The sequence below is a fragment of the Flavisphingopyxis soli genome (genome assembly GCF_007995095.1).
GTDB classification, from domain to species: domain Bacteria; phylum Pseudomonadota; class Alphaproteobacteria; order Sphingomonadales; family Sphingomonadaceae; genus Flavisphingopyxis; species Flavisphingopyxis soli.
This window is the reverse complement of record NZ_VOPY01000001.1, coordinates 136,877-248,673: the sequence shown is the minus strand read 5'-3', so window position 1 is coordinate 248,673 and position 111,797 is coordinate 136,877. Positions and strand designations below refer to the sequence as shown.

Sequence of the window (111,797 nt, the reverse complement as noted above, 5' to 3'; positions counted from 1 at the left end):
TTGTCGATCTGCGCGATGCGCGTCAGGCGCCAGTGCGGCGATACGCGCGCAGCATGGAAGAACAATGCGCCCTTGGCGTCGTTTTTCCACAGCTCGTTGCGGGCGATCTGCGCGATTGCGACGGCGTTGCGCCAGGAGTTGCTCGCGGTGTTGATGCGCGGCATCTTGCCGCCGCGAACGAACGAGAACTGGCTGCGCTGATAGACGACGCCGCAGATGCTGTTGGGGAAGCGCGGCGACGCGGCGCGATTGAGGACGACGCGGCCAACGGCGAGCTGGCCAGAAAGCGTTTCGCCCTTCGATTCGAAATAGATCGTGCCGGCAAGGCACTGGGTTTCGGCATCGAGCGTATCGGGGATCGGCATTTTCAGCACGAGTTCGCCAAGCGTGGCGGCTTCGATCCTGGCGCTGTCTGCATCGGCGATCGCGTCTTCGATGGCACTGGGCGCATCGGCGGTCTCGTCGGAAATTTGGATTGGCAGGGAACTATCGGGCGCGCGAAGCGATTTATCGATAGCATCACCGGAATGATCGACCATCGCGCGGTCAATCTGGAGCGTCGGGATGGTGGCCTGTGTGGCAGATTCCGAAGCAAAGCCGGGATCGGTCGCAATGAACGTACCGGCTGCAGTCATAAGCACCGCAGCGAGGCTGGCGGCGCGCAAAATATTGGTCATGTAATCGTCGGTCTGTGCGGTCGAAGGTTGGGCCGGATGGAGGCCGCGTGCCGGCATCCGGGAACCTGTCGTCCGACTGCGTGTTTACCCCCCCAATGCCATCCGACCTGGATGACGAGGGCAACCTGCGCGTTGCGTTGGATGGCTCAATAGCCTCCAGATGGCCGGGGTCAACCGAACGCGTTCAATTCAGCGACGAAGCGTTCCGTGTCTGCGACGTCTAGCTCAAGGACCCACAAATCGCGGTCTTGGGCGTAGCGCCTTTCGATATAATCGTTTAATTCCAACGGGTTTTTGTTTTGTGCTTCGGGAATTGCGCGCCATTCATACGCTCCGTCGAGCGTCATCTGGCGCTCCAGCAGCCGCTCGAACTGGCCCATTTTGGTGCATTGCAGCATAATCGAACCGGAATCATCGTTACCGCTTTTTAAGACTGTCGCGAAGCCGCCCTGGACCTGCACCGAGCGAATCAGCGCGGTGACGACGAGGCGCGCGGGAAGCTGCGCGGTCACTCGCGGCTGCGATTCGCGTAGCCGGGCAGGCCCGACAGCGCGAACGACGAGCGCATGAAGGTGCCGGTCCCGCGCGCGACCTCCTCGCCATGCGCATCAACCAGCGTCGATTCAGCAACGAACACGCGCCGTCGCCCGCTGAGCCAGCGGCCGTGCGCGACGACCGGTCCCGACTTGAGCGGCCGGGTGAACAGCAGGTTGAACGCGGTGGTCAACAGGAAGCGATCGGTGACGAGGCTGTTGCAGGCATAAAAACCGGCATCATCGAGCAGTTTGAAATAGCTCGTCCCGTGCGCGGCGCCCGCGGCGTGATAGACGCTTTCGTCGACATCGAAGGTGATCCGCGCCACGCCGGGGGCATCGATATGCAGGACCGAAGGGAACTTGGCGTTGATCGGCGCCGAATCGTAAAGCGATTCGAGCGCGCGGAAATGGGCGGTTTCGCCGGGCCCCGACACGTCGCGCGCAGCGTTCTCAGGCGGCGTCACGCGCCTGGCCCGATACCAGAGCATAGAGCGCTTCGCTCGACTTGGCGCCGCGCAGCCGCGCCACCGCCTGCTCGTCGCGCAGGTAGCGAGACACGCGCGCCAGCGCCTTCAGATGATCGGCCCCGCAATCGACCGGCGACAGCAGGACAAAGAAAACGTCGACCGGCAGGCCGTCGACCGCGTTGAAATCGATCCCGCGGTCGAGCTCGAGCAACAGTCCCTTGACCCCCGAGAGCCCTTCGAGCCGCGCATGCGGCAGCGCGACGCCCTTGCCGAACGCGGTCGTGCCGAGCCGCTCGCGCTCGAGCAATCGTTCGGCAACCTCGCCGCCGTCGAGCCCGAGTGCGGTCGCCGCGAGGGCACCGGCGTAGGGAAAGAACGCCTTTTTCGCCTCGATCGCCGCCTTGGCCTGCACCGTTGCCGGATAAAGGAGATCGTTGAGATCGCTCATATGCCATTGCCACTCGCCGGGCCGCAAACGCGCGTGCCACAACGATAAAATACAAAAAGGATGGCCGACCGGGGCGAGGCCTCGGCCGACGAGCGATCCCTAGAGGGCGGACGCCATAAAATCTAGCCCCGCGCAGGCTCTACCCAGCCGATCGTCCCGTCACGACGGCGATAGACCATATTATGCGCGCCGGTTTGAGCATTGCGGAACAGCAGCGCGTTGGTGTCGCGCAGGTCGAGCATCATCACCGCGTCGGCGACCGCTGCCTCGGGGATATCGACGCGCGTTTCGGCGACAACGACGGGTGCATCGCCGACATCGTCGCTCTCTTCGGTGCCGTCGAACACGGTGTAGCCCGCGTCGCCGGGGATATCGTCGATGTTGAGCGCGCGGGTGGCGGCGCCGTTGCTGCCGACATGACGGTCCTTCAACCGGCCCATGTAACGGCGCAGCTGCTTTTCGACGCGCTCGGCCGCCGCTTCGAAGGCGGCATGCGCTTCGCGGGCACGGCCATGGCCCTTCATCACGACGCCCTGCATGACGTGCGCGACGATGTCGCAGTCGATTGCGTCGTGCGGTGCCCTGCCGAAGGTCACGTGCGCCGAGATGGCGCGGGCGAAATATTTGTCGGCGATGGCGTTCATTCGATCCCCGACATGCGTCCGAAGGGCGTCGCCGGTATCCATCTGATGGCCCGATACGCGAATGTCCATATTATGCTCCTTATCCCCACGCGAGATGCAGGGGTTCAACGGTCTAGGCGGCGTCGGCGTTCCACAAGGCGCCGTCGATCCGCGCGATAAAAGCGGCGTGACGAGCAAGTTCGGCGGCGCTCGCGGCAAAAGCGCGCGGCTCGCGATAGGGTCGGGCGGGCGCGCGCGAAGCAGGCTGGTCGGACTGGCCGGGCGCCTTGGCGAGGCCGATATCGAATCCGATCTGCCGCCCGCCGGTCAGCTCGATATACAATTGGGTCAGCAATTCGGCGTCGAGCAGCGCGCCGTGCTTGACGCGATGGCTGCGATCGATGCCGTAACGCGTGCACAGCGCGTCGAGGCTGTGCTTGGCGCCGGGATGCAGCGTGCGGGCGATGGCGATCGTGTCGATCATCCGCGTCATGCACACGCCGCGCTGTCCGCACAGGCCCAGTTCGGCGTTGAGAAAGCCGAAATCGAACGGCGCGTTGTGCGCGACGAGCTTGGCATCTCCCAGGAAGTCGAGCAGCTCGGCGACCTTATCGGAAAATTTGGGCTTGTTCGCGAGGAAGGCGTCGCCGAGTCCGTGAATCGCCTCGGCACCTGGCGGCATCGTCCGGCAGGGATTGAAATAGGCGTGATAGGTGCGGCCGGTCTCGATCCGGTCGATCAGTTCGATACAGCCGATCTCAACCATGCGATCGCCCGATTTTGGGTCGAAGCCGGTGGTTTCGGTATCAAAGACAATTTCACGCATGTGATAATCATATTGTCCTCTCGCGCGCCGATGACAAGTCGCGAAGCGTATCGACGAGCGCAGCAATCGCGCGGCGCGTCTCGGCGAGCGGTACGCCGGTGTCGATAACATGGTCGGCGCGCTGCCTTTTTTCGCGATCGGGAGTCTGCAGCGCGAGGATATCGGAGAATTTTTCCTGGTTCATTCCGGGGCGCGCAAGGACCCGCTCGCGCTGGACGGTTTCGGGGGCCGAAACGACGACGACTCGGTCGACCAGGGCTGCGCCGCCCTTTTCGAACAACAACGGGATATCGAGCACGACGAAGGGCGCATCGGTGTGCGTATCGAGGAAATCGCGCTGCGCGCGCGCCACCGCGGGGTGAACGATCCCCTCGAGATCGGCGAGCGCGGCGGGATCCTCGAACACGCGCGCACCGAGCACCGCGCGATCGACGCCGGCGGGACCCGTACTCCCGGGAAAGCGTGCCTCGATCTCAGCAAGCAACGCGCCACCCGGCCCCTGCAGCGCGTGGACCGCGGCATCGGCATCGAACACCGGCACGCCTTCCTCCCGCAGCATCGCCGCGACGGTCGATTTGCCCATGCCGATCGATCCGGTTAGGCCGACGACCAGCGGGCCTGCGGGCGGCTTTGTGTTCATGACGTCAACAGTTCGCGCAGCTCGCCGTCGTGCTCGCGCGGCGCGGCGACGCCGAAGAACAGCTCGAACGCGACCGCTGCCTGGCCGACGAGCATTTCGAGCCCGTCGATCGTTTCGAGCCCGCGCGCCTCGGCTGCCGCGATGAGCGGCGTGACGAGCGGATCATAAACGAGATCGTAGACGATCGCTTCGGGCGGCAAGCGGTCGAGGTCACCGGCATAGGCGTCGTGCCCCGCCATGCCGAGTGGGCTGGCATTGACCAGCAGGCGCGCGGGCGGCAGCGGTGCGTCGAGTCCCTGCGTCGCGCCGGTGAGCTTCAGCGCTGAAAGCAGCATCGCCGCCTTGAGCGGGTTGCGCGCGATCAGCGTCAGCGGACCGATATCGCAACGCGCCAGCGCAAACAGCACGGCGCGGGCCGCGCCCCCCGCACCGATCACTGCAACCGGCGCACCGGCGAGATCGAAATCGGCGATCGGGCCATAGAATCCCGCTGCGTCGGTATTGGTCGCGATCAGCCGATCGCCGTCGCGCAGGACGGTATTGGTCGCGCCGATCGATTGCGCGAGATCGCCCGCATTGGCGACAAGATCGAGCGCCGCGATCTTGTGCGGCATCGTGATGTTGCAGCCGAGCCAGGCGGGGTCGGCCTTGCGGTCGGCGAAATAGGCGGCGAGGCCATCGGCCTCGACGCGCGTCGCGCGATAATCGGCGGCGATGCCGAGCCGGTCGAGCCAGAAGCGATGGATGATCGGCGATTTGCTGTGTGCGACGGGATCGCCGATCACCTCGGCATAGGCGCCGTCGGGCTGCAACGGGCCGGCGGAATTCGTCATGACGTCATTACATCCAAAGTCCTGAGTTCGCTCAGCAATCCTAGGAGAGGCATGCCGAGAATGGTAAAATGGTTCCCCTTGAGCGAGGAGAATAGCTGGACCCCCATGCCCTCGATCCGGAAGCAGCCGGCGCACGCGGCGATCGCGGGCCATTCAGCGTCGAGATAGGCTTCGATAAAGCCGGGCGACAGCGGGCGGACGACGAGCTGCGCAACATCGGCGGTCGTCGCGAGCGTCTGCCCGTCACGAACCAGCGCCGCGGCGCTGTGCAATGCGATCGTGTGGTCGGAAAATGCCGCAAGGTGTTCCGCGGCCTCCGCGCGGCTGGCGGGCTTGTCGTAAATCCGCCCATCAAGCGCGACGAGTGAATCGCCGCCGAGGACAATGCGCCCCGGCGCCGCATCCGACCCGGCGCGGGCCTTGGCGAGCGCGAGTGCGGCGGCGAGATCTGCCGGCGCGCTCGTCGCCAGGTCGCGTTTGATCGCCGCTTCGTCGACCTGCGTCGGCATGACGTCATGCGGCACACCTGCATGCGTCAGCATCGCGCGGCGCGACGCGCTGCCCGATGCGAGAACGATGCGCTCGCTCATGCCAACTCCATGTCGCGCGACTGGGCGAGCTTGATGATCGCCGCCGCGGTTTCCTCGATCGACCGGCGCGTCACGTCGATCACCGGCCAGCCATTGTCGGCAAACATCCGGCGCGCAAAGGCGAGCTCGCGCTTGACCGCGTCCTCGTCGACATAATTGGTCTCGGGCGCCTGGCCGACCGACAGCAGGCGGTTGCGCCGCACCTCGACCAGCCGGCTGACGCTCGTCGTCAGGCCGATCACCATCGGGTGGGTCAGTTTGTAGAGCTTGTCGGGCGGCGGCGATTCGACGACGACGGGGATGTTGGCGGTCTTGAACCCGCGATTGGCGAGATAGATGCTCGTCGGCGTCTTCGACGTGCGCGATACGCCGGCGAGCACGATATCGGCCTCTTCCCAGTTTTCCCAGTTGATCCCGTCGTCGTGCGCGATGGTGAACTGGATCGCGTCGACGCGCGCGAAATAGGCGGCGTCGAGGACGTGCTGGCGCCCGGGACGCGCTTGCGCTTCCTGGTGGAGCAGGCTCGACAATGCGTCGGTCACCGGATCGAGCGCGGCAACCGCAGGAAGATCATGCCGGCGGCAGGCGCGTTCGAGCGTGCGGCGGTTGTCGCGGTTGACCATGGTATGAAGGACCAGCCCCGGATTGGCCGCCATGTCGCCAATCGTCCGCTCGAGATCGGCTTCAGACCGGATCAGGGGATGGAAATGGCGCACGACATCGATATCGTCGAACTGCGCCAGCGCCGCCTTGGCGATGGTGTCGAGCGTTTCACCGGTGGAATCGGAAACGAGATGGATATGGAGCCGCTGCGTCATAATCTCGTCGCGTCCCCTTCAATAGACGATAGGCCTGTGGATAAGGCCGGTATAAACCGCGCAGAACAGGCACCCCAGTACCTTTTGCCCCGCATTGCGATTTTTATACACAGATGATCCACAGCGCGAAATCTTATCAACAGCCTGTGGATAGCGGGGATGGTTGTTCCGACTCGGCGGCGAACCGAGACGGGGGTTGCGCCGGACTGTTGGCAAAACGCGGATAAGGTCTTTATGCACGCTCTCCACGGCCCAACCTACAACATCATCCTATAGACTCTATTATATTAGTAAGAGGCTAAGCAGGGTCGACGAGCCAATCCAGGGACACGCATGACGCACGCTCACTTCAAACCCCTGCTCGCCGTATTGCGCGGGGAGCGCCAGCCACGGCCACCGCTCTGGCTGATGCGCCAGGCGGGGCGCTATCTTCCTGAATATCGCGCCTTGCGTGCCGAAAAAGGCGGTTTTCTCGACCTCGTTTATGACAGCGAGGCTGCGGCCGAGGTGACGTTGCAACCGCTGCGTCGCTTTGCCTTCGACGGATCGATCCTGTTTTCGGACATATTGATCGTGCCGCATGCGCTCGGCCAGCATCTCGAATTTCGCGTCGGTGAAGGCCCGCATCTGTCGCCGCGGCTTGCCGATGCCGCGCTTGAGGACCTGGCACCTGTGCTCGAGCGCTTCGATCCGGTTTACGACACCGTGCGCAGGGTGAAGGCGCAGCTGACGCCTGGCACCACCTTTCTGGGCTTTGCCGGCAGTCCGTGGACAGTGGCGACCTATATGGTCAACGGTGAGGGCAGCCGCGACCAGGCGGCGGCGCGGCGCATGGCCTATGGCGATCCCGTCCGCTTCGGCGCCCTGATCGATGCGATCGTAACGACGAGCATCGATTATCTCTCTGGCCAGATCGCCGCCGGGGTCGATGCGGTGCAATTGTTCGACAGCTGGGCGGGATCGTTGTCGCCCGCGCAGTTCGATGACTGGGTGATTGCGCCCAACCGGGCGATCATTGATGGCCTGCGCGCGCGCCATCCCGATGTGCCGATCATCGGCTTTCCCAAGGGCGCAGGCGGAAAGCTTGCCGCTTATGCTGCCGGAACAGGGGTCGATGCGATCGGCCTCGACGAGACGGTCGATCCCGACTGGGCGGCGCGCGAACTGCCTGCCGATCTGCCGGTGCAGGGCAATCTCGATCCGCTTGCATTGATCGTCGGCGGCAGCCAGCTTGAAAGCGCGGCGAGATCGATCATATCGGCGTTCGAAGGCCGGCCGCATATCTTCAATCTCGGCCATGGTATCTTGCCCGATACGCCAATTGCGCATGTCGAGCAGCTCGTAGCAATTGTGAGAGGCGCATGATGGATGGACTGGTTGGCTTCCTGGGAACTGCCGTGCTCTGGATAAAGGCCGCGCACGTGATCTTCGTGATCTTCCTCATCGCAGGATTGTTCATGCTGCCGCGCTTTTTCGTCTATCATCACGCCAGCGCCGTCGGTTCGGCCGAGGACGCGCTGTGGATCGAGCGCGAAAAGCGGCTGATCAAGATCATCCTCAACCCGTCGCTGATCCTCGTCTGGGTGTTTGGCCTCGCGCTCGCCTTTAGCCTCGGTATCTGGGATCAGGCCTGGTTCCACGCCAAGCTGCTGCTCGTACTCGCTCTGTCGGGCTATCATGGCTGGTGCGTCGGTTATTGGAAAAAGCTCGCGCGCGGCGAGCGGCCGCTCAGCGAAAAACGGTTGCGGCTGCTCAACGAAGTGCCCGGCATCGCGACTGCGCTGATCGTCATCCTGGTCATCGCCAAGCCGTTCTGAACACGCCGCAAGGCGCACTGACCTGCCAGCAAGCGCGATTGACTTGACCCTGTAACGCGCCTAAATGCTGGCGTTCCAAAACGGCGGCGATCGCAGCTTTATCAAGCGATCTTTACGATTTTCCAGCGTCTTTCCCCAAGACCGGATCGCCAGCCAGTCCTCCCCCTTTCCGCCACGGAAACCGATATGCATCTTAAAGATCTCAAGAAAAAAGCGCCTGCAGAGCTCGTCGCCATGGCCGAGGAGCTCGGCGTCGAGGGCAGCTCGACGCTGCGCAAACAGGACCTCATGTTCGCCATCCTCAAGGAATTGAGCGACGACGGCGAGGAAATCATGGGGCTCGGCACGATCGAGGTCCTGTCCGACGGTTTCGGTTTCCTGCGTAGCCCCGAGGCGAACTATCTCGCCGGGCCCGACGACATCTACGTCTCGCCCAACCAGGTCCGCAAATTCGGCCTCAGGACCGGCGATACGGTCGAAGGCGAAATCCGCGGACCGCGCGACGGCGAACGCTATTTTGCGCTGACCAAGCTGACCGCAGTCAATTTCGACGATCCCGAAGCGGTCCGCCACCGCGTCAATTTCGATAACCTGACGCCGCTCTATCCCGACGAACGCCTCAAGCTCGAGATCGAGGATCCGACGATCAAGGACAAGACGGGCCGCGTGCTCGACGTCGTGACGCCGCTCGGCAAGGGACAGCGCTGCCTGATCGTCGCCCCGCCGCGCGTCGGCAAGACGATCATGATGCAGAACATCGCCAAGGCGATCTCGGTCAACCACCCCGAATGCTATCTCATCGTCCTCCTCATCGATGAGCGGCCCGAGGAAGTCACCGACATGCAGCGCACCGTCGTCGGCGAGGTCGTGTCATCGACCTTCGACGAACCCGCGACGCGCCATGTCCAGGTCGCCGAAATGGTGATCGAAAAGGCCAAGCGCCTCGTCGAGCACAAGAAGGATGTCATCATCCTGCTCGACAACATCACGCGACTGGGGCGCGCCTACAACACCGTCGTCCCGAGTTCGGGCAAGGTGCTGACCGGCGGCGTCGACGCCAATGCGCTGCAGCGTCCCAAGCGCTTCTTCGGCGCGGCGCGCAACATCGAGGAAGGCGGCTCGCTGACGATCATCTCGACCTCGCTGATCGATACCGGCAGCCGCATGGACGAAGTCATCTTCGAAGAATTCAAGGGCACGGGTAACGCCGAGATCGTCCTCGACCGCAAGATCGCCGACAAGCGCATCTTCCCGTCGATCGACGTCGGCAAATCGGGCACGCGCAAGGAAGAATTGCTCGTCGAGCCCGACCAGCTCAAGAAAATGTGGGTGCTGCGCCGCATCCTGATGCAGATGGGCACCGTCGATGCGATGGAGTTCCTGCTCGACAAGATGAAGGATTCCAAGACCAACGAGGAATTCTTCGAATCGATGAACCAGTAGGCCGATCGGGCCGTCATTGCGGTTGGAATCGCGCGTTTATCCGCTCGCCATGACGGGGATCAGCCTCTAGGGTCGATCGCATGATCATCGATTTTCTCTCCGCTGCGGCCTCTGCTGCCACCGCTGCCTCCGGTCTCGGCTCGCCTGCCGATATCTGGGGTCATATCGTCAACGACTTCTCGAATCTGGGTGATCCGGTCGCGCTTGCCGCGTTCGGCCAGGTGCTGATGATCGACCTCGTGCTGGCCGGCGACAATGCCATCGTTGTCGGCGCGCTCGCCGCGGGCCTGCCCGCCGACCAGCGTCGCAAGGTCATCCTGATCGGGATCGGCGCGGCGCTGCTTCTGCGGATATTCTTCGCGCTGATTGTTACCTGGCTGATGGGTGTCGTCGGGCTGATCTTCGCCGGCGGCCTGCTGTTATTGTGGGTATCGTGGAAATTCTGGCGCGAAATTCATCACGGCGGCGAAAGCCCGGGATCCGAAGAGGTACTGGGCGACGAACATTCTGGTCTCAAGTCCGCAAGGAGCTTTGCCGGAGCCGCCTGGGCGGTCGCGCTCGCCGATGTCTCGATGAGCCTCGATAACGTGCTCGCGGTTGCCGGTGCGGCGAAGGATCATCCCGGCATCATGATCGTCGGCCTGATCGTCGCGGTCGCGCTGATGGGTCTTGCTGCCAACTACATCGCCAGGATTATCGAACGGCATCGCTGGATCGCCTATGTTGGCCTAGCGGTCATCGTCTTTGTCGCGGGCAAGATGATCTACGAAGGCTGGGTCGATCCGGTCCTGGGTGTCGGCACGCTGTTCGGCTGATCAAGCAACCCGCCTGAAGCTTTCTGCCTGCGCGGCGGCCCAGAAGCGCGCGTAACTCGTCGCCTCGGGGTCGGCGAGAAGCGCGCCTTCTTCGAAGAAATGGTAGATTCGGTCGGTCGGGTTCGAACGTGCCGAATTGAGCCGTTGGTGGACGTGATGCGGCGCGATCTGCCACGGATTGTCGAGCCCCATCGCGACGACGATCTCGCGCAACGAGCCGAGCGTCGCGGCATGGAAACGCGCAACGCGTGGTGCCTTGTCGGGGATGACGAGGCCGCGCTGGCGCGTCGGGTCCTGCGTCGTCACGCCGGTCGGGCACATGTCGGTATGGCATTTCATCGACTGGACGCAGCCCAGGGCGAACATGAAACCGCGCGCGGCATTGCTCCAGTCGGCGCCGAGGCCATGGTTCATCGCCAGCCCGGCGCCCGAATGGACCTTGCCCGAGGCGGCGAGGCGGACGTGGCGCTTGAGCCCCGTTCCGACGAGCGCGTTGCGGACGAAGATCAGGCCTTCGCGCAAGGGCATGCCGACGCTGTTCGACAGTTCGAGCGGCGCTGCGCCAGTGCCACCCTCGGCGCCGTCGACAACGATATAGTCGAGCGTGATGCCCGTCGCGAGCATTGCCTTCATGACGGCAAGCACCTCGTGCGGCTGGCCGACGCACAGCTTGATCCCGACCGGCTTGCCGCCTGACAGGTCGCGCAGTTTCGCGGCCCATTCGAGCATTTCGATCGGCGTTGAAAAGGCGCTGTGCGCCGCGGGCGAGACGCAATCGATGCCAACCGGTACATCACGCGTTGCGGCGATCTCTGCGCTGACCTTGGCACCGGGCAGGACCCCGCCATGGCCGGGCTTGGCGCCCTGGCTCAGTTTGATCTCGACCATCTTGACCTGGTCGGCGCTGGCGCGCTCGGCAAAGCGCCCGGGATCGAACGCGCCGTTCGCATCGCGGCAACCGAAATAACCGCTGCCGATCTCCCAGACGAGGTCGCCGTCATGCTTGCGGTGATAGGCGCTCAATCCGCCTTCGCCGGTATCGTGGTAGAACCCGCCCTGTTTGGCGCCGAGGTTGAGCGCCTCGATCGCGTTGGCGCCCAGCGAGCCGAAGCTCATCGCCGAGATGTTGAGGAGCGAGGCCGAATAGGGCCGGCTACACTGCGAGTTGCCGACATCGACACGCCAGCTCGCAGGCGCATCGGCATTGGGCGCCATCGAATGGCTCATCCATTGATATTCGTCCGAATAGACGTCGAGTTCGGTGCCGAACGGGTGGACGTCGAGATCGCCCTTGGCGCGCGCGTAGACGAGGCCGCGCTCGTCGTGCGCGAACGGCCGGCCTTCAAGGTCGCCCTCGACGATATAGGCGCGCGCAAAGGGACGCAGGTCCTCCATGATCCAGCGGATCCGCGCGACCAGCGGGTAATTGCGCCGCAGCGTGTGTTGATCCTGGAAGAAATCCCACACCGCGATGGCAACCAAGGGCACGAGGACGATCAGCGCCCAGCGCGCGGGCGGCCACAAGGCGCAGGCGATTGCCGCGGCCAGCAGCGCCAGCGGCACGCCGAAGCGCGCGAACAGTCCCGGGGTCGGTCTCAGTCGTTCGGGGATCATGCCAGCTGTTCGGCAAAGAACTCCGCCGTGCGCCGATCGGCGAGCGTGGCGCCCGCGTCGTCGCGCCGCTTGCCGAACTCGGTCGCGAATCCGTGGTCGAGGCCGTCATAATCGTAGAGCGTGACCTTGGGATGGTCGTCCAGCCCGGCGTGCATTGCCGCTTGCGCGTCCTTGCCGACGAAATGGTCGGCGGTCGGGACGTGGAGCAGGACCGGGCGCGAGATCGCCTTGGCATCGGCGATCAGGCCATCGATGCCGACACCGTAATAGCCGACCGAAGCGTCGATATCGGTCCGGCAGGCGGTCATGAAGGCGAGCCGGCCGCCGAGACAATAGCCGACGCAGCCGACCTTGGCGGTTTTTGGCAGGCCCGACTTGCCGCCGCGCGCCGCGCGGATCACCGCCTCGATGTCGGCGATCGCCGTGTCCTGGTCGAGCTGGTTCATCAGTTCGAGCGCGCGGGCAAATTCGTTCGGGATGTCGGGATCGAGCTGGACCTGGGGCTCGAGCCGCCAGAACAGGTCGGGGGCGAGCGCGAGATAGCCCGCCTCGGCCCATCTGTCGCATTTGCGCCTTATCCCCGCATTGACCCCGAAAATCTCCTGTATGACGATGATCGCTGCTTTGGGCGTTGCTTCGGGTTCGGCGACGTAACAGTCGAATACGCCGTCTCCATCAAGCGTTGCGAGGCTGGTCATCGTGCTCATAGCGGTCTCTCCGGTTGCTCAGTTGCGGGGCTTTGCCCTATCAATGCACCAACCCGGCAAAAGGAGCCAGCCATGCGCGTCAAGGTCAACATCGATTGCTCGCCAGAGGAAGCGCGGCGGTTCATGGGGCTTCCCGACGTGACCCCGGTCAACGAACGCTATGTCGCGATGATGACCGACGCGGTCTCGGGCGCGTCGAGCATCGAACAGGTCGAAAAGATGATGAAGGACTTCGCCCCGTTCGGCGACATGGGGATGAAGATGTTCAAACAATTCTCCGCGCTCGCCGGCGACGCCGCGAAAGCAGGCGCGAAAAATACGGGTCCGGCCAAGGACTGACGTCCGCCGGGCGCCGCAATCATGGGGCATGACGATACCATATTCGCGCTGTCGAGCGGCGCGCCTCCCGCCGCTATTGCCGTCGTGCGGATCAGCGGGCCTGCGGCGACCGAGGCACTTAACGACCTGATCGGCATGGATATTCCGGCTCGCTCGCCACGCGTCGTTACCGTGAAAGGCACGCAAGGCAACATTATCGACCGCCCGCTCGCACTGCGGTTCGCCGGACCCGCGTCAGCCACCGGCGAGGATGTCGTCGAGCTCCACCTCCACGGCGGCCGTGCGGTTGTCGATGCGGTGCTCGCGCGGCTCGGCGAGCTCGACGGACTGCGCCAGGCAGAGCCGGGCGAATTCACCCGGCGTGCGTTCGAGAATGGCCGGCTCGACCTGCTCGAGGCCGAGGGCCTTGCCGACCTGCTCGCCGCCGAAACCGAGACGCAGCGGCGCCAGGCGATGGGCTTTGCCAGCGGCGGCGTGTCGCAGGCGGTTGCCGCATGGCAGGACGAATGCCTGACGATCGCGGCGCGGATCGAGGCGGCGATCGATTTCTCCGACGAAGACGATGTCGGCGACGCCGATGTCGCCGCGATCCATATGGCCTGCGCCGCGCTGGCCGCAAAGCTGGCGGCGTGGCTCGACCGGCCGCCGGCCGAACGGCTGCGCGACGGCATTACGGTCGCGATTGCGGGACCGCCCAATGCGGGCAAGTCGACGCTGCTCAACGCGATCGCGCAGCGCGAAGCGGCGATCACCGCACCGACCGCGGGAACGACGCGCGACATCGTCGAAGTGCCCGTTGCGATTGGCGGCATTGCCTATCGCTTTGCCGACACCGCCGGGTTGCGCGACGACAGCGACGACGCGGTCGAAGCGATCGGGATCGCGCGCGCGCTTGCCGCCGCCGCCGAGGCCGACATCCTCGTCTGGCTCGGCTCCGACGATCCGCCGACGCATTCCGCCACGATCCGCATCGCGGCACAGGCCGACCGGCGCAGCGGGGTTGAATGGGACATGGCGGTCGATGCTGCCGATGTCGTTGTGTCGGCGCTGACCGGCGAGGGCATGGCCGCGCTGCTCGATGCGATCGCCGGCCGCGCGCGCGACCTGTTGCCGCGCGAGGGCGATGTCGCGCTCAACCGGCGCCAGCGCGATACACTCGCCGATGTCGCGGCCGCGCTCGACGATGCACAGTGCGCGCGCGACCTGCTCATCGTCGCCGAACATCTGCGCAGCGCAATGAGTGCGTTCGATCGTCTGACCGGGCGCGCACGAACCGAGGACATGCTCGACGCGCTGTTCGGGCGATTCTGCATCGGGAAATGAGCGCCGGAATGAGCGTCGCGCCGCGCAACTTTTGACGGCTTCGCCGTGCTGCTGTAACGGGCGGCGATGGACAATTTCGATGTCATTGTTGTGGGCGGCGGACATGCCGGGTGCGAGGCCGCAGCCGTCGCCGCGCGGATCGGCGCGCGCGTTGCTTTGGTCACTTTTTCACGTGAAACAATCGGTGCGATGTCGTGCAATCCCGCGATCGGCGGGCTCGGCAAGGGCCATCTGGTACGCGAAGTCGACGCCTATGACGGGCTGATCGCGCGCGCAGCCGATGCCGCCGCGATCCACTATCGCATGCTCAACATGTCGAAGGGTGCCGCGGTGCGCGGCCCGCGCGTCCAGGCCGACCGCGTGCTGTTCGCCGCTGCGATCCAGGCGATGATCGCGCGCGAAGCGAATATCACCGTTATCGAGGGCGAGGCCGAAGCGCTGACGCTCGACGACGATGCGGTCTCCGGACTGGTTATGGCCGATGGGCGCTTGCTTTCGGCACCCGCGGTCGTTCTCGCCGCGGGGACCTTCCTGGGCGGGCGGCTCTATCGTGGCGAGTGGAGCGGTGCCGGCGGCCGCACCGGTGAGCGCGCCGCGACCGCATTGGGCAAGCAACTGCGCGATCTCGGCCTGCCCGTCGCGCGGCTCAAGACGGGGACGCCGCCGCGGCTCGACGGCCGGACGATCGACTGGGCGGCGCTGGTGCGTCAGGAATCGGATGCTGATCCCTGGACAATGGCGCCCGAGACTCGGGCGCGGCGCAATCCGCAACTGTTCTGCGCCATCACGCGGACCAACGAGGCGACGCACGAGATCGTCCGTGGCGGACTCGATCGGTCGCCTTTGTTCTCGGGCGCGATCGATGCCAAGGGTCCGCGCTATTGCCCGTCGATCGAGGACAAGATCCACCGCTTCGCCGATCGCGACGGCCACCAGATTTTCCTCGAACCCGAAGGGCTGGCGACGCATCTCGTCTATCCCAACGGGATCAGCACATCGCTCCCCGACGACGTCCAGCGCGCGATGATCAACAGCATTGCCGGGCTCGAGGGGGCAGAAATCGCGGTGCCCGGCTATGCCGTCGAATACGACCATGTTGATCCTCGCTGTCTTGATCGGCGGCTGGGCGTGCGCGCAATCCCCGGGCTGTTCTGCGCCGGACAGATCATCGGCACGACGGGTTATGAAGAGGCCGCTGCACTCGGTCTCGCGGCCGGCGCGAATGCGGCCGCCACCGCGCTGGGGCGTGATGCGGTCCATTTCGACCGGACGACGAGCTATCTCGGCGTGATGATCGACGACCTTATTTTGCAGGGGGTCAGCGAACCCTATCGCATGCTGACCGCGCGCGCCGAGTATCGACTGCGCCTGCGCGCCGACAACGCGTGGACGCGGCTCGGCGAGCATGCCGAAGCGGTTGGCTGCCTGTCCGAACGGCGGCTGGACGCGCTTGCGGCGCATCGCACTGCCCTGACCGAAGTTGCAACGCTGATCGACGGCGTTGCCGCGACGTCGTCGCGCAATGGTGAACGGCGCTCGCTCGGCGATGCCTTGATCCAGCAGGACATCGCCTTTCGCGATGCGGGCGATGATCATCCTGCGCTTGCAGCGTGCGACCCCGTTGCGCTCGACGAGATTGAAAGCGACCTTCGCTATGGCCCGTATCTGGCCCGCCAGGAAGCCGAGATCCGCGCTCTCGCCGCCAATGAGCGGATCGCGATTCCCGACGATTTCGACTTTGCCGGCGTTGGCGGGCTGTCGAACGAGATGATCGAGCGGCTCGACGCGGCGCGTCCCGAAACGCTCGGCATGATGGGGCGTATTGCGGGGATCACGCCCGCCGCGCTGACCGCGGTGCTGGTGCGCTTGCGGCGGGTGGCGGCATGAGCAGCGAACAGCAAGCGCGCGCCTGGCTGTTCGACACGCTCGAGGTTCGGCCAGCGAAGATGGCGAAGCTCGCCCAGCTCGCCGAGCTCGTCATCGCGGGCAATCGCGAACAGAACCTGATTTCCAAGACGACCGAAGACGACATCTGGTGGCGTCACATCGTTGACAGCGCGCAATTGCTCACCGGCCTGCCGCTTGCATCGAGCAAGCGTGAGCGTCGCTGGATCGATCTCGGATCGGGCGCGGGCTTTCCCGGCCTCGTCATCGCGATCATCACCGGCGATCCAATCGTCCTGTCGGAAATGCGACCGGCGCGCGCGGCATTCCTTGAAGATTGCGCGACAGAACTGGCACTCGCCAACGTCACGATCTTCGGCGGCAAGGCCGAGACTATGGAAGATTGCGCCGATATCATCACCGCGCGCGCTTTTGCGCCGCTTGAGAAACTGGTTAAGAAATCGCGGCATCTGGCGGGCCGCAAGACGATCTGGCTGCTGCCCAAGGGTAAAAACGCGGTTAACGAACTGGCCAACCTGCCGCAGCCGTGGCAGGATGCGTTTCACGTGAAACAGAGCGTAACCAGCCCCGACTCTGCCATATTGATCGGCAAAGGGCGTTTTAGCGGCGGATAGACCCATGATCACCATTGCGATTGCCAATCAGAAGGGCGGGGTCGGCAAGACGACGACCGCGATCAACCTGGCGACCGGGATGGCGGCGATCGGCTGGCGCGTCCTGCTGATCGACATCGATCCGCAGGGCAACGCTTCGACCGGCCTCGGCATCGCGCAATCGGCGCGCGAGCATTCGAGCTACCAGGTCCTGACCGGCGACGCGTCGATCCTGTCGTCAGCACAGCCTTCGGCAGTCCCGCGTCTCGATATTGTTGCCGCGACGGTCGATCTGTCGGGAGCCGAGATCGAACTGGTCGATTTCGACAAGCGCACGCATCGTCTCGAAATGGCGATCGAGCGAGTGCCGCCAGGCCGCTGGGACATCTGCCTGATCGACTGCCCGCCGTCGCTCGGCCTGTTGACCATGAACGCTCTCGTCGCCGCCGATTCGCTGATCGTCCCTCTCCAGTGCGAGTTCTTTGCGCTCGAAGGGCTCAGCCAGTTGCTCCGCACGGTCGAGCGGATCCGCGACAAGTTCAATCCCGGCCTGTCGATCCTCGGTGTCGCGCTGACGATGTACGATCGCCGGAACAACCTGACCAACCAGGTCTCCGACGATGTCCGCGCGTGTCTCGGCAAGGTGGTTTTCGACACCGTCATCCCGCGCAACGTGCGCCTGTCCGAAGCGCCGAGCCACGGACTGCCGGCGCTGATCTACGACCACCGCTGCTCGGGCTCGGCAGCCTATATGCAGCTCGCCCGCGAGGTTATCGGGCGGCTCCCCACCAGACGTCAGGCGGCCTAACATGGCGAACAATGAAACGGTAGAAAACACTGATAAGTCAAAGCCATCGGGCGATGCCAAGCCGGCGGCGAAGAAGCGTCCGAGCGGCCTCGGTCGAGGCCTCGACGCGCTGTTCAGCGAAGCCGGACGCGAAGCGCCGACGATGGCGGGCGGGACCGAACCGAGCGGAGAGATCGTGCGCATCGATGTCGGCTCGATCCACCCGCACCCCGAACAGCCGCGACGCCATTTCGATGACGCCGCGCTCGCCGAACTCGCGGCCTCGATCGCCGAGCGCGGCGTCATCCAGCCGGTTATCGTCCGCCCCGCGCCGACCGGTCACGGCTATCAACTCGTCGCCGGTGAGCGCCGCTGGCGCGCCGCGCAGCGGGCAGGGCTGCACGACATGCCCGCGATCGTTCGCGCCTTCGACGATGCCGAGACGCTTGAGATCGCGCTCGTCGAGAATATCCAGCGCGAAGACCTCAACGCGATCGAAGAGGCGCGCGCCTATCAGAAACTCGGCGAGGATTTCGGCCATGCGCAGGAATCGCTCGCGCGGCTCGTCGGCAAATCGCGCAGCCATGTCGCCAACCTGCTGCGCCTGCTCGAACTGCCCGAACCCGTCCAGCAGGCGGTCGTCGATCAGCGGCTGTCGATGGGCCACGCCCGCGCGCTGATCAACGCGCCCGATCCGATCACGCTCGCGCGGCAGGTCGAGGACAAGGGACTGTCGGTGCGCCAGGTCGAGACGATCGTTCGCGACCTGCGTGAGGCGAAGACGTCGGGCAAGCGCAAGGCGAAAGGGCCGGCGGCCGCCGATCCCGATATCGCCGCGGTCGAGGATCATCTTGCCGACCTGCTCGGGCTCGGCGTCAAGATCGTCAACAGCGGCGCACGCGGCGGGATCGTATCGCTCAAATACAGTTCGCTCGACCAGCTCGACATGATTTGCCAACGGTTGAGCGGCGAACGGATCTAGCGCATCTGCCGTCTTTTCACTGAAAAAGCCATGATAGCAGGTGGTTAGCGGCACCCACGCGGCTGGCGGTTCGGCTATCCGGAGTGCCTCGCCGCCGTCGGAGAGGCATGGACGAACGCCGCGCCAATGCGTATTGCGCCCGCATGACCGACATCAAAGACCCCGCCCAGATCGACCTCGCCACGCGCGACGGTTTCTACGCCCGCATGCGCTCGACGCTCGCCGAAATCGACGAACAGGGCCTCACCAAGACCGAGCGGCTGATGACCAGCCCGCAGGGCGCCGAGGTCCGTATCCGCCGCGCCGATGGCAGCGAGACGCACGCGATCAATTTCTGCGCCAACAACTATCTCGGCCTCGCTGATCATCCCGACCTGATCGCCGCGATGGCCGATACCGCGCGCGATCACGGCTTCGGCATGGCCTCGGTCCGCTTCATCTGCGGCACGCAGGAACTGCACCGCACGCTCGAGGCACGCATCGCCAGGTTCTTCGGCTATGACGATTCGATCACCTTCGCCGCGTGTTTCGACGCCAATGGCGCGGTATTCGAACCGCTGCTCGAGGCCGACGACGCGATCATTTCGGATTCGCTCAACCACGCCTCGATCATCGACGGCGTGCGGCTGTGCAAGGCCAGGCGCTTCCGCTTCGCCAACAGCGACATGGCCGATCTCGAAGAGCAGCTGAAGGCGGCCGATGCGGCAGGCGCGCGGACCAAGCTGATCGTGACCGACGGCGTCTTTTCGATGGACGGCTATATCGCCAAGCTCGGCGCAATCTGCGACCTCGCCGACGCCTATGGCGCATTGGTCATGGTCGATGATTGCCACGCATCTGGCTTCATGGGCGAAAACGGCCGCGGCAGCCCCGAATATTGCGGCGTCGAAGGCCGCATCGACATTCTCACCGGCACGCTCGGCAAGGCGCTTGGCGGCGGCATGGGCGGCTATATCTGCGCCCGGCAGGAGGTCATCGACCTGCTGCGCCAGCGCGCGCGCCCCTATTTGTTCTCGAACGCGCTCGCTCCCGGCCTCGTCGGGGCCAGCCTCAAGGTGTTCGACATGCTCGAAGGGTCGAGCGAATTGCGCACGCGGCTCGTCGCCAATGCGCAGCGCTTCCGCAAGGGCATGGCGGCAGCAGGTTTCGACCTCAAGCCGGGCGAGCACCCGATCATACCGGTGATGCTCGGCGACGCACGCCTTGCCCAGGACATGGCGGCCAGATTGCTCGACGAAGGGATCTATGTGACGGGCTTCTCGTTTCCCGTCGTACCGCGCGGCGAAGCGCGCATCCGCACGCAGATGTCGGCGGCGCACACCGACGCGCAGATCGATGCCGCGATCGCCGCCTTCACCAGGGTGGGCCGCGAACTGGGAGTAGTCAGCTAATGGCCGATACGATGGAAGCTTTGGTCAAGGCCAAGCCGCAGGAGGGCATCTGGCTCGAAACCGCGCCGGTGCCCGATATCAAGCCCGACGAGGTGCTGATTCGCGTCGAAAAGACCGCGATCTGCGGCACCGACGTCCATATCTACAACTGGGATGAATGGGCGCAGAAGACGATTCCCGTGCCGATGATCGTCGGGCACGAGTTCGGCGGCCACATTGTCGAGCTTGGCAGCAACGTCCGCCGCCCGCTCAAGATCGGCCAGCGAGTTTCGGGCGAGGGCCATCTGATCGGGCAGAAAAGCCGCGCGGTGCGCGCCGGCCATTTCCATCTCGACCCCGATACGCAGGGCGTCGGGGTCAACCGGCCCGGCGCGTTCGCCGAATATCTCGCGATCCCTGCGTTCAACGTCATCGAATTGCCCGACGACCTCGACATGGACGTCGCCGCGATGCTCGACCCGCTCGGCAATGCGGTCCACACCGCGCTTGCGTTCGACCTCGTTGGCGAGGACGTGCTGATCACCGGCGCTGGGCCGATCGGCATCTTTGCCGCCGCGATCGCGCGCCATGTCGGGGCGCGCAACGTCGTCATCACCGACATCAACCCCAACCGCCTTGCGCTCGCCGAAAAGGTCGCCGACTGCCGTCCGGTCGACGTCTCGAAGGAAAAGCTCGAGGACGTGATGGCGAGCCTCAGGATGAAGGAAGGCTTCGACGTCGCAATGGAAATGTCGGGCGCCCCGTCGGCGTTCAACGCCATTGTCGACAATATGGTGATGGGCGGCAACGTCGCGATGCTCGGCATTCCGGCGGGCGAAATGCCGGTCGACTGGTCGAAAATCGTGTTCAAGGCGCTGACGATCAAGACGATCTATGGCCGCGAGATGTTCGAAACCTGGTACAAGATGCTGGCGATGCTGTCGTCGGGCCTCGATGTGTCGGGGGTCATCACCCACCGCATGGATCACACCGATTTCCAGGCCGGATTCGACGCCGCGCGCTCGGGCGCATCGGGCAAGGTCATCCTCGACTGGGCCTGATTTCGCCCTCTCTATGCATTAGCACTTGCTAATTTAGAACAGCCTTATATATTGGTCGGCATGAACACTGTGCTCGACGATATGACCCGGCATGCCGATGTTGCAGCCGATATGCTCAAGGCGCTGGCGCATCCCGCGCGGCTGCTCGTCCTGTGCCATCTTGTCGATGCCGGCGAGCTGGCGGCGGGAGAGCTTGGCGTGCGCGCCGGCCTCAGCCAGTCCGCGATGTCGCAGCATCTTGCCAAGCTGCGCGAACAGGGCCTTGTTGAAACGCATCGCCAGGGTACCGTCGTGCGGTACCGGATCGCCGATGCCAACGCCGCCCGACTGCTCGCGCTCATCCACGAACTGTATTGCCATAACGAGGTGAAGCCATGACCGACACTGTCCTTCAATCCGCCATCGACCAGGCGCAGACCGCGATCGCGAACGTCGCGACCCGCCCGGTCGTACAGAGCTTCTTCGACGAGGCGACCTTTACCGCGAGTCACGTCGTCCACGACCCGGCGACGCGGCAGGCGGCGATCATCGATTCGGTCCTCGATTTCGACCAGGCGTCGGGGACGACCACGACGCTCAGCGCGCAGGCGATCGTCGATTACGTCGCTGCCGAGCGGCTCACCGTGGCGTGGATCCTCGAAACCCACGCCCACGCCGACCATCTGTCGGCGGCGCCGTGGCTGCAGGAAAAGCTCGGCGCGAAACTCGCGATCGGCCGCGATATCGTTACCGTCCAGGACGTCTTCGGCAAGCTGTTCAACGAAGGCACCGCGTTCCAGCGCGACGGGTCGCAATTCGACCGGTTGCTCGCCGATGGCGACACGCTGGCGATCGGCGACCTTGTCCTGACCGCGCTGCACGTGCCGGGCCATACGCCCGCTGACATGGCCTATCTGATCGGCGATGCCCTGTTCGTCGGCGATACGATGTTCATGCCCGATTACGGCACCGCACGCGTCGATTTCCCCGGCGGGTCGGGACGCGATCTCTATCGGTCGATCCGTCGCCTGCTCGGCTTGCCAGACGCGGTGCGCGTCTTCCTGTGCCACGATTACAAGGCGCCCAATCGCGACATGTTCGCGTGGGAAACGACGATCGGCGCAGAGCGGACGGGCAACGTCCACATCCACGAAGGCGTCGATGAAGACGCCTTTGTCGCGATGCGCACCGCGCGCGACGCGACGCTGGGCATGCCCAAGCTGATCCTGCCCTCGCTCCAGGTCAACATGCGCGCCGGGCATCTGCCCGAGCCGGAAGACAACGGAAAACGCTACTTGAAACTACCCCTCAATGCATTCGGGAGTGTCGAAAATGGCTGAATTCAATGCGCTGACCGCGCTTGCCGGCGGGCTGATGATCGGCATTGCCGCGGGCGCCATGCTCCTCCTCCTCGGGCGTATCGCCGGGGTCAGCGGGATGTCCGCGCAGGCGCTCGGCCTGTCGCGCGGTGCAACTTCGCGCGGGATCGCGGCGGCCTTCATCATTGGCTTGCCGCTTGGCGCGACGCTGCCCACGATGGTGATCAAAGCGCCGGCCATTACCGTCACCACCAGCGTGCCGCTGCTGATCGCGGGCGGCCTGCTCGTCGGTTTCGGCACGCGGCTCGGCAATGGCTGCACCAGCGGTCACGGCGTTTGCGGCATGGCCCGCCTGTCGCGCCGCTCGATCGCCGCCACCGCCAGCTTCATGGCGGCGGGCTTTGTTACCGTCTTTGTCCTCCGTCACCTGTTGGAGATGCCATTATGACCGTCAGGATGTTTGTCGCGCTCGCCATCGGCGCGCTGTTCGGTGCCGGGCTCGCGCTCAGCGCGATGATCGATCCCGCGCGCGTGCTCGGCTTCCTCGATCTAGCCGGCCGCTGGGACCCGACGCTCGCCTTCGTCATGGGCGGCGCGCTGGTCCCGTCGTTCATTGCCTATCGCTGGCTGCGCGCGATCGACAAGCCTGCCTTGGCCGACGATTTTGCGGTGCCCGAAACGGCACCGATCGACCGGCGGCTGATCGTCGGTGCGGTGATGTTCGGTGTCGGTTGGGGCCTGGTCGGCTTCTGCCCCGGTCCGGCGCTCGCTGCTTTGCTGATCGGCGGCTGGCCGGTCCTCGTCTTCGTCGCCGCGCTGGTCGTCGGCATGATTGTCCATGACCGTATGTGGGTGCGTGCAGCATGACCTATGATCTCGCTTTTTACGCCAGCGGCGCGTTTTCGGGCGCGCTGGTCGGTTTCATCCTCGCGCTCGTCGGTGGCGGCGGGTCGATCCTTGCAACGCCGCTGATCGTCTATCTCGTCGGCGTGCGCGATCCGCACGTCGCGATCGGCACGAGTGCGCTCGCGGTCGGTCTCAACGCGCTGCTCGGTGTCTGGGGCCATGCCCGGCGCGGCAATGTCGCCTGGCGCCCAGCCGCGTGGTTCGCGGGTGCGGGCGTGCTCGGCGCATTGGTCGGTTCAACGCTGGGCAAGGCGTTCGACGGCCAGCGCCTGTTGTTCCTGTTCGCGATTCTGATGATCGTCGTCGGGGCGCTGATGCTGCGTCGCCGGACCGCGTCGGACGAAGTCGGTGACGGGCGGGCCGCGCCCGTGCGCACGCCGCTGTTCGGCCTCGGCACCGGCATCTTCTCGGGCTTTTTCGGGATCGGCGGCGGTTTCCTCATCGTTCCCGGGCTGATTGCCGCAACGGGCATGGCGATGATCCGTGCGATCGGCACCTCGCTCGTCGCGGTCGCCGCCTTCGGCCTCGCGACTGCGGCAAGCTATGCCTGGTCGGGACTGATCGACTGGACGCTGGCGGCGGTTTTCGTGGCTGGCGGACTGACCGGCAGCCTCGCGGGCACCGCGCTGTCGCATCGCCTGGCGCAAACCGATGGCGCGCTGCGCCGCATCTTCGCCGGACTTATCTTCGCGGTGGCGGCCTATATGCTCTACAAGAGCGGGACTGCGGTGTTCGGCTGATCGAACTCGGGTTGGCGCCCGATGTTGGGAATGAAATGGTGCCCGATGGAAGGCAGGGATGGGCGCTCAGGTCATTGGAGAATCCTCGTCAATCTGCCTTAGCTGCGTCGGCAAACGAGGCGACTACTTTAGATTGGCCCTCGGCAGAAGCGGACGTCGATTCCGATCTGTTTGCAACAAGGCATTATTTTTCAGCAGCGACACTCAGCCTGTTGCGGGCCTCCTCGCCGATGATCGCAGCGATTTCCGCGTAGAGTCCAGCGAAAGCAGCCGAGGATCGCCAGGCTGCGCCTATGCTGCGATATTCATTCCAGCCCGACGGTTCGGCAATCCCGACCATATCGAGCCCGCCGGCGCCTGAGCGGATATAAAGTTCGGGAAGGACCGCCAGGCTGACGCCCGAACCGACCATCTGTTGCAGGGCGTCGAGACTCGTGCCCTCGTAATCGGCCAGTATGGCGCCGCCTAGTTCCTTGCAGATGCCTTCGAGTTGTCGGTGGTAATGATGCCGGTGATCGAGGGTAAGGAATGTCCTGCCGACGAAGTCCCTGCACTTCAGGCGCGGTCGGGAATGCAGCGGATCGTCGGTCGGGGCGACGATATGGAGTGGCTCGCGAAACAGCGGCTCGACATGCAGCCCGTGCCCAGCGACCGGCAGCGGCGAGAGAATCATGTCCAGCTGTCCCGCCGCGATTTCCGCTTGCTGGAGGTCGGGGATCCCCTCGCGGATGAACAGGCGCATATCGGGATAGCGAGCGTGGAGTGTCTTGATGACCGACGGCATAAGGTATGGGCCGAGTGTCGGGGTCACGCCGAACCGGATCGAGCCGACGAACCGTTGGGCCGCGCGGTTGGATGCGTCGCTGAATTCACGAACGGCGTTCAACACCTCGCGAGCGTGACCGATCAACGCCCGGCCCGCAGGGGAGAGCTGCATACCTTTTGGAACGCGTTCGAACAGCTTTAACGCCAATTCGCTTTCGAGCGCGCGCAGCTGCTGGCTCAACGCGGGTTGGCTATGCCCCAGAGCGATGGCGGCTTCGCTCATATTGCCGATCTCGGCGAGCTTGGCGAAGATCGAAAATTGTTTCAGGGTCGGCATTTCGACCTATTAGCAATTCTTATGGATTGAGGCCAATGTTTCGAATTGGATAATCGCAAAGCGCTGTCGCATAGTCACCCCATCAACCGATGGAGAGCAACATGACCAATAAGTCCCCCGACGAGAAAATCATGAAACCCTATCTGCGCAAGCTGCTGCGCGAGCATCGTGCCTTGAACCGCCTGATCGATACGACGAAGGCGATCGGTGCCAGCGAGGACGTCAAGGCGATGAAGCGCCTCCGCTTGCGCCTGAAGGACAAGATCACCGCGCTTCAGCGTCATTATTACCGGCGCGGCCTTCCCGGCTGACCCGCGGCGGCGACCGGCAGGCGTTCCCCAATCCTCCGCTAACCGTTCGCCGCTTCTTTCGTCATGACCACGCCTAGCCCCACCGAGCGCCTGCGCGCTTTCATCGCCAGCGAGAGCGCGGGCGGCATCGTGCTGATCGTCGCAGCAGCGGTCGCACTTGCCATCGCCAATTCGCCAATGCTGCCGACCTATCAGGCGTTGTTGGCCACGCCGGTCGAATTTAACGCCGGAGAACTTGTTAAGATCGACAAACCGCTGCTGCTGTGGATCAACGACGGTTTGATCGCGCTGTTCTTCTTCCTCATCGGTCTGGAGGTGAAGCGCGAGATCGTCACTGGCCAGTTGCGCAGCTGGAAGCAGGCTTCGCTTCCGGTCTACGCCGCGCTGGGCGGGATGATCTTGCCCGCGCTGGTCTTCGTCGCCATCAATGCCGGTTCGCCCGAGAACATTCGCGGCTGGGCGATCCCTGCCGCAACCGACATCGCTTTTGCGCTCGGTCTGCTCGCGCTGCTGGGCAGCCGCGTGCCGGTGGCACTCAAAGCGTTGCTGCTGGCCATCGCGATCATCGACGATATCGGTGCGATCGCGATCATAGCACTGTTCTACACCGAGAACATGAATGTCGGCGCGCTGGGACTGGCGTTGGTGCCGGCGGCAGCGATGCTGGGGCTCAACCGCGCCGGCGTTGCCCGGACCATTCCGTATTTCCTGTTCGGTGCGTTCCTGTGGATCTGTGTGCTCCAGTCCGGGGTCCACGCGACGCTGGCAGGAGTGGTCACGGCGATGTTCGTACCCATTGCGACGGGCGAGGAGCGCCCGCTGGAGCGGCTCGAGCACGCGCTCCATCCCTGGGTCGCCTTCCTGATCCTGCCGATCTTTGCCTTCGCCAACGCGGGCGTATCCTTCGCCGGAACCGGGCTCGATGTCCTGCTCGCGCCGCTATCCCTCGGCATCGCTGCCGGTCTGGTGATCGGCAAGCAGATCGGCATTTTCGGTGCCTGCTGGATCGCGGTGAAGAGCGGCCTTGCAACATTGCCCGCCGGGGTCAGCCTGCGCCACGTTTACGGCCTGTCCTGCCTCGCCGGGATCGGTTTTACCATGAGCCTGTTTATCGGCAATCTCGCCTTCGTAGCTGGGGACAGCATCGCGGCGGTCAAGCTGGGCGTGCTGAGCGGATCGCTGGTCGCCGCAATTGCGGGTGTGGTGGTTCTGCGCAGGGCGTCGCGCCCCGGCGCCGAAGTTTCCAAGGCATGATCCTGACGATTGGCCTTATCATTGCCGGGCTCGTCTTGCTTGTCCTCGGCGGCGAGCTGCTTGTGCGCGGTGCTGTCGGGCTGGCGGAGAAAGCCGGTGTCAGTGCGCTCGTTGTCGGCCTCGTTATTGTCGGCTTCGGCACCTCGATGCCCGAACTGGTGACCAGCGTGGAAGCGGCGATGTCCGGATCACCTGCCATCGCCTGGGGCAACATCGTCGGTTCCAACATAGCCAACAGCCTGCTCATCCTGGGTGCAGCGGCACTGGTCGCACCGATAACGATCGCGGCAGCGAACCGGTGGCGCGATCCGGGTGTCGCCCTTGGCGCAAGCCTTGCCCTGTTGCTGCTCGCTGCCACCGGATTTGGCAGCGCTCTGACAGGGGTGGTCCTGCTGGCCTGCCTCATCGGCTATATCGCGTGGTGCTATCGCGAGGAGCGCCTGGCCGAACCGGACGTGGTTCACAATGCCCCCTACGACCGCGGACAGGCACTCGAACTCGCCGACACCACGCTCCACGCGCAGGCCAATGGCTGGATCAAGCCCGCTGCGCTCACGCTTGCCGGGCTGGCGGTGCTGATCGGCGGCGGACGGCTGCTTGTCACCGGCGCGATCGATCTTGCCCGTCTTGCCGGACTGACCGAAACGCTGATCGGTCTTACCATTGTCGCCGTCGGAACTTCACTGCCCGAGTTCGTCACCTCGGTCATCGCGGCACGCAAGGGCGAAATGGAAGTCGCGTTCGGTAATGTGGTCGGCTCAAACATCTACAACATTCTCGGAATTGGCGGGGCCACCATGCTGCTGGCCCCCGGCGCAATTCCCACCGACCTTCTCCCGCTCGACATCGGCCTGATGCTGGCAAGCGCGCTTGCGATCCTGCTTCTCGCCTTCCTGCGCGGAGTGACACGCCTGTCGGCGCTCACCTTGCTGGCCAGCTACGCCGCCTATCTCGGTTTTCTGATCCTCAACGCATAAACCGACGGAGCTTATCATTCCGACGTATCGTTCCCACAGGCGCCGCTCGCGATCTATGACCCACTTGGTATAGCCGTGTCCCGCCAGAGACCCTGTTCGACCCGGGTGTGGGCGAACGGTTCATCATCCGCAAGGCCGACATCGACCGGATGTTCGAATCCAATATCACCGCCATGTCAGATCTGAGGGGCCTCGATGGCGACATGCTGAAGGTGGTAGGCGCTCACTACGACCTTGACACAGGCGCGCTCGAATTCATCGGCAGGCAGTAATTCTCGGCGGAGAACGTCCGGATTGGCTGCGGAACAGGCTAGTACCGGGCGTTACGCTGACGGCCCACAAACAGCCATTCTGTGCCCGGCTCTGTCCAGTTTGCTTCCCGAGAAATCGCGGTTTTCGACAGAAAACTGAAATATGGTGCGCGACGCAGTCCGGAGCGAACCCGTCTCTCTGCCACTTTCCCTGAAAGGCAGGGATTCTACAGGGAATTTACCTCCCGTTGCGGTCATTCAACCTATAATCGGCGTTCGAACGCCAAGGATTTGCGGTAGTTCTAGCTTCGAATTCCCTGCGCGATCGAACAGGGAATTAACAGGCGAACAAAGAGGGAACTTCCTTAGGTAAGGAATTAAAGCTATAGCGGCGGCTGAAAAGAGTACCGATATGCCACGTCCAGCGACCAACGACCCCTCCAACCTCCCGCGGGTTCCAAACCCAACTTCCGATCCCGTGCGAGAAGCAGAGATTGTCGCGGAATTCATTGCTCGCCTCGATTATCTGAAAAAGAGCTACCAGTTCTCTAGGAAGATCCCTTCTGACAATGTCGCGTTCAACAACTCGTTAGTGCGTCTGCGCCGCGGCATGCGGCGGAAGCGCAAGGCATCCTCTCCCGGAGAGCGGTTGCATTACGAGATAGAGATGGTGATTTCTCATCATGCCCGGCTTTTTGCGAAACAGGACGGCTGTGAGCTTGACGGGCGGCATATTCGCAAAGGTTCTGAACGAGCGCTCGAATTGTTAAACCCGCGCCGCGGGCGTCCTGATGACCAGTATCTTGAACTACATGTGCAAGGTCTCGTCGCACTGATACAGGAGTTCGCCGGCGTTCGCGTTCTTGCCCGCCGCGATCGGAATAGCGTCTATGAACCGCACTTTGCGCAGGGGGTCAGTTCGATCATCGCTCTAGTTTTCGAAGACCCAAGCGAGGGTGTCACGAATACCAAGCTTGTCGGCATCGTGCGCAAGACTCGGCTAAACTATGCGAACCGTCCGCTGCGTTTCCTCGACCTCTTTCCCGGCTACGGGGCCACAACGACCAAGGACGGTGAATTAGACCTCCGGCCCGGACTTAGGCTCGAGCATTTCGAGCCGAATATCCCGATTTATTGTCCTTAGCACGTTCCTGACAGGTCGATAACTGGAGCGCTCCAACATCACAGGAGCGCTTCATGGACGATACCCCACATCTCCAGATCGAGACCGTCGCCACGGATTCTCTCAAGCCCAATCCGCGCAACGCACGTACACATACCGACAAACAGATCGCGCAGATCGCCACCAGTATCGAGCGCTTTGGCTGGCTGGTGCCGATCATCGTCGATGATGATGGCTTGATCGCAGCGGGTCATGGCCGCTGGCTAGCTGCAAAACAGATGCAGCTAGCCGAGGTGCCGGTGATCCGCGCCCAGTTCCTTACCGACGCCGATCGCCGCGCTTTTGCCTTGGCCGAAAACCGTATTGCTGACCTCAGCGGTTGGAACGAAGACCTTCTCGGCGAAGAGCTGACGTTCCTGTTTGAAGATGGATATGAGCTCGAAATCACGGGGTTCAGCACTGCGGATCTCGACTTCACGATTCCCGAGGATGTCGGTGAGGAGTTGGAGGAGGTCGAGCTTCCTGCCCCGGACCTCGACCCAGTCTCGCGCGAAGGAGACCTGTGGTTGATTGGTCCGCACCGGCTTTACTGCGGCGACTCCCGCGAGGTCGCCAGCTGGGAAGCGCTACTAGGCGATGAGCAAGCCGCACTTGTGTTTTGCGATTCGCCTTATAACGTCAAAATCGACGGTTTCGTCAGCGGTAATGGTAAGGTTCGCCATCGCGAATTCGTTGTCGGCGCAGGGGAATTATCGCCGCCCGAGTTTACCGCATTCCTAAGAGCGATCTTCCGCAACTGCGTGCGCTTTTCCTCCAGTGGCTCGATCCATTATCAATGTATGGACTGGAGACACGCACGCGAGCTCCTCGATGCGGCCGACGGCGTCTACACCGAGCATAAGCAGCTGGTTGTCTGGAAAAAAGACAACGGGGGCCAAGGTGCTTTCTACCGCAGCCAGCACGAACTCGTGTTCGTGTTCAAGTCGGGCAAGGCAAAACACATCAACAATTTCGGCCTGGGCGAGACCGGCCGTTACCGAACCAACGTCGTTGAATATGCCGGCGCCAACACGTTCCGCAAAGGCCGTGATGCAGACCTTGCTGCCCATAGCACGGTCAAGCCGACCGCGCTCGTCGCCGACTTCCTGCTTGATTGCTCGAACCGCGGCGACCTGGTCGTTGATCCTTGCCTGGGATCGGGCACCACGCTCATCGCAGCTCACCGCACTGCTCGCCGCGGTGCCGGGATCGAACTCGATCCCGGCTATGTCGACACTGCTCTCAAGCGCCTCGCCTCGGTTGCCGGCATCGAACCTATCTTAGCTGGCGACGAACGGACCTTCGACGAAGTCGCGGCCGCGCGTGCCGGATCAGGCGAGGAGGGCTGAACCATGGCCGACAGCCCAGACGACGAAGTTGGCTACGGCCGACCTCCCAAGCACACTCGCTGGCAGAAAGGCCAATCGGGAAATCCGCGCGGCCGACCAAAATCTTCTCGCGGATTGAAAGCCGATCTTCATGCTGAGCTGATCTCGCGCATGGAGATCCAGATGAACGGCAAGCGGATCAGTGGGACCAAGCAGCAGCTTATGCTCAAGACCCTTACCGCGCGCGCGGCTTCTGGCGATGTCCGCGCGATCAAGGCGCTGATCGATCTCGTTATGCAGGTGTTCGGACCCGAAGACAGGGGCGCGGAGGCCAAGCGCCTTTCGACACAGGATCAGCAGATCCTCGACCAGCTGCTCGGCCGCGGAGCCCTAACCGCATCGAACGCCGTTCCCGCCATCGAAACCGACACGCCAACCAGCGCTAAACAGGAGAAAGACGATGAATGATTATTCCATGGAAGACCCCAAGGGCCTGCTTATCGAACTGTGCCGTCATGACTTCACCGCCTTCCTGCGCAAGGCGTGGCCGTGGATCAGCGGAGGCGATCTGCTTGTCTGGAACTGGCATCTCGATGCCATCTCTTATCGATTAGAGCGTATCAAACACGGTGAAGTACGCCGGTCGCTGATCAACCTGCCGCCGCGTAATGGTAAGTCGAAAACCATCTCTGTCATCTGGGCAGCCTGGATGCTGGGTTGCGACCCGACGCTCAACTTCGTGTGTGTGAGTTATTCGAACGAGCTGTCGGGCAAGATGGCGCGCGACTGTCGCGCGATCATGGATTCGACATGGTACCGCGAGATATTCCCAGGCACCTCGATCTCGAAAGTGCGCTCGGCTTCGAACGATTTTGAAACCACGCGCGGTGGTGGCCGGCTCGCGACCTCGGTCACCGGTACGCTGACCGGCCGCGGCGGCGACATCATCATTCTGGATGATGTCATCAAGCCCGAAGAAGCCAATTCGGAAACCACGCGCAATTTCGTCAACGACTGGTTCCAGTCAACTCTCGCCTCGCGTCTTAACGACAAGGCAACGGGCGCGATCCTGTGCGTCATGCAGCGCCTTCATGAGAATGATCTATCGGGGATGCTTCTCGAGCAGGGTGGATGGGATCATCTCTCGCTCCCCGCCATCGCAACCCAAGACGAGTCGATCATTCTTGCGCGCGGCGGGGTCCAACGCCGCCACGAGGGCGAAGTTCTGCACCCGGAGCGCGAGCCCATTGCGACTCTAGAGGAGCAAAGATCGATGATGGGGAGCGCGGCCTTCGAGGCGCAGTATCAGCAGTCGCCGATGCCGGCCGAAGGCAACATGTACAAAACCGCCTGGTTGCTCTCGTATGGACCCACAACTGGCGAGGAAGAATACGGTGAGATAATTCAGTCGTGGGATACGGCGATCAAAACAGGGAGTGGCAACGATTTTTCGGTCTGCATCACGGTGCGCAAGGTCCGCAAGGAGATCCGCGTAATCGATGTCTGGCGCGGCAAGCTGGAGTTTCCAGACCTGCTTCGCAAGGTGATTGACCTTGCTCAAACGCACAACGCGCGCACGCTACTCATCGAGGACAAGGCGTCAGGCCAGCAGCTGATCCAAGCACTGCGCGGCAGCGATATTCAGGGCGTGCCTGAGCCCATTGGCCGCACACCAGAGCTCGACAAATACTCGCGCGCAGCAGGTGTCAGCAGCATGGTCGAGGCCGGTCAGCTGCTGTTGCCCGAAGATGCTCATTGGCTCGCCGAGTTCCGCAAGGAATTGCTCGCGTTTCCCAATAGCAGGCATGACGACCAAGTGGACGCACTATCTCAGCTCCTCGACTATGTTCGCCGTCAGTGGCGACGCGATACGGGTGGGCTCACCGGACCCATATTAGTATGGGAGGATGGCGATGGCTACGTGCACTGCAGCGACGACGATGATTGGGATGAGGTCTGGCCGTACGGCGGATATTCGGACGGAGGAGATCCTGATGTTTGGAGCTAGTAATTAGGCGCCATGCGAGCGCTGCCGACCCCACATGCCGAATGGATTCCAATCTACTGATACTAGCGCCGGCAGGTATATCAGCTATTGATGCGGAATGAGGATCGCACTCACTCAGTCAACGTCGCTTTCTGATCCTTCGGGATCGACCGCGCTGGTCTCAGCAGCGCGCTGGATCGGCGATGTGATGCTCGGCCCGCTTGCCACGGTGGTTGCGGTCATCGCCATTGCTCTGGTGGGGTTTGCGATGCTCTCGGGACGGATAGACTGGCGGCGGGGGTTGATGGCGGTCGCGGGGTGCTTCCTGCTGTTCGGCGCTCCGGCGATCGTCGCGGGGTTGTTGGGGTCGCGGGAATGGAGTGGCGGTGGTGCAGTCGTCGCGACCGCCCCGGCGACAGAACCAATCGCCAAGCCGCTGCCAGAGAATTATGATCCCTATGCGGGGGCTTCGCTGATCCGCTGAATCGCGTGGCTAGGGCATGGCCGTTGCGTGAAAGCCGCGACCAGATGCGCTTCGTCCATCGCCACCGAGCTAAAACGTCCCTGCCACAAATGCCCGGTCGTGCGCATGCGCGAATTGATATATCCCGTGTAGCGGCGATGCAGATCGCCAAAGGCGCGGCGCAGGCCCTTTTCGTCGCGCGGCACCAGGATCACATGGGCGTGATTGGGCATCAGGCAATAGGACCAGATCTCGGTCCACGCCCGCTCCGCCGCATCCGCGAGCAGATCAAGATACAGATCATATTCGTCGTTTTCGAAGAATGTCCGTTTGCGCCGATTGCCCTGCGTCACATGATGCGGAATGCAGGGAAGCAGGATGCGGGGGAGGCAGGCTATGAAGAACAGTTAGCCCAAATAGGACAATTAAGAGCTGAAGTAAACTGCCGTCTTAATTCTATATCTCATGTAATGCATCCTCATAGCCCATGGCAGCAGATTTTTCCATTTAGTATCTACTCCACCTTTTGCTTCCAAAATTTCTATAGTGTATAGCAAGGCTGTAGGCGGCGACAGCGTCGCCTAACTTTACCGCCTTTTTATATAAAGCAACAGCCATATTCGGATTAGGAGGACTTAATTTATCATCATATAAGTTTCCAAGATTTATCACGGCTGGCGTAAAACCAGGGCGACTTAATATTTGATAAATCTCTATTGCCTTGTAAATGTTTCCATTTTCTTCCGCTTCGCATGCCTTGGCAAATAATCCTAGAGCATTTTCTTCGTTCAAATGAGCCATATCACACCTATTGAGCCCCAGCAGCGGTAAGGCTGCCAGGAGTGAGCACCGTCCCAAAAATTGCTCCACAGGGTTCTGCCAATGCACATGCAACCGCGCCTATGGCTAGAATGCCAGTCACAATAAGACCGCTTCGGTTTCCACCCTGCGGATTTAAAGGCGTGCCATCTGGAAACCTGCTTCCAGGATGCACGCCAGAACCATTGCCTCCTTTTCGAGGATCTTGAGGCCAAGGCTTAACTACAGGCTTGCCCGTAGTTGGGTCATTGAAAATTCGCGTCCCTGGTTTGGGTCCCGGTTAGCAGATCTTCGACGTTCCGCAGCGACAACGGAAACCGGACATACATCACCAGACGGATAATCTCAGGCGACGAATTGAAATAGCGGAAAGGGCTGGCAGGCTTGCGTGGTCGAGGCATGAAACAAACCATAACCCAACCGCTGCTCCTTGCCGCCAGGTGCATTTACTTTGACAGTGCCACACTGACCAACATCGACCATCATTGAGCGAGTTCTGCTTTTAGATGCATAGTAAAAACGTCCGACGAGAATGAATCTAAGCTATAACCCTCGCTGGATAAATATCCGCATGCACCATCTTCTTTTAAATTTGAAGGATGATTAATGGCAAACCTCATCCAAGCGGAGCCAGCCACCAATTCTACTGGTTCACGACTCACGAGTGGGAAGGAATAGCCCCCATTTTGTCCGCTATCGCATTCGAAGACATTTAGGTACAGGGCTTCCCCGCTCTCATTAAGTTTAACTAGAGAATCTATATTAATCTTTACATCGATAAATATGTCGCCATCGGCATTAATAAATGCTCTATTGTCACTCACTTCTAAGACAATGTTCTTGCAACCGCTTAGCGCTAGCAGTAATAAAAAATATGCTATTATAATACTGATTCTCATGACCCTATTTGCAACTCTTATCTTGAGGGTCGACAGAGCAAATCATCTGAGGAACCCTAAGGTCGTTCATCATAATACCAAAATCCTCGTGATGCCCTTGTGAAAACTCGTTAACATCAGCACGACTCGTCTGAGTCTGACCCCCCAAAGTTTCGCCAAAGTCGGCAATCTTGTCACCCCTCGTTTTCTCATCTTGGTTCTTCCAGGAGGAAGATATATTTGCCCATAAGCCGCCGATATCTTTCAGTCCATCGAGAGTCTGCGGCGACAGCTTACCTATCGGATCGATGGTGGCAAGGAGATCAACTTTGATGCCTTCGCGAGCGGCAGCTGCGGCGACCGTAGCGGCAGACCAACCTCCCCAACTATGGCCGACGATAATAATCTTCTCCCCGTTCGCTGCCGCCGCGCGTATTTCACGCAACGCGGCGCCGCGATCGAAATGTAGGTAGAATGACCCGAGATTTTTCGCGTAGCGCTGCACGATGTTGGCGCCATACCCATCCCCCCCCCCCCCCAAAGTATATCGTGCGGTCGCCGCCGGGATCATGTGCATTGACCGGATCATTCCCGACGTATGCGTACAAATTCACCTGGTCCTCGTAACCGATCGGGTCGGTCTGGAGGAACCGGCCGAGCGTTGGCGAGTAGATGCGGGCCTTGTAGTAGTACATGCCGACGTCGGGCAGCCATATCTGGCCGGTATACTGGAACCGGCCGCTGTTGCTGGCGCCGGGGATGCCGTATTCGTCATAGGTGTTGATCGTGTTGACGTTACCTGCCTCGTCGCTCCACGCGACGATGCTGCCTTGTCGGTCGGCGTGTAAGAAGTAGCGGGGGAGCGATCCTCCCGGGCCGTAGACGACCAACGGCTCATCAACCCCGGGACCATGGACGTAACGCCGTTTCATCGCGCCGGCGACATCGTATTCGGCAACAAGGGCATCGCCGTCGTAGAGCAAGCGCCTCGTTTCCGAGGAGCCGCCGAACGCATAGAGCCGTCCCATCGGATCGTAGCGCAGCGTTGCCGTGGTGCCGCCCGACGCGCTCACCAGCCGGTTCTCGATGTCGTAGAGATAGGTAGTGGTGCCGTCGCTCGTGAGGTTGCCGTTGGCGTCGTAACTAAAGCTCGCAGCGCCAGCGCTGGCATACTGGTTGAGCCCGTTGGCAGCATAATTTCGGTCAACGTTGTAGTGCCCGGTCCAGGCATAAGCGTCGTTGTCGCGGCTTGCACTCGCCAGCTGCGAGCCGGGCGTATAGCCGAATGTCCATGCCACGTCGCTCGTGTTGCCCGCCAGGTCATGCCCCAGGCTCGCCAGCCGCCCCGCGGCATCATAAGCGTAGCTCGTCGTCACTCCGCTGCTTAGCGTCGCGCGCCCGCCGCGGTTGTTATAGGCGAGGCTCGCAACCGATCCCGCAACCGGGTCGGTGATCGATATGGCGCGGTCGAGCCCGTCATAGGTAGCGCTAAAGTACTGCCCGTCGGGATGGGTGATCCGCGTGCGGTTGCCGCCCTTGTCGTACTGATAGGCGAGCGTGCGGCTCAACGCGTCCATCGTCAGCGTGTTCGAGGTGATCCGCCCGAATCCGTCATAGGCGGTGGTCAGCCCCTCGCCGCCCGCGCCGTCGAACCGCGCAGAGGTCTGCAGCCCGCGAAGGTCGTAGCCGTAATAGACGTCGCGCGTGTGCGTAGCCGCCAGACCGCTCCGCTCGGGCACGACCTTCACCGTAATCCGGTTAAGGGCGTCATAGGCGTAAGTCAGGGTTGATCCGTCGCGCTTGCGCAAAGATGTGCGGTTGCCGTTGGCGTCGTACGTGTACGCTTCGTAGTTGCTCTCGTTCACCGCGCCGGCGCTCGCCAGCGCGCTCGCCGGGGTCGCATCGTTATAGCCGCCCGGCAAAGTCGTTGACGGGAACACCCATCGCATCTGCCGGTCGTGTCCGTCATAGCGCAGCTCGGCCCGGTTGCCGTTGGCATCGACGATGTATTTCTTGAGCCCGTTGAGCGTGTAGCTGTAGGTCGCCTCGGCGCTCTCGACCGATGTGCCGACCGCCTCGCGAAGCTGCAGGACCTGGCCCGCCGCATCATAGACGGTCTTGGTGATTCGGTCAGGGCCGAATGCGTAGGTTCCGCTACCTTCGGTACCGAGCGTGCATGCGCTCGCCGGCAGGCTCCCCCATGCCGCGGGGTTCATCCGCTGCGCGGTGCATTGTAAGCGCCCCGCCGCATCGTAGCTGTATTGCACCACCGATACCGGCACGCCATCCGATCCCTTGACGGTCTCGAGTATCTTGCGGCTCATCACATCATACGCCGTGTCCGCGCTCGACAGGACGGTAAACCCGGACCAGTTCGCGGGCGCGACCGCCTCCGATTGCCAAGCGGCAAGCTCGCCGGTTTCTGTTTTGATCGGCCGTCCCGCCGCATCATAGGTCGTGCGGCTCGCAGCGTATTTAAGCGGGCCCGCTCCATCGGGATCGGGCGCGATCGTGCCAATTATCCGGCCCATCGCATCGTAACGCGTCGCCGACGTATAGTCCGACGGCGCGCTTTGTGCCAGTGCGGGCGAGGCTGTTAGCATTACCGTCAAGGCGCTGGCCCCCATCAGAGCGGCGCGCATCGCCCCCGACCCGCTCACGGACACACCGTCAGGTTAGCATTGGCACCGGTCTCGCTGATTTTTCTACCCCAGTCATCATAGCCATAGCACGTTCGCAGTGTCTGGCCGTCGGCGGTCATTGCCACGCCTTTAACGAGCAGGCTTTGCGCGGTTCCAGCCGCGCCGTATTCGAGCACCTTCACGAGTTGGGGCGCGCTGGGGTCACACACGGGGCTGCTGCTGCCCGCGCTCGTCTGGCAGGACGTTTCTGTCTCCAAAACCCACATCGGCGAAGGCGTCTGGACAAGAGCACCTGACGTGTTGCGGATCCAGGCATAACGCTGCGCATAGGTGCGCAGCATGAGCGGCCTAGCGCCGCCGGGCGCGGGAGGAGGCAGCATTTCGGAAGTCAGTCCGCCATGCCCAGCGGCATAGGCTCGATTGACGGTGTTTCCGAGCGCGTCGGTGCTGGTGACTGGTTTGGTACAGCTGGCGGGGTTGGCACAGTTGAATGTCACGGACATCACAATGTCGGTCAAACCCGATCCAGGCTTTGGGCGCCTGCGGGCTTCGGTTATGTTGCCATTACCACCATCTTTGTAAAATGTTGTTATTCCCTCAGGATCAGTTGCGCTTACGGGCAACGAACGAACCGCACATCGATCCTGAACATAAATCGGCGCGCCTGCTGCAAACACCGGGTCGCAATAATCAATATTCGTCTCCCGACCGAGCGGATCGCGGATGAGGACTGGACCTGGTGTGGCTTGGTAAATCCAATACAGAAATTCGTCAGGCTGCTCGTCATAGCAAGGAAAGCTTGTGCAGGGCTGGCCTGGATACGTACGGCTGTTAGGCACTATCGGGAAATCATATACAAACGCGCTAGATACACCAGTATTATCTATGTAGCCCCCGCCCATTATTGTTGAGTTGGGTCGATTGGTAGCCTGTGGCGTGTAATCATAGTTGTAGCTATATGACCTGCCGTCGGCAAATGCCTGGCTGTTAACGGTCTCCTGGGAGGTATACTCTTCATCCACCGCAAGTGTAACTGAGTTTTCCATCACGGGAGAGCCTTGCCCTGGTTCGGTAAATCCCATCGAATAAGTGGTGCCAGCTCCACTATAGGAGAAGCCAAACACACCGCCATCTGGTGACGTCATAGATGACAGCCGCGGCTGCTGAAGAGCTCCCGGAGACGTATAAGTGTAGTTGGCTGTGGCGAGGGCGTTCGCCGGACAAATGTTTGAAGCAGGCGGTGTCACGGTTGAAAAATTAAGCACGCATGCTCGAGTCACGACGCTGCCTGAGCCTTCGAGAATTACAGCAGGGCCTCGCGAGGACGCTACCCGAACAAGGCGCTGTGAATTTCCGTTGCCTGAACCCGTCGAAGCATAGGTAAAGTCGAAGCGGGTACCGTCGGGCCGAACCAACGAAGAAATATAAGCGCATCGAAGAGGCTTTACGTTCGGAGTGCGACTGCATTCGGATGCCGCCGCCATTGGTCGAAAGGTCATAATCGTACCGTCGGCGTCTCGGAAAGTGTATATGGCAGGACCGGTCGCGCGATCTCCCGTGAATGTTAGTAACTTGGCGGGCCCATCACCTTTGTAAGTGAAATCTGGCTGGTTCTTGATCCCATCCATTGTAACAGTCCGTCCACCGAAGTGGATGCCGACGCGCCAAATCGTTATCGTTGAACCGAATTCGTTTGGTTCTGTCGTATCGGCCTGAACCAGCCAAATATCCCAATTATGCGCAAAGCTTCCAAAAGGATTGGCATGGTTGCCGGTATAATCGGGCATGATCCGATCTAACGATATCGCGTTGTCGTCACTGCCGGCCAACAGGTCTGTATGGCTGTACACTAGGCGCCCCGTCCGCATGTCCACGCCGCCTGGTGAGGTGATGAAGCTTTCAGCAGGTATGACGCGCAGATCTTGACCGTAGGCTGTGACCGGAAGCAACAGGGCGCCGACAAGCGAGACTGTCCCCAATCGCAGCAAGTGGCTTGTTATATTACAGGGCATTCTCGGCACGGTTGGCAACTCAAGTGCCAAGTCCACCAGGCCTGCCCGCATACCCCATTCCCCCTTGAATATAGACTACGTCTACGGATTTATTCGATCGGCAAAGCTTGTTTTTTCCCGACTAATTGAAACGGTATCAATTCGGGAAAAGTCAAACAATATATCTTTCGATATATGGGGAAAACATATCGAAGAAATTACCGATCTTTTTTTTGCAACATTGATCGTCTAATAGGCGCTGTTCGGCCATTGGTGACAAGCGCCGAATAGCTTTTTAGGGGTGTTAAGGATCGAATTTTTGCTGAGGTTACAGAAGTTGTCTCAACCACTGTCTTGCCACTAAGCAAAAAAAGATCCGATCTGGATCATTCGACATTCCATACTTAACGGTCGGGGTCTACGATCCGTCAATCATTTAATTCCTGCAGGGCGCTGCCAGCACCGCCTTAGCATCGTGCATCTATGCGCTGGGCATCCGCCAAAAGTACTCAGCTTTTAGCGCGACGGTTACACGGGATGACAGGCCAAGAAATATCGCGGAAAATTAAGATCCCGAACCCGTCGTCTTCACCTTTTTACGGTTGTCGGCTTTGTCATGTTCGTATTCGGTTTGTACGCCGTTGTTCACTGTTCCAGCTCGCTCAACCTTCACAAGCCGGCCCTTCGCGTCATAGGTGTATTTGACGGTTTCAGCGGCTGTTGCGGGCGTTGCGGTGGCGAGCAGGGCCAAAATAACCGCTGCGGAGGTCCATGCCGTATACTTCATTTCCGAACTCCTATCGAGGCGAGGCGCCGGCTCGAACAATTAAGTGCGTACCAATAACTTAGCAAGTATTTACTAAATCGGTTCGCCGTGAAAAACTGTTCCGATATGGATCTAACTTCGGAAGGGGCTGGCCGGCAGGTTTTTTGGTAAGTAAGTGTCTGATCCAAAACCGCTCACCTAACTCTTGTTAAAGCAATTAATTTCCTTGCTCGGCTCGATAAGCGCGTACGGCTAAGAGCACTCCCGCAGCTTCCGCGGGCGCCAGCCTGTCCTCCCAATCGAGGCCGCTCTGGCCTTTGAATCGGAACCGCCAAAGCCTCGACTGGCCCGGCGCATAGCTCGCGGCGATGGCCTCAAGCTGTTTGGCAGGAATGTCGAACCCCACCGCCTCGCGATAAACGCACAGGCCATAATCGCAGGTGATCACGTCCTTGGCGATTGAGACGACCGGCGCGCTGACCGGTCCATTCGGTGTTGCATAGTTGACGGTCGTGATCCGCCGCCATTCGCCGGAATAGGTGATCTCTTGATAGAGCTGGTAGCGCACCGCGCCGCTCGACTTATCGATGAAGGCACGCAGGAAATTGTCCGAGCGCACCTTGTCGGTGAACTTGCCCCGGCTCTTCCATACTTTCTCGGATGTGATGTTTACGACGGTCTCAAGCTCATCGTCCGAGATCGTCAATGCATGGCGCGCTCCCTCCGGTGTGAGCGCCTGGAGTTGCTGCATTTGTTTAGCGGAAGGCTCGATGACCTCTTCGCCGGCGATTAGCTGAGCGATTACGGCGCTGGGTGAGAACGCGAGCATTATAACGGAAGCTGATAAAAACCTCATATCTAGTCCTGTCGTCGATGAGTAACATCGCCAACGTGCTTGCCGCGGGAAGCAAGTCAAGTGGAATGTCACTCATCGTCTGTAGAACTATCGGCGACATCGGCGTGAGGTGCGTGGGTGGATATTCGCCAACGCCTTTCCCTCAACCTTCGCCGATATCGTCACGATGCCGGATGGAGCCAAGAGGAGTTTGCCGAGCGCGCTGGGATACACCGGACCTATGTCAGCGACCTCGAACGCGGTGCACGAAATCCGACGATCACGATCATAGAGCGACTGGCAAAGGCTCTCAGCGTGAATGCGGGCGCGCTGCTAGATTGACGAGAGCGTTGCCTTCTCGCGCGTCAGCAATGACTGAATCGTATCAGTTGCACCCGATCGCTGAGTCCAGCGAACCAAACTGAGTAATGTCACGATCAGGGTAGAGGAAGAGACGCGAGCGAAGTTCGACCTCGTCGATGGTGACGCGTAGACTGCAAATGTCGGCGGATCGCGGAGTATCTTGCGGCATGATGAAGGCGGTTGCACGGCCATCTGCCGTTACGAGCACCTTCCAATAAGCACTAGGCACTCGGTGGCGTTCATCGGCGCCCGGCAACGGCGGTTCCATGATCTCGAATAACGGTCCGCTCAGAACATAGAGCGTGGTTTGCTCAGCTAGGACGATTTCTCGCTCTTTGTTTTCGAGCTTAACCCAGGCGCCCTGGTTGAGATCGGACTTTTGCGGGGTGATATTGGAGAGGGTGTTCGTATCGCTCCAAAACGGTGTGCCCGTGAAGCTCGCGAGGGGCGCTTGGTGCCCGCGATCGGTATTTAACGCGCCGTTGGCACCATCGTAATCGTTCGGCTCAAGCGTTTCGGGATCGCCCAGCCACGGATCGGCCTTCCAGACGCGATCCTGCGTGCCAGCGATCGTCGCCGGCGTGATCCGATAGGCTACCCAATCTGCAAACTTGGTAAGATCGTTCGATGCCAGAGTGTAAATTTCGCGAACGATGATGTCGTCGTAATCGGGGGCGCCAGACGGACAGCTTGCGAAACAGTGAAACGTGTGGAGCTCTGATTCCTGAGCCTGAGCGGGGAGGCACCACAGTGCACAACAGCTGCTCGCCAGGCCGGCCAGGAACCACCGCCTTTGGGCCCTCAGCGAGAATACCATGATAAACCTCCTACCAATATCGGATCGTGCGCCATCCTTCCGGAACCATTATACCAGTTAAGTCAGCACGGCCACAATAATGCCATCATTTGATAGCCAATAGTTGTTCGTATGTAGGTTAGATTACAATTAAGATCGATGGCATAGTCTAAATCTTAGAGATTTGGTTCAAATTGGAGGCATTCTGCTACGAGACAACTCGGCCCACTATTGAAAAAATGTTGCGGTATGATAGGCATTTCTAACAGGAGGGCATCCTATGGGGGGCTTAAAATTTGCGTTGGCGGCTCTGGCGATGGCGCCATTGGTCGGAGCCAGTCCTGCTTGCGGCACACCCGTGAGCTCCTTTGCTTGCTGCAAGATCTGCAAAAAAGGCAAGGCTTGCGGCGATAGCTGCATTGCCGCGGGAAAGACCTGCCACAAAGGCATGGGCTGTGCGTGCAACGGGTGAGATGCTCTTGTGGGATTGCCGCTCATAAGCGGATGACGCGATCGCCAGAGCCGCTGGAAGAGCGATGCCACTGACGCGACCCGCAAAGGCTAAGGCGCCACAATCGGAGGGCCGAAACCTTGTCGTCATGCTTGATGGCACAGGCAATGAATTGGGCCGCAATCTATCCAACGTTCTAAAACTCTTCCGAATGGCTGAGAAAAGCGAGCGCCAACTCGTTTATTACGATCCCGGCGTAGGGACGATAGGGCGTCCCAGCCCGTGGCGCAGGCTCAGACAAAACACCGAAAAGGTCTTGGGACTGGCCTTTGGCTACGGTCTCGATGAAAACGTGCTCGAGGCATATAGCTGGCTATGTGAGAGATGGCAGACGGGCGATAAGATCTGGCTTTTCGGGTTTAGCCGCGGCGCGTGGACGGCGCGCGTCCTTGGTGGGATGATCCATATGATCGGGCTCTTGCGACCCGATCAACTCAACATGTGCGACTACGCGTTAGGCGCGTACAAGCGAGCAAGTGATAGCGACGACCTATCTATTGCCTGGCACTTTTCACGGGTCAGCGCTGCTCGCAAAGCCGAGATCGAGTTTATAGGCGTATGGGACACGGTCGCCTCGGTCTTGGTGCCGCGGCCTGATCGGGCGTGGATCCCAAGCCTAGAAACCCTTCCCTACACGAGTACTAATCCGTCCGTGAAATCCCTGCGGCATGCGCTGGCTATCGACGAACGACGGCGCATGTTTCGTCCCGCTCATTGGAAGATGGGTCAGAAGTACATCAAAAACCCTTTCAGCAAGTCTCCACCTCCCGATCAGGATGCTGTCGAAATGTGGTTCGCCGGCGTTCACTCCGATGTGGGAGGAGGCTATCCTGAAGAGGAAAGCGGTCTTTCGAAATTCCCGCTGGTATGGATGGCTGAAGAATCCAAGGCCAAGGGCCTGCACATCAATACGGCCATGCTCAATCACTTGGCTCGGGGTCGCCAGCGGAAGGGCGGCACCCACCAATATGTGAAGCCCGACCCAAGCGCCAAAGCCCATCGATCGCTACGCGGCGCTTGGTGGGTCTTGGAGATTCTGCCGAAGCTAACAAAATACCGAGAATGGCCACGGCCCGGATTGTTGGGACTTTATTTCCCGTTCGCAGAACCTCGTCGGATTGATGAAGCGGATAACGTCCACCCATCGGTGAAACAGCGGCAAAAAGCCTTGGCCAATTATCAGCCGAAGAACCTCCCACTGGAAAATCCGAGATGATGTGGGGGTGCAGTCGATGGCAACTGCTGACTGTTCGAAGCGTCAGAAATGGCGCGAGTCTATCTGATTGGAAACAGGCCGTTGACGTAAGGAAAGGGTAGCTCGGACAAGCATCAACAGGGAGAAGAAGCTATGATGAAAATCACCGTTTTTGGCGTAGTTGCGCTCTGCATGTTCGCCCAGCCTGTCCTCGCTCAGGATAAAGGAAGCGTCAAAGGCTGGACTGCGAAGGGCACGTTCGATCTTGGCATTCGGCTCGGGAAAAACCTGCCACTCGATGCCGACCCTGATCTTGTCGACGAAAGCGAACTGGGAGCTAAGATTGCCTTCAAGCGCAAATCGAGTAACGGCCTGGTTCCGCTGCAGTTCTCCTTTGGGATAACTGACAGCCCCGGTTTGGTGAAAGGCGCCGATCCAGCGAGCACATATTTCGGGCGCATAACGATAGGCGATGCATATTTGCCGCTACGTGAGCTTACACTCGCGTCTGACCCGACAAAAAGCGCGACTGCAGTTAGCGATGCGATCCGGCCATATGCTTATTATCAGTATTCTAGCCTGCACGATGGCTTGCTTAAAAAGCGGCAACGCGAGGACAACGAGGTAGGCGTGGGGCTGCGCTACCGAGATGTCGTAACTATCATGGCGGATCGAGCGATGAATGGGTCGGCCGAAGAGGTTGGGGCGGCAACCAATACGCCTGGTTGGTACTGGGAGGCTTCCGGGCAGATCGCGCGTATCTGGTCGTCCAATCCAGATAAGGAAAAGCTCGTCCCGCAGGTTAAATTGAGTGTTTATTCCCCTATCATTCGTCGAGTTCGCTTCTTCGCCAAGGGGCAAGGCGATTTTTCATTCTATCAGTCTGCGCTGACCCCCATGGGCGACGATCGACAAGACCAACGCCTTCGCGTAACCGCGGGGGTGGATTTGAGCAGTTTGGTCGAAGACTGGGGCGACGTGTCGCTAGAAATAGCGGGTCAATTTCAGCGTCAGTGGTCGAACGATCCGACTGCCGAAAGCACCCGAGGATATTTCCTTCCCTCGGCAAGCATATCGTTCGAATTTTAGATCTTCAGGACGGATAGATGCATTATCACACGACAAGGTTTCCCGGAGAAAATATGGTGCAACGGGAGACGCTAAGCGAAGGTGTTATCGCCGTTAGGTAGACGACATCAATCGCTAGGACTGGCATCAATTATAGAACATCGTTCCGATCAACATCGGAACTGATGCATGGCTTGGCGGCCTTGACTTTCTTGGGTATTTCGACCCTCTTACGGGCTGGGGGAGATGATGTGGCTATAGGTAGATCAATCAGCGTCGCCACTAGCGATCTATCATGTGATGCGATCCAATCCGCACACCCTGCCGGAATTCGCTTTCGCGAGGTTGGCGACCATACGCTGGTAACGAATGAGGCGGGCCGCTTTGCGATGCTGGAGAGCTCAGGCAGTCAAAGCCAATCGGACCCTTCGTTCAAACTCCCGGATGCTATCAAGACTGCTTTAATTCCCGAAAACCGGCTAAGCAAACTCGCCCAAACCTTTGAGGCCGCCAAACGGCGTACCAGAGCAGGGCCTCTCGACTATCTGATATTAGTGCCAACTTTGCGCTGCAATTTAGCCTGTAGCTACTGCCAGGTATCGCGTGCTGCGATCGGTGCATCGGGTCACGACTGGGACGATGGCACTCTTGCGGCGGTGTTATCACTCGTCTCAAGCTTAAGTTCGGCGTCGATCAAGATTGAGTTTCAGGGCGGGGAGCCATCGCTCAGACCGGACCTCATCGAGGCGGTCATAAATGCCGTTCCTCCGGCGACGACCGCTTCATTCGTCATTTGCACCAACCTCCAGATCATCAATGACGGTATTTTAGCTATTTTCGACCGGCCCGATGTCTTGATCAGCACGTCGCTTGATGGGCCAGAAGAATTGCATTCCAAGCAGCGGCAGGGTGACGCGGTCCGCGCCCGAGAGTTTCACAAGAATCTAAATTGGCTCATCGACCGCTACGGCCCGGGCAAGATATCAGCGCTGCCCACTATTAATCCCCAGGCGCTTCCCGACCCCGACGCTCTTATTGACGCCTATTCCTCGCTTGGTCTTCACTCGCTGTATCTAAGGCCCATCAATTTTCAGGGATTTGCTCGCAAGAGACACGCCTCGGCTCGCCAGACCGATGGCAGCTGGTCTGCCTATCACGAACGCTTCATCGACCGCCTGATCGAACGTAACTTTCTGGACCGGACGAAAGTGCTGGAGGAGACGTATTTCTCACTCATTCTAAGGCGGATATTCCAACCAGGGGCGGACCGTCATGTTGACCTACGCAATCCCAATCCAGTTGGCCGAGATTATATCGTTATTGATTATGACGGGATGGCTTATCCTACAGATGAAGCGCGTATGCTGACTCGATCGGGCGTGATCGATCTCTCAATTGGGAATGTCGCAGAAGGATGGGACAGCGACGCGAGAGCGGCTCTGGAAGCTGCATCGACTAACGATGGCGATCCAACCTGCGAGAAGTGCGCGTACAAGCCATATTGCGGGCGGGACATTATCGACGACATTTCGCGCTACGGCACGATCGACACGCCGAAGGAAGAAACCGAATTTTGCCGGCGGCACCTGTCGTTATTCGATCTCGCCTTCAAAATGATACATTCTAAGGACCCTGCCGTTCGATACTCGCTTGGGCGTTGGCTAGGTTTGGGTAGCGACCTGCCTGCGATGGAGTCGGCGGCATGATCCCGCTCAATTTCGAGATCCAAAGTGATGAGCCCGAGCCCTTCGTCGCCAGGTTGACGCGTGAAGTAGGGAGTGGGCCAGCAGATTTCGTTTGCCGGTCGCAAAGCGAAAGCCGCAGCTTATGGTGCGGCGACCACGGCCTTTTAGAGATCGTCCATAATGGCGAGAACATCGAAGGCGACATTATGCTCGTCGACCCGGAAAACGGGCGAGCTGACCGGGTGATCAGGGCGACCTCGAAGCACAACACATTGTTGGTGACGGAACAGTGCGATCAGCTGTGCGTGATGTGTTCGCAGCCACCGAAAAAGACACATCTCGACCGGTTCAAATTGTTCGAAGAGGCATGCCTTCTTGCTCCGGCCGGTATGGTGATCGGTATTTCCGGCGGAGAGCCCACTCTCCATATGGACGCGTTGCTAGGGATGATTGAATCAGTCCTGCGTGAGCGCAGCGATCTCTCCTTTCACATTCTTTCCAACGCGCAACATTTCGAGCAGCATCACATTTTGCGGCTTTGTGATCCTGTTTATCGAAATGTCGTGTGGGGCATCCCACTATATTCGAGCGACCCGGTCGTTCACGATACCGTGGTAGCCAAGCCAGGAGCGTACGAGCGGCTGATCAGTTCATTCGAGCATCTCCTTCTGGCCGCCGCCAGAATCGAACTCAGGACCGTGTTGACGGCTACTACGGTGCCCGGCCTTTCGCCATTATCCCGCTTCATTGCGCGCAATCTGCCACACATCGAACAATGGTCCTTGATGGGCCTGGAAAACATCGGATTTGCGAAGAACCGATGGGATGACCTTTATGCAGATCTGAACACGGATTTCTCCGACTTGGCTGCAGCGATCGACTGGGCACAATTGCACGGCATCGCTACCAAGATTTTCAATTTGCCCTTATGCCACATACCGCAGCACTACCGGTCGTTCGCCGTTGCTTCGATTTCAGACTGGAAACAGCGCTTTGGTAAATCCTGTGTGTCGTGCCGGGCCAAAAGAGACTGCTCGGGTTTTTTTGAATGGCATCCTGATAAGCTAGTCGACGAGGTGACGCCGTTATGAAAAAATCGCGTTTTCTGATCTCGACTTTGGTCGCCGCTGGCATCATGCCAGTCCAATCTACCCAAGCCTCTTATCAATTAGGTTTTGGCACTGCCGGGCCGGATGGCGATGATGAAGACGCTCAAGTCCGTAAATTTGCCCAAGACCATCGCTTCATCCTTGCTCAGCACAGGTCTCATGCAAGCCATGCGTCTCATAGCAGCCATCGGTCGGGAACGAGTGGGAGGTCGCGTGCGCCTGCGCCGGCACCTTCTCCGCCCCGCCCTCGCGTAACGCCAGCACCCACGCCTGAGCCAGCACCCACGCCTCCATCTCGAAACGAGCGCAGCAATCCGCCGTCTTCTGTATTGCCCTCATCGCCAGCGACTGCGCCCCAGTCATTCTTTGCCACACCAACAGGGTCAGCAGTGTATACACCATCTCGCTCTGACATCATCGAAGTTGTACGCAAAGTTCAAATAGGATTGATGGCCTATGGTTATTATGATGGCGCACTAGATGGATTGGTTGGTCCGAAGACGCGGTCCGCCCTCACGCGCTTTCAAACCGATTTCAGCTTCAAGGTAACGGGTACCATCACGCCGGAAGTTCTCGATGCGCTTAGAGTTGTCGCGGAATAAGATAGCCACTCACGCGATCGCGCTCCTGATCGGTGTCGCGACGGCTTGGTGTGCCTTACCGCTTTGGCGAGAGGCTGTGATGGCTTACCACCAAGAGAGGTACGGCAAACTTGTTGAAGACTGCGATGGCGCGATGCGCGTGCACTACCAAGCTAAAAGAGGGATATCGCTGAATCCAGGAGCGGAGGCAAGCAAAGCAGTATCTTCGGCCGAAGTGGGGCTGATCGTGTGCCAGGATTATGATTTGTATCAGAAATGGTTGATGCAGTGGGGACTCAGGGAAAATGAGCTTGCTTTAATGCGGCTAAATGCGGTCGAAGAACGAGCCTCTGATCTCAGTGAGGTGGTGAAGACTCATGAAATACGGTTCTGAGGTCACTTTTGCGTTCTCTTTAGCGCTTCTCTTTGTATCAGTTCTAGCGTCGTGCCAGCGAACGTCGGAAGACGGGATTGCGCGCTCTAAAATAACTGAACCCGCTACCGACGAAATGCGGATGCGGGTGCTGCGTAAGATCGCCACCGCCAACGGCATAGTTCGTGCTTCAGCCCTCCGAATAGCTGTTGATCCTGATCGCCGCGAGGCCGGCCGGCTCATTTTTTCGTCTAATTTGATGAGCGTAAACGGGTCTATCAGCTGTAGTTCCTGTCACCTGGAAAAATTTGGATCGGCGGACGGCCTGCCAAACGCGATTGGAGTAGGAGGCAAGGGTGAGGGTGTCGCTCGAATGAATTCTGGCGGGAGCATCCTGCCTCGCAACACACTCCCCTTTTGGGGGAGGGGAGGAAAGGGGTTCAACACATTTTTCTGGGACGGCAAAGTTGCCAGCCAAAATGGGCAAGTTATAAGCCAGTTTGGCAAATATGCACCGTCAAGCGATCCCCTCCTCGTTGCTATTCATTTACCGTCAGTAGAATTGCGAGAGATGGTAGCCGACACTTCGCAAATCAGGTCAACATTTGTATCGGAAGACGTTTCTGCTGCTGATAGTATCCAGTCAGCATTGGCGACCCGCTTTGCAGAAGATTCAAAAATTGGACCGAAATTAGCTAATGCGTATAAAACTACCCGCGGCGAAATTACCTTTGCGGAAGTCGCGGATGCACTTGCCTCATTTATACGGGACGAGTTTCGTATCCAACCGACCCGTCTGGAAAACTTCGTCTTCAAAGATGGTGCAATCAGCAAAGCTGAGTTGGCAGGGGGCATTGTCTTTTATGGCCGAGGCAAATGCTCGAGCTGTCACAATGGCCCTTATTTTTCCGACCTCAAATTTCATGCGGTTGCCATGCCCCAGGCCGGCTTCGGTAAAAATGGCTTCGGAATCGATGAAGGTCGCTACAACGTAACTCAGGACCCAGCAGATCGGTTTCTTTTTCGTACGCCCCCGCTCCACAATGTGACTAAAACCTCACCGTATTCTCATTCGGGCTCGCTGCCCCGATTGGAGGATGCCATCATTGCGCATTTCGATCCATTGAGGCTTGCCGAAACCAGGAAAATGTCAATCGGTGAGCGTGCTAATCTTTATGCGCGGCTTGGCCCAGCTTCCCGAGAAATACTACCGTCGGCTTTATCGGATACCGATGTGCGCGACTTGGTCGCATTTCTGTCTATGCTCGAATTCGATACAAGATCATCCGTCCAGTGAGACTGCATCCTCACCGCCAGTGTCGATCAGGCTTTCGTCTGATGGGAGACCTTCAGCACTCCTAGAAGCATCATTCTCGTCAACATCCGTTGAAGGAGCAGACTGTTCTTGGAGCCTACGGATAGCCGGAGGGAGCTCCGGCGATACTCGGATTCTCGAAGTGGCAGCTTCAATTGCTATCCGACGGGTCTCGAGGTCGTCAGAATCTAGATCTGATAGAATGCCCGCGCTATCCCATCGCGAGCGTACGGCCCACTTAGACATTTTTGGGCCAACTGATTTTCCGGCATTCTCGATAAGTCTATTTGCGAATAAGTCGAAAGCATAACAACGATCGAGTTCTGCCGGAGCGAATGAGCGATTTAGTGATTCATAACAGAGCTCACTATAATAGCTGGCACCGTCATCCCCCAAGGCACCATAGGCCCTCTCAGCGTGCCTGGCCGCCTTGATGATTTGGCTTTGTACGGGCGTGCTAAGGCCGGTTTCATCAGGTAAGCCAATATAGTCAGGTTCAGCATTCAAATCCGTAGAGTCTGAGTTCGTATTGCTATCCTCATCGGAAAGGCTGTTAATTACGATTAAGCCAAACAAGAGGAAGGCACCAAGTTTCCACCAGTTAAAAGGTCGATTAGGTGGCTGGTCGGTGGCGGACACAATTTCATCCTTGGCTGCGAAATTTCGGTGGGTATGGAGAGACTGATCAAACCGGATTAATTTGACCGGTTTGTCAATAGAGTGGGCCTTCAATCGCCATGCATGTCAACCTCGCCGGGCCCCGCCTTGGTGAATCGCGATTTCGCCCGGGTCGTCTTGATATGTGACGAACTACTTCGTGGTATTCTGCTCAAGCAGAATGAAAGTCTGTTTCTAGGCCGGTTGCGGACTGTACGCTTCTGAGCGGCCCATCGCGATAGCGATATCGCTACGCTTCGGGCTTTGGCTCGCCCGACTAACTGCTTCATCTCGCATGGAACAGCTATTGGCCTAAATTTACAAATGGGGCATGTTCCAAACCTACGCGTCAGAATGTGATCTGGGATGGAAGGGACTCGAAGGGGTGCGAGGATTTGAGAATATCCTATTGCCGTCTTTATTTTCAACTCGGTCGCTAATGGAGGTCAGAATGTCCAAGAAAGGTCAGCATGTAGTCCCGAACAAGGGAGGATGGAGCGTGAAGAAAGCGGGCGCATCCAAGGCCAGCAGTACGCACGCTACGCAGGCGGAGGCCATCAAAGCTGCAACCAAGGTAGCCCAGAATCAAAAGACCGAACTCTATATCCACGGTCGTGACGGACGGATTCGTGAGCGCAATTCGTACGGCAACGATCCGCATCCGCCGAAAGGCTAGGCGTGCCGATCCCTTTTGAACGATCAGTTTTCATCAACTGTCCATTTGACGAAGATTACGCGCCGATCCTCCAAGCTATAGCATTTTGCGTGATCCTCCTTGGGTATCACCCTCGGCTTGCCCCGGAAAATACCGACAATGCCGCCAATCGGCTGGACCGGATTATCGAACTTATCGAGGTATCAAAATACGGCATCCATGACCTGAGCCGATGCAAATCTTCCTCAGAGGGCGAATATGCTCGAATGAACATGCCGTTCGAGTTGGGGATCGATCACGGCTTTCGTCGCGCAGGCCATGGGCCGCCGGCGGATAAGGTCATCCTGATTCTTGAGACCACCCGGTACGATTACCAGAAGGCGCTGTCCGACATCGCCGGCTGGGATATTCAGGTGCACGGTGGAGATTTTCAGAAAGCGGTTCGGCGGGTGCGGGACTGGCTGGTGGATAAGGCAGGGGCCGATCCGATTGGAGCAGCTAGGATCCAAGGCAAGTACATCGCCTTTCAGGAATGGCATTATGAACGCGAGCTTTCAAACGGGGCTTCCGACGACGACATCAAGGAATATCCGACCAATTTGATTTTGGCGGCGATGCGCGAATGGATGGATGCGGGCCAACCGGTTTGAGAAGTTGAGGGCAATTCTCTGGGCGTCGGCCTAGGGGTTGAACGACGAGATGTCGGGCGGTTGGCGGAAATGCGGGAGTTTGGGCCTGAAGCAGACTTCCCGCTTTCGTCAGAAAATGCGGCGAAGTGGATTTTCGGTTCTCAAGCCGGCAGCGTAATGTGATCAGAGTAAACCGGTGACCGTCCCATCAGCTTATGAGATCCTGTCCTAGCTGCGGGGCTACAATGCGGCAATTAGAGGCGAAAGCTGTGTCGGAGCGCGCGTGGCATGTCAGCAATCCCCGCATTTAACTCGGGGATTGCTCAATTGTCTAATTTCTTTACGCAATTGCTTCGAGTTGAATATCGGCTACTGTTGAAACCAAGGACATCCTTTCGGCCGAATGAGAACATGAAACCCAACTATGCAAGAAAGATCTACACGCTCGATGACGACGATCTCGAACGGCTGATCGATGATTGGGTCGGGCACAAACAATCGAAGTATCATAGTAGCGAGATATTCGCCGGTGCGGGAGACATGGGCAGGGATGTTGTCGGCTACCAAACGGCCTCAAGGCTGGAAGGAGATTGGGACAACTTCCAGTGCAAGCAGCTGAAGCGCTCTCTCACAAGGCCGGGCATGCTTCGCGAACTTGCCAAGATCTTTTACCACAGTGGTCAAGGTCACTTTAGTCTTCCTGCAAATTACACGTTCGTTGCTCCTCGAGGTATTACGCGTCCAGCGAATGATCTGCTTACCCACCCCACGGAGCTTGCCGCAGCCCTTAAGGAAGATTGGGATACAGTGTGTAGCAACCACATCTCTGACGGCGTAGTTGTCAAGTTGGACCCTGCCTTGGAGTTCACGATTGACAGCTTTGATTTCACGCATGTTGATAGCCTGGACGCCAATAGATTGGCGAGTGACGCATCCATGAAGCCCGTATTGGTGGATTGGTTTGGAGCGGATCCAGGTGCTCCACCACCGGGTTCGACCCCTGAGAAAATTCAACCCGAGGAGGCGCAATACCTGGAGCAATTGGTTGCAGCGTATGGTCAAAGGCGTGGAATGCCTTACGCGGATGCAACAGCTGCACTGGAATGCAGCGCATATGGTCGGCGCTTGAAGGATCAGCGCACACGGTTTTTTGAGGCCGCTCGCTTCCAGCGATACTATCGAGATAACACTCCTGAGGACGTTCTTCGGTCCTTCGAAGATGACGTTTATCACTCAGTGATCGAAACCTTCAACGCAGCGCATGCGGATGCTTTGGCAAAGGTGGATGCGGTGATGGAGCGAGCCGCTTTGGTCTCAGTTACCGGTGTCTTGAACAAATATGCTCGCGTTCCGGTTCGGCAGGGGACTTGCCACCATTTCGCAAATGACGGGGTGTTGTCATGGAAGTGACAAAGGCAGGCCTGAACAGCCCCTTTAACTCTACCGTTGAAACCGGCTTGCGCGCCCTGATTGTGCTGGAGGCATTACATCCTCGAAAGTGCAGTTTGGATGAGCTAACCTGGTTCGACTACCTGGTGGTTCATACCAGCGATATGGAGGGTCCAGAGAGCCTCCATCCGGATTTCGAAGCTAGTGTTGGAGAAATGCTAGTTCGTCGGCGCCTGGTTGAACAGAGCATTGCGCTGCTGAGAAAACTACACCTTGTTGTCGCGGACTATCATGATGGATTGAACTATCTGCCTGGTGATGAAGCACCTGCAATAATCGACCTACTGACTTCACCATACAATCAAAATTTGAAGGCGAGGGCGGATTGGGTGTCGAAAACCTTTCGAAATTTCAACCACGCTGAGGTAGAAGAAATCTTCGCCGATCGCATCGGGAGATGGACGGCCGAATTCCGTACAAATGAACATGCCACGAGTGCTTCCCTGTGACTGATAAGCGAATAATCATACGGTTTATCGGACTTACAGGACCATCGCTTGAGTCGGTGCGCGTGGACTTTGACGACGGTGTAAACGTCATTTTTGGTGCATCAAACACTGGCAAGTCTTTCACCGCAAAGTTGTTGAACTTCATGTTCGGAGGGCAAAGTCCGTTGCCCGAAATTGAGGAACGGCGAGGATATGACGCAGTCTTGATGGGCCTGACGCTGCCGCAGCGGGGCGATTGCACTCTATATCGAGCCGCCTCCGGTGGTGCGTTTCAGCTTTTCGATGGCCTTCACTCCGCAAAGCCGTCCGACGATCTGGGAGTGAGAATTCAGCCAACTTATGATGTTCGAAATTCGTCGAACATCTCGACTCTTCTGCTGGAGGAGATTGGTCTGGACGGCAAGAAAGTCGTGAGGAACGAAGATGGGGCGCATCTGAGTTTCACCATCCGAGTTCTCGCGCCTTACCTCTTCGCTGACGAAGAGGCGATCATTGCTGAGTTAAGTCCATTCCTCACAGGCGACAGAAACCTAGCAACCGCAGAGAAGAACGGGTTGCGTTTGATGCTGACTGGGCAGGACGATAGAGCCGTTGTCCCAGTGCAGCCGCAGAAGGTTCGGAAGGCGCAGCAAGAAGGAAAGTATGATCTCGTCGAGGAGATGATCGCCGAGATCGATGAAAGTCTGGGCGAGATTCCTTCAAATAGAGAAAATTTGGATGATCAGCTTGGCAAGCTTGAGACTCGGTTAAGCGAGTTTCAAACCCAAATCCGTCAACGGCAAGAAAATCTGGACAAGATGACGAGCGCGAGGCGAGAAACCAGCGGCGCAATCCTCCAGTCGCGTGATCAAGGTAAAGAAGTCGGCCTGACCATTGAGAGATTTCTTCAGCTGGACCGCGTCTATCTGTCCGACCTTGACCGATTGGAGGCGGTTGATGAGGGGGGAAGCATTCTCCTCGCGCGAGTTGGGCGTCCGTGTCCGCTCTGTGGGTCTGAGATCGACGCCGACTCGCATTCCCATGGTCAAGATGAAATTGAGCTAGCCAGAACAGCGGCCCTTGCTGAACAGAAAAAGATTCGGAACGAACGGGGACAGCTCTTGGAGACTATGGCCGAGTTGAAGGAAGAGCAGTCGTTCCTCGACCGAGAGATCGAACATCTGAGACAGAAATTTTTGGCAATTGAGCACGAGATCGTTGCTCAATTGCCGAAAGAAGCGAGGATTCGCGAAGAGTATGAAGAACTCACATGCGTAAGGGACGACGTTGTCGAGAAGCTGAGATTGTATAAGCAAAGGGATAGGCTGGCCGTGAGGCTATCCGAATTCTCTGAGAAAGTTCCGCGCGGTCGTGGCGATGACAAGTTGAGGACCGGCATAGATGGGCCGACTGGGCACGCGTTTGCCCAGAAGGTCCAAGAGGTCCTAGAGGCATGGAATTTCCCGAATTCTCCGATCGTTTCCTTCGATTCCGAGCGGCAGGATATCCAAATCAATGGGAAGGCTCGGTCGGCGAACGGAAAAGGTGTTAGAGCTATTCTGCACACAGCATCAAAACTTGCCTTGCTCCTCTTCTGCCAAGAAAAGGGGCTCCCTCATCCAGGACTGCTTGTTCTCGACACACCTTTGCTCACTTATCGCGAGCCAATGCATAATCCCAAATATGGCGAACTTGATGACGATGAGAAGCTGCTGAAAGCAACGACGCTACAAGAGAGCTTCTATAGACATCTGATATCCCTAAATGGGAAAGCACAGATCATCATTTTGGAGAACGCAGATCCGCCAGAAGCCGAAGCTGCAAATATGAATCGTGTCGTGTTTACAGGGGAAGAAGGTAGAGGGCGTTTTGGCTTCTTTCCTATGCAATCTAACCTTTTGAATTGAAGCTCACTTTGTCAGTTAATTAAATCTCGACCACCGTTCGCCTGACAAACTGGGATAACCCGCCAGTAGCCGGGCCAGTGGCCCTGTCTTAGGATTGTAAGCTCACCAAAGGGCAGCTTTCGGGAGAAAGTCGCACACGCACGAACAACCGAAATCGGGGCGCGTAGCTGACCACCACCGAACGGGGTGTAAGGGGGAATTTGATGACAGGGACGCGATATGAATGGTGGAAGGACCTAGCTGGACGCAGCAGCACCATAGCCGGGCTGCCGGTGCCGGCCGACGAGGACTATTGGGACCACGCGACAAACCAAGCAGTCAATGCCGTCGCTTACAACCTGAGTGGGTGCGAGGACCACAACACCTCGATCGCGCGATGGGCCGACATGATGGCCAACAGAGGGGTTCCTTTGCGGCAGATAGAGAAGCTGCTGGTCGACCTTACAAGCCGCAACACATACGGCGCCTTCTCGGAAATCGCCGCCTACGGTCTGCTCCTTGATTCCGATATCTCATACAGGATGCAGGTCCCTATGCGTGGAACGGCAATCCTAAATCCAAACGGCTCCGACCTCGACGGCGTGTTGGAGATCAGCACCCCAGTCTACTTCGACGTGAAGTCGTTCGGCCTGCACGAGTATCTAGCCGAGGAGCTCCGCAGGAAGCTGACTCCCATCTTCACATCCAACTTCGTGTCGATCGGCGGCAGCGTCGACGTCGGCGTTAACGTCCTGTCGGATCTACTAGGCAAAGATTTTAAGGCGCTCGTAGCTGAGCTGACGAGTAAGCAGAAGGCGACCCGCAATGCCCTCGAAATCAGACTAGATCATAAGCGCCGCGTTCAGTTCGTCACCAATACTGCCAACCCGTACGAGTTTGCGAAGAACCATGCTCACTACGCGTTCAAATTTGCCAAGCAATTTGTCCGCCGCAAGCCGTTCATCCTAGTATTTGTGATCCATCCGTGGCTGGGCGGGTTCCGGCTCTCAAACAACTTTTGCAACGACACTGAGCACTTCATGCGAAGCTTCGCGCGCCGCACTTTCATGCAGTTTCGGTCGGACCGCTCCAAGCTACTTGGAGTCACGCGGGCGGCTGCATCGAAGCTGCTGTCCGGAGTTATGTTCGTCGATGCCTGGCAGAAGCCCTCAGATAAGTCGCGGAACCACGCGCTCTATCTCAACCCATACGCCAAGCACCCTATGCCCAAGCTCTGCCGCGATCGCCTCGTCTGCAGCATCAGAGACATGAGATACGACGACTTCGAGCATGACGCATATTAATGGCCCCTTGCGGCGCAAGGTGCCGGGCAATGCCGAGATGCCAAGAGCCATGTTGATAAGGCGGCGATTTCGGCGCGCGCGACTCAACCGGCGAACCGCTGATGTAGCGGGGGCACACCTTCCGCAGGCGTCAGCATGGACGAGCAGCAGCTCTCAGGACAAGTTCGCGCGTACTTGAACGACCGATATTGGGCGCTTTGCGGTCATTCGATCAGCGCTTGAGCCGCGCTGATCAACCTGGAAATCCTTTCAACCGCGCAGGCCAGATCATCAAGCTGCTTGCGAGTTTCCTCTGAAGATCTGCGACCCATCGTAAGTGCGACCGGACTAGCATCTTCCAAGAGGATTCCGGCACGGGTGCATAATTGAGCGATCAAGTCGGAAGTGTCCGGGTCCATGGCGTCACGAAGCCGCCGGCTGGCACAGAAGTCCACAGGCAGCTTTTCGCTCCCACATTCCATTCGACTTCGCCGCGAAGCTGAGCATTGGTGTCGTCACTGAGCTGCGGCCCTTGATCATATCGCCGCCCCGACGCCATAAGTGGATCGGGGCCTTGGGTGGTGGGAGCGACGCGGTGTCACTCCGATCAAGGAGAGCACCCATGACCACGAACACCGATGCTTCGAAAGCACCGGCCAAAAAGCCAACTCGCGATACCAAGATCGGTAAGGTCGTCGCTCTGCTCAAGCGGAAAGATGGCGCTACGCTGGCTCAACTCATCAAGGCGACCGGCTGGCAGAAGCATACGGTGCGGGCATCGCTGACTGGCCTGAAGAAGAAGGGCCATGCGATCGAGCGATCAGCAATTGGCGGTACCAGCCGCTATGCGATTTGTGATGCGGCTAGCCAATGAGCAGGCTCGACGACGATTTGGCCGCGGTGCCCGGCATGTCTGCAGCTCAGCTGCGCGGACGATGGGAGCAGCTGGGGGAGGGGATGGCATCAAGAGTGCCGCCCTCGCTCCTTCGTTCCTTGCTCGCGCAGCGATTGCAGGAGCGCAGACACGGTGCCTTGCCTGCGCTCGTCGCACGCGAGCTTCAGCGTATAGCGAGTGGGAGCACAGATGCCGTGCCCCATCGACCCAGCAAGAACCTAACACCGGGCACACGGCTAGTGCGCGAGTGGAACGGCAAGACGGTTAGCGTCGATGTGCTGGACGATGGTTTTGCCCATGACAATCGCACCTGGCGATCGCTGAGCGAGATAGCTCGTCATGTCACCGGTGCGCACTGGTCGGGGCCTCGCTTTTTCGGGGTGACAGCCAATGGCCGATAAGGTCTTGCGCTGCGCGATCTACACCCGCAAATCGACCGAGGATGGGCTCGAGCAGGAGTTTAATTCTCTCGATGCCCAGTATGAGGCCTGTGCCGCCTATGCGTTGAGCCAGCAACACGAAGGCTGGGTGGTGCTCGGTGCCCGCTATGATGACGGTGGGTTCTCGGGCGGCAACATGGAGCGACCCGGCCTCAAGCAGCTGCTTGTCGATATCAAGGCAGGCCAGATCGATATCGTGCTACTCTACAAGATCGATCGGCTCACACGCAGCCTCGCCGACTTTTCTAAGATCGTCGAGGTGATGGACAATGCGGGCGCCAGCTTCGTCAGCATCACCCAGAGCTTTAACACGACCACCAGCATGGGCCGGCTAACGCTCAATATGTTGCTGAGCTTTGCGCAGTTCGAACGCGAAGTCACCGGCGAACGGATCAGAGACAAGATCGCGGCCTCAAAGAAGAAAGGCATGTGGATGGGCGGGCCCTTGCCTCTAGGATACGAGGTTCAGGATCGTAAGCTGGTCGTGAATGAACCCGGAGCCGAGCAAGTTCGCCATATCATGCGCCGATACATTGCGCTTGGCACCGTACCGCTCCTTGTCAAGGAATTGAACAAGCAGGGGTATCGCACCAAGGTTCAGCGCCGCGCGAGCGGACCGCACAAAGGTGGATGCGTCTTCCGTCGCGGCACGCTTTATCACCTTCTCTCAAACCGAATCTATCGCGGTATGATCGTCCACAAGGACAATGTTTATGATGGTGAACATGAGGCAATCATAGACGAGAAGCTTTGGAATGCGGTGCAGGAGCGCCTTGCCAGCAACGCCTGCGGGTCCTCACGGCGCCGCATGCGTCAGCATCCAAGTCTGTTGATCGGCAAGGTCTTCGACGGAGCAGGGAGGGCAATGACCCCGAGTCATGCGCAGCGAGGAAGCAAACGCTATCGCTACTATGTGACAAGGCCGGAAGAGGTCGATGGATCCGCGGCATGGCGTGTTAGCGCGCATGATCTCGAGCAACTGGTCTGCGACCAGTGTGCGAGGCGGATGAGCGACAAACGGTTCGTCCTCGAACTGTTAAAGGGCGGTGACTTTGAAGTTGCTGATTTCGAGCGAGTCCGGGGAAATGCCAACCTGCTGGTGGAGCAGCTGTTAAACGGCAAGTTCAACGACCGAGCCTCGCTTCTGGAGCAAATTGTACAACGTGTAGATCTCCACGAGGATCGCGTGGAGGTTGCGATGTGCGGAACGGCGATTGGTCGCCAACTTGAGTTAGCGTTGGTCGCCGAGACGCAATTGTCGATCACAGTCCCCGCCATCCGCGTCAGACGTGGTCATCAGCTTAGGCTGATCATTCCCGGGAAAGAATCTTCGAGAATCGCGCCGGCACAAAGGGATGACAAGCTCATCGCTCTGGTCGCCGAGGCTCTTGAAGCCAGGAGGCTAGTGGAAACGAACCCCGATAAGTCGCTCGCGAGCCTTGCCAGCGATAACGGCAGGTGCCGCACGAGGCTAGGCAATCTGGCCAAGCTATCCTGCCTCGCGCCCGACATCGTTAAGGCAATTGTTGAAGGCCGACAGCCAACAGGTCTGACTGCCAAATCTTTATCGAAGGTGACCTTGCCGCTGGCGTGGGAAGGGCAGCGAATGCAGCTCGGCTTCAAATAGCGCCATTAACGGATTGCAGTCAAAATTTCGGCGCCTGAGACAGGCGCCTTTTTTCATGCCAGTTTTTTCTCAGCGGCTCGCGTCTCTGACTGCAAATTAATGATCGTGCCGCAAGCCTCCCGCAGAACTGCGCCGTTTCCGGCTGAAGCTCTGCGCTCATTCGTAATGAGCATGGAGACAAGGACTGTTTGGTGCAGTTGAGAAGACTCCACATTTGTTGGTGCATCGGCAACAACGCATAATTTGGGCGTAAATTGTCGCGGTTTTTCCGTGGCTTACGGATCCCATAATTCGCCGCCGAGCAAAATTGGATTAGTTCGCACGCGACTGCGTGCAGGAGTTGAGGAGACAACGACAATTGAAGGTCCCGTCAGCAGGAACGAAGATCGGCAGGTAATTTTGAATCAATAATCCGAATATTATCGAATTGATCGTGTCGCCAAGAGGGCGGTTTCGAGCTAACCTCTCCATATGAATGAAATCGATTCAGCAGCCGAACTTTTCACTGTTGCCGCCGACGGCAAAAACATTCTGATATTTTCGGATGGCACTGGCCAATATGGTGGTGTTCGTCCCGATCAACGTCTTTCGAACATCTATAAGATGTATCGAGCAATGCGCCCGGGGTTCTCCAGCCAAATCGATCCTGCTCAGCAGGTCGCGTTCTATGATCCAGGATTGGGGTCAGGCGATGGCGGGGGTCGGATGAAGAACATCCTGTCGGCCGCGTTCGGAACTGGGATCTCTGAGAACATCATCGACTGCTATGAAGCTATCCTGCGCCACTACGAGCCTGGTGACCGAGTGTATCTCTTCGGCTTCAGTCGGGGCGCCTACACAGCTCGTTGCGTTGCCAATGTCCTCAACCTCTGCGGTGTCCCGTCGCATGACGGCAGCGGCGATCCTCTGCCTCCCTCGGGCCTGAAGTTGCGCAAGGTCGCAGAGGAGGCAGTGTATAAAGTTTACGAGCATGGCTCTGGGCGCGAGCGCGATAAATTTGAGCTTGAGCGTGAAGAGCTGGCCCGCAGGTTTCGCGCAAAATATGATTGTTCGGGCCGCGGTCTAGACGGCGAGGAGCAAGGCAATGTCGCTCCCACGTTCATTGGTGTTTTCGATACGGTCGCAGCTCTTGGTGGTGTCGTCGTTAGACGCATCCTTACGGCGCTGGCATTGTGCGCTGTTGGACTCGCCGTTTGGAGTTGGGTTGGAGACTGGAGCGCCGTTGGGAAGGTTATTGCGAACGTCCCGGCAGCCCTCTTGGTCGTGATGGCGCTATGGGCGACCAAGAAGCAGTTTAAGTTCATTCGGAATGCGCCTGGCACTGGAAAGTTCAGTTGGCACTTCGCTGCCTGGAATCTGAAAAATTACGATCGGTTTCTCGATAGCAACGTTGGGTATGCCCGACATGCACTCTCGATCGACGAGAACCGGGAGAAGTTTCCTTATGTGGGATGGGGAAGCGGTAAGGACGTCGAACGTGTCGACCGAGGAGATCTTGCCTGGCTTAAGCCGATTTGGTTCGCCGGAAACCACTCCGATATCGGCGGCAGCTATCCTGAGAACGAGTCCCGACTATCTGACATAGCTCTCGACTGGATGATGGGTGAGCTGGGGTCGATTCCAGAGGCCCCTAAGGTGAATAAATCACTGATCAGGACATATCCTGATCCAGCTGGCCTCCATCACGACGAAGTGAAGAGCAGCCGCGACGCGTGGTTACCGCGTTGGGTTCCGTTCAGGTTTGGCTGGAAAGCTGCCTGCAGGAAAATCCATCCTGAGGCGCCGCTGCATCCAAGCGTGCTCGCGCGCTTCGAGCAGAAGACCGTGCCTCAGTATGATAGGCGCGCGGCCTATCGACCTGAAGGGCTTCGCCATCACGATGATGTGAAGCAGCACTTCTGATCCTGAAATCACGACCAGCCTGCAAATCGTGATTGCAGTCAGAATTCTTAGCCTTGAGACTGATCAGGCAAAGATCGAAAATCTCGGCCCATCAGAGACTGCGCCAGACTGCAAACCAAAAATTGGCGTCGGCGAATGGCCCGGAACCCCGCCGGTTTCAGGCGAAGATTCCAGATAAAACCAATTAAAACAGTATGTTAGGACTGTTTGGTGCGGTCGAGAAGACTCGAACTTCCACGGCCTTTCGGCCACAACGACCTCAACGTTGCGCGTCTACCAGTTCCGCCACGACCGCACATTTCGAACAAAAACCGCGGCAGCGCGCCGCGGCATCCGGTAGGCGAGCGCGCTTAGCAAAGCGTTTTGGCAGGCGCAAGCGCGTCGCGTATGCCGGATGTCGATTGTCGCCAGAGTGGCGGTTTTACGTGGTCCGCGGGCGCGGTGATCAGCCGCCGTCGAGCGCCCAGCTGACCGTCAGCTTGGTCGCCGCGCGCGGAATGTCGAGCTTGGCTTCGTTGAAATTGACTCGTTCGCCAGGCGGCACCACCGCGATCGGCGGGCGGATCGTCCAGCTATAGACAATCCGGCCCTGCGCATCGCGAAGTTCGGCGAGCATCGGCGGCACCTTCTGCTCGCGGTCGGTCGGATTGACGATCGTCCCGCTCGCCGCGAAATAGATCGTGTTGTCGGCCAGCGTGCGATGATCCTGGTTTTCGGCGAGCTCGATCAGCAGGTCGGGCTCGGCGGTCGCGGGCGTGACGCCAAGCGCCTCGACCCAGCCGGGCAGGCCCCAGACATAGACCGCACCAGCAACCCCTGACAGCGTCAGTGCGAACGCGATCGCGGCGAGCGTCCACAGCCTGGCGGGATTGCGCCGCGCGCGAAACGGCGGCCCGGCGGGCGGCGGTTCGGCAAAGCGATCGCGCGGGATCGAGACCGACGCGCTAGGTGGCGGTGGCGGAGGCGGCTCGGGGATCGTCGCCGACGCGGCGGCGACGCTCTCGGGCATCGGCTGGGACGCTGGCGCGGGAGCCGATGCGCTATCGGCGGGTGCCTGGAACCAGCTGTGCTTGCACGACGCGCAGCGGACCGAGCGGCCTTGTGGACCGATCGCGCTGTCGGGAACGACATAGCGGGTATGGCAGGAGGGACAGGAAAGGATCATCGCGAACGCCGGTTTAGTCGCCTGTCACGCGGTGGCAAGCGTCGCCTTGCCTTTTCGTGCGCCAAGCGGCTGGGCGATGCGGCTTTATTTCCTACGCGGGCTGGGGCAAAGCCTGCGGAGCGGGGGCGAATTGCGACCCCCACGGATACGGGGACGACGTGGCCAGACCGCATGACAGCGACGCTTCGCAGGCTGGCATGGTCCGGTTCGAGAATGTCGGACTGCGCTATGGCACCGGCAGCGAGACGCTGTCCGACCTGTCGTTCACGCTCCAGCCCGGCGGTTTCTACATGCTGACCGGCGCTTCGGGTGCGGGCAAGACGTCATTGCTCAAGCTGCTCTACCTTGCGATGCGGCCGTCGCGCGGGCTGATCCGCCTGTTCGGCGAGGACGTCGTGACGATGAAGCGCGACCGGCTGCCCGGGTTTCGCCGCCGCATCGGCGTCGTCTTCCAGGATTTTCGCCTCGTCCCGCATCTTTCGGTGTTCGACAATATCGCGCTGCCGCTGCGCGTCGCGGGTGTTGCCGAAGAGGATTTCGAGACCGCGGTGACCGAAATGCTCGCCTGGGTCGGGCTTGCCGATCGCGCCAGCGCACGCCCCGCGACGCTGTCGGGCGGCGAGCAACAGCGTGTCGCGATCGCGCGCGCGGTGATCGGCCGGCCAGAAATGCTCGTCGCCGACGAACCGACCGGCAACGTCGACCCTGAAATGGCGGCGCGGCTGATGCATCTGTTCAAGGCGCTCAACAAGCTCGGCACGACGATCGTCATCGCGACGCATGACGCCCATTTGCTCAGCAGCCTGCCGGGCATCCAGCTGATGCGGCTCGATCGCGGGCGCATCGCCGATCCGGTCGGGATGCTCAAATACCCGCCCGGCAAAACGACCTCCAAGCCCGCCGAGCGGAGGCCCTAGGCGATGGCGCGGCAGATATTGCGCCAGCTGGTCCCCGCGCGCGCCCCGGCGCACGAACGCGCGCTGCTGCCCGAGGGGCGGCTGTCGGGTCCGATGCCGTGGGTCATCGCGATCATGCTGTTCCTGACCTTGCTGTCGGCGGCGACGGGGCTCGCGCTGTTCCGCGCGGCGGGTGACGTCGGGCATGATCTTGCCGGGCGCGTGACGATCCAGATCGCCGACCCCAATCCGGCGACGCGCGCGCAAAAGGTTCGCGACATTCGCGCTGCGCTCGACGGCCAGCTTTATGTCGAACGCGTCACGACGGTCGACGAGGCCGAGCTCAAGACGATGCTGCGCGACTGGCTGGGCGATGCCGGCATGGCCGCCGACCTGCCGATCCCCGCGCTGATCGATGTCGATCTCGTCGCCGACGATCCCGGCGGCCTCGACCGGCTGCGTGCGGCGGTGACGCGAATCGCGCCCGATGCCGGGGTCGAACCGCACGCCGCCTGGCTCGGCGCGGTGTCGCGCCTGATCCGCTCGCTCGCCTGGCTCGCCGCGGCATTGATCGCGATGATGATTGTCGCGACCGTGGCGACGGTGACGCTGGCGACGCGCGGCGCGCTCAACACGCATTATGCGACGATCGAGATCCTCCACCTGATCGGTTCGACCGACCGGCAGATCGCGCGCCTGTTCCAGCGCCGCATCGCGATGGATGCGACCTTTGGTTGCACCGTCGGCTTCCTCGCCGCGTTCATCGTCATCATGACCGTCGGCTGGCAGTTCCGCGACGTCGCCGCAGGATTGCTGTCGGGCGGCAGCGCGTCGCGCGGCTTCGTCTGGGACTATGTCGCGCTGCTCGCGCTGCCTATTGCCGGCGTTGCCATCGCGACCTGGACCGCGCGGCTGACGATCACCCGCGCGCTCCATCGCATTCTGTGACGTTAGGCGATAAGGCTGCCCCATGATTCGTAGAGCCATCTCCCTCGTCGTCATCGTCTGGCTGCTCGGCTTCGCCGCGTTCGCGGTCACGCTGCCGCGCCCGCTCGGCCCGATGAAGACCGACGCGATCATCGTCCCGACCGGCGGACCAGGGCGCATTGAGACGGGTCTTGAACGGCTTGAGGCGGGCGATGCGCGCCGCATGTTGATCACCGGGGTCAATCGTGACGTCAAGCCGTCGGAGCTGGCGGCCGAGTATAACCGGCCCGTCGCGGTGTTCGACTGCTGCGTCTCGCTCGGCTTCGATGCCAGCGACACGCGCTCGAACGCGCTCGAAGTGTCGCGCTGGCTGGTCCGGCGCAAATACAAGTCGATCCGCCTCGTCACCGCCGACTGGCACATGCGCCGCGCGCGCTACGAGCTCGAGCGCGTCCTGCCCGCCGACGTCAGGATCTACGACGACGGGGTGCGCAGCACGCCGAGCCTCGCGACCTTGTGGAAAGAATACAACAAATACGTCCTGCGCCGCCTCGGCGCGGTGCTCGGCCTGTGAGCACGGTGATCGCCGTGCTGCGATCGACACTGTTCGCGATCGCCTTTTACGGTGGCTCGGTGTTCATCGTCCTCGCCGCGTTCTTCGCCTTTCCGATCGTCGCGTCGACCATCGGGCCGATCACGCGCGTTTGGGCGCGCTGGCACCATTGGTGCTGCCGCTGGCTGCTCGGGCAGCGTCTGGTGATCGAGGGCGCGCTGCCCAATGCGCCGGTGCTCTATGTCTTCAAGCATGAATCGATGTTCGAAACGATCGAACTGCCGCGCCTCTTCACCCGCCCCGCGGTGATGACCAAGCGCGAGCTGCTCGACCTGCCCTTCTGGGGCCGGGTGGCGCGCGACTACGGGCTGATCCCGGTCGAGCGCGATGCCGGCGCCAAGGCGCTGCGCGCGATGCTCGTCGCGGCCAAGGCGGCGATCGCGCAGGGCCGCCCGATCTGCCTGTTCGCCGAAGGAACGCGCGTGCCGCACGGCCAATCGCCGCCGCTGCGCGCGGGCTTTGCCGGATTGTACAAGATGCTCGGCGTGCCCGTCGTGCCCGTCGCGCTCGACAGCGGGCGATTGAGCCCGCGCGGATCGTTCATCAAGCGCCCCGGCATCATCACCTTCCGCGTCGCCGAAGCGATCCCGCCCGGCCTCCCGCGCGACGCCGTCGAAGCACAGGTCCATAAAGCGATGAACGCGCTCAACACCTGAATCCCTCTCCCCTTAAGGGGAGAGGCAGCGAGACTTGTGAGCGAAGCGAACTAGTCGCAGCGGAGAGGGGCTGCCCCGGACGCGCCCCTCTCCACTACGCTAACGCCGCAAGCGGCTAAGCTTCGCTGCCTCCCCCCTCGAAGGGGAGAGGGCGATCACCGTTCCTTGGTCGCGCTGAACGTCACGTCGGGATTGCGCTCGGCCTGATAGCCCACATCCCACGCCGATTTCGCGAGGAATACCGGGTCGCCGTCGCGGTCCTTGGCGAGGCTGCCCTTGTTGATCGCCATGAACGCCTCGACCTTGGCCGCATCGCCCGCCAGCCAGCGCGCGGTGTCGTACGGCGCCTGCTCCAAATAGGCATCGACCTTGTACTCGGCCTCGAGCCGGCTGATCAGCACTTCGAGTTGCAGCTGGCCGACAACACCGATCACCCATTGCGCGCCGATCTCGGGATAGAAGACCTGGATCACGCCTTCCTCCGACAGGTCGTCGAGCGCTTTGCGCAACTGCTTGGTCTTGGTCGGATCGCGCAGCACGACGCGGCGCAGGATTTCGGGCGCGAAATTGGGCAGGCCGGTAAAGCGGACGACGTTCTTTTCCGACAGCGTATCGCCGACGCGCAGCGTCCCGTGATTGGGGATGCCGATGATGTCGCCGGGGCGTGCCTCGTCGGCGATCTCGCGGTCCTGCGCGAAGAACAGGATCGGCGAATGGATCGCGATCGGCTTGCCCAGCCCCGACGGGGTCAGCTTCATGCCGCGCTTGAACGTCCCCGACACCATTCGCATGAAGGCGACGCGGTCGCGGTGCTGCGGGTCCATGTTCGCCTGGATCTTGAACACGAAGCCGGTCACCTCGTCGCCCTCGGCGGAGATCTCGCCATCGTCGCTCGGCTGCGGGCGCGGCGGCGGCGCGTAATGCGCGATCCCGCCGAGCACCTCCTCGACGCCGAACTGCTTCAGTGCCGAGCCAAAGAAGATCGGCGTTAGATGGCCCGCGCGATATGCCTCGATGTCGAACGCCGGATAGGCCGCCTGCGCCAGCCCCGCCTCTTCGCGCAGCCGCTCGAGCGCGCGCGGGGACAGGCGGTCGGCGAGCGTTGGGTCGTCGAGGCCGCTGTGCTGAGACGTATCGCCTTCGAATTCCTTGCTCGGTCCGGTCGGCTTGTGCAGCTGGTTGGTGACGAGGTCGTAAACCCCCTCGAACTCGCCGCCCATGCCTGCGGGCCAGCTCATCGGGCAGACGTCGAGCGCGAGCATGTCGGCGACTTCGTCCATCAGCTCGAACGCATCGCGCCCTTCGCGATCGACCTTGTTGACGAAGGTGATGATCGGCACGTCGCGCAGGCGGCAGACTTCGAACAATTTGCGCGTCTGCGCCTCGATCCCCTTGGCCGCGTCGATCACCATGATCGCCGAATCGACCGCGGTCAGCGTGCGATAGGTGTCTTCACTGAAATCCTCATGCCCCGGCGTGTCGAGCAGGTTGAAGGTCAGGTCGCCTTCGCCTTCGTAGCTGCGATGGAATGTCATCACGCTCGACGTTACCGAAATGCCACGCTGCTGCTCGATCTTCATCCAGTCCGAACGCGCGCGGCGCGCCTGTCCGCGTGCCTTGACCTCACCGGCAAGATGGATCGCGCCGCCCTTCAAGAGCAGCTTCTCGGTCAGCGTCGTCTTGCCCGCATCGGGATGCGAAATGATGGCAAAGGTGCGGCGGTCGGTGGTGGTCTGGTTCATTTGTCATTCCCGCGAAGGCGGGAATCCAGATCCGAGCCTTCGCCATATGTCCACGATTGAACTGGATCCCCGCCTTCGCGGGGATGACAGTGTTGGTCTATCCGCGCAATTCCGCGCCCTGTTTCCCCGCAGCCGCAACCACCTTGTCCGAAATCGCCTTGATCTCGTCGTCGGTGAAGCTCTTGTCGCCGGGTTGCAGCGTGACCTCGACCGCCAGGCTGACCTTGTCGTCGGGGACGCCGTCGCCGGCAAAGCGGTCGAACAGGCGGGCATCGACGATATGGACCTTGTCGGCGCCGCGCACCGCGCGGACGAGGTCCGATGCCGCCACATTGTCATCGACCAGGAAGGCGAAGTCGCGCCGCACGACTTGCAGCGCGGGCGGGGCGTAGGCTGCGCGCATCGGCGTGCTCGCGCGGCCCTGCGGGATCGCGTCGAGGAATATCTGCGCGGCGACAACACCGCCCGTCAGGCCGAACGCCTTGACCAATCGTGGATGCAGGCTGCCGAACTCGGCGAGCACGGTCTTGGGTCCCAAACGCAGCGTCGCCGACTGGCCGGGATGCCAGATCGCGCTGCCGCCTTCGCCGTCGACCGGCATCACCTGCAAATTGGCGACGGGCGCGCCGACCGCCGCGAGGATCGCCTCGACCGCGGCCTTGGCGTCATAGGGCGATGGTGCGCCCGCCTTGCCCGCCTGCCAGTCGCGCGGGCCCCGCTCGCCCGCGAGAAGCAGGCCGAGCGTCAGCCGCTCGTCGCTCGCATTGTCCTTGCCGACGAAATAGCGCCGTCCGACTTCGAACGATCGCACGCTGTCGGCACCGCGCGCGCCGTTGCGCTGCGCGGCGGCGAGCAGCCCGGGCAGCAACGAGGGCCGCATCACCTTCATCTCTTCGGAGATCGGGTTCGCCAATATCCAGTCACCGCCACCGAAGGGCGCGGCCTCGGCCTCGGAAATAAAGCTCCAGTTGACTGCCTCGTCGAGGCCAAAGGCTGCCGCCGCGCGGCGCGCCTTGCGCTCGAGCAACTGCATCTTGGTCGCGGTCGGCTTTGCCACGCCGGGCATCCGTGGCAGCGGCGTCGACGGCACTGCATCGAGCCCGACGATCCGTACGACCTCTTCGACGAGGTCGGCCGACCCGCTGACGTCACGCCGCCATGACGGCACCGATACGGTCAGGATATCCGTGCCTTCGGCCGCAAATCCCAGCGAGCGCAAGATATCCGCCTGGCGCGCCGCAGGGACGTCGATGCCTGCCAGCGACAGCGTGTGCGCGGGATCGAAGGCGATCGTGCGGGTCGCGTTCGGCGGCGATCCGGCACGCGTCGCCTCGCTCGCGCTGCCGCCGCAGATCGCCATGACGAGCTGCGTCGCGATCGTCAGGCCATCGTCGAGGAACGCCGGATCGACGCCGCGCTCGAAGCGCTGGCGCGCGTCGCTCGTCAAGCCGAGCGCCTGGCCGGTCACCGCGATGCTCTCGGGCGTGAAATAGGCGCATTCGATGACGACGTCGGTGGTGCTCTCCGACACGCCCGAATCCTCGCCGCCCATGATCCCGCCAATGTCGTGGACATGGGATGCGTCCGCGATCACCGTCATGCGCGCGTCGAGCGTGTAGCTCTTGCCGTTGAGCGCGAGCACCTCTTCGCCCGGCTTCGCCTTGCGCGCGACGAGCCCGCCCGACAATTTGGCCGCGTCATAGACGTGCAGGGGTCGGCCGAGGTCGATCATGATGAAATTGGTGATGTCGACGAGCGCACTGATCGGTTTCTGGCCGATCGCGACGAGGCGGCGGCGCATCCATTCGGGGGCTTCTTTATTGGTCACGCCTGAAACGCTGCGCGCATAGAATGCGGGGCAGCCTTCGGGATCGTCGGTGCGGACATCGGGACCGGGGCCGCTACCGTCGATCGGCGCGATCTCGCCCGCCGCCCCATCGGCCGGCGCGCGCAGCCCGGCGGGGGCGTAGGCTTCGGCGAGCGATTTCAGCTTGCCCGCACCTGCTGCAGCGAGGTCGCGCGCGATGCCGCGTACGCCCATGCAGTCCTGTCGGTTGGGCGTGATCGACACGTCGAACACCGGATCGTTGAGACCCGCATAATCGGGAAACGCCGTGCCGACCGGCGCGTCGGCGGGCAGTTCGATGATGCCGTCATGCTCTTCGCCGAGTTCGAGCTCGCGCGTCGAACACATCATGCCGAAGCTTTCGACATCGCGGATCTTGGCGGGCTTGAGCGTGAAGCCGGCGCCCGGGACATAGGTCCCCGGCGGCGCGAACACGCCCTTCATCCCGGCGCGCGCATTGGGCGCGCCGCACACGACTTGCCAGCGTTTGCCCCCGTTTATGTCGGGACCCGCATCGACGCTAAGCAATTGTAATTTATCGGCATTCGGATGCGGCCCCGCCTCGACGACTTCGGCAACGCGAAAATCGGCCAGCTTTTCGCCAGCATTTTCAACGCCTTCGACCTCGAGCCCGATCGCGGTCAAACGTGCCGCAATGCCCGCTGCATCCAGATCGGTATCCAGATGCTCTCCCAACCAGCCATAAGTGAACTTCATGCCGAAATGCCTCCGCTCAGCGTCGGAACATCGAGCGCGGAAAAACCGTAATGTTTGAGCCAGCGCAAATCGCCGTCGAAAAAGGCGCGCAAATCATCGATCCCGTATTTGAGCATGGCGAGGCGATCGATCCCGCAACCGAAGGCGAAGCCCTGCCATTCCTGCGGGTCGAGCCCGGCCGCCGCGATAACCTTGGGGTGGACCATGCCGCTGCCGAGCAGCTCCATCCAGCCGCCGTCTTTCCCGTCATCGGGCGACCCGCCAAGCACGCGCCGCCCCTTTTCGAGCCGGTACCAGACATCGACCTCGGCCGACGGTTCGGTGAAGGGGAAATAGCTCGGGCGCAGCCGCAGGTGGATGTCGTCGGTTTCAAAGAACGCTTTCAGGAACGTCTCGAGCGTCCATTTGAGGTGCCCCATATGGATGCCGCGATCGATCACCAGCCCCTCGACCTGGTGGAACATTGGCGTGTGCGTCGCGTCGCTGTCGCTGCGATAGGTCCGTCCCGGCGCGATGATCCGCACCGGCGCGCCGTCCGCCACCATAGTGCGGATCTGCACCGGCGATGTGTGCGTGCGCAGCAGCATCTTGTGCCCGCCCGCATCCGCGCGGTCGAAATAGAAGGTGTCGTGCATCGCGCGCGCGGGGTGCGTCTCGGGAATGTTGAGCGCGGTGAAATTGTGCCAGTCGTCCTCGATCTCGGGACCCGTCGCGACCGCGAAGCCGAGGTCGGCGAAGATCTCAGCGAGCTCGTCCATGACCTGGCTGACCGGATGGATCGACCCTTCAAGACGCGGCGGCGCGGGCAGCGACATGTCGAGCCGTTCGCCGGCCAGCTGCGCATCGAGCGCGGCGTTTTCGAGCTCTGCCTTGCGCGACGCGAGTGCGGCCGAGACCGCCTCGCGCAGCTCGTGGATCGCGCGGCCTTCGCTCTGCCGCTGTTCGGGCGTCATTGCGCCGAGCGTCTTGAGCAGGGCCGAGATGCTGCCTTGCTTGCCGAGATAGTCGATCCGCGCCGCTTCGAGCGCGGCGAGATCGTCGCTCGCGGCGATCCGCGCGAGCGCCAATTCTTGCACCTGTTCGATATCCACGAAATCGTCCTCGCTCGACGCCGGTCATTCGGCCATTTATTGGCGGCTGCCTAATCGAATCAGGCACGCTTGCCAAAGGCAAAGATCGCGACGCACCGCCGATGCACCAATCCTCAGGCGGACCGACTAGGCGCTACGGGGGCGTGCAACCCCTGCATCGCGGCGCCCGCATGCGCCATTCTCGCGCGCGCCGCGGCTTCGAGTATCGGGTGAGGCAAGGCGGCATATTCGCGTGCGCCCATCCCCATGAAGCGCGCAAAATCGCGCACGAATTGGGGCTGGTCGCAATAACGGTGATCTATCGTGTGCGTCCATTGCATCTGCGGATTGAGCATGAAGCGAGCCAGCGATCGCAGGAAACGCTGGCGGCGCAGCAGCAGCTTTGGGGCAAAACCGAAAGCACGGGTGCTGATCCGTTCGAGCGTGCGCGGCGACACGCCGATGCGCGCCCCCCATTCGGCGACGCTGGCGACACTGTCGTCGACGAGCGCCGCATGGGCCCGCCATACGAGGGGGTCCTCGCGAGGTGCATCAGCAAGCAAGGCGAGCAGCTGCCCTTCGATTCGCGTAAGGGTGACCTCCTCGGAGTCGGTGTCATCGCCGATCGCTTCGGCTATCCGTGCCAGCGGGCGCAGCGCTGTCACCTCGACAAGGTTGATCAGTCGATCGGCGTAGGCATCGGCGGGGGTGGCGACGAAACGCTGCCAGCCGGTCGGCAATAGACCCACGCCCCATGCGCGCATTGTCCCGCAGGCGAAATAGGTCGCGCGGCTGCTCGGTCCGGCCATGATTGCGCGCGGCATCGTGCGACGCGGCTCGCCCCCGATCGCCGCAATCGCCGGATCGCCCGTAACGAACCGGACGTTCGCCCATTCGGGGTGGAGCAGGTCGGCGACCGGATCGGCAATCGGTGCGATAGTGGTCAGGCGATAGATGGTCGTCAGATAAGGACGCAGCACTTCGCATGGCGTAAAAAAACGCAGACTCACCGCCGCCGGGTTGTCGTTGGGCTTCACCATCACGGAATGGATCCCCTTCCGATTCTGCCCGCTGTCGGCAGGCCATGTCGCAAATCGCCAATTCGCTTTCGTTTTGGTGCGCCAACAACGCCTTCGGGTCAAATCAAGGGGAGTAGATCATGACGTCACGCAGCATCACAATCACCGCAAGCATCGTCTTGCTGGCGAGCGCGGTCTCGTCGCCGGCTTTCGCCAAGGACGTACCGGTCGAACTGGCGCGCTGCAGCGAATCGCTCGGCACGATCGCGGTGGTCGAGGGCGATACGCAAGGCTGGTCGAAATATGGTCTCGGCAGTCCGCGTGAGCTGATTGCGGCGCTAGCCGCCGAATCGCGCTGTTTCACGATGCACCGCGCCGATGATACGACGCCGGCGACGTTCCTGGTGAACGTCATCGCGGGCGACGCCGAAGAAGTCGATCAGGGTCTGTCGGTGGCCAAGGGTCTTGCGACCGAAGGTTTGGTAAGGTCGGGCGCGGCGGGACAGTTGTTGAGTAAGGTACCGATGGGGGGCGCGCTGCTCGGTGCCTTTGGCGGGCTTGGCGGCAAGAAGAAGACGGTCGCTGCGGGCATCCGCGTGATCGCGCCAGGAACCGGCATCACGGTCGCGTCGGGATCGGGCACGGTCAAGAAATCGACGCTCAACTTCGGCGGCACTGCGGGCGCATGGCAACAGGGTGCGGCAGCAGCAGGCTATGCGGGTAGCAAGGACGGGAAGATGCTGACCGAGGCGTTCATTATAGCGTTCAACGGCATCGCCGCGCAGCAGGCGAATATCCGCGCCGCCGCGGTACCGGTTGCCGCGGCAGCAGCGGCTCCGGCCGCCAGCGCGACGATCACGGTCGCGACCGACACCGCCTTGCTCGCCGAACCGCGCGCTGATGCGCCAGCGGTGCGTAGCCTTCGCGCGGGAACAGAACTTAAGATGACCGGCCAGCGTCAGGGACTGTTCGCCGAGGCAGTCGACAATTACGGCACGCGTGGATGGGTCTCGGTAGAAAGCCTGCAATAGGCATGATTCGAACGAACACGTTCCGATGGCTCCAGCCGAGCGCGGAGAAAGCGATCGTGCCGGCCAGCCGGAAAGGCAAAAGGCACCGACCCAAGTTGGGCGGTGCCTTTTGTTCGTCCACTCGGCCGCGCAATCGCGCGAGGCGTAGGATCAATCCCTAAACATCAATCCTTGGGAAGTGCGTCCTGGGCCTGCTTGATGATGCCCTTGAACACGCCTGCTTCGTGCATCGCCATGTCGGCCAGGACCTTGCGGTCGAGTTCGACACCCGCGAGCTTCAGCCCGTGCATGAACTGGCCATAGGTCAGGCCTTCCATGCGGACGGCGGCGTTGATGCGCTGGATCCACAAGGCGCGGAAGCTGCGCTTCTTAACCTTGCGATCGCGATAGGCGTACTGGCCGGCCTTTTCGACCGCCTGACGCGCGATGCGAATCGTGTTCTTGCGACGGCCATAATAGCCCTTCGCCTGAACCAATAAGCGCTTGTGCTTGGCGCGCGTGGTGACGCCGCGTTTAACTCTTGCCATTTATCCGCTCCTTACTTCAGGCCGTACGGCGCCCACAGGCGCACGTGCGGAACATCATTTTCGCTCACCAGTGAGGTGCCGCGATTCTGGCGGATATACTTGGCATTGTGGCTCATGAGACGGTGACGCTTGCCAGCGACGCCGTGCTTCACCTTGCCGGTGGCGGTGAACTTGAAGCGTTTCTTCACACCGCTCTTGGTCTTCAGCTTGGGCATTTTCGGGTCTCCTTTGAAAGGTCCGGTTTCAGACGAACATGGCAGCCCTTTCGGCCAGCCCGCCTTTTCGGAAGGGGCGCGCATAGCTGCGGGCGTATAAAAACGCAAGCGCAGCATCGCGCGGGAGCGTTCCGCTCGTGCTATAAACGACGACCACGCAAAGGACATTACGCTCAAGGCCGTCTTTCCCGGTGACGGCCAGGACCAGCTCGCCGATCCATTCGGCTTTATCGCGTCGATCGGGGCGCCACACTAGCGTGATCAACCAGCATATATCATCTTCTTGGTCATGCCGCCGTCGATCGCGATCGCCTGTCCGGTCACGAAACCCGTCGCGTCGTCGGCGAGCCACAGGATGGCACTGGCAATATCGCGCGGTTCGCCGATTCGGCCGACCGGATGCTGCTCGCGATCGACCGCGCGGTGCTTCGGGTTCTTGCGATCGGCGGCTTTTTGCCACGGCCCTGTTTCGATCCAGCCGGGCAGGATCGCGTTGACCCGGACGTCGGGCCCCAGGCTGATCGCGAGCGCATGCGTCAGCGCAACGAGCCCGCCCTTGGCGGCGGCATAGGCCTCGCAATCGGGCTCGGACTGCAGCGCGCGGGTCGAGGCTATGTTGACGATATTGCCATGACGCGCGCGCAGCCCTGCCACGGCGGCGCGGGTGCAGAGGAAGGCGGCGGTCAGGCTGGCGTCGATCCACCCCTGCCAATCCTTGAGCGCCAGCGTCTCGATCGGCCCCGAGACGGGATCGGCGATGCCGGCATTGTTGACCAGCAGGTCGACCCCCTCATCCTCGCCCGCTGCCTCCTGCCAGGCCGCCACTTTGCCGAATGCGTCGCGGACTGCGGCTTCCTTGCCGACATCGCACGTCACGGTCAGCAAGGCCTCCCCGGGAGCCAGCGCGGCGAGCTCGGCCAGCGCTTGCGCATCCTTGTCGAGCGCTGCAACGCGCCAGCCGCGTTCGAGGAGATGGTGTACGGTGCCGCGCCCAATGCCCTGGGCGCCGCCGGTGATGATCGCGGTCTTGGTCATGGAGCTATAACGAAGACGGCGGGGGTGAGTTGCCTAACCGTGCCCGCAGGCGAGCGCTTCGAGCACATCGTCGAGTCGTGCCGGGTCGCCGAGCGCGATGACGTCGCCCGTGCTGTCGGCGCTCAGCGGATGGCCCGCCCAGTCGCACATCTGTCCGCCGGCACCCTCGACGACGGGCACGAGCGCGGCGAAATCGTGGAGTTTCAGCCCGCTTTCGACGACGAGATCGACATGGCCGCTCGCCAGCAGGCCGTAATTATAGCAATCGCCGCCCCAGATCATCCGGCGGTGCGCGGTCTTGGCGGCGAGTGCCATGAAATGTTCGGCATCATGGTCGTCGAACAGGCTCGGGCTGGTCGTCGCAAGCGTCGCGCCGGACAGTTCGCGGCAGGGGCGCGTCGATACGGGCGTGCCGTTGAAGGTCGTCGGCTGTCCGATCACGCCGACCCAGCGTTCGCGCGCGATCGGCTGGTCGATTACGCCCAGGACCGGCCAGCCGTCTTGGAGCAGCGCGATCAGCGTGCCGAATATCGGGCGTCCCGCGGCAAAACTCGTCGTCCCGTCGATCGGGTCGAGCACCCAGACGCGCGATGCGTCGGCGCGCTCGCTGCCGAGCTCCTCGCCGATGATCCCGTCGCGCGGTGCCTCGGCCGCCAATACCCGCCGCATCGCCTCTTCGGCGGCACGGTCGGCGAGCGTGACGGGAGAGGCGTCTTGCTTGGCCTCGATCCCGATCTCGCCGCGCCAGAAATCGCGAATCGCCGCCCCCGCCGCATCGGCAAGACGGTTGGCAAGGACGATGTCGGACGGGGTCATGGCTGTGTCGAGCTCAGTCGAACAGGCTCGACACGCTCGATTCGTCGGCGATGCGGCGCATTGCTTCGCCCAATAGCGGGGCGATGGTGAGGACACGGACCTTGTCCGACGTCTCGACCGCGTCGGTCGGGAGAATCGAATCGGTGATGACGAGTTCGGTCATCACCGACTGGTTGATCCGCGCCACCGCGCCGCCCGACAGGACGCCGTGCGTGCAATAAGCGGCGACGCCCTTGGCACCCTTGTCCATCAATGCCTGCGCGGCGTTGCACAATGTCCCGCCCGAATCGACGATGTCATCGATCAGGATGCAGAAGCGGCCGGTGACATCGCCGATGATGTTCATGACCTCCGATTCGCCGGCGCGTTCGCGGCGCTTGTCGACGATCGCCAGCGGCGCGTTGTCGAGCCGCTTGGCGAGCGCGCGGGCGCGCACGACGCCGCCGACATCGGGGCTGACGATCATCAACTCCTCGGTGCCGAAGCGTGCCTGGATATCGGCGCTCATTACCGGCGCGCCGTAAAGGTTGTCGGTCGGGATATCGAAAAAGCCCTGGATCTGCCCGGCGTGGAGATCGACCGACAGGACGCGGTCGGCACCCGCGGTGGTGATGATGTTGGCAACGAGCTTGGCCGATATCGGCGTGCGCGGGCCGGGCTTGCGGTCCTGCCGGGCATAGCCGAAATAGGGGATGACCGCAGTGATCCGCCGCGCCGATGCACGCTTGAGCGCATCGATGCAGATCAGCAGCTCCATCAGGTTGTCGTTCGCCGGATAGGCGGTCGACTGGACGACGAAAACGTCCTCGCCGCGGACGTTCTCGTGGATCTCGACGAACACTTCCTCGTCGGCGAAACGCCGCACGCTCGCCTCGGTCAGCGGCATGTCGAGATAGTCGGAGATCGCCTGGGCCAGCGCCAGGTTGCTGTTGCCCGCAAGGATTTTCATGATGCCGCCCTTTGCTGCCGATAGGCCAAATTGATCGAAGGTCTGTTAGCGGGCCGCGCACGATTGGCCAAGCGCAGCGTTGCCGTAATCGTGCGCGCGGATTAGAGCATCGCCGATGACGCACTCGCTCACCCTCACGCTGGTCCAGTGCGCTCAGCGCGTCGGCGACCTTGCTGCCAATGCCGACGCGATGCTCGCCGCCCGCGCCGCCGCGACGCACGCCGACATCGTCGCCTTCCCCGAGCTGCAGCTGATCGGCTATCCGCCCGAGGACCTCGTCCTGAAGCCCGCGTTGATCGCGCGCGCCGCGGCCGAGCTCGATCGCCTCGTGGCAGCAACCGGCGACGGCGGCCCGGCAATGCTGGTCGGGACGATCGAGGAGGAGGCGGGCCGCGTCTACAACATCATCGCCGCACTCGATGGCGGCCGGATCGTCGGACGGACGCGCAAGCACGAACTGCCCAATTACGGCACCTTCGATGAAAAGCGCATCTTCGCCGCCGGCCCGCTGCCCGATCCGATTGAGTTGCGAGGCGTGCGCCTCGGCATCCCGATCTGCGAGGACATCTGGTTCCCGACCGTTTGCGCGCACCTGCTCGAACAGGGCGCCGAAATCCTCTTCGCGCCGCACGGCAGCCCGTTCGAGATCGACAAGGACGACCGCCGCATCGGACAGGTCGCGGGCGCGCGCGTCGCCGAAACCGGCCTGCCGCTGATCTTTCTGAACCGCGTCGGCGGGCAGGACGAGATCGTCTTCGACGGCTGTTCGTTCGTCCTCAATGGCGACGGCGCGCTCGCGCACCAGTTGCCCGACTGGGAGACGGTCGCGCGCGATACCGTCTGGACGAAAGGCGAAAGCGGCTGGACCTGCGCGGGCGGCGAGATCAGCCCATTCGACGAACATCCCGCCGATATCTACAATGCGATGATCACCGGCCTGCGCGATTATGTGAACGCCAACAGCTTTCCCGGCGTGCTGATCGGCCTGTCGGGCGGGATCGATTCGGCATTGAGCGCGGCGGTCGCGGTCGATGCGCTTGGTGCGGAGCGCGTCTGGTGCGTCATGCTGCCGAGCCGCTTTACCGGGCAGGAGAGCCTCGAGGATGCCAAGGGCTGCGCCGACCTGCTCGGCTGCCGGCTCGACACGATAGCGATCAACCCCGCGGTCGAGGCGTTCGATACGATGCTGTCGGGCAGCTTCGCCGATGCCGAGGTCGACAGTACCGAGGAAAACATCCAGTCGCGGATTCGCGGCGTCACGCTGATGGCATTGAGCAACAAGTTCGGCCCGATGGTCCTGACGACGGGTAACAAGAGCGAGATGAGCGTCGGCTATGCGACGATCTATGGCGACATGGCGGGCGGCTACAACGTCCTCAAGGATGCGTATAAAACGACCGTCTTCCTGCTGTCGAAATGGCGCAATGAGAACCGGCCCTCGCTCGGGCTCGGCCCCTCTGGCGCGGTGATGCCAGAGCGCGTGATCATCAAGCCGCCGAGCGCCGAACTGCGCCCCGACCAGCGCGACGACGACAGCCTGCCGCCTTATGAAATCCTCGACCGCATCCTCTATGCGCTGGTCGAGGAGGAGCGCTCGGTCGACGATATCGTTGCGGGCCTGGGCTATGATCGCGATCTCGTCGCGCGGATCGAGCGCCTGCTCTACATCGCCGAATACAAGCGCCGCCAGGCGCCTCCGGGGGTCAAGCTCGGCATCCGCAACTTCGGCCGCGACCGCCGCTATCCGATCACGCATGGGTTCCGCACGGCATGAGGGCACGCGCGTTCCTCGTGCTGTCGGCGCTGGTGTTGGTCGGTTGTGGATCGCGCGACGACCGCGCCGCGCCGCAAGGCGTTGATCGCTCGGCGAACGAATCGGCGCCTCAGGCACAAGCCAAAACCTTGCCCCCTCCCGATAGCCTGGTCGGCGAATGGCGGGTTGCAGGGATCGACGGCAATTCGCTGACGGGCAACATCGGCATTGCCGTTTCGATCGACGAAAATACGATCGGCTATGAACCACGCTGCAGGGGCTTCGTCTGGAACTATCGCTATGCACGCGGTGAGGTCGGCGTGACGCGCGCGCCGCCGCTCAATTCGCCCGTCGATGGCGTGCCGGCGCCCGTCTGCTTGGTCGCGGTTCCGCCCGAGCTGATCGCGCTGGGCAAGGCGTTCGACGCCGTGGAGCAGGCGGGACGCACCCCCGAAAATGGCGTGCTCCTGTCGGGCGGCGGACACAGCGTCACATTGTTTTCCCAATGAGAGCGTGGGTTCTCCCGATGACAGCGTGGCGCTAAACCGCTAACCGCGCTGCCATGACCCCAAACTCCGACACCGTCACCCGCTTCGCGCCGTCGCCTACGGGCAATCTCCACGTCGGCAATATCCGCACCGCGCTGCACAACTGGATGTACGCGCGCAAACATGGCGGGCGTTTCCTCCTCCGGCTCGACGATACCGACCAGGCGCGCTCGGAGGAGGCGTTCGTCACCGCGATCCGCCACGATCTCGGCTGGCTCGGCCTGACGCCCGATGGCGAAGCGCGCCAGTCGGAGCGCTCGCACCTCTACGAGGCGCATTTCGAGGCGCTCAAGCAGGTCGGCCGCGTCTATCGCTGCTACGAAACCCCCGAGGAGCTCGACTTGCGCCGCAAGGTGCTGCTCGGGCGCGGCCTGCCGCCGGTCTATGAGCGCGGCGCGCTGGCGCTCGGCGAGGACGACCATGCCGCACATGCCGCCGCCGGCCGCGCGCCGCACTGGCGCTTCAAACTCGACCACGACGCACCGATCGCATGGGACGACCTGATTCGCGGGAGCCAGCATTTCGACCCGCAACTGCTCAGCGATCCCGTCATCCGCCGCGCCGACGGCAGCTGGCTCTACATGCTGCCGAGCGCGATCGACGACATCGACATGCGCGTGACGCACGTCGTGCGCGGCGAGGATCACGTCTCGAACACCGCCGCACAGATCCAGATGTTCGAAGCGCTCGGTGCGGCGCCGCCGGCTTTCGCGCACGAAGCATTGCTCGTCGGCAGCGAAGGCAAATTGTCGAAGCGTCTCGGCTCGCTTGGCGCCGACCATTTCCGCGAACTCGGGATCGAACCGATCGCGCTCGTTGCCTTGCTCGCGCGGATCGGGACGAGCGAGCCGGTGCTCCCGGTGAGCGACGTCGCACCGCTGATCGAATCGTTCGACTTCGCGAATTTCGGCCGTGCGCCTGCGCGCTTCGACGATGACGAGCTCAAGCTGCTCAACCAGAAGATCGTCCATGGTCTCGACTACGATGCCGTCGCGGCGCGGCTGCCCGTTGATATCGGTGCGGCGGGCTGGGAAGCGATCCGGCCCAATCTTCACACGGTGCACGAAGCGGCCGATATCTGGTCGTGCGTCACCGGGCCGATCGCTGCGCCGCCGTTCGACGACGATACGCGCGCCTATCTCGCCACCGCCGCCGAGCAGGCCGCATCGATCGACTGGGCGGGTGACCCGTGGCACGCGCTGACCGGCGCGCTCAAAGAATCGACCGATCGCAAAGGCAAGATGCTGTTCCTGCCGCTGCGCCAGGCGTTGACCGGGCGCGATTCGGGCCCCGACATGGCCGCGCTGCTGCCGCTGATCGGGAGCGCGCGCGCACTCGAACGGCTGCGTGCCGCAGCCCAGGGCTGAACGCACGATCCCGCCAGTCAGCTAAGCCCCTGAACGGGGAAGATTTCGCCGCTTGACAGTTTCTCGTTATATTATATCATCACTCTTCTAATCGGTGAAGGCCGATGGAGCCCCCGTCGGCCCGCCGCTTGAGAGGAGGGACGACGATGAACGCGCAACTTTCCCCGACTGGCCCACGGGCCGAACCGATTCGCCGCCATGCCTATAGCGACCGGCGCTCGGGCCTGCGCCCGATCCCGCTCGGCCTGTCGATCGGCGTCACCGGCGCGCTGTTCGCCGCCTATCTGCTGGCGCCGCAGGCGATGATCGAACGGTTCACGCCCTTCTCTCCGATCAAGGTGAAACAGATTCCGCTGCCGACGCCGCCCAAGCCAGCGCCGCAGCCGCGCGAGGCGTCGCCCCAGTCCAAGACGACGATCGTCGTGCCGCGTCCGCCGCTCGCGCCGCCGCTGCCCGGCAATCCGCCGATCGGGACGACCGATCGCGGCGCCGACAACCCCTTCACGACCGGACCCGTTGGCCACACGAGCACCCTCGACCCGCCCGTGCTTACCAAGCTGCCGGTCGCGCCGGTGCTGACGCAGGTGTCGATCGATCCGCGCTTTGCCGACCGCTTCCAGCCCGATTATCCACCCGCAATGCTGCGCCTTGAACGCGAAGGTATCGCCAGGGTGCGCGTGCTTGTCGGCCCCGACGGCCGCGTTCGCGATGTCGTCGATGCGGGTTCGAGCACCACCGCCTTTTTCGACGCAACGCGCAAACATGCGCTGCGCGCGTGGCGATTCAAGCCGGCAACGCGCGACGGCGCGCCGTTCGAAAGCTGGCACGTCATGACCGTGACCTTCAAGCTGACAGGCTAGCGGCATGAAAGCGGGTCGCATAATTGCGCCAGCGATAGTATCGGGTGGTTCATGAAAATGCCCGACGTCACCGGCGGCTTTGCCGACCTGTGGAATTATCTGAAGATTGACCGCCCGCATCGCATCCCCGCGATGGGGGTGGCGATCGTCCTGCCGATCGTGATCATCTACCTGTTTGCCTACGCGATGCAGCCTGAGCCCGACACGACCGCCAAGATCGTCTATATCGAAAACTGGACGACCGATCGCAGCGAGCAGGAGATCCGCCGCGAATGGCTCGAACGCGCCAAGGCGACCAACGCGCGCCACGCCCGCAACCGCGAGGCGTACAAGCGGCTCGCCGACAGCCTCGGCGTCGAATATGACTCGACCGAGGCCGATCACGACAGCGCTGCGACCGAGGCGATGGATCCCGAGACGATGGCCAAGGCACAGCTCGACGCGGCGGAGAAATTCTCGCGCCAGCGTGATGCTGCCGCCGCCAAGGCCAAGTGATCGACGATCCCATCCCGGCCGCGCCCGACGACGCGCGCGCCATGGACGCCGCGGTCGCGCTTGCCGATAGTGCGCGCGGCCTGTCGTCGCCCAATCCCAATGTTGGCTGTCTGATCGTTCGCGACGGCGCGGTGATCGGGCGCGGCGCGACGGCCAAGGGCGGCCGCCCGCATGCCGAAGCGATCGCGCTCGCGTCGGCAGGCAGTGCCGCCGCCGGATCGACGGTCTACGTCACGCTCGAACCCTGTGCGCACGCCAGTGATCGCGGCCCGGCGTGCGCCGCCCTGCTGCGCGATGCCGCCCCCGCGCGCGTCGTCATCGCGCTCGCCGATCCCGATCCGCGCACTGCGGGCAAGGGCATCGCGCTGCTGCGTGCGGCGGGCATCGCGGTCGATGTCGGCATCGGTGCCGACGAAGCGCGCCGCGCGATGGCCCCCTGGCTCATGCGGATCGAACATGGCCGCCCGTTCGTCACGCTCAAGCTGGCGATGTCGCTCGACGGCTGCATCGCGCTGGCCGACGGGACGAGTCGCTGGATCACCGGCGAGCGTGCCCGAATGCACGGCCATCTCGAGCGTGCGCGCCACGACGCGATCCTCGTCGGGCGCGGTACGCTCGAGGCTGATGCCCCGCGGCTCGATGTGCGGATCGAAGGACTCGAAGATCGTTCACCAGAGCGGCTCGTGCTGACATCGGGCGACGCTCCCGACGGCTGGCAGGCGATCGCCTCGCCTGACGCGATCGCCGAGCTCGACGGCATCGAGTCGGTTCTTGTCGAAGGCGGTGCAGGCGCCGCATCGGCGTTTCTCGCCGCCGATCTCGTCGATCGCTTGCTGATCTATCGCGCGCCGATATTGATCGGCAACGGGCTGCGCGCGATTGGCGATATCGGTCTCACCAACCTCGCCTCGGCACACCGCCGCTGGAACCGCGTCGATCACCGCGACCTTGGCAGTGACACGCTCGACGTCTACGAGCGGGCGCGAAACGAGGATTGCACAGCCTCATCAGGAAAAGTGGGCACCGGTTTTCCGCCCGAATGAGGCGATCCAAGCCTCATCAGGAAAAGTGGGCACCGGTTTTCCGCCCGGATGAGGCGATAGAAAGGACTCTATGTTCACCGGCATCATCACCGACATCGGCACGATTCGCAGCGTCGAGGCGCGCGGCGACCAGCGCATCGTCATCGGCTGCGGCTATGACATGGCCGGAGTCGCGATCGGCGCGTCGATCGCGTGCTCGGGCGTCTGCCTGACCGTCGTCGACAAGGGGCAGTTGGACGCACCCGAACCAGGCCAGCGAAGCTGGTTTGCGGTCGATGTGTCGGGCGAAACGATCTCGCGCAGCGCCAAGGGCATGTGGACCGAGGGCCGCCGCCTCAACCTCGAACGCTCGTTGCGCGTCGGCGACGAGCTCGGCGGCCATATCGTCACCGGCCATGTCGATGCGACCGGGACGATCAAGCGGATTTGCGAGGACGGCGACAGCTGGCGTGTCGATATCAATGCGCCCGCCGTGCTCGCCGCCAACATCGCGGGCAAGGGCTCGATCGCGATCGACGGCGTCTCGCTGACGGTCAACGATGTCACCGATCACGCCGACGGCAGCGCCGATTTCGCGGTCAACATCATCCCGCACACGCGCGCCGTGACGACGCTCGGCGCGCTCGAAGCGGGCAGCGAAGTCAATCTCGAGATCGACATCCTGACGCGCTACCTTGCCAGGATGCAGCAGCGGATGTGATTGGCCCAATTGACATCACATTGCGATGTGATTATTTGGTCGGCATGTCCAGCATCCTCATCTCCCGCATCACCGCGCTCGTCAATTCGGGCGAGGTCACCCGCGCCGGTCTCGCCAAGGCCGCCGGCCTCCATCCCAACAGCCTGCGCGATGTCGGCGAATCGAGCTGGAACCCGACCGCCGATACGCTGCGCAAGCTCGAGCACTGGCTCGCGCACGGCAGCGAATCGTCGCCGATGGTTGGCGCCGAAGAGATCATCGCGCTCGCGCGCAACGGCAAGATGTTCATCCTCGTCGACGACGAGGACCGCGAGAACGAGGGCGACCTCGTCATTCCCGCGCAGATGGCGACGCCCGACGCAATCAACTTCATGGCAACATACGGGCGCGGGCTGATCTGCCTGACGCTCGAGAAAAAGCGCGTCGATATGCTCGGCCTCGACCTCATGGCGCGGCACAACGGGACGCGGCATGAAACCGCCTTCACCGTCTCGATCGAAGCACACGAAGGCGTCACGACGGGCATCTCGGCGGCCGATCGCGCGCGGACCGTGTCGGTCGCGATCGACGCGTCGAAGGGCGCCGAATCGATCGTCACGCCGGGCCATGTCTTCCCCCTCGTCGCGCGCGACGGCGGCGTCCTCGTCCGCGCCGGCCATACCGAAGCCGCGGTCGATGTCTCGCGCCTCGCCGGGCTCAATCCGTCGGGCGTGATCTGCGAGATCATGAAGGACGACGGCACGATGGCGAGGATGGCCGACCTCATCCCCTTCGCCCGGCTCCACGATCTCAAGATCGGCACGATCCGCGATCTCATCGCCTATCGCCGCCGCCACGACCGGCTCGTCGAGAAACGCAGCGAGGCGGCCTTCACCTCCGAATGGGGTGGCGACTGGACCGCGATGACCTTCTTCAACAAGGCGACGCGGACCGAGCAGGTCGCGCTGGTCAAGGGCCGCATCACGCCCGACACGCCGACGCTGGTGCGGATGCATGCGCTGTCGCCCTTTGCCGACCTGTTCGGCGAGACCGGGACGCGCGGCCGCCTCCTCGCCGATTCGATGCGGATCATCGGCGAAGCGGGCGCGGGCGTCGTTGTCGTCATCAACAAGCCGGTGAAGGACATCTTCACCCGCGCGATCGAGGCCAAGACGGGGAGCACTCCTCGCGACATGGAGGAACTGCGCGATTACGGCGTCGGTGCGCAGATCCTCACCGAACTGGGCGTCGCCGACATGATCCTGCTGACCAATACGCACCACACGCTGGTCGGTCTCGACGCCTACGGCCTGTCGATCGTCGGCGAGAAGGCGATCACGCCTGCGGATGCGCGAACGCGCGAAACAGAGGACGCCTGATGGCCCATATCCTGATCGTCGAAGCACGCTTTTACGAGAGCTATAACGACATGCTGCTCGCCGGCGCGCGCGCCGCGATCGATGCCGCCGGCCATAGTCACGAGACGGTAACCGTGCCCGGCGCGCTCGAAATCCCCGGCGCAATCGCGCTCGCCCAGGACAGCGCGCGCTTCGATGCCTTCGTCGCGATCGGCGTCGTCATCCGCGGCGAGACCTATCATTTCGAAATCGTCGCGGGCGAAAGCGCGCGCGCGATCATGGCGCTGACGCTCGACGGCACCGCCATCGGCAACGGCATTCTTACCGTCGAAAACGACGCCCAAGCGCTCGTCCGCGCCGACCCTCAGCAAAAGGACAAGGGCGGCGAAGCGGCCAAGGCCGCGCTCGCCATGCTCGAACTCCAGCGCCGCTTCGCCTGAATCAGGCGGGCGCAGCCTCCATCGCTGGATAGTCGGTATAGCCTTCGGGGCCCTGGCTGTAGAAGGTCCTGGGATTGGGTTCGTTGAGCGCGGCACCTGCCTTGAACCGTTCGACCAGGTCGGGGTTGGCGATATACGGGCGGCCATAAGCAATGCCGTCGGCTAACCCCTTGTCGAGCTGTCCCTGACCGTCGGCGAGGCCGTAATCGCTGTTGAGGAACAGCGGCGGCGAGAAGGCCTTGCGGATATGCGGGCTGACCGGGGCGACGTCGGTCTTGGCAAAGGTCGACGCCTCGCGCGGCTCGCGCATTTCCAAAAACGCGATGCCAAGCGCGTCGAGCGCCTTGGCCGCGGTGGTGAAAGTCGTTACCGGATCGCTGTCGTTGGTGCTCTGGACCACGCCGTTGGGCGACAGGCGCACGGCGGTACGATCCGCGCCGACTTCGCCCGCCACTGCGGCGGTGACTTCGCGGAGCAGGCGAACGCGATTGTCGGCGCTGCCGCCATAATCGTCGTCACGATCATTGGGCGTATCGCGCAGGAACTGGTCGATCAGATAGCCGTTGGCGGCGTGGATCTGGACGCCGTCGAACCCGGCGCGCATCGCGTTGCGTGCCGCGGTCACATAATCGCCGATCACGCGCGGGATCTCGCTGGCGGGCAAGGCGCGCGGCGTCGCGTAATCCTGCTTGCCCGAATAGGTGTGCGCCTGGCCGTCGGCGGCGACCGCGACCGACGATACCGGTGCGCCGCCGCCCATGTCGGGATGGACCAGCCGGCCCATATGCCACAGTTGCGCGAAGATCCGCCCGCCCGCGGCATGGACGCGCTCGACGACGGGCTTCCAGCCTTCGACCTGGTCTTCGGTCCACAGGCCCGGCGCGAAAGGCCAGCCGAGGCCCTCCTTGCTGATCCCGGTGGCTTCGGAAAGGATCAGTCCGGCGCCCGCGCGCTGCGCATAATATTCGCCCATCAACTCGGTTGGCACATGCTCCATCGTTCCGCGTCCGCGCGTCAGCGGCGCCATCAAAACGCGGTTGGGCAAGACGAGGCCGCCAATCGTGATCGGGTCGAACAGGCTGGGCGCGGCATCGGTTTTGACGGGGGTCATGGAGCGTTGATCCTTTTGGTGGCGATAGGTCGGCGGGCTCGCTAGAGCAGCGAACGCACCAATTGGGGACCCGCCTTGGCCGATTCAACCGCACATACGGCCGACCCGCGCGACGTTCCCGCAGCCGACTCGCCCGCGACGCTACGGCATCCGGGCTTCGCCTTTGCCGCACTCGTGCTTGCCAACATGTGCCTCGCCTTCGGCGCGCTGCTCGTCCGCTTTGCCGATACCGGCCCCGTCGCGGCGGGTTTCTGGCGGCTCGCGATCGCGGCGCCGTTCCTCGCGGTGATCGCGTGGCGGACACGCCAGCCGCTTGTCGGATTCCCGCGCAAGGTCGGCTGGATGATCGTCATCGGCGGGGTGTTCTTCGCCGCCGATCTTGCCGCCTGGCATCTCGGCATCGTCCGCACAAAGCTCGCCAACGCGACATTGTTCGGCAATTCGGCGAGCCTGCTGCTCGTCCTGTGGGGGATGGTCGTCCTTCACCAGATGCCGCGACGGATCCAGCTCGTCGCGATCGCGCTCGCCTTTGCCGGCGGGGCGCTGCTGATGGGCCGCTCGTTCGAGCTCAGTCCGCGCAATCTCGCGGGCGACCTGCTCAGCCTCCTCGCGGGCATCCTCTACACCGGCTATCTCCTCGCGCTGCAGAATGCGCGCGCCAAGCTCGGCAGCTGGTCGGTGCTCGCGGTGTCGACCTTTGCCAGCGTCCCGATCGCGCTGCTGTTCGCGCTCGCGCTCGGCGAGAACATCTGGCCGCACGACTGGACGCCGCTGATCGCGCTCGCCTTTTCGAGCCAGCTCGCGGGGCAAGGGCTGCTCGTCTATGCGCTGCCGCACTTCCGCCCGCTCGTCATCGGCCTCGTCCTGCTCGTCCAGCCGGCGATCGCGGCGTTCGCCGGTCTGGTCGTCTTTGGTGAGGCGATCGGACCGTTCGAAGGCGCCGGCATGATCGCGATCGCGCTCGCGCTGGTGCTCGTGCGCTGGCCAGAACGCAATCCTGCCTTGCCGCGCGCAAGGCCGTGACCTAGTTTCGCGTCATGGCCCAGACTGACCTTCCAGACGATCCGACGCTCGACGAAGTCCGCGCCGCGCTCGCCCCGCGCCTCGCGGCCGATGCAGCGTTCGACGGCTGGGGCACAAGCGCGGTCGCCAGCGCGGCCGACGCGCTCGGCATTGATCCAGACATCGCCGCGCTCGCCTTTCCCGGCGGCGCGACCGACATGATCGATGCCTGGTTCGGCTGGATCGACGTTGAAATGGCGCGCCGCCTGCCGCCCGAAACGCTTGGCGCGATGAAGATTCGCGCGCGCATCGCCGCGCTGGTCGAAACGCGACTCGCCATCGTCGCGAACGACAAGGAAGCGCTGCGCCGCGCGCTCGCGATCCTTGCCATGCCGCAGAATATTGCCAAGGGCACCCGGCTCGGCTGGCGTGCCGCCGACACGATGTGGCGCCTCGCGGGCGACACCGCGACCGATTACAATCACTACACAAAGCGCGGCCTGCTCGGCACCATCTACGCCGCGACGCTGACCGTTTTCCTCGACGACGAGAGCGAAGGCTTCGCCGACACGCGCGCCTTCCTCTCGCGCCGGATCGACAATGTCATGCAGTTCGAAAAGGCCAAGGCGGGCTTCCTGAAGCGCCGGACACGCATCCCCAGCCTGTCGCGCTTCATCGGCCGCCTGCGCTACCCGGGGGTTTGAATGCGGGCGTTCCAACTCCTCGTTTCGATCCTTCTCGTCGCAATCGTCGGCTATACCGCGATCACGATCGATCGACATGGCTGGGACCTGCTGCCGATATTTTTCGGCGACATCGCGAAGATGAATTGGCCCGGCCAGTTCAACTTCGATTTTCTCGGCATGCTGATTTTGTCGGGGTTTTGGGTCAGCTGGCGCCATCGTTTTTCACCGATCGGAATTGGGCTCGGACTGCTCGCATTATTCGGCGGCGTCCTTTTCTTGTCCGCCTATCTATTGGTCGCGAGTTGGCAAAGCCGCGGCAACGTGTCGACGCTGTTGCTAGGACCCGACCGCACGCGATGATCACCATTTGCGCGAAATCGGAACGCTCGCTATAGCGCCGGCTTCCCGTTAATGATAATCAGTCGCAAATGTATTCTCTCCTCGCCAATCTCCGTCCCGGTGCGCGTGGCCATGTCGCCGCGGTCGACTGGGATCGTATGTCGCTCCCCGAAGGTCGGCGGCTGCGCGAACTCGGCCTGATCGAGGGCGCCAATGTCGAGCTGCTGCATCGCGGTAGCCTGTTCCTCAAGGACCCGCTGGCCGTCCGCGTCGGGCGCACGACGATTATCATCCGACTCGCCCATGCCGCCGCGATCAGCATCGCCGAAGGGGCTGCGGCATGACCGTCGCCACTCCGATGGTCGCGCTCGTCGGCAATCCCAATTCGGGCAAGTCGTCGCTGTTCAACGCGCTGACCGGCGCACGGCAGAAGATCGGCAACTATCCCGGCGTCACGGTCGAGCGCAAATCGGGCCGCGCGGTCCTCAGCGACGGCCGCCCGCTCGAAATGGTCGACCTGCCGGGCAGCTATAGCCTGACCCCGGCGAGTCCCGACGAAGAGGTCACGCGCGCGGTCGTCACCGGACATCAGCAGGGTGAGCGGCGGCTGGACGCGATGATCGTCGTGCTCGACGCATCGAACCTCGACCAGCATCTGCCCTTCGCGCTCGAACTGATCGCGGTCGGCACGCCGGTCGTGGTCGCGCTCAACATGATCGACATGGCAACGCGCGACGGGCTCGAACTCGATGCGGCGCGGCTGTCGGCCGATCTCGGCGTGCCGGTCATCCCGACCGTCGCGGTTCGCGGGCGCGGCCTGATCGAACTGATCGCCGCGCTCGAAGCCGTGCTCGACGGCGCCAGGCATCGTATCGTCGAACCGCCCGAGCACGGGCCCGAGGCTGATCGCAAATTGCGCAAGCAGGCGGCGATCATCGCGCGCGCCGCGACCGTCGGCGAGCCGCCCGAGCGGCGCTGGACGCAGCGGATCGATGCGGTCCTGATGCACCCCATACTCGGCTTTGCCATCCTGCTCGCGATCCTGTTCGTCATGTTCCAGGCGGTGTTCGCCTGGTCGGCGACACCCGCCGACGCGATCGACGTCGGCATCGGCACGCTCGGTCAGTATCTGGGCAATGCTATGCCCGATAACTGGCTGCGCTCGATGATCGTCGACGGGGTCATCGCGGGCGTCGGCGCAGTCGTCGTCTTCCTGCCGCAGATCCTCGTATTGTTCCTCTTCATTCTCGTGCTCGAAGCGACCGGCTATCTCACCCGCGCCGCCTTCCTGATGGACGGCATCATGGCCAAGGTCGGCCTGTCGGGCCGCGGCTTCATCCCGCTGTTGTCGAGCTTCGCCTGCGCCATCCCCGGCATCATGGCGACTCGCGCGATATCCGATCCCAAGGACCGGCTGACGACGATCCTGATCGCGCCGCTGATGACCTGCTCGGCGCGTTTGCCCGTCTATGCGATCATCATCGCCGCGTTCATCCCCGCGCGCAGCGTCGGGCCGGGCATCGGGCTGCAGGGGCTGGTGCTCTTCATCCTCTACCTCACCGGCATCGTCGGCGCGCTCGCCGCCGCCTATGTCCTGCGCCGCACCGTGACCAAGGGGGCGAGCGCCGGGCTGATCATGGAAATGCCGCGTTATCAGTGGCCGCGGCTGCAGGACGTCGCGCTCGGCCTGTGGCAGCGCGCATGGATATTCCTGAAGCGCGCGGGGACGATCATCTTCTTCTCGACGATGCTGCTGTGGGCATTGCTATCCTTCCCCAAGCCGCCTGCAGGCAGCGACGTCTCGCCGGTGCGCTATTCGCTCGCCGGGCGGATCGCCGACAATCTCGTCGCGCCGATCGTCGAACCGATCGGCTTCAACAAGGATATCGCGCTCGCGCTGATCCCCGCGATGGCGGCGCGCGAGGTCGCGGTTTCGGCGCTCGGTACGGTCTATGCAATCAACGCCGGCGACGACGACGAACAGGCCGCGCGCGCGCTCGGGCCAAAGCTCGCCGCCGACTGGAGCCTCGCGACCGCGCTCGCCTTCCTCGCCTGGTTCGTCTTCGCGCCGCAGTGCATCTCGACGATCGCGGTGACGCGGCGCGAAACGAACAGCTGGCGCTGGCCCGCGCTGATGGTCGGTTACCTGTTCACCCTTGCCTACGTCTTCGCAGGCGCTACCTACTGGATAGCAACGGCCCTCGGCCTTTCGTAAAATTCAAGCAGGAAGCAAGCACATGGCAGGCAGCGTCAACAAGGTCATCCTGATCGGCAATCTGGGGCAGGATCCCGAGGTCAAATCGTTCCAGAACGGCGGCAAGGTATGCAATCTGCGCATCGCCACGTCGGAAAACTGGAAGGACAAGATGACCGGCGAGCGCAAGGAGCGCACCGAATGGCATAGCGTCGCGATCTTCGGCGAAGGCCTGGCCGGCGTCGCCGAACGCTTCCTGCGCAAGGGATCGAAAGTCTATATCGAGGGTCAGCTGCGCACGCGCAAATGGCAGGATCAGTCGGGCAACGACCGCTATTCGACCGAGGTTGTGCTGCAGGGTCCCGGCGCGGTGATGACGATGCTCGACGGCGCGCCCGGCGGCGGTTCGGGCGCCAGTTCGGGTGGCGGCGGCGGATCGCGTCCAAGCGGCGACGACGGCTGGGGCGGCGGCTCTTCGGGCAATGGCGGCTTCGGCGGCGGATCGTCGTCGGGCGGCGGTTCGGGCGGGCCCAATTTCGACAACGATCTCGACGACGAAGTCCCGTTCTGATCGAGGGACTGCCGTCGATCAGCCTAGCTCAGTCGTTAACCGTTTGTCCTGAGGTGCGACTGAGCCTGTCGAAATCGCGTATCGAAGGGCGCGACCCACCCAGCCCGGTCGATCCGGGCCGGGCGGGGACGCCTCTATTCAGATATTCCCGCTGATGCTGAACGCCCAGATCCTGCCGTAACCGCGCAGCCGGTCCTCGGTGAAGGCGATCGGGCCGGTGCGGCGGCCGACATAGGCGGTGCGTTCGTAGCCGTCGCGGCTGTCGAGCAGGTTGATGACTGTCGCCCGCACCGTCAGCCCGAAGACGTTTTTATTCTCGACGAACAGCGTCGTCTGCGGCTTGGTCGCAAATGATCGCTGGACCTGGTCGAGGCGGACATTGGCGGCATGGTCATAGGCTTCGATGCTGCCGCCCCAGGCCCAGTTCGAGGCGGGGATGTCGTGGCGCAGATTGGCACTGAATGTGTAGATCGCCTCGCCGCTCACCCGGCGGCGCGCGCCGGTCAGCGGGTCCTTGACCCGCGCATCGATGTACTTGCCGTCGAAATCGATTTTCGCGCCCGACCAACCCAGCGGATCGAGCAACAGCGTGCCCTCCATTCCGGCCAGCCAGACAACGGCAGGGTCGGCAAGGTTGCCGAGCGCCTCTTCGGTCGGCGAGACGGGAATCGAATCGACCACGTCCTGGATCAGGGCGGCGCGCGCGAAGGGCTTGATCGAGCCCCATTGGCCGAGCTTCTTGGTCGCGTCGATCTCGAACCGCCAGCGTTGCGGCGGGACCAGTTCGGGATTGTTCGACCGGTCGGTGTTGTTGGCGACGTCGACCGAGGCCAGGAAGTCGTAAAAGCTCAATTGGTCGACGCGGCGTTCGACCTTGGCGTTGACCGTCAGCGTCGGATCGACCGTCCAGGCGAGCGCGACCGATCCCTTGGGACGCAGGAAGCTGCGCGACTTGCCGCCCGATCCGGTGACCGTGATCGTGCTGTATTCGGCACCGAGATTGGCTTGCAGCGTCAGGCTCGACGACAATGGCCGGCCATAGGTCAGGATCGATTCGGCGCGCTTTTCGGTCACGCGCGCATTGGCCCCGGGAAGCGGCACTTCGACGGGGATGCCCGCGGCATCGCGCACGAACAGCGCGGCCGCGCTGTCGAGGGTGTTGTAGGCGCCCTCGAGGCTGACCTGCCAGTCGGCGAGCCCTGCCTTCCAGCGATATTCGCCGCGCCCGATCGTTTCTCCCTCATCGACGGTCTGATCGAAGCGATTGCCCGTGACGACTGATCCCGGCGCACGGTCCTGCGCGGTGAATTGGTTGACGAACGGGCTGTGTTCGAACCGCTTGAGGCCGACGAGCTTCAGCCGACCGCCACCGAGAGCGAATTCGTAATCGCCGCCGAGCTCGGCATTCCATTCCTTTTCGGTGGAAAGGAACAGCTCGTCCGATCGCGCGCCGGCGGGCGAGACGACATCGCCATCGACGCGCTGGGTGCGATAGCTGAGTTCGCCGGCGGCGTTGACGTTGAGAATGTTGCCATTGGCGGCAGTCCGCGCGAGCGACAGCGCGAGCCGCGGACGATCGCGATAGTAGCTGCCATGCTCGTTGCGCGTCAGCAGCAACACGCCGTTGGCATCGCGGAGATATTCGGGACCCCAATGGCCCTGGCGTTCAGCATTATTCGACAGGCTCGCGCTCCAGTCGGTCGATCCGGCCTTGCCGCTCAGCGAGACGCTGCCTGCGAACCAGTTGTCGTCGAGCCCGGGGCGGATTTCCGGAGTCCATTCGAACGTCCCGCCAAACGACTTGCTGGCATAGACGACATTGGCGACCTGGCCCGACAGGCCGGGAATGTCGAGCGACGCGCCGTCGACGATCTCGATCCGGGTAACGCTGGCGGCATCGATCCGCGACAGCGCGGTCGCGGCATCGTTCGACTTGCCCGACACGCGCTGGCTGTTGAGCAGGACGTTCTGCGTTGCCTGGCCGAGGCCGCGATTGCCGTTGTCACCGCCCTGGATCGAAAATCCGGGAATCTGGCGGACCATGTCGAGCGCGGTCTTGGGTGCGTAGCGCGCGAAATCGGCGGGCGTATAGGTTCGTCCTGCCTGACCCGAAGCGGTCTGGACCACCGGGGTCGGCGAATTGTCGGTGCTGTCCTCTGCGGCTGCCGGGGCAGCGATCGCCAACGCCAGCGCGAGCGACGAAACGCTCGCGAACACCATCTTGCCGCCGCAAATGGTAGCGCTGTGTGACTGCCGGATTCCGGTGATTGCCGGTCGAATTTTGCTGCTCAAGATATCTCTCCCATTCCCGCACAGGGGGAAATTTGATCCGCTGACCGAATCGTTGCGCCGCAGTAACGACTACAAACGTGAACGTCCGATGAATCTGCCTTAGTGTATTATGTCAACAATACGGCTAGGTCAACGTTCTTTGCGCGGCCTTTGGGCTCAGGTGCGAAGGAGGTCGTTGATCGCGGTTTTCGCGCGGGTGCTTGCGTCGACCGTCTTGACGATCACTGCACAGGCGAGGCCGGGGCCGGGCGATCCGTCGGCCAGGGGCTTGCCGGGCAGTGTCCCGGGAACGACCACCGAATAGGGCGGGATGCGCCCGTAATGGACTTCGCCGCTGGCGCGATCGACGATCTTCGACGATGCGGTGATGAACACCCCCATGGCGACGACCGATCCCTCGCCGACGATCGTGCCCTCGACGATCTCGGAGCGCGCGCCGATGAAGCAGTTGTCACCGATGATCGTCGGATTGGCCTGCAGCGGCTCGAGTACGCCGCCGATGCCCGCGCCCGCCGAGATATGGCAATTCCTGCCGACCTGCGCGCAGCTGCCGACCGAGGCCCAGGTGTCGATCATCGTGCCGTCGCCGACATGGGCGCCGATATTGACGAAGCTCGGCATCAGGACGACGTCGCGCCCGATATGCGCGCCGCGCCTGACGATCGAACCGGGCACCGCGCGAAACCCCGCTGCGGTGAATTGCGCTTCGTCCCAGCCGGCGAATTTCGATGGCACCTTGTCCCACCAGGTCGCTCCGCCCGGGCCGCCCTCGATGATCGCCATCGGGTTGAAGCGGAACGACAGCAGCACCGCTTTCTTGAGCCACTGGTTGACCTGCCAGTCGCCGTCGCCGCTCGGTTCGGCAACGCGCGCGCGGCCACTGTCGAGCAGGGCCAGCGCCCGTTCGACCGCGTCACGAATCGTCGCGTCGGACGTGTCGAGCGTGTCGCGCGCCTCCCACGCCTGGTCGATAATTGCTGCGATGTCGCTCATGTCGCGGGACTTTCCTGTTTGGCTATCGCGCCCGTTGCCAGCCGCTCGCCGACCCCCTGAAGCCAGGGCACAAGGTCGTCAACATGGATGTCGATGAAATCGGGGTCGTGATCGCGATTTCCCGCTTCCGATCCGTTGTCGATCCACACCGTCGTCATGCCGAGCGCGTGCGCCGGGGCGAGGTTGCGCGCCATGTCCTCGACCATCGCCGCGCGGGCGGGATCGATTGCATAGGTCTCGCACAGCTGGCGATAGGGCTCGCTCGCCGGCTTGGGGATATGGTTGCACGCGACGATGTCGTGGATCGCCTCGAAACGGTCGGCGATGCCTAGCCGGTTGAGGACGCGCTGCGCGTGCGGGGCGTCGGCATTGGTAAAGACGATCCGCCGTCCGGGCAGCGCATCGAGCGCGGCGGTCAACGCGGCATCGGGGACCAGCTCGTCGAGGACGATGTCGTGGACGAAGGCGAGGAAGTCTTCGGCGACGACGTCGTGATGGCGCATCAGTCCGGCCAGCGTCGTTCCGTGTTCGTGGAAATACGCCTTCTGGATCGCTCGCGCCTGGTCGGGCGCACAGCCCGTCACGCGCGCGACGAATTCCTCCATCCGCCGGTCGATCTGGTCGAACAGCCGATGGCAGGGATGGTAGAGCGTATTGTCGAGATCGAAGATCCAGCAATCGACATGATCGAGCGAGCGGGGCATGCCGCTGCCTAGCCAAGCCATGATTGCGCGACAAGGCGAGTGCGCCTAATCTGTCAAAAAAGGGGCAGATGTTAAGGTCTTGGACATTTTTTTGGTTCTATTTTAGTGTTTTAATGGAATAGTTGGCGAGAAACAGGTGCTCCTTAAGGGCTTTTTGCCAGCATATTTGGGTAAGCTGCCGATATGATCCGTTACATTGAAATTTCATCTGTCAGGGCGCGCCTCGTGTGCGCCGTGAGCGTCGTGGCCCTGCTCCCGCTGGCAGCATGCGGCGGTGGCGGCACTTCGTCGACCCCGCCCCCACCGATCAGCACGCCGACCCCGACTCCGCCACCGGCCCCCGCGCCGACACCGCCTCCGACGCCCGCGCCGACCGCCAATTTCGATACCGCCGAATATCGCCGGTCGGTCGGCCCCTCGTTCCACAATGCCATCTCGGCCTACACGGCCGGCGCGACGGGCAAGGGGATCCTCGTCGGTGTCGTCGATACCGGGGTCGACACGACGAGCCTGGAATTCGCCGGCCGGATCAGTTCGGCCTCGCGCGATTTCGGCGGCAACGGCACGTATGTTGACGAGGATGGTCATGGCACGGCGGTCAGCTCGGTCATTCTCGGCGCGAAAAACGATCTCGAAACGCACGGCATCGCATTCGATGCTACGCTGTTGACCTTGCGGGCCGATACCGCAGGCAGTTGCGCAACCGAAGACCCCGATGTGAAGGATTCCGGCTGCAAGTTCTCAACCAGTGCAATCGCCGCGGCGGTCAACCACGCGGTCGATTCGGGTGCGCGCGTCATCAACCTTTCGCTTGGCGGCGGCGGCATCGGGACCTCGCTGCGCACTGCCATAACGCGCGCCGCGGCCGCTGGCATCGTCATCGTCGTTTCGGCGGGCAATGACGGCGAATCGACAGACGCGGGTGTCGACCCCAACAATCCCGATCCGTTTGCGCAGGGACTCGCGGCGGCGGGCAATGGCCGCGTCATCATCGCCGGATCGGTCGGCACCGCGGCCAGCCAGAGCGAGATCTCGGCCTTCAGCAATCGCGCGGGCGCTTCGGCGAACGTCTATCTCACCGCTCTGGGGTATCGCGTGCGTGCGCCTGACGAAAACGGCGCGATCTATCTGTGGAGCGGAACGTCGTTCTCGGCGCCGCAGATCGCCGGTGCCGCAGCCCTGCTCGCGCAGGCCTTCCCCAACCTCACCGGCGCGCAGATCGTCTCGATCCTGCTCAATTCGGGCCGTGACGTCGGCGCCCCGGGCGTCGATGCCATTTATGGCCATGGCATCCTCGACATCGCCAGGGCCTTCCAGCCATCGGGCACGACCAGCCTCGCCGGCTCGAAGGAGCTGGTCGACACCTCCGCCGATTCGGCCACGCTGTCGAGCCCGATGGGCGATGCGTTCGCTTCTGGATCGACGCAGGCGATCATCCTCGACGAATACGACCGCGCTTTCGGCCTCGACCTCGCCCGCACCGTCCGCGCGCCGGGCCTCGACCTCAAGCTCGCGCCCGCCCTGTCGGTCGCGCAGCGCCAGCTGTCGGCCTCCTCGCCGGCGTTCAGCGTCTCGCTGACCGTCGCGGCAGGCAGCAACGAAGTGATTTACGGCGCGCAGACGCTGACCGTGACCGATGCCGAACAGGCGCGTGTCCTCGCCGGATCGGTGATGCTGCGCCTCGATCCCGATACCCGCCTCGCCTTCGGCATCCGCCGCGGCAGCGAGGGCATGTCGGCCGCGCTCGAAGGGCGCAGCCAGCCCGCCTTCCTCGTCGGCGAATCGGCGCGTGGCCAGATCGGCTTCAGCCTGCGCCCGGCCAGCGGCGTTGCCGTGCGCCACGCTATCGGCGCGGGCATCGGCCTCACCGCGCGCGCCGAAACCGGCATCGCGCAGGTCCGCGAGACGCGCCCCTTCGAACAGCTTCGCACCCCGCTTTCCGACTATCGCTACAGCATCGTCGGCGTGGGCCTCGACAAGAGCGTCGGCGCGGCGCGCTTCGCGCTCAATGGCGAGATGCTCAACGAGAGCGAGACCGTGCTCGGTGCGAAGTTCGGTTCGCTCTATGGCGGCAAGGGCGCGCGCAGCGCCTTCGTCGATACCGAGGCGCGCGTCGACATCGGGGCCGGCTGGGCCCTCGGCGGCGCCTGGCGCCAGGGTTGGACCTGGGCCAATGCCGGCGGCAACGTCGTTTCGGGATCGCTGCTCAAATCGAGCGCGTGGTCGCTCGACGCGACCAAGGCGGGTGTCTTCGGCTCGAGCGACAGCTTCGCGTTGCGCATCGCGCAGCCGCTGCGCGTTTCGGCGGGCGGACTGCGGCTCAACCTGCCGGTCGGTTACGATTACGCGACGTTGGCGACCGAATATGGCGTGCGCACGCTCAACCTCGCGCCGACCGGGCGAGAGGTCGATATAGAGGGCGTCTATGGCGTCCCCGTTGGTGCAACCGCACGCCTCACCGCCAACGCCTATTATCGAAAAGATCCCGGCAACATCGCCGCGCTCGGCAACGATATCGGCGGCGCGATCCGCTTTACGCTCGGCTTCTGACGCCCGGCGGCGCGATCGGCGTCGATCGGGCAATTTTGACAAGCGCCCGGGAAAGCGCAATCACACCTCCCATCACTCGGGGGAGCCGTTCGATGCGCATCATCTCATGTCTGTTCGTCCTTTTAGCCGGAGGTTTCGCGATGACCGCACCCGTTCAGGGCCAGGAGGCGCCGCCGACATGGTCGCTCGCAATCCACGGCGGGGCCGGGACGATCGAGCGCGATCGCATCACCCCCGAACAGGATCGCGACATCCGCGCCGCGCTGGGCCGCGCGCTCGCGGCGGGATCGAAGGTTCTCAGCCGTGGCGGCGCGGCGCTCGACGCGGTCCAGGCCGCGATCATGGTGCTCGAGGACGACCCCAATTTCAACGCCGGCAAGGGCGCGGTGTTCACCTGGGACGGCGAGAACCGGATGGATTCGTCGATCATGCGCGGCGATACGCGCGAAGCGGGCGCGGTTGCCGGCGTGTCGGCGACCAGGAACCCGATCCTCGCTGCGCGCGCGGTGATGGAACGCAGCCCGCACGTCATGCTGGCGGGCAAGGGCGCCGACCAGTTCAGTCGCGAGCAGGGACTCGAGCAGGCCCCGCCCGAATATTTCGCGACCGAATTCCGCCGCGACGCGCTCGAGCGGATGAAGGCGAGCAAGACCAGCTCGTATGATATCGACATGAAATACGACACCGTCGGCGCGGTCGCGCGCGACGCGAACGGCCATGTCGCGGCGGGCACCTCGACCGGCGGCATGACCGGCAAGAAATGGGACCGGATCGGCGATTCGCCGATTATCGGCGCGGGCACCTATGCCGACGATCGCGCCTGCGCGGTCAGCGCGACCGGATCGGGCGAATATTTCATTCGGCTAGGGGTCGCGCACGAGATCTGCGCGCGGATGCGTTTCACCGGCGAAGGCCCCGACGCCGCCGCGAACCACGTCATCGCCGAACTCGGTGAGATGGGCGGCGATGGCGGCGTCATCGTCGCCGCCCCCGACGGCGCCACTGCCTTCGTCTTCAACACCCCCGGAATGTACCGCGCCCGCGCCGACGCCAAGGGCCTCAACGAGGTCGCGATCTACGGCGACGAACCGCGTTGAACGCTTTCGCTTGGCTCAGTCGGCCGGGTTGTATTTGGCAAGGAAGGCTTCGACCCGGTCGTAATAGTCGGCTCGATTCTTGGGATCTGAGAGTCCGTGTCCTTCGCCTTTGTATAATTTTGCCTCGACCGGCTTTCCCGCCTTTTTCGCCGCTTCGATAAACCGGTCGTATTGGCTTTGCGGTACGGTGCCGTCGGCATCGCCATGCGCGATTAAAACCGGTCGCGTGAGTTGGTCGATGTGACCGACCGGTGAGACCTCGTCGAGATCGAACCGCTCTTCGCCCTCGATCTTGCTACGCCAGCCGCGCGCACCCTTGCGTGAGAAAAACTTGGAATCGTAACGCAACTGCCTTTTCAAGTCGGTGACTCCCGCCAGGCTTACCGCGCAGCGGTATCGTTCGGGATTGCGGATAACACCCCATAAGGCAGCGTAACCGCCATAGCTCGCTCCCAGAATGCACACGCGGTGCGAATCGATCGTCCCCTCGCTCGCCAGCCAGTCGACCCCGTCGTCGAGATCGTCCTGCATCGCGCGACCAACCGAGCCGACGCCCTGTTTATAGAAATCCTCGCCATAGCTCGACGAGCCACGGAAATTCGGCTGCAACACGGCATAACCGCGGTTGGTTAGAAACTGCACATCGGCATCGAATTCCATTGTGTCACGCACGCCGAACGGGCCGCCGTGCGGCATCACGATCAGCGGCAGCCCGGTTGGCGCCCGTCCGACGGGCAACGTCAAATAGGCCGGAATCATCAGTCCGTCGCGCGCCTTGTAGCGGACCGGCTTCGTCACCGCGAGTTGCGCGGGATCGAGCGAATCGGCGGGCCCCGCAATCCTGTCGAGCTTCCGCGCCTTGGGTTCGTAGAGATAGAAGCTGCCCGGATCGTTTGGGGACGCGACGAAGACGATCATCCGGCTGTCATCGGCGCTGCGCGATGATATCCAAACGTCCATGCCGGGTAAGGCGCGCTCGAGTTTGGCCTGTTCGGCGTTCATCTTCGGGTCGAGCCAAAGCGCCCGGAAGCGATCGTCGGTCAGATATGCGGCGGTGACCGCGCCGGTTTTGCGATCGAGCGCGAAATCGGTGATGTCGTAGGTCGGATCGCCGACGACCAGCTCACCGATCGCCCGCGTGGCATAATTGTATCTGTAAAGCGCGTCTCGTCCGGTCTTCTTGTTGGTAAGGATGAAGCCGTCGTCCGATCCCGTGATGATCCGCAACAGTCCGTCGAGCACCTCGCGATCCTCGTCGTCGTCCTTGATCCGGCCGATCATCTTGAACGATTGCTCTGCATCCGGGCGGTAATAGACCAAAGTAGCGCTACCCCTCGAGCCCACGCCCAGTCGGACAACGCCGCTGTCGTCGGCAACCCAGTCCCACACATTGTCCTTCTCACCGACGACCTTGGTCGTCGTGTTGTCGGCAAGCATGATGCGAAAGACCGACGGATAATCGTAGATCGTCTTTTGCCTGTTGAGCAGGACATACTCGCCCGCGGGATCGACGTAGATCACGTTGTCGCCCCGCAGCCCCTGTTTCTCGTCAGCGAGCGTAAGGATTTGGCGAGTTTTGACATCGATCACGGACAGGACCGTTCGCTGGGCCTCCTCGCCGAGAAATTTGACCTCGCCCGACATCGAGAACAGCAACCGCCCTGAACCCGCCCAGCGGAACCATTCCAGGTCGGACCCTTCAGGGTATTGAAAAATTGCGCGTTCGCCGGTGTCGATAAATTTGACGACGAGCCTGTCCCGGCCGTCGGTGTTCGCGATATAGGCAATCCTCGTCCCGTCGGGCGAGATGCTCGGCCGCGAAAACTGCGACGGGGCGGAAAACAAGGTCGAATCGATCCGTGGCGGTCGCGGTGGCGTTGCGGCTGCCCCGGTTGCCTGCGCCGCGGCCGGTGTCGCCCCAAGCGTGGTCGCCACGATCAGCGCCAGACTGGTAAATATTGCCCCTATTTTCATGTCATCCCCCTGTATTGCCACGAAACTGCCGCGACAAAAGAGGAATCGCAAGCCCTCATTGCGGCCCTGTCCCACCGCTTGACCGAATCGGCAATCGCAGGTAGAGGGCGCGCATCCGGCGGAAGGGTCGCTCCCCCGTCCGGTCAAATAGAGCTGAACATTGCCGGTTCGCACACAGGGCCTTGGGGGGCAGATATGCCGCTCTCAGGGTCTTTTTCTATTGGACGGTCCTTCGTCGGGCCACCCTGTGTGCGGGACGTAAAGTAACCGTGGCGCAAGACCCTTTCGGGGGCCGGTCGCCACTCATCAGGTGAAGCATTCATGCCTACGATTAACCAGCTGGTCCGCAAGGGCCGCGTCCCGCAGAAGGCCAAGTCCAAGGTCCCTGCGATGGAACAGAACCCGCAGAAGCGCGGTGTCTGCACCCGCGTCTACACGACGACCCCGAAAAAGCCGAACTCGGCTCTGCGCAAGGTGGCCAAGGTTCGCCTGACCAACCAGCGCGAGGTCATTTCCTACATCCCGGGCGAAGGCCACAACCTCCAGGAACACAGCGTCGTGCTGATCCGTGGCGGTCGTGTCCGCGATCTTCCCGGCGTTCGCTACCACGTCCTGCGCGGCGTGCTCGATACGCAGGGGGTCAAGGACCGCAAGCAGTCTCGCTCGAAATACGGCGCCAAGCGTCCGAAGTAAGCCGGCCAGTTATCTGGTCAATCGGCTGAAGTTTTAAGGAAATTTATCCATGTCACGTCGTCGTCGTCCCGAAAAGCGGGTCATCCTGCCCGATCCCAAATTTGGCGATCTGGTCCTTTCGAAATTCATGAACTCGGTCATGCTCGACGGTAAGAAGTCGATCGCCGAGAAGATCGTCTATGGCGCTCTCGACAGCGTCGAGGCCAAGGCCAAGAAAGACCCGATCCTGGTCTTCCATGACGCGCTCAACAACATCAAGCCGGGCATCGAGGTCCGCAGCCGCCGTGTCGGTGGTGCGACCTACCAGGTCCCGGTCGAGGTTCGCCCCGACCGTGCCCAGGCGCTCGCCATTCGCTGGCTCATCACCGCGTCGCGCAACCGCAGCGAAACGACGATGGCCGCGCGCCTGTCGGGTGAATTGCTCGACGCTTCGAACAATCGCGGCAACGCGGTCAAGAAGCGCGAAGACACGCACCGCATGGCCGAAGCCAACCGCGCGTTCAGCCACTACCGCTGGTAACGCACGATACTTATATAACCGTAGGGCTGGACCGGTCGAAGCCCGCTTGTCGATGACGCGCGATCGCGTCCGGCCGGCCCAGACCTACGGACTTTCTTAGATTCACAAGCGGGGTGCTGACGCCCTCGCGCCCACGGAGCAAAGCACATGGCCCGCGAATATCCGCTCGAACGTTATCGTAACATCGGCATCATGGCGCACATCGACGCCGGCAAGACGACGACGACCGAGCGCATCCTCTATTACACCGGCAAATCGTACAAGATCGGCGAAGTCCATGACGGCGCCGCGACGATGGACTGGATGGAACAGGAGCAGGAGCGCGGGATCACGATTACGTCGGCTGCCACGACGACCTTCTGGTCGGCCGATGACGGCGAAGGCCCCAAGCACCGCATCAACATCATCGACACCCCCGGACACGTCGACTTCACGATCGAAGTCGAGCGTTCGCTCCGCGTGCTCGATGGCGCGGTCGCGGTGTTCGACGGCGTTGCCGGCGTAGAGCCGCAGTCGGAAACGGTGTGGCGCCAGGCGGACAAGTACAAGGTTCCGCGGATGTGCTTCATCAACAAGCTCGACCGCACCGGCGCCGATTTCTATTACTGCGTTCAGTCGATCGTCGATCGTCTCGGCGCGACGCCGCTCGTCCTTTATCTCCCGATCGGCATCGAAGGCGGCCTCCGGGGCGTCGTCGATCTCGTCAACATGCGCGGCATCGTGTGGCAGAACGAGGATCTCGGCGCGAAGTTCGATTACATCGACATTCCCGAGGACATGGTCGAAAAGGCCGCCAAATATCGCCACGACCTGCTCGAAACCATCGTCGAACATGACGATGAAGTGATGATGGCCTATCTCGACGGCACCGAACCCGATGCCAAGACGATCAAGCGCCTGATCCGCAAGGGCACGCTCGAACAGGCGTTCGTCCCCGTATTGTGCGGCTCGGCGTTCAAGAACAAGGGCGTCCAGCCGCTGCTCGACGCCGTCGTCGACTACATGCCGAGCCCGCTCGACGTGCCGGCAATCAACGGCATTAAGCCCGACACCGATATCGAAGAAACGCGTGACGCCGACGACAATGCGCCGTTCAGCGCGCTCGCGTTCAAGATCATGAACGATCCCTTCGTCGGTACGCTGACCTTCGCCCGCATCTATTCGGGCAAGCTCGAAAAGGGCATCGTCCTCAACTCGGTGAAGGACAAGAAGGAAAAGATCGGCCGCATGCTGCTGATGCATGCCAACAGCCGTGAAGACATCGACGAAGCGTTCGCCGGCGACATCGTCGCGATCGCGGGGATGAAGGACACGACGACGGGCGACACCCTGTGTGCCTCGAACGCGCCGATCATCCTCGAACGGATGGAATTCCCCGATCCGGTTATCGAATTGAGCGTCGAGCCCAAGACCAAGGCCGACCAGGAACGGATGGGCGTCGCGCTCAACCGTCTGGCCGCCGAGGATCCCTCGTTCCGCGTCTCGACCGATCACGAATCGGGCCAGACGATCATCAAGGGCATGGGCGAGCTTCACCTCGACATCCTGGTCGATCGCATGAAGCGCGAATTCAAGGTCGAGGCCAATGTCGGCGCGCCGCAGGTGGCGTACCGCGAGAGCCTCGCGAAGGAAGTCGCGATCGATTACACGCATAAGAAGCAGTCGGGTGGCTCGGGCCAGTTCGGCCGCGTCAAGCTGACCGTGACGCCTGGCGAACGCGGCCAGGGCATCAACTTCATCGATGAGGTCAAGGGCGGCAATATTCCCAAGGAATATATCCCCTCGGTCGAAAAGGGCATGCGCGAAACCGCCGAAGGCGGCTCGATGATCGGCTTCCCGATTATCGATTTCGACATCCGCCTGACCGACGGCGCCTACCATGACGTCGATTCGTCGGCGCTGGCGTTCGAGATCGCGGGTCGCGGTGCGATGCGCGAAGCGGCTCAGAAGGCAGGCATCAAGCTGCTCGAGCCGGTGATGAAGGTTGAAGTCGTCAGCCCCGAGGAGTATCTCGGCGACGTCATCGGCGACATGAATTCGCGCCGTGGACAGATCCAGGGTACCGACAGCCGCGGCAATGCCCAGGTCGTCGATGCGATGGTGCCGCTTGCGAATATGTTCGGTTACGTCAATCAGCTGCGTTCGTTCACGCAGGGACGGGCGCAGTACACTATGCAGTTCTCGCATTACGAGGAAGTGCCACAGAACGTCGCCGACGAAGTGAAGGCGAAGCTGGCATAATTTGATTTTGGTGCTATGAGCGCCCGCGGTGCGGACCGCGGGTCACGCGAAATAGCGATATTGATGTGAAGGGTTTGAGTTATGGCTAAGGCAAAATTTGAGCGGAACAAGCCGCATTGCAACGTTGGCACCATCGGTCACGTCGACCATGGCAAGACCACGCTGACCGCAGCAATCACCAAGGTGATGGCTGAGGCATTCGGCGGTGCAGCGGTTGATTTCGCGAACATCGACAAGGCTCCCGAAGAGCGCGAGCGCGGCATCACGATTTCGACGGCACACGTCGAATACGAAACCGCCGGGCGCCACTATGCGCACGTCGATTGCCCGGGACACGCCGATTACGTGAAGAACATGATCACCGGTGCCGCCCAGATGGACGGCGCGATCCTGGTTGTGAACGCTGCTGACGGCCCGATGCCGCAGACCCGCGAGCACATCCTGCTCGCCAAGCAGGTCGGCGTTCCGGCGCTCGTCGTCTACATGAACAAGGTCGACCAGGTCGACGACGAAGAGCTGCTCGAGCTCGTCGAACTCGAAGTTCGCGAACTCCTCAGCTCGTACGAGTTCCCCGGCGACGACATTCCGATCATCAAGGGTTCGGCTCTCGCCGCTCTCGAAGGCCGCGACGACGAAATCGGCAAGAACTCGATTCTCGAGCTGATGAAGGCTGTCGACGATTACATCCCGCAGCCCGAGCGTCCGCTCGATCGTCCCTTCCTGATGCCGATCGAGGACGTGTTCTCGATCTCGGGTCGCGGTACCGTCGTCACCGGCCGTATCGAAACCGGTATCGTCAATGTTGGCGACGAAGTCGAGATCGTCGGCATCAAGGACACCGCCAAGACCACGGTCACCGGCGTCGAAATGTTCCGCAAGCTGCTCGATCGCGGCGAAGCTGGCGACAATGTCGGTGCGCTGATCCGCGGCATCGGTCGTGACGACGTCGAACGCGGCCAGGTTCTCTGCAAGCCCGGCTCGATCACGCCGCACACCGATTTCGATGCCGAAGTTTACGTTCTGTCGAAGGACGAAGGCGGCCGTCACACGCCGTTCTTTGCCAACTACCGTCCGCAGTTCTACTTCCGCACGACCGACGTGACCGGTGAAGTCGTTCTCCCCGAGGGCACCGAAATGGTCATGCCTGGCGACAACGTTACGATCGGCGTCAAGCTGATCGCACCGATCGCCATGGACCAGGGTCTGCGCTTCGCAATCCGCGAAGGCGGCCGCACCGTCGGTGCAGGGGTTGTCAGCACGATCACCAAGTAATATAGGACTGCCAGCCGCTCGGATCGTGATTCGGGCGGCTGGTAGTTTTCGCTACATAAATTCAACGGTCGCCTCGGCCATCCGCAAGGATACGGGGCGATTTGTTTTTCCTCCTACGCCGAGGCTTCGGCGGACGAGGGTGTCACAACTAGAATTTTGCCAGAGCGTTGGCTTGGTGCGGGTTTACCCGCCGAAGCTGGCGCGAAGGCGGGCTCTTTCGCATCGGTAGACGGTTATGGAAACGCAGAACATTCGCATTCGCCTGAAGGCATTCGATCATCGGGTGCTCGACCAGGCAACGGGCGACATCGCCGAAACGGCGCGTCGTACGGGAGCTTTGATCCGCGGGCCCATTCCCCTGCCTACGCGTATCGAGAAATTCACGGTCAACCGCGGCCCGCACATCGACAAGAAGTCGCGTGAGCAGTTCGAGGTTCGTACCTACAAGCGGCTGCTCGACATCGTGCAGCCCACGCCGCAGACGGTTGACGCGCTGATGAAGCTCGATCTGGCCGCTGGCGTCAACGTAGAGATCAAGCTGGCGTAAGCCGGTTTCGGAGCACGATCGCCCCTCTGGGCGGCTCCGGGTTCCCGCCCTCGGCGGGGAGTTAATCGAATAGGTGGATACCGCCGGTCTTCCGGGCAGCGTCCCCCGTCTAGTTTCGCTTCACCAGCGAGACGTTCAGCCCGGACGGGGCGATGCAATACATATGGGCTGACAAGCACGCGGAATGGTCCGCGTGCCTCTGTTGGAAGGAATTGCATCATGCGCACTGGCGTGATCGCGAAGAAAGTCGGGATGACCCGCCTGTTTCAGGACGACGGCCGGCACGTGCCCGTCACCGTCCTCAGCCTCGAAGGCTGTCAGGTGGTCTCGGTTCGTGAACAGGAACGTGACGGCTATGTCGCCGTCCAGCTCGGCGCCGGCAAGGCGCGGGCAAAGAATGTCAACAAGCCACAGCGCGTTGCCTTCGGCCTTGCCGAGGTAGAGCCCAAGATGCGCGTCGCGGAATTCCGCGTCGCCGACGATGCGGTGCTCGACGTGGGCGCGGAAATTTCCGCCGACCATTTCGTCCCCGGCCAGATCGTCGACGTCACCGGCCACACGCAGGGCAAGGGCTTTGCCGGCGCCATGAAGCGCTGGAACTTCGGCGGCATGCGCGCGACGCACGGCGTCTCGGTCAGCCACCGTGCGCACGGTTCGACGGGTAACCGCCAGGATCCGGGCCGCGTGTTCAAGAACAAGAAGATGGCCGGCCACATGGGCGACCGTCAGCGCACCCAGCAGAACCTCGAGATCGTCCGTACCGACGTCGAACGCGGCCTGCTCTTCGTCAAGGGCTCGGTGCCCGGCTCGAAGGGTGGCTGGCTCGTCGTTCGCGATGCGGTCAAGCTCGCGCGTCATGCCGATGCGCCATATCCCGCCGGCATCAAGCAGGCTGCCAACCAGAATACATCCGCTCCCGCCGATACGCCCGCCGACCAGGCGCCGGCGACCGACGCGGCCCCAGCGCAGGAGTCTTGAACATGAAGGCGAAGGTTCAAACCCTCGACGGCAAGGCTGCAAAGTCGGACGTCGATCTCAATGATGCCGTGTTCGGTATCGAACCGCGGGCGGATATCCTCCACCGCGTCGTCACCTGGCAGCTCGAAAGCCGTCGCGGCACCGCTCGCGGCGCTCGTGAGCGTTCGGACGTTGCCCGCACCGGCAAGAAGTTCGGCAAGCAGAAGGGCGGCGGTACCGCTCGTCACGGCGATCGTCGTGCCCCGATCTTCATCGGCGGTGGTAAGGCGCACGGTCCTCGGGTCCGCGACTTCAACCCGTCGCTGAACAAGAAGATCCGCACGCTCGGCCTCAAGATGGCGCTGTCGTCGAAAGCCAAGGACGGCAAGCTCGTCGTGCTCGACAACCTCGACATCAAGGACGCCAAGACCAAGTCGCTCAAGGGACAGCTCGAACAGTTCGGTTTCGCCGGACGTGCGCTGTTCATCGATGGCAGCGATGCGGCCAACGAAGCGTTCAAAAAGGCTTCGGCCAACCTCATCGGTATCGATACGCTGCCCGCGATCGGCGCCAATGTTTACGACATCCTTCGTGCCGACACGCTGGTCCTGACCCGCGCCGGCATCGAACAGCTGGAGGCGCGCTTCAATGGCTAAAAAGCAGAAAAAGGAAGTCGCCGCGCGGCATTACACGACGGTGGTCTCTCCCGTGATCACCGAAAAGTCGACCATGCTCTCGGAGCATAACGCGGTCGTCTTTCGTGTTGCCAACGACGCGACCAAGCCCGCGATCAAGGAAGCGATCGAGGCGTTGTTCGACGTCACCGTGACCAAGGTCAACACGCTTGTCGTCAAGGGCAAGACCAAGCGCTGGAAGGGCAGGCCCTACCGCCGCTCCGACATTAAAAAAGCCGTTGTGACGTTGGCCGAAGGCCAATCGATCGACGTCACAACCGGTATTTGAGGGGCTAGGAACCGATGGCACTCAAGAGTTACAAACCGACTAGCCCCGCACGTCGCGGCCTGATCCTCGTTGATCGGTCGAGCCTGTGGAAGGGCAAGCCCGTCAAGGCGCTGACCGAAGGCAAGCGCAAGACCGGTGGTCGCAACAACAAGGGTCACGTGACCTCGCGCGGCATCGCCGGCGGTCACAAGCAGCGTTATCGTTACATCGATTTCAAACGCCGCAAGTTCGACGCCCCCGCGACCGTGGAGCGGCTCGAATACGATCCCAACCGGACCGCGTTCATCGCCCTCATCACCTATGAGGACGGCGAGCAGGCCTATATCCTGGCACCGCAGCGTCTCGCCGTTGGTGACACCGTGATCGCCGCTGAAAAGTGCGATGTGAAACCCGGCAACGCGATGAAGCTGTCGCAGATGCCGATCGGCACGATCATCCACAACATCGAGCTGAAGCCCGGCAAGGGCGGTCAGATCGCCCGTTCGGCTGGCACCTATGCCCAGCTCGTCGGTCGCGATCGCGGCATGGTCATCGTCCGGCTCAATTCGGGTGAACAGCGCTATGTGCTGGGTACCTGCATGGGCACGGTCGGCGCGGTGTCGAACCCCGACAACGCCAACCAGAATTTCGCCAAGGCCGGCCGCACCCGCTGGAAGGGCCGTCGTCCTTTGACTCGCGGCGTGGCCAAGAACCCGGTCGATCACCCTCATGGTGGCGGCGAAGGCCGGACCTCGGGCGGCCGTCATCCGGTCACCCCATGGGGCAAGCCGACCAAGGGTGCCCGCACCCGCAAGAACAAGCAGACCGATCGCATGATCATCCGGTCGCGTCACGCGAAGAAGAAGAGGTAAGTCATGGCCCGCTCCGTCTGGAAAGGCCCGTTCGTCGAACTGAGCCTGTTGAAAAAAGCCGAAGACGCCCAGGAAGCTGGTGCGCGTTCGCCGATCAAGACCTGGTCGCGTCGTTCGACCATTCTGCCGCAGTTCGTCGGCCTGACCTTCAATGTCTACAACGGTCGCAAGCATGTGCCCGTTTCGGTCAATGAGGACATGGTTGGCCACAAACTCGGTGAATTCGCGCCGACCCGCTATTTCCCGGGTCATGCAGCCGACAAGAAGGGCAAGCGCTAATGGGCAAGCCATCATCTCCGCGTCGCGTCGCCGATAATCAGGCGCTGGCGACCAACACCAACGTTCGTGGTTCGGCCCAGAAGCTGAACCTCGTGGCGGCGTTGATCCGTGGCAAGAAGGCCGAGGACGCGCTCAACATCCTGAAGTTCTCGACCAAGGCGATGGCCGTCGACGTCCGCAAGGTGCTCGCCTCGGCGATCGCCAATGCAGAGAACAACCACAACCTCGACGTCGACGCGCTCGTCGTTGCCGAGGCCAGCGTCGGCAAGTCGCTGACCATGAAGCGCTTCCATACGCGCGGTCGCGGCAAGTCCACCCAGATCCTCAAGCCCTTCAGCCGGGTCCGGATCATCGTCGAAGAACGCGAAGAGGCTTAATTATGGGTCATAAATCCAATCCGATCGGCCTGCGTCTGCAGATCAACCGTACCTGGGACAGCCGCTGGTACGCCGAAGGCGCCGACTATGGCCGTCTCCTGATGGAAGATCTCAAGATCCGCCAGTACATCGTCAAGGAACTGCCGCAGGCAGCGATCAGCAAGGTCGTCATCGATCGTCCGGCCAAATTGTGCCGCGTGTCGATCTATGCCGCGCGCCCCGGTGTCATCATCGGCAAGAAGGGCGCCGACATCGAGAAGCTGCGCAAGGCGCTCGGCGCGATGACGTCGAGCGACGTGTCGCTCAACATCGTCGAGATCCGCAAGCCCGAAGTCGACGCCAAGCTCGTCGCCCAGGGGATCGCCGATCAGCTCGAACGCCGTGTTGCCTTCCGTCGCGCCATGAAGCGCGCGATGCAGTCGGCGATGCGTCTCGGTGCCGAAGGCATCAAGATCATGTGTGGCGGCCGTCTCGGCGGCGCTGAAATCGCCCGCGTTGAACAGTATCGCGAAGGCCGCGTGCCGCTTCATACGCTGCGCGCCAACGTCGATTACGCCGAAGCCGAAGCGCACACCGCCTATGGCGTGTGCGGCATCAAGGTCTGGATCTTCAAGGGCGAGATCCTGGGTCACGACCCGATGGCGACCGATCGCCTGATGGTTGAATCGCAGACCTCGGGCGTTCGCCCGCCGCATCGCTAAGGATTAGGACAGAGACATGCTGCAACCTAAGAAAACCAAGTTCCGCAAAGCCTTCAAGGGCCGGATCAAGGGCGATGCGCCCGGTGGCACGACGCTCAACTTCGGCTCGTACGGGCTGAAGGCGATGGAGCCGGAACGCCTCACCGCTCGCCAGATCGAAGCGGCTCGCCGCGCGATCACGCGTCACATCAAGCGCCAGGGCCGGTTGTGGATCCGTATTTTCCCCGACGTCCCGGTGTCGAAGAAGCCTGCAGAAGTCCGCCAGGGCAAGGGCAAGGGTTCGGTCGAATATTGGGCAGCACGGGTTAAGCCGGGCCGCATCCTGTTCGAACTCGACGGCGTTCCCGGCCCGCTCGCCGCAGTCGCTTTCGAGCGTGCCGCGATGAAGCTGCCGATCAAAACAAAGGTCGTTGCCCGTCTCGGCGACACCTCGCATTTGGGAGCCTGATCATGGGTTTCGACAAGATTTCAGACCTTCGCGCCAAGAGCGACGATCAGCTGGGCGAACAGCTCGGCGAACTCGGTCGCGAGGCTTTCAACCTGCGTTTTCAGTCGGCCACCGGCCAGCTCGAGCGTCCTTCGCGCATTCGCGAAGTGCGCCGCGGCATCGCCCGGATCCAGACGCTGCAGGCCGAACGCGCCAATGGCGACGCGCCTGTGAAGGCCGCTGCCAAGAAGCCGACGGCGAAAAAGGCCGCGCCGAAAAAAGCCGCTCCCAAGCCTTCGCGCAGCAAGCGCGCGCCGAAGAAGAAGTAAGGACGAACCGATATGCCTAAACGTATCCTGACCGGCACCATCGTGTCCGACAAGCCCGACAAGACCGTTGTGGTCAAGGTCGAGCGCAAGGTGAAGCACCCGCTCTACGGGAAGATCATCCGGCGCTCGAAGAAGTACCATGCGCACGACGAGGCCAATGAATACAAGGCCGGCGAGACCGTCCGTATCGAAGAGACGCGGCCGATGTCGAAGCTCAAGACCTGGAAGGTCACCGAGCGCGTCGACACCCACGTTTCGCCCGCGAAGGCGAGCTGAACGCTCGCAACGCCACATAATTTTGGAACTGCCGAGCGCGTCTCGGCAAGCCAGTTGAGAAGGAACCGGATCGATGATCCAGATGCAATCAAACCTTGAGGTCGCCGATAACTCGGGCGCGAAGCGCGTGCAGTGCATCAAGGTGCTCGGCGGGTCGAAGCGCCGCGTCGCCGGCGTCGGCGACATTATCGTCGTCTCGGTCAAGGAAGCTGCACCGCGCGGCAAGGTGAAGAAGGGCGACGTCCACAAGGCCGTCATCGTCCGCACCCGCAAGGACGTTCGTCGTCCCGACGGTTCGGTCATCCGCTTCGAC

At 62.0% G+C, this 111,797-nt stretch carries 120 protein-coding genes, 1 tRNA gene and 2 pseudogenes (2 of these 123 running past the window's edge); 82 read left to right on the top strand and 41 right to left on the bottom strand.

Translation table 11 applies throughout. The features are described from left to right. From FSZ31_RS01270 to FSZ31_RS01225, 10 genes are all read right to left on the bottom strand, one after another. Window positions 1–734 carry the 5' portion of a cell wall hydrolase gene (locus tag FSZ31_RS01270; RefSeq protein WP_236643609.1) on the bottom strand. 19 nt of this gene lie to the left of the window's left edge, so only the first 734 of its 753 coding nucleotides appear in the window; it begins with the start codon at window positions 732–734; its stop codon lies beyond the left edge, outside the window. A 113-nt stretch (window positions 735–847) separates the two neighbouring features. Next, a complete protein-coding gene (locus FSZ31_RS01265; protein ID WP_147121255.1) occupies window positions 848–1,189 on the bottom strand; it encodes a DUF1491 family protein in 342 nt (113 codons plus the stop codon). Continuing rightward, window positions 1,186–1,701, bottom strand: a complete 516-nt coding sequence (locus FSZ31_RS01260) for a PaaI family thioesterase (protein WP_147121254.1) — start codon at window positions 1,699–1,701, stop codon at window positions 1,186–1,188. Before FSZ31_RS01260 ends, FSZ31_RS01265 begins: the two co-directional genes overlap by 4 nt. Beyond that, complete coding sequence (locus FSZ31_RS01255) at window positions 1,664–2,128, bottom strand: PTS sugar transporter subunit IIA (protein WP_147121253.1); 465 nt, start codon at window positions 2,126–2,128, stop codon at window positions 1,664–1,666. The genes FSZ31_RS01260 and FSZ31_RS01255 overlap by 38 nt, the downstream gene beginning before the upstream one ends. 122 nt (window positions 2,129–2,250) lie before the next feature. Continuing rightward, window positions 2,251–2,841 (bottom strand): ribosome hibernation-promoting factor, HPF/YfiA family, encoded by a 591-nt coding sequence (gene hpf / locus FSZ31_RS01250; protein WP_147121252.1) that lies wholly within the window; start codon window positions 2,839–2,841, stop codon window positions 2,251–2,253. A gap of 43 nt (window positions 2,842–2,884) precedes the next feature. Then, window positions 2,885–3,577 carry a DNA polymerase III subunit epsilon gene (gene dnaQ, locus FSZ31_RS01245; protein ID WP_147121251.1) on the bottom strand — a complete coding sequence of 231 codons (693 nt, stop codon included), beginning with the start codon at window positions 3,575–3,577 and terminating at the stop codon, window positions 2,885–2,887. 7 nt (window positions 3,578–3,584) lie between these two features. Next, on the bottom strand, window positions 3,585–4,217 hold the full coding sequence (coaE, locus tag FSZ31_RS01240; protein WP_147121250.1) for a dephospho-CoA kinase: 633 nt from the start codon (window positions 4,215–4,217) through the stop codon (window positions 3,585–3,587). Next, window positions 4,214–5,050, bottom strand: a complete 837-nt coding sequence (locus tag FSZ31_RS01235) for a shikimate dehydrogenase family protein (protein ID WP_147121249.1) — start codon at window positions 5,048–5,050, stop codon at window positions 4,214–4,216. Before FSZ31_RS01235 ends, coaE begins: the two co-directional genes overlap by 4 nt. Then, the gene (locus FSZ31_RS01230) at window positions 5,047–5,640 is read right to left on the bottom strand and encodes a Maf family protein (RefSeq protein WP_147121248.1); all 594 of its coding nucleotides are present in this window, start codon (window positions 5,638–5,640) and stop codon (window positions 5,047–5,049) included. The genes FSZ31_RS01235 and FSZ31_RS01230 overlap by 4 nt, the downstream gene beginning before the upstream one ends. Then, window positions 5,637–6,458: a pyruvate, water dikinase regulatory protein gene (locus FSZ31_RS01225; protein ID WP_147121247.1), complete on the bottom strand. Its 822-nt coding sequence runs from the start codon at window positions 6,456–6,458 to the stop codon at window positions 5,637–5,639. Before FSZ31_RS01225 ends, FSZ31_RS01230 begins: the two co-directional genes overlap by 4 nt. Window positions 6,459–6,791: 333 nt before the next feature. On the opposite strand from FSZ31_RS01225, the gene hemE reads away from it, so the two are divergent. From hemE to FSZ31_RS01205, 4 genes are all read left to right on the top strand, one after another. Continuing rightward, window positions 6,792–7,823, top strand: coding sequence for a uroporphyrinogen decarboxylase (hemE, locus tag FSZ31_RS01220; RefSeq protein WP_147121246.1), 1,032 nt, complete (start codon window positions 6,792–6,794; stop codon window positions 7,821–7,823). Further along, complete coding sequence (locus FSZ31_RS01215) at window positions 7,823–8,275, top strand: CopD family protein (RefSeq protein ID WP_147121245.1); 453 nt, start codon at window positions 7,823–7,825, stop codon at window positions 8,273–8,275. Before hemE ends, FSZ31_RS01215 begins: the two co-directional genes overlap by 1 nt. Before the next feature lie 186 nt (window positions 8,276–8,461). After that, window positions 8,462–9,718 carry a transcription termination factor Rho gene (gene rho / locus FSZ31_RS01210; protein WP_147121244.1) on the top strand — a complete coding sequence of 419 codons (1,257 nt, stop codon included), beginning with the start codon at window positions 8,462–8,464 and terminating at the stop codon, window positions 9,716–9,718. A gap of 80 nt (window positions 9,719–9,798) precedes the next feature. Further along, a complete protein-coding gene (locus tag FSZ31_RS01205; protein WP_147121243.1) occupies window positions 9,799–10,533 on the top strand; it encodes a TerC family protein in 735 nt (244 codons plus the stop codon). Here the strand turns inward: FSZ31_RS01205 and FSZ31_RS01200 are convergent, their stop codons facing one another. Together FSZ31_RS01200 and FSZ31_RS01195 are read right to left on the bottom strand one after the other, a co-directional pair. Then, window positions 10,534–12,147: an FMN-binding glutamate synthase family protein gene (locus tag FSZ31_RS01200; RefSeq protein WP_147121242.1), complete on the bottom strand. Its 1,614-nt coding sequence runs from the start codon at window positions 12,145–12,147 to the stop codon at window positions 10,534–10,536. Then, window positions 12,144–12,854 carry a dienelactone hydrolase family protein gene (locus tag FSZ31_RS01195; RefSeq protein ID WP_147121241.1) on the bottom strand — a complete coding sequence of 237 codons (711 nt, stop codon included), beginning with the start codon at window positions 12,852–12,854 and terminating at the stop codon, window positions 12,144–12,146. The genes FSZ31_RS01200 and FSZ31_RS01195 overlap by 4 nt, the downstream gene beginning before the upstream one ends. A gap of 72 nt (window positions 12,855–12,926) precedes the next feature. Between FSZ31_RS01195 and FSZ31_RS01190 the strand changes: the two genes are divergently transcribed. From FSZ31_RS01190 to FSZ31_RS01130, 13 genes are all read left to right on the top strand, one after another. After that, on the top strand, window positions 12,927–13,193 hold the full coding sequence (locus FSZ31_RS01190; protein ID WP_201739096.1) for a DUF6489 family protein: 267 nt from the start codon (window positions 12,927–12,929) through the stop codon (window positions 13,191–13,193). Between the two features lie 21 nt (window positions 13,194–13,214). Next, window positions 13,215–14,516 carry a tRNA uridine-5-carboxymethylaminomethyl(34) synthesis GTPase MnmE gene (gene mnmE / locus FSZ31_RS01185; protein ID WP_147121240.1) on the top strand — a complete coding sequence of 434 codons (1,302 nt, stop codon included), beginning with the start codon at window positions 13,215–13,217 and terminating at the stop codon, window positions 14,514–14,516. A gap of 66 nt (window positions 14,517–14,582) precedes the next feature. Then, window positions 14,583–16,403, top strand: a complete 1,821-nt coding sequence (gene mnmG, locus FSZ31_RS01180) for a tRNA uridine-5-carboxymethylaminomethyl(34) synthesis enzyme MnmG (protein WP_147121239.1) — start codon at window positions 14,583–14,585, stop codon at window positions 16,401–16,403. Next, window positions 16,400–17,035: a 16S rRNA (guanine(527)-N(7))-methyltransferase RsmG gene (rsmG, locus tag FSZ31_RS01175; protein WP_147121238.1), complete on the top strand. Its 636-nt coding sequence runs from the start codon at window positions 16,400–16,402 to the stop codon at window positions 17,033–17,035. Before mnmG ends, rsmG begins: the two co-directional genes overlap by 4 nt. Before the next feature lie 4 nt (window positions 17,036–17,039). Continuing rightward, window positions 17,040–17,822 (top strand): ParA family protein, encoded by a 783-nt coding sequence (locus FSZ31_RS01170; protein WP_147121237.1) that lies wholly within the window; start codon window positions 17,040–17,042, stop codon window positions 17,820–17,822. Between the two features lies 1 nt (window position 17,823). Continuing rightward, on the top strand, window positions 17,824–18,783 hold the full coding sequence (locus FSZ31_RS01165; RefSeq protein WP_147121236.1) for a ParB/RepB/Spo0J family partition protein: 960 nt from the start codon (window positions 17,824–17,826) through the stop codon (window positions 18,781–18,783). A gap of 143 nt (window positions 18,784–18,926) precedes the next feature. Continuing rightward, complete coding sequence (locus tag FSZ31_RS01160) at window positions 18,927–20,174, top strand: glycine C-acetyltransferase (protein WP_147121235.1); 1,248 nt, start codon at window positions 18,927–18,929, stop codon at window positions 20,172–20,174. Further along, window positions 20,174–21,214, top strand: coding sequence for an L-threonine 3-dehydrogenase (gene tdh / locus FSZ31_RS01155; RefSeq protein WP_147121234.1), 1,041 nt, complete (start codon window positions 20,174–20,176; stop codon window positions 21,212–21,214). Before FSZ31_RS01160 ends, tdh begins: the two co-directional genes overlap by 1 nt. Before the next feature lie 60 nt (window positions 21,215–21,274). Continuing rightward, entirely contained in the window at window positions 21,275–21,592 is a 318-nt protein-coding gene (locus FSZ31_RS01150; protein WP_147121233.1) for an ArsR/SmtB family transcription factor, read from the top strand. Beyond that, window positions 21,589–22,533, top strand: coding sequence for an MBL fold metallo-hydrolase (locus tag FSZ31_RS01145; RefSeq protein WP_147121232.1), 945 nt, complete (start codon window positions 21,589–21,591; stop codon window positions 22,531–22,533). The genes FSZ31_RS01150 and FSZ31_RS01145 overlap by 4 nt, the downstream gene beginning before the upstream one ends. Beyond that, window positions 22,526–22,960, top strand: a complete 435-nt coding sequence (locus tag FSZ31_RS01140) for a YeeE/YedE family protein (RefSeq protein ID WP_147121231.1) — start codon at window positions 22,526–22,528, stop codon at window positions 22,958–22,960. Before FSZ31_RS01145 ends, FSZ31_RS01140 begins: the two co-directional genes overlap by 8 nt. After that, window positions 22,957–23,379 (top strand): DUF6691 family protein, encoded by a 423-nt coding sequence (locus tag FSZ31_RS01135; protein ID WP_147121230.1) that lies wholly within the window; start codon window positions 22,957–22,959, stop codon window positions 23,377–23,379. Before FSZ31_RS01140 ends, FSZ31_RS01135 begins: the two co-directional genes overlap by 4 nt. Next, window positions 23,376–24,158 (top strand): sulfite exporter TauE/SafE family protein, encoded by a 783-nt coding sequence (locus FSZ31_RS01130; protein WP_147121229.1) that lies wholly within the window; start codon window positions 23,376–23,378, stop codon window positions 24,156–24,158. Before FSZ31_RS01135 ends, FSZ31_RS01130 begins: the two co-directional genes overlap by 4 nt. Before the next feature lie 184 nt (window positions 24,159–24,342). Here the strand turns inward: FSZ31_RS01130 and FSZ31_RS01125 are convergent, their stop codons facing one another. Further along, on the bottom strand, window positions 24,343–25,260 hold the full coding sequence (locus tag FSZ31_RS01125) for a hydrogen peroxide-inducible genes activator (protein WP_147121228.1): 918 nt from the start codon (window positions 25,258–25,260) through the stop codon (window positions 24,343–24,345). Between the two features lie 101 nt (window positions 25,261–25,361). On the opposite strand from FSZ31_RS01125, the gene FSZ31_RS01120 reads away from it, so the two are divergent. The 9 genes from FSZ31_RS01120 (at window position 25,362) to FSZ31_RS01085 (ending at window position 33,014) form a co-directional block, all read left to right on the top strand. Continuing rightward, the gene (locus FSZ31_RS01120; protein ID WP_161595919.1) at window positions 25,362–25,571 is read left to right on the top strand and encodes a YdcH family protein; all 210 of its coding nucleotides are present in this window, start codon (window positions 25,362–25,364) and stop codon (window positions 25,569–25,571) included. Window positions 25,572–25,634: 63 nt separating this feature from the next. Continuing rightward, the gene (gene nhaA / locus FSZ31_RS01115; protein ID WP_147121226.1) at window positions 25,635–26,825 is read left to right on the top strand and encodes a Na+/H+ antiporter NhaA; all 1,191 of its coding nucleotides are present in this window, start codon (window positions 25,635–25,637) and stop codon (window positions 26,823–26,825) included. Further along, the gene (locus tag FSZ31_RS01110; protein WP_147121225.1) at window positions 26,822–27,802 is read left to right on the top strand and encodes a calcium/sodium antiporter; all 981 of its coding nucleotides are present in this window, start codon (window positions 26,822–26,824) and stop codon (window positions 27,800–27,802) included. Before nhaA ends, FSZ31_RS01110 begins: the two co-directional genes overlap by 4 nt. A 107-nt stretch (window positions 27,803–27,909) precedes the next feature. After that, window positions 27,910–28,074 (top strand): hypothetical protein, encoded by a 165-nt coding sequence (locus FSZ31_RS12765; RefSeq protein WP_161595918.1) that lies wholly within the window; start codon window positions 27,910–27,912, stop codon window positions 28,072–28,074. A gap of 457 nt (window positions 28,075–28,531) precedes the next feature. After that, window positions 28,532–29,197 (top strand): hypothetical protein, encoded by a 666-nt coding sequence (locus FSZ31_RS01105; RefSeq protein WP_161595917.1) that lies wholly within the window; start codon window positions 28,532–28,534, stop codon window positions 29,195–29,197. A gap of 53 nt (window positions 29,198–29,250) precedes the next feature. Next, on the top strand, window positions 29,251–30,564 hold the full coding sequence (locus tag FSZ31_RS01100) for a site-specific DNA-methyltransferase (RefSeq protein ID WP_147121223.1): 1,314 nt from the start codon (window positions 29,251–29,253) through the stop codon (window positions 30,562–30,564). 3 nt (window positions 30,565–30,567) lie between these two features. Continuing rightward, a complete protein-coding gene (locus FSZ31_RS01095; RefSeq protein ID WP_147121222.1) occupies window positions 30,568–31,011 on the top strand; it encodes a DUF5681 domain-containing protein in 444 nt (147 codons plus the stop codon). Further along, complete coding sequence (gene terL, locus FSZ31_RS01090; protein ID WP_147121221.1) at window positions 31,004–32,551, top strand: phage terminase large subunit; 1,548 nt, start codon at window positions 31,004–31,006, stop codon at window positions 32,549–32,551. The genes FSZ31_RS01095 and terL overlap by 8 nt, the downstream gene beginning before the upstream one ends. A 97-nt stretch (window positions 32,552–32,648) precedes the next feature. Then, window positions 32,649–33,014 carry a TrbC/VirB2 family protein gene (locus tag FSZ31_RS01085; RefSeq protein WP_147121220.1) on the top strand — a complete coding sequence of 122 codons (366 nt, stop codon included), beginning with the start codon at window positions 32,649–32,651 and terminating at the stop codon, window positions 33,012–33,014. Here FSZ31_RS01085 and FSZ31_RS01080 read toward each other — a convergent pair. The 9 genes and pseudogenes from FSZ31_RS01080 to FSZ31_RS01040 all read right to left on the bottom strand — a co-directional run bounded on the left by FSZ31_RS01080 (window position 32,987) and on the right by FSZ31_RS01040 (window position 40,918). Further along, window positions 32,987–33,346, bottom strand: coding sequence for a transposase (locus FSZ31_RS01080; protein ID WP_201739095.1), 360 nt, complete (start codon window positions 33,344–33,346; stop codon window positions 32,987–32,989). The genes FSZ31_RS01085 and FSZ31_RS01080 overlap by 28 nt on opposite strands. 154 nt (window positions 33,347–33,500) lie before the next feature. After that, window positions 33,501–33,794, bottom strand: a complete 294-nt coding sequence (locus FSZ31_RS01075; protein WP_147121219.1) for an SEL1-like repeat protein — start codon at window positions 33,792–33,794, stop codon at window positions 33,501–33,503. A 299-nt stretch (window positions 33,795–34,093) separates the two neighbouring features. Then, window positions 34,094–34,213: pseudogene (locus FSZ31_RS13130) on the bottom strand (IS6 family transposase); the annotation flags it as partial. A gap of 81 nt (window positions 34,214–34,294) precedes the next feature. Continuing rightward, entirely contained in the window at window positions 34,295–34,711 is a 417-nt protein-coding gene (locus FSZ31_RS01065) for a hypothetical protein (RefSeq protein ID WP_161595915.1), read from the bottom strand. A gap of 4 nt (window positions 34,712–34,715) precedes the next feature. Beyond that, window positions 34,716–35,135 (bottom strand): alpha/beta fold hydrolase, encoded by a 420-nt coding sequence (locus FSZ31_RS01060; RefSeq protein WP_161595914.1) that lies wholly within the window; start codon window positions 35,133–35,135, stop codon window positions 34,716–34,718. Further along, window positions 35,128–37,293, bottom strand: coding sequence for an RHS repeat-associated core domain-containing protein (locus FSZ31_RS01055; RefSeq protein WP_161595913.1), 2,166 nt, complete (start codon window positions 37,291–37,293; stop codon window positions 35,128–35,130). Before FSZ31_RS01055 ends, FSZ31_RS01060 begins: the two co-directional genes overlap by 8 nt. A 53-nt stretch (window positions 37,294–37,346) precedes the next feature. After that, complete coding sequence (locus FSZ31_RS01050; RefSeq protein ID WP_147121215.1) at window positions 37,347–39,281, bottom strand: hypothetical protein; 1,935 nt, start codon at window positions 39,279–39,281, stop codon at window positions 37,347–37,349. 607 nt (window positions 39,282–39,888) lie between these two features. Beyond that, complete coding sequence (locus FSZ31_RS01045; RefSeq protein ID WP_236643608.1) at window positions 39,889–40,110, bottom strand: hypothetical protein; 222 nt, start codon at window positions 40,108–40,110, stop codon at window positions 39,889–39,891. A gap of 196 nt (window positions 40,111–40,306) precedes the next feature. Then, window positions 40,307–40,918, bottom strand: a complete 612-nt coding sequence (locus tag FSZ31_RS01040; RefSeq protein WP_147121214.1) for a hypothetical protein — start codon at window positions 40,916–40,918, stop codon at window positions 40,307–40,309. A 144-nt stretch (window positions 40,919–41,062) separates the two neighbouring features. On the opposite strand from FSZ31_RS01040, the gene FSZ31_RS01035 reads away from it, so the two are divergent. Continuing rightward, window positions 41,063–41,266, top strand: a complete 204-nt coding sequence (locus FSZ31_RS01035) for a helix-turn-helix domain-containing protein (protein WP_147121213.1) — start codon at window positions 41,063–41,065, stop codon at window positions 41,264–41,266. Window positions 41,267–41,309: 43 nt separating this feature from the next. On the opposite strand, the gene FSZ31_RS01030 is transcribed toward FSZ31_RS01035, so the two are convergent. Further along, entirely contained in the window at window positions 41,310–42,104 is a 795-nt protein-coding gene (locus tag FSZ31_RS01030) for a DNA/RNA non-specific endonuclease (RefSeq protein WP_147121212.1), read from the bottom strand. Window positions 42,105–42,619: 515 nt separating this feature from the next. Between FSZ31_RS01030 and FSZ31_RS01025 the strand changes: the two genes are divergently transcribed. The 7 genes from FSZ31_RS01025 to FSZ31_RS00995 all read left to right on the top strand — a co-directional run bounded on the left by FSZ31_RS01025 (window position 42,620) and on the right by FSZ31_RS00995 (window position 49,902). Continuing rightward, window positions 42,620–43,810 (top strand): DUF2235 domain-containing protein, encoded by a 1,191-nt coding sequence (locus tag FSZ31_RS01025; protein ID WP_147121211.1) that lies wholly within the window; start codon window positions 42,620–42,622, stop codon window positions 43,808–43,810. A 132-nt stretch (window positions 43,811–43,942) separates the two neighbouring features. After that, on the top strand, window positions 43,943–44,878 hold the full coding sequence (locus tag FSZ31_RS01020) for a hypothetical protein (protein WP_147121210.1): 936 nt from the start codon (window positions 43,943–43,945) through the stop codon (window positions 44,876–44,878). A 230-nt stretch (window positions 44,879–45,108) separates the two neighbouring features. Then, on the top strand, window positions 45,109–46,563 hold the full coding sequence (hxsB, locus tag FSZ31_RS01015) for a His-Xaa-Ser system radical SAM maturase HxsB (RefSeq protein ID WP_236643606.1): 1,455 nt from the start codon (window positions 45,109–45,111) through the stop codon (window positions 46,561–46,563). After that, entirely contained in the window at window positions 46,560–47,633 is a 1,074-nt protein-coding gene (gene hxsC, locus FSZ31_RS01010) for a His-Xaa-Ser system radical SAM maturase HxsC (protein WP_147121208.1), read from the top strand. Before hxsB ends, hxsC begins: the two co-directional genes overlap by 4 nt. Then, complete coding sequence (locus tag FSZ31_RS13090) at window positions 47,630–48,253, top strand: peptidoglycan-binding protein (RefSeq protein WP_147121207.1); 624 nt, start codon at window positions 47,630–47,632, stop codon at window positions 48,251–48,253. The genes hxsC and FSZ31_RS13090 overlap by 4 nt, the downstream gene beginning before the upstream one ends. 79 nt (window positions 48,254–48,332) lie before the next feature. Then, window positions 48,333–48,626, top strand: a complete 294-nt coding sequence (locus FSZ31_RS01000) for a TIGR03982 family His-Xaa-Ser system protein (protein ID WP_147121206.1) — start codon at window positions 48,333–48,335, stop codon at window positions 48,624–48,626. Next, window positions 48,610–49,902: a His-Xaa-Ser system-associated MauG-like protein gene (locus FSZ31_RS00995; protein WP_201739094.1), complete on the top strand. Its 1,293-nt coding sequence runs from the start codon at window positions 48,610–48,612 to the stop codon at window positions 49,900–49,902. Before FSZ31_RS01000 ends, FSZ31_RS00995 begins: the two co-directional genes overlap by 17 nt. Here FSZ31_RS00995 and FSZ31_RS00990 read toward each other — a convergent pair. Next, the gene (locus FSZ31_RS00990; RefSeq protein WP_147121205.1) at window positions 49,888–50,559 is read right to left on the bottom strand and encodes a hypothetical protein; all 672 of its coding nucleotides are present in this window, start codon (window positions 50,557–50,559) and stop codon (window positions 49,888–49,890) included. The genes FSZ31_RS00995 and FSZ31_RS00990 overlap by 15 nt on opposite strands. Window positions 50,560–51,028: 469 nt before the next feature. On the opposite strand from FSZ31_RS00990, the gene FSZ31_RS00985 reads away from it, so the two are divergent. The 10 genes from FSZ31_RS00985 (at window position 51,029) to FSZ31_RS00940 (ending at window position 61,771) form a co-directional block, all read left to right on the top strand. Continuing rightward, window positions 51,029–51,253, top strand: a complete 225-nt coding sequence (locus FSZ31_RS00985) for a DUF2188 domain-containing protein (RefSeq protein WP_147122464.1) — start codon at window positions 51,029–51,031, stop codon at window positions 51,251–51,253. Between the two features lie 2 nt (window positions 51,254–51,255). Beyond that, window positions 51,256–51,882, top strand: a complete 627-nt coding sequence (locus FSZ31_RS12875; RefSeq protein ID WP_201739093.1) for a hypothetical protein — start codon at window positions 51,256–51,258, stop codon at window positions 51,880–51,882. 390 nt (window positions 51,883–52,272) lie between these two features. After that, entirely contained in the window at window positions 52,273–53,271 is a 999-nt protein-coding gene (locus FSZ31_RS00975) for an ABC-three component system protein (RefSeq protein WP_147121204.1), read from the top strand. Further along, the gene (locus FSZ31_RS00970; RefSeq protein ID WP_201739092.1) at window positions 53,262–53,759 is read left to right on the top strand and encodes an ABC-three component system middle component 2; all 498 of its coding nucleotides are present in this window, start codon (window positions 53,262–53,264) and stop codon (window positions 53,757–53,759) included. Before FSZ31_RS00975 ends, FSZ31_RS00970 begins: the two co-directional genes overlap by 10 nt. A 62-nt stretch (window positions 53,760–53,821) precedes the next feature. After that, window positions 53,822–55,645, top strand: a complete 1,824-nt coding sequence (locus tag FSZ31_RS00965; protein WP_147121203.1) for a coiled-coil domain-containing protein — start codon at window positions 53,822–53,824, stop codon at window positions 55,643–55,645. Between the two features lie 203 nt (window positions 55,646–55,848). After that, window positions 55,849–56,928 (top strand): hypothetical protein, encoded by a 1,080-nt coding sequence (locus FSZ31_RS00960; RefSeq protein ID WP_147121202.1) that lies wholly within the window; start codon window positions 55,849–55,851, stop codon window positions 56,926–56,928. A 601-nt stretch (window positions 56,929–57,529) separates the two neighbouring features. Further along, window positions 57,530–57,781 (top strand): DUF3489 domain-containing protein, encoded by a 252-nt coding sequence (locus FSZ31_RS00955; RefSeq protein WP_147121201.1) that lies wholly within the window; start codon window positions 57,530–57,532, stop codon window positions 57,779–57,781. Further along, a complete protein-coding gene (locus FSZ31_RS00950; RefSeq protein ID WP_147121200.1) occupies window positions 57,778–58,203 on the top strand; it encodes a DUF2924 domain-containing protein in 426 nt (141 codons plus the stop codon). The genes FSZ31_RS00955 and FSZ31_RS00950 overlap by 4 nt, the downstream gene beginning before the upstream one ends. Next, the gene (locus FSZ31_RS00945; protein WP_147121199.1) at window positions 58,193–59,869 is read left to right on the top strand and encodes a recombinase family protein; all 1,677 of its coding nucleotides are present in this window, start codon (window positions 58,193–58,195) and stop codon (window positions 59,867–59,869) included. The genes FSZ31_RS00950 and FSZ31_RS00945 overlap by 11 nt, the downstream gene beginning before the upstream one ends. Window positions 59,870–60,340: 471 nt before the next feature. Beyond that, on the top strand, window positions 60,341–61,771 hold the full coding sequence (locus FSZ31_RS00940; protein WP_147121198.1) for a phospholipase effector Tle1 domain-containing protein: 1,431 nt from the start codon (window positions 60,341–60,343) through the stop codon (window positions 61,769–61,771). A 208-nt stretch (window positions 61,772–61,979) separates the two neighbouring features. On the opposite strand, the gene FSZ31_RS00935 is transcribed toward FSZ31_RS00940, so the two are convergent. Further along, window positions 61,980–62,066 (bottom strand) — tRNA-Leu (locus FSZ31_RS00935). Between the two features lie 150 nt (window positions 62,067–62,216). Then, the gene (locus FSZ31_RS00930) at window positions 62,217–62,936 is read right to left on the bottom strand and encodes a zinc-ribbon domain-containing protein (RefSeq protein ID WP_147121197.1); all 720 of its coding nucleotides are present in this window, start codon (window positions 62,934–62,936) and stop codon (window positions 62,217–62,219) included. Window positions 62,937–63,133: 197 nt separating this feature from the next. On the opposite strand from FSZ31_RS00930, the gene ftsE reads away from it, so the two are divergent. From ftsE to FSZ31_RS00910, 4 genes are read left to right on the top strand one after another with little or no spacing between them, the layout of a single operon-like run. Then, window positions 63,134–63,853: a cell division ATP-binding protein FtsE gene (ftsE, locus tag FSZ31_RS00925; RefSeq protein WP_147122459.1), complete on the top strand. Its 720-nt coding sequence runs from the start codon at window positions 63,134–63,136 to the stop codon at window positions 63,851–63,853. A gap of 3 nt (window positions 63,854–63,856) precedes the next feature. Beyond that, window positions 63,857–64,780, top strand: a complete 924-nt coding sequence (locus tag FSZ31_RS00920; RefSeq protein WP_147121196.1) for a cell division protein FtsX — start codon at window positions 63,857–63,859, stop codon at window positions 64,778–64,780. Between the two features lie 22 nt (window positions 64,781–64,802). Continuing rightward, window positions 64,803–65,333: a YdcF family protein gene (locus FSZ31_RS00915; RefSeq protein WP_147121195.1), complete on the top strand. Its 531-nt coding sequence runs from the start codon at window positions 64,803–64,805 to the stop codon at window positions 65,331–65,333. A 5-nt stretch (window positions 65,334–65,338) separates the two neighbouring features. After that, window positions 65,339–66,028 carry a lysophospholipid acyltransferase family protein gene (locus FSZ31_RS00910; RefSeq protein ID WP_147122458.1) on the top strand — a complete coding sequence of 230 codons (690 nt, stop codon included), beginning with the start codon at window positions 65,339–65,341 and terminating at the stop codon, window positions 66,026–66,028. Window positions 66,029–66,183: 155 nt separating this feature from the next. On the opposite strand, the gene FSZ31_RS00905 is transcribed toward FSZ31_RS00910, so the two are convergent. The 4 genes from FSZ31_RS00905 to FSZ31_RS00890 form a co-directional block, all read right to left on the bottom strand. After that, window positions 66,184–67,770 carry a peptide chain release factor 3 gene (locus FSZ31_RS00905; protein ID WP_147121194.1) on the bottom strand — a complete coding sequence of 529 codons (1,587 nt, stop codon included), beginning with the start codon at window positions 67,768–67,770 and terminating at the stop codon, window positions 66,184–66,186. A 97-nt stretch (window positions 67,771–67,867) separates the two neighbouring features. Then, window positions 67,868–70,333, bottom strand: a complete 2,466-nt coding sequence (gene pheT, locus FSZ31_RS00900; protein WP_147121193.1) for a phenylalanine--tRNA ligase subunit beta — start codon at window positions 70,331–70,333, stop codon at window positions 67,868–67,870. Then, entirely contained in the window at window positions 70,330–71,418 is a 1,089-nt protein-coding gene (gene pheS, locus FSZ31_RS00895) for a phenylalanine--tRNA ligase subunit alpha (protein ID WP_147122456.1), read from the bottom strand. The genes pheT and pheS overlap by 4 nt, the downstream gene beginning before the upstream one ends. Before the next feature lie 119 nt (window positions 71,419–71,537). After that, window positions 71,538–72,383, bottom strand: a complete 846-nt coding sequence (locus FSZ31_RS00890; RefSeq protein ID WP_236643605.1) for a helix-turn-helix domain-containing protein — start codon at window positions 72,381–72,383, stop codon at window positions 71,538–71,540. Window positions 72,384–72,562: 179 nt separating this feature from the next. Between FSZ31_RS00890 and FSZ31_RS00885 the strand changes: the two genes are divergently transcribed. After that, window positions 72,563–73,453, top strand: coding sequence for an SH3 domain-containing protein (locus FSZ31_RS00885; protein ID WP_147121191.1), 891 nt, complete (start codon window positions 72,563–72,565; stop codon window positions 73,451–73,453). A 164-nt stretch (window positions 73,454–73,617) separates the two neighbouring features. Here FSZ31_RS00885 and rplT read toward each other — a convergent pair whose 3' ends face one another. The 6 genes from rplT to FSZ31_RS00855 are packed head-to-tail and all read right to left on the bottom strand — an operon-like array spanning window position 73,618 to window position 76,995. Continuing rightward, window positions 73,618–73,980 (bottom strand): 50S ribosomal protein L20, encoded by a 363-nt coding sequence (rplT, locus tag FSZ31_RS00880; protein ID WP_147121190.1) that lies wholly within the window; start codon window positions 73,978–73,980, stop codon window positions 73,618–73,620. Window positions 73,981–73,991: 11 nt separating this feature from the next. After that, window positions 73,992–74,195, bottom strand: coding sequence for a 50S ribosomal protein L35 (gene rpmI, locus FSZ31_RS00875; protein WP_147121189.1), 204 nt, complete (start codon window positions 74,193–74,195; stop codon window positions 73,992–73,994). A 28-nt stretch (window positions 74,196–74,223) separates the two neighbouring features. Further along, complete coding sequence (locus FSZ31_RS00870; protein ID WP_147121188.1) at window positions 74,224–74,460, bottom strand: hypothetical protein; 237 nt, start codon at window positions 74,458–74,460, stop codon at window positions 74,224–74,226. Continuing rightward, a complete protein-coding gene (locus FSZ31_RS00865) occupies window positions 74,457–75,230 on the bottom strand; it encodes an SDR family oxidoreductase (protein WP_147121187.1) in 774 nt (257 codons plus the stop codon). Before FSZ31_RS00865 ends, FSZ31_RS00870 begins: the two co-directional genes overlap by 4 nt. A gap of 33 nt (window positions 75,231–75,263) precedes the next feature. Further along, window positions 75,264–76,046 carry an inositol monophosphatase family protein gene (locus FSZ31_RS00860; protein WP_147121186.1) on the bottom strand — a complete coding sequence of 261 codons (783 nt, stop codon included), beginning with the start codon at window positions 76,044–76,046 and terminating at the stop codon, window positions 75,264–75,266. Between the two features lie 13 nt (window positions 76,047–76,059). Then, a complete protein-coding gene (locus FSZ31_RS00855; RefSeq protein WP_147121185.1) occupies window positions 76,060–76,995 on the bottom strand; it encodes a ribose-phosphate pyrophosphokinase in 936 nt (311 codons plus the stop codon). 115 nt (window positions 76,996–77,110) lie between these two features. Here FSZ31_RS00855 and FSZ31_RS00850 point away from each other — a divergent pair, with 115 nt between their 5' ends. The 9 genes from FSZ31_RS00850 to ribH all read left to right on the top strand — a co-directional run bounded on the left by FSZ31_RS00850 (window position 77,111) and on the right by ribH (window position 85,538). Next, window positions 77,111–78,769 carry an NAD+ synthase gene (locus tag FSZ31_RS00850; RefSeq protein ID WP_147121184.1) on the top strand — a complete coding sequence of 553 codons (1,659 nt, stop codon included), beginning with the start codon at window positions 77,111–77,113 and terminating at the stop codon, window positions 78,767–78,769. Further along, window positions 78,766–79,257, top strand: coding sequence for a hypothetical protein (locus tag FSZ31_RS00845; RefSeq protein WP_147121183.1), 492 nt, complete (start codon window positions 78,766–78,768; stop codon window positions 79,255–79,257). Before FSZ31_RS00850 ends, FSZ31_RS00845 begins: the two co-directional genes overlap by 4 nt. Window positions 79,258–79,310: 53 nt before the next feature. Further along, on the top strand, window positions 79,311–80,663 hold the full coding sequence (gene gltX / locus FSZ31_RS00840; protein WP_147121182.1) for a glutamate--tRNA ligase: 1,353 nt from the start codon (window positions 79,311–79,313) through the stop codon (window positions 80,661–80,663). A gap of 146 nt (window positions 80,664–80,809) precedes the next feature. After that, window positions 80,810–81,523: an energy transducer TonB gene (locus FSZ31_RS00835; protein ID WP_161595911.1), complete on the top strand. Its 714-nt coding sequence runs from the start codon at window positions 80,810–80,812 to the stop codon at window positions 81,521–81,523. A gap of 51 nt (window positions 81,524–81,574) precedes the next feature. Next, window positions 81,575–82,018 carry a hypothetical protein gene (locus tag FSZ31_RS00830; protein ID WP_147121180.1) on the top strand — a complete coding sequence of 148 codons (444 nt, stop codon included), beginning with the start codon at window positions 81,575–81,577 and terminating at the stop codon, window positions 82,016–82,018. Window positions 82,019–82,059: 41 nt separating this feature from the next. Beyond that, window positions 82,060–83,061, top strand: a complete 1,002-nt coding sequence (ribD, locus tag FSZ31_RS00825; protein WP_147122454.1) for a bifunctional diaminohydroxyphosphoribosylaminopyrimidine deaminase/5-amino-6-(5-phosphoribosylamino)uracil reductase RibD — start codon at window positions 82,060–82,062, stop codon at window positions 83,059–83,061. Between the two features lie 70 nt (window positions 83,062–83,131). Beyond that, the gene (locus tag FSZ31_RS00820; protein WP_147121179.1) at window positions 83,132–83,761 is read left to right on the top strand and encodes a riboflavin synthase; all 630 of its coding nucleotides are present in this window, start codon (window positions 83,132–83,134) and stop codon (window positions 83,759–83,761) included. A gap of 44 nt (window positions 83,762–83,805) precedes the next feature. Next, window positions 83,806–85,119 carry a 3,4-dihydroxy-2-butanone-4-phosphate synthase gene (gene ribB, locus FSZ31_RS00815; RefSeq protein ID WP_147121178.1) on the top strand — a complete coding sequence of 438 codons (1,314 nt, stop codon included), beginning with the start codon at window positions 83,806–83,808 and terminating at the stop codon, window positions 85,117–85,119. Next, entirely contained in the window at window positions 85,119–85,538 is a 420-nt protein-coding gene (gene ribH / locus FSZ31_RS00810) for a 6,7-dimethyl-8-ribityllumazine synthase (RefSeq protein WP_147121177.1), read from the top strand. Before ribB ends, ribH begins: the two co-directional genes overlap by 1 nt. Window position 85,539: 1 nt before the next feature. Here ribH and FSZ31_RS00805 read toward each other — a convergent pair whose 3' ends face one another. After that, entirely contained in the window at window positions 85,540–86,649 is a 1,110-nt protein-coding gene (locus FSZ31_RS00805) for an alkene reductase (protein ID WP_147121176.1), read from the bottom strand. Window positions 86,650–86,724: 75 nt separating this feature from the next. Here FSZ31_RS00805 and FSZ31_RS00800 point away from each other — a divergent pair, with 75 nt between their 5' ends. The 6 genes from FSZ31_RS00800 (at window position 86,725) to ssb (ending at window position 91,441) form a co-directional block, all read left to right on the top strand. After that, window positions 86,725–87,672: a DMT family transporter gene (locus FSZ31_RS00800; protein ID WP_147121175.1), complete on the top strand. Its 948-nt coding sequence runs from the start codon at window positions 86,725–86,727 to the stop codon at window positions 87,670–87,672. A 14-nt stretch (window positions 87,673–87,686) separates the two neighbouring features. Continuing rightward, on the top strand, window positions 87,687–88,355 hold the full coding sequence (locus FSZ31_RS00795; RefSeq protein ID WP_147121174.1) for a COQ9 family protein: 669 nt from the start codon (window positions 87,687–87,689) through the stop codon (window positions 88,353–88,355). Then, entirely contained in the window at window positions 88,356–88,697 is a 342-nt protein-coding gene (locus FSZ31_RS00790; protein WP_147121173.1) for a hypothetical protein, read from the top strand. A 68-nt stretch (window positions 88,698–88,765) separates the two neighbouring features. Then, window positions 88,766–89,020 carry a FeoA family protein gene (locus FSZ31_RS00785; protein WP_147121172.1) on the top strand — a complete coding sequence of 85 codons (255 nt, stop codon included), beginning with the start codon at window positions 88,766–88,768 and terminating at the stop codon, window positions 89,018–89,020. Then, window positions 89,017–90,891 carry a ferrous iron transporter B gene (feoB, locus tag FSZ31_RS00780; RefSeq protein ID WP_147121171.1) on the top strand — a complete coding sequence of 625 codons (1,875 nt, stop codon included), beginning with the start codon at window positions 89,017–89,019 and terminating at the stop codon, window positions 90,889–90,891. The genes FSZ31_RS00785 and feoB overlap by 4 nt, the downstream gene beginning before the upstream one ends. A 22-nt stretch (window positions 90,892–90,913) precedes the next feature. Beyond that, the gene (gene ssb / locus FSZ31_RS00775) at window positions 90,914–91,441 is read left to right on the top strand and encodes a single-stranded DNA-binding protein (protein WP_147121170.1); all 528 of its coding nucleotides are present in this window, start codon (window positions 90,914–90,916) and stop codon (window positions 91,439–91,441) included. 138 nt (window positions 91,442–91,579) lie between these two features. Here ssb and FSZ31_RS00770 read toward each other — a convergent pair whose 3' ends face one another. From FSZ31_RS00770 to FSZ31_RS00760, 3 genes are all read right to left on the bottom strand, one after another. Then, complete coding sequence (locus tag FSZ31_RS00770; protein ID WP_147121169.1) at window positions 91,580–93,733, bottom strand: TonB-dependent receptor plug domain-containing protein; 2,154 nt, start codon at window positions 93,731–93,733, stop codon at window positions 91,580–91,582. A 156-nt stretch (window positions 93,734–93,889) separates the two neighbouring features. After that, window positions 93,890–94,726: a 2,3,4,5-tetrahydropyridine-2,6-dicarboxylate N-succinyltransferase gene (dapD, locus tag FSZ31_RS00765; RefSeq protein WP_147121168.1), complete on the bottom strand. Its 837-nt coding sequence runs from the start codon at window positions 94,724–94,726 to the stop codon at window positions 93,890–93,892. Next, window positions 94,723–95,430 carry a pyrimidine 5'-nucleotidase gene (locus tag FSZ31_RS00760; protein WP_147122452.1) on the bottom strand — a complete coding sequence of 236 codons (708 nt, stop codon included), beginning with the start codon at window positions 95,428–95,430 and terminating at the stop codon, window positions 94,723–94,725. Before FSZ31_RS00760 ends, dapD begins: the two co-directional genes overlap by 4 nt. 234 nt (window positions 95,431–95,664) lie before the next feature. On the opposite strand from FSZ31_RS00760, the gene FSZ31_RS00755 reads away from it, so the two are divergent. After that, on the top strand, window positions 95,665–97,980 hold the full coding sequence (locus FSZ31_RS00755) for a S8 family peptidase (protein ID WP_236643604.1): 2,316 nt from the start codon (window positions 95,665–95,667) through the stop codon (window positions 97,978–97,980). A gap of 140 nt (window positions 97,981–98,120) precedes the next feature. After that, a complete protein-coding gene (locus FSZ31_RS00750; RefSeq protein WP_147121166.1) occupies window positions 98,121–99,077 on the top strand; it encodes an isoaspartyl peptidase/L-asparaginase family protein in 957 nt (318 codons plus the stop codon). Between the two features lie 15 nt (window positions 99,078–99,092). Here FSZ31_RS00750 and FSZ31_RS00745 read toward each other — a convergent pair whose 3' ends face one another. Next, complete coding sequence (locus tag FSZ31_RS00745) at window positions 99,093–101,051, bottom strand: S9 family peptidase (protein WP_147121165.1); 1,959 nt, start codon at window positions 101,049–101,051, stop codon at window positions 99,093–99,095. A 321-nt stretch (window positions 101,052–101,372) separates the two neighbouring features. Here FSZ31_RS00745 and rpsL point away from each other — a divergent pair, with 321 nt between their 5' ends. The 16 genes and pseudogenes from rpsL to rplN all read left to right on the top strand — a co-directional run. Then, a complete protein-coding gene (gene rpsL, locus FSZ31_RS00740) occupies window positions 101,373–101,744 on the top strand; it encodes a 30S ribosomal protein S12 (RefSeq protein ID WP_006831873.1) in 372 nt (123 codons plus the stop codon). Window positions 101,745–101,793: 49 nt separating this feature from the next. Next, window positions 101,794–102,264 (top strand): 30S ribosomal protein S7, encoded by a 471-nt coding sequence (gene rpsG / locus FSZ31_RS00735; protein WP_147121164.1) that lies wholly within the window; start codon window positions 101,794–101,796, stop codon window positions 102,262–102,264. Between the two features lie 147 nt (window positions 102,265–102,411). Further along, window positions 102,412–104,505 carry an elongation factor G gene (fusA, locus tag FSZ31_RS00730; RefSeq protein ID WP_147121163.1) on the top strand — a complete coding sequence of 698 codons (2,094 nt, stop codon included), beginning with the start codon at window positions 102,412–102,414 and terminating at the stop codon, window positions 104,503–104,505. A gap of 81 nt (window positions 104,506–104,586) precedes the next feature. Then, entirely contained in the window at window positions 104,587–105,777 is a 1,191-nt protein-coding gene (tuf, locus tag FSZ31_RS00725) for an elongation factor Tu (protein ID WP_147121162.1), read from the top strand. A gap of 235 nt (window positions 105,778–106,012) precedes the next feature. After that, entirely contained in the window at window positions 106,013–106,324 is a 312-nt protein-coding gene (gene rpsJ / locus FSZ31_RS00720) for a 30S ribosomal protein S10 (RefSeq protein ID WP_147121161.1), read from the top strand. A gap of 219 nt (window positions 106,325–106,543) precedes the next feature. Continuing rightward, window positions 106,544–107,302, top strand: a complete 759-nt coding sequence (gene rplC / locus FSZ31_RS00715) for a 50S ribosomal protein L3 (RefSeq protein ID WP_147121160.1) — start codon at window positions 106,544–106,546, stop codon at window positions 107,300–107,302. Between the two features lie 2 nt (window positions 107,303–107,304). Further along, window positions 107,305–107,937, top strand: a complete 633-nt coding sequence (gene rplD, locus FSZ31_RS00710; protein ID WP_147121159.1) for a 50S ribosomal protein L4 — start codon at window positions 107,305–107,307, stop codon at window positions 107,935–107,937. Then, entirely contained in the window at window positions 107,930–108,244 is a 315-nt protein-coding gene (locus FSZ31_RS00705; RefSeq protein WP_147121158.1) for a 50S ribosomal protein L23, read from the top strand. Before rplD ends, FSZ31_RS00705 begins: the two co-directional genes overlap by 8 nt. A 14-nt stretch (window positions 108,245–108,258) precedes the next feature. Next, complete coding sequence (gene rplB / locus FSZ31_RS00700) at window positions 108,259–109,095, top strand: 50S ribosomal protein L2 (RefSeq protein WP_147121157.1); 837 nt, start codon at window positions 108,259–108,261, stop codon at window positions 109,093–109,095. A 3-nt stretch (window positions 109,096–109,098) separates the two neighbouring features. Continuing rightward, complete coding sequence (rpsS, locus tag FSZ31_RS00695; RefSeq protein ID WP_147121156.1) at window positions 109,099–109,374, top strand: 30S ribosomal protein S19; 276 nt, start codon at window positions 109,099–109,101, stop codon at window positions 109,372–109,374. Beyond that, window positions 109,374–109,751: a 50S ribosomal protein L22 gene (gene rplV / locus FSZ31_RS00690; protein ID WP_147121155.1), complete on the top strand. Its 378-nt coding sequence runs from the start codon at window positions 109,374–109,376 to the stop codon at window positions 109,749–109,751. The genes rpsS and rplV overlap by 1 nt, the downstream gene beginning before the upstream one ends. A 2-nt stretch (window positions 109,752–109,753) precedes the next feature. Next, window positions 109,754–110,452, top strand: a complete 699-nt coding sequence (gene rpsC / locus FSZ31_RS00685; RefSeq protein ID WP_147121154.1) for a 30S ribosomal protein S3 — start codon at window positions 109,754–109,756, stop codon at window positions 110,450–110,452. A 16-nt stretch (window positions 110,453–110,468) separates the two neighbouring features. Then, window positions 110,469–110,900 carry a 50S ribosomal protein L16 gene (gene rplP / locus FSZ31_RS00680; RefSeq protein WP_147121153.1) on the top strand — a complete coding sequence of 144 codons (432 nt, stop codon included), beginning with the start codon at window positions 110,469–110,471 and terminating at the stop codon, window positions 110,898–110,900. A 2-nt stretch (window positions 110,901–110,902) separates the two neighbouring features. Continuing rightward, window positions 110,903–111,106, top strand: a pseudogene (rpmC, locus tag FSZ31_RS12935) (50S ribosomal protein L29); the annotation flags it as partial. A gap of 114 nt (window positions 111,107–111,220) precedes the next feature. Beyond that, on the top strand, window positions 111,221–111,484 hold the full coding sequence (gene rpsQ, locus FSZ31_RS00670) for a 30S ribosomal protein S17 (RefSeq protein WP_147121151.1): 264 nt from the start codon (window positions 111,221–111,223) through the stop codon (window positions 111,482–111,484). Window positions 111,485–111,557: 73 nt separating this feature from the next. Next, window positions 111,558–111,797, top strand: the 5' portion of a protein-coding gene (rplN, locus tag FSZ31_RS00665) for a 50S ribosomal protein L14 (protein ID WP_147121150.1). Its footprint extends 129 nt past the window's final position; the window shows 240 of its 369 coding nt (coding positions 1–240); the start codon lies at window positions 111,558–111,560; its stop codon lies beyond the right edge, outside the window.

Coding starts and splice junctions, on each gene's coding strand:
- FSZ31_RS01260 (WP_147121254.1), bottom strand. CDS start 1,701: ATGCTCTGGTATCGGGCCAGGCGCGTGACGCCGCCTGAGAACGCTGCG.
- FSZ31_RS01255 (WP_147121253.1), bottom strand. CDS start 2,128: ATGAGCGATCTCAACGATCTCCTTTATCCGGCAACGGTGCAGGCCAAG.
- hpf (WP_147121252.1), bottom strand. CDS start 2,841: ATGGACATTCGCGTATCGGGCCATCAGATGGATACCGGCGACGCCCTT.
- dnaQ (WP_147121251.1), bottom strand. CDS start 3,577: ATGCGTGAAATTGTCTTTGATACCGAAACCACCGGCTTCGACCCAAAA.
- coaE (WP_147121250.1), bottom strand. CDS start 4,217: ATGAACACAAAGCCGCCCGCAGGCCCGCTGGTCGTCGGCCTAACCGGA.
- FSZ31_RS01235 (WP_147121249.1), bottom strand. CDS start 5,050: ATGACGAATTCCGCCGGCCCGTTGCAGCCCGACGGCGCCTATGCCGAG.
- FSZ31_RS01230 (WP_147121248.1), bottom strand. CDS start 5,640: ATGAGCGAGCGCATCGTTCTCGCATCGGGCAGCGCGTCGCGCCGCGCG.
- FSZ31_RS01225 (WP_147121247.1), bottom strand. CDS start 6,458: ATGACGCAGCGGCTCCATATCCATCTCGTTTCCGATTCCACCGGTGAA.
- hemE (WP_147121246.1), top strand. CDS start 6,792: ATGACGCACGCTCACTTCAAACCCCTGCTCGCCGTATTGCGCGGGGAG.
- FSZ31_RS01215 (WP_147121245.1), top strand. CDS start 7,823: ATGGATGGACTGGTTGGCTTCCTGGGAACTGCCGTGCTCTGGATAAAG.
- rho (WP_147121244.1), top strand. CDS start 8,462: ATGCATCTTAAAGATCTCAAGAAAAAAGCGCCTGCAGAGCTCGTCGCC.
- FSZ31_RS01205 (WP_147121243.1), top strand. CDS start 9,799: ATGATCATCGATTTTCTCTCCGCTGCGGCCTCTGCTGCCACCGCTGCC.
- FSZ31_RS01200 (WP_147121242.1), bottom strand. CDS start 12,147: ATGATCCCCGAACGACTGAGACCGACCCCGGGACTGTTCGCGCGCTTC.
- FSZ31_RS01195 (WP_147121241.1), bottom strand. CDS start 12,854: ATGAGCACGATGACCAGCCTCGCAACGCTTGATGGAGACGGCGTATTC.
- FSZ31_RS01190 (WP_201739096.1), top strand. CDS start 12,927: ATGCGCGTCAAGGTCAACATCGATTGCTCGCCAGAGGAAGCGCGGCGG.
- mnmE (WP_147121240.1), top strand. CDS start 13,215: ATGGGGCATGACGATACCATATTCGCGCTGTCGAGCGGCGCGCCTCCC.
- mnmG (WP_147121239.1), top strand. CDS start 14,583: ATGGACAATTTCGATGTCATTGTTGTGGGCGGCGGACATGCCGGGTGC.
- rsmG (WP_147121238.1), top strand. CDS start 16,400: ATGAGCAGCGAACAGCAAGCGCGCGCCTGGCTGTTCGACACGCTCGAG.
- FSZ31_RS01170 (WP_147121237.1), top strand. CDS start 17,040: ATGATCACCATTGCGATTGCCAATCAGAAGGGCGGGGTCGGCAAGACG.
- FSZ31_RS01165 (WP_147121236.1), top strand. CDS start 17,824: ATGGCGAACAATGAAACGGTAGAAAACACTGATAAGTCAAAGCCATCG.
- FSZ31_RS01160 (WP_147121235.1), top strand. CDS start 18,927: ATGACCGACATCAAAGACCCCGCCCAGATCGACCTCGCCACGCGCGAC.
- tdh (WP_147121234.1), top strand. CDS start 20,174: ATGGCCGATACGATGGAAGCTTTGGTCAAGGCCAAGCCGCAGGAGGGC.
- FSZ31_RS01150 (WP_147121233.1), top strand. CDS start 21,275: ATGAACACTGTGCTCGACGATATGACCCGGCATGCCGATGTTGCAGCC.
- FSZ31_RS01145 (WP_147121232.1), top strand. CDS start 21,589: ATGACCGACACTGTCCTTCAATCCGCCATCGACCAGGCGCAGACCGCG.
- FSZ31_RS01140 (WP_147121231.1), top strand. CDS start 22,526: ATGGCTGAATTCAATGCGCTGACCGCGCTTGCCGGCGGGCTGATGATC.
- FSZ31_RS01135 (WP_147121230.1), top strand. CDS start 22,957: ATGACCGTCAGGATGTTTGTCGCGCTCGCCATCGGCGCGCTGTTCGGT.
- FSZ31_RS01130 (WP_147121229.1), top strand. CDS start 23,376: ATGACCTATGATCTCGCTTTTTACGCCAGCGGCGCGTTTTCGGGCGCG.
- FSZ31_RS01125 (WP_147121228.1), bottom strand. CDS start 25,260: ATGCCGACCCTGAAACAATTTTCGATCTTCGCCAAGCTCGCCGAGATC.
- FSZ31_RS01120 (WP_161595919.1), top strand. CDS start 25,362: ATGACCAATAAGTCCCCCGACGAGAAAATCATGAAACCCTATCTGCGC.
- nhaA (WP_147121226.1), top strand. CDS start 25,635: ATGACCACGCCTAGCCCCACCGAGCGCCTGCGCGCTTTCATCGCCAGC.
- FSZ31_RS01110 (WP_147121225.1), top strand. CDS start 26,822: ATGATCCTGACGATTGGCCTTATCATTGCCGGGCTCGTCTTGCTTGTC.
- FSZ31_RS01100 (WP_147121223.1), top strand. CDS start 29,251: ATGGACGATACCCCACATCTCCAGATCGAGACCGTCGCCACGGATTCT.
- FSZ31_RS01095 (WP_147121222.1), top strand. CDS start 30,568: ATGGCCGACAGCCCAGACGACGAAGTTGGCTACGGCCGACCTCCCAAG.
- terL (WP_147121221.1), top strand. CDS start 31,004: ATGAATGATTATTCCATGGAAGACCCCAAGGGCCTGCTTATCGAACTG.
- FSZ31_RS01085 (WP_147121220.1), top strand. CDS start 32,649: ATGAGGATCGCACTCACTCAGTCAACGTCGCTTTCTGATCCTTCGGGA.
- FSZ31_RS01075 (WP_147121219.1), bottom strand. CDS start 33,794: ATGGCTCATTTGAACGAAGAAAATGCTCTAGGATTATTTGCCAAGGCA.
- FSZ31_RS01065 (WP_161595915.1), bottom strand. CDS start 34,711: ATGAGAATCAGTATTATAATAGCATATTTTTTATTACTGCTAGCGCTA.
- FSZ31_RS01055 (WP_161595913.1), bottom strand. CDS start 37,293: ATGCTAACAGCCTCGCCCGCACTGGCACAAAGCGCGCCGTCGGACTAT.
- FSZ31_RS01045 (WP_236643608.1), bottom strand. CDS start 40,110: ATGAAGTATACGGCATGGACCTCCGCAGCGGTTATTTTGGCCCTGCTC.
- FSZ31_RS01040 (WP_147121214.1), bottom strand. CDS start 40,918: ATGCTCGCGTTCTCACCCAGCGCCGTAATCGCTCAGCTAATCGCCGGC.
- FSZ31_RS01030 (WP_147121212.1), bottom strand. CDS start 42,104: ATGGTATTCTCGCTGAGGGCCCAAAGGCGGTGGTTCCTGGCCGGCCTG.
- FSZ31_RS01025 (WP_147121211.1), top strand. CDS start 42,620: ATGCCACTGACGCGACCCGCAAAGGCTAAGGCGCCACAATCGGAGGGC.
- FSZ31_RS01020 (WP_147121210.1), top strand. CDS start 43,943: ATGATGAAAATCACCGTTTTTGGCGTAGTTGCGCTCTGCATGTTCGCC.
- hxsC (WP_147121208.1), top strand. CDS start 46,560: ATGATCCCGCTCAATTTCGAGATCCAAAGTGATGAGCCCGAGCCCTTC.
- FSZ31_RS13090 (WP_147121207.1), top strand. CDS start 47,630: ATGAAAAAATCGCGTTTTCTGATCTCGACTTTGGTCGCCGCTGGCATC.
- FSZ31_RS01000 (WP_147121206.1), top strand. CDS start 48,333: ATGGCTTACCACCAAGAGAGGTACGGCAAACTTGTTGAAGACTGCGAT.
- FSZ31_RS00995 (WP_201739094.1), top strand. CDS start 48,610: ATGAAATACGGTTCTGAGGTCACTTTTGCGTTCTCTTTAGCGCTTCTC.
- FSZ31_RS00985 (WP_147122464.1), top strand. CDS start 51,029: ATGTCCAAGAAAGGTCAGCATGTAGTCCCGAACAAGGGAGGATGGAGC.
- FSZ31_RS00975 (WP_147121204.1), top strand. CDS start 52,273: ATGAAACCCAACTATGCAAGAAAGATCTACACGCTCGATGACGACGAT.
- FSZ31_RS00970 (WP_201739092.1), top strand. CDS start 53,262: ATGGAAGTGACAAAGGCAGGCCTGAACAGCCCCTTTAACTCTACCGTT.
- FSZ31_RS00960 (WP_147121202.1), top strand. CDS start 55,849: ATGACAGGGACGCGATATGAATGGTGGAAGGACCTAGCTGGACGCAGC.
- FSZ31_RS00955 (WP_147121201.1), top strand. CDS start 57,530: ATGACCACGAACACCGATGCTTCGAAAGCACCGGCCAAAAAGCCAACT.
- FSZ31_RS00950 (WP_147121200.1), top strand. CDS start 57,778: ATGAGCAGGCTCGACGACGATTTGGCCGCGGTGCCCGGCATGTCTGCA.
- FSZ31_RS00945 (WP_147121199.1), top strand. CDS start 58,193: ATGGCCGATAAGGTCTTGCGCTGCGCGATCTACACCCGCAAATCGACC.
- FSZ31_RS00940 (WP_147121198.1), top strand. CDS start 60,341: ATGAATGAAATCGATTCAGCAGCCGAACTTTTCACTGTTGCCGCCGAC.
- FSZ31_RS00930 (WP_147121197.1), bottom strand. CDS start 62,936: ATGATCCTTTCCTGTCCCTCCTGCCATACCCGCTATGTCGTTCCCGAC.
- ftsE (WP_147122459.1), top strand. CDS start 63,134: ATGGTCCGGTTCGAGAATGTCGGACTGCGCTATGGCACCGGCAGCGAG.
- FSZ31_RS00920 (WP_147121196.1), top strand. CDS start 63,857: ATGGCGCGGCAGATATTGCGCCAGCTGGTCCCCGCGCGCGCCCCGGCG.
- FSZ31_RS00915 (WP_147121195.1), top strand. CDS start 64,803: ATGATTCGTAGAGCCATCTCCCTCGTCGTCATCGTCTGGCTGCTCGGC.
- FSZ31_RS00905 (WP_147121194.1), bottom strand. CDS start 67,770: ATGAACCAGACCACCACCGACCGCCGCACCTTTGCCATCATTTCGCAT.
- pheT (WP_147121193.1), bottom strand. CDS start 70,333: ATGAAGTTCACTTATGGCTGGTTGGGAGAGCATCTGGATACCGATCTG.
- FSZ31_RS00885 (WP_147121191.1), top strand. CDS start 72,563: ATGACGTCACGCAGCATCACAATCACCGCAAGCATCGTCTTGCTGGCG.
- rplT (WP_147121190.1), bottom strand. CDS start 73,980: ATGGCAAGAGTTAAACGCGGCGTCACCACGCGCGCCAAGCACAAGCGC.
- rpmI (WP_147121189.1), bottom strand. CDS start 74,195: ATGCCCAAGCTGAAGACCAAGAGCGGTGTGAAGAAACGCTTCAAGTTC.
- FSZ31_RS00865 (WP_147121187.1), bottom strand. CDS start 75,230: ATGACCAAGACCGCGATCATCACCGGCGGCGCCCAGGGCATTGGGCGC.
- FSZ31_RS00860 (WP_147121186.1), bottom strand. CDS start 76,046: ATGACCCCGTCCGACATCGTCCTTGCCAACCGTCTTGCCGATGCGGCG.
- FSZ31_RS00855 (WP_147121185.1), bottom strand. CDS start 76,995: ATGAAAATCCTTGCGGGCAACAGCAACCTGGCGCTGGCCCAGGCGATC.
- FSZ31_RS00850 (WP_147121184.1), top strand. CDS start 77,111: ATGACGCACTCGCTCACCCTCACGCTGGTCCAGTGCGCTCAGCGCGTC.
- FSZ31_RS00845 (WP_147121183.1), top strand. CDS start 78,766: ATGAGGGCACGCGCGTTCCTCGTGCTGTCGGCGCTGGTGTTGGTCGGT.
- gltX (WP_147121182.1), top strand. CDS start 79,311: ATGACCCCAAACTCCGACACCGTCACCCGCTTCGCGCCGTCGCCTACG.
- FSZ31_RS00835 (WP_161595911.1), top strand. CDS start 80,810: ATGAACGCGCAACTTTCCCCGACTGGCCCACGGGCCGAACCGATTCGC.
- FSZ31_RS00830 (WP_147121180.1), top strand. CDS start 81,575: ATGAAAATGCCCGACGTCACCGGCGGCTTTGCCGACCTGTGGAATTAT.
- ribD (WP_147122454.1), top strand. CDS start 82,060: ATGGACGCCGCGGTCGCGCTTGCCGATAGTGCGCGCGGCCTGTCGTCG.
- FSZ31_RS00820 (WP_147121179.1), top strand. CDS start 83,132: ATGTTCACCGGCATCATCACCGACATCGGCACGATTCGCAGCGTCGAG.
- ribB (WP_147121178.1), top strand. CDS start 83,806: ATGTCCAGCATCCTCATCTCCCGCATCACCGCGCTCGTCAATTCGGGC.
- ribH (WP_147121177.1), top strand. CDS start 85,119: ATGGCCCATATCCTGATCGTCGAAGCACGCTTTTACGAGAGCTATAAC.
- FSZ31_RS00805 (WP_147121176.1), bottom strand. CDS start 86,649: ATGACCCCCGTCAAAACCGATGCCGCGCCCAGCCTGTTCGACCCGATC.
- FSZ31_RS00795 (WP_147121174.1), top strand. CDS start 87,687: ATGGCCCAGACTGACCTTCCAGACGATCCGACGCTCGACGAAGTCCGC.
- FSZ31_RS00790 (WP_147121173.1), top strand. CDS start 88,356: ATGCGGGCGTTCCAACTCCTCGTTTCGATCCTTCTCGTCGCAATCGTC.
- FSZ31_RS00785 (WP_147121172.1), top strand. CDS start 88,766: ATGTATTCTCTCCTCGCCAATCTCCGTCCCGGTGCGCGTGGCCATGTC.
- feoB (WP_147121171.1), top strand. CDS start 89,017: ATGACCGTCGCCACTCCGATGGTCGCGCTCGTCGGCAATCCCAATTCG.
- ssb (WP_147121170.1), top strand. CDS start 90,914: ATGGCAGGCAGCGTCAACAAGGTCATCCTGATCGGCAATCTGGGGCAG.
- dapD (WP_147121168.1), bottom strand. CDS start 94,726: ATGAGCGACATCGCAGCAATTATCGACCAGGCGTGGGAGGCGCGCGAC.
- FSZ31_RS00760 (WP_147122452.1), bottom strand. CDS start 95,430: ATGCCCCGCTCGCTCGATCATGTCGATTGCTGGATCTTCGATCTCGAC.
- FSZ31_RS00750 (WP_147121166.1), top strand. CDS start 98,121: ATGACCGCACCCGTTCAGGGCCAGGAGGCGCCGCCGACATGGTCGCTC.
- FSZ31_RS00745 (WP_147121165.1), bottom strand. CDS start 101,051: ATGAAAATAGGGGCAATATTTACCAGTCTGGCGCTGATCGTGGCGACC.
- rpsL (WP_006831873.1), top strand. CDS start 101,373: ATGCCTACGATTAACCAGCTGGTCCGCAAGGGCCGCGTCCCGCAGAAG.
- rpsG (WP_147121164.1), top strand. CDS start 101,794: ATGTCACGTCGTCGTCGTCCCGAAAAGCGGGTCATCCTGCCCGATCCC.
- fusA (WP_147121163.1), top strand. CDS start 102,412: ATGGCCCGCGAATATCCGCTCGAACGTTATCGTAACATCGGCATCATG.
- tuf (WP_147121162.1), top strand. CDS start 104,587: ATGGCTAAGGCAAAATTTGAGCGGAACAAGCCGCATTGCAACGTTGGC.
- rpsJ (WP_147121161.1), top strand. CDS start 106,013: ATGGAAACGCAGAACATTCGCATTCGCCTGAAGGCATTCGATCATCGG.
- rplC (WP_147121160.1), top strand. CDS start 106,544: ATGCGCACTGGCGTGATCGCGAAGAAAGTCGGGATGACCCGCCTGTTT.
- rplD (WP_147121159.1), top strand. CDS start 107,305: ATGAAGGCGAAGGTTCAAACCCTCGACGGCAAGGCTGCAAAGTCGGAC.
- FSZ31_RS00705 (WP_147121158.1), top strand. CDS start 107,930: ATGGCTAAAAAGCAGAAAAAGGAAGTCGCCGCGCGGCATTACACGACG.
- rplB (WP_147121157.1), top strand. CDS start 108,259: ATGGCACTCAAGAGTTACAAACCGACTAGCCCCGCACGTCGCGGCCTG.
- rpsS (WP_147121156.1), top strand. CDS start 109,099: ATGGCCCGCTCCGTCTGGAAAGGCCCGTTCGTCGAACTGAGCCTGTTG.
- rplV (WP_147121155.1), top strand. CDS start 109,374: ATGGGCAAGCCATCATCTCCGCGTCGCGTCGCCGATAATCAGGCGCTG.
- rpsC (WP_147121154.1), top strand. CDS start 109,754: ATGGGTCATAAATCCAATCCGATCGGCCTGCGTCTGCAGATCAACCGT.
- rplP (WP_147121153.1), top strand. CDS start 110,469: ATGCTGCAACCTAAGAAAACCAAGTTCCGCAAAGCCTTCAAGGGCCGG.
- rpsQ (WP_147121151.1), top strand. CDS start 111,221: ATGCCTAAACGTATCCTGACCGGCACCATCGTGTCCGACAAGCCCGAC.